The 113,442-nt window shown below is 70.6% G+C and carries 111 protein-coding genes and 1 pseudogene (1 of these 112 only partly in view); 39 read left to right on the top strand and 73 right to left on the bottom strand.

The features are described 5' to 3' along the window. Positions 1-40 precede the first annotated feature (40 nt). The 6 genes from H9651_RS04945 to infC form a co-directional block, all read right to left on the bottom strand. Positions 41-943 (bottom strand): glutamate ABC transporter substrate-binding protein, encoded by a 903-nt coding sequence (locus H9651_RS04945; RefSeq protein ID WP_191718011.1) that lies wholly within the window; start codon positions 941-943, stop codon positions 41-43. 58 nt (positions 944-1,001) lie between these two features. Then, on the bottom strand, positions 1,002-1,796 hold the full coding sequence (locus H9651_RS04950) for an amino acid ABC transporter ATP-binding protein (RefSeq protein WP_225216418.1): 795 nt from the start codon (positions 1,794-1,796) through the stop codon (positions 1,002-1,004). 84 nt (positions 1,797-1,880) lie between these two features. Beyond that, positions 1,881-2,681, bottom strand: coding sequence for a TrmH family RNA methyltransferase (locus H9651_RS04955; protein ID WP_191718012.1), 801 nt, complete (start codon positions 2,679-2,681; stop codon positions 1,881-1,883). A gap of 109 nt (positions 2,682-2,790) precedes the next feature. Continuing rightward, positions 2,791-3,171, bottom strand: coding sequence for a 50S ribosomal protein L20 (rplT, locus tag H9651_RS04960; protein ID WP_191718013.1), 381 nt, complete (start codon positions 3,169-3,171; stop codon positions 2,791-2,793). A gap of 29 nt (positions 3,172-3,200) precedes the next feature. After that, positions 3,201-3,395: a 50S ribosomal protein L35 gene (gene rpmI / locus H9651_RS04965; protein ID WP_191718014.1), complete on the bottom strand. Its 195-nt coding sequence runs from the start codon at positions 3,393-3,395 to the stop codon at positions 3,201-3,203. A 71-nt stretch (positions 3,396-3,466) separates the two neighbouring features. After that, the gene (gene infC / locus H9651_RS04970) at positions 3,467-4,132 is read right to left on the bottom strand and encodes a translation initiation factor IF-3 (protein ID WP_318244793.1); all 666 of its coding nucleotides are present in this window, start codon (positions 4,130-4,132) and stop codon (positions 3,467-3,469) included. Positions 4,133-4,392: 260 nt separating this feature from the next. Here infC and H9651_RS04975 point away from each other — a divergent pair, with 260 nt between their 5' ends. After that, a complete protein-coding gene (locus H9651_RS04975; protein WP_404802993.1) occupies positions 4,393-4,812 on the top strand; it encodes a DUF1844 domain-containing protein in 420 nt (139 codons plus the stop codon). Between the two features lie 17 nt (positions 4,813-4,829). On the opposite strand, the gene H9651_RS04980 is transcribed toward H9651_RS04975, so the two are convergent. The 6 genes from H9651_RS04980 to H9651_RS05005 are packed head-to-tail and all read right to left on the bottom strand — an operon-like array spanning position 4,830 to position 9,138. Beyond that, positions 4,830-5,615 carry an SseB family protein gene (locus H9651_RS04980; RefSeq protein WP_191718015.1) on the bottom strand — a complete coding sequence of 262 codons (786 nt, stop codon included), beginning with the start codon at positions 5,613-5,615 and terminating at the stop codon, positions 4,830-4,832. Next, complete coding sequence (gene priA / locus H9651_RS04985; RefSeq protein ID WP_191718016.1) at positions 5,599-6,345, bottom strand: bifunctional 1-(5-phosphoribosyl)-5-((5-phosphoribosylamino)methylideneamino)imidazole-4-carboxamide isomerase/phosphoribosylanthranilate isomerase PriA; 747 nt, start codon at positions 6,343-6,345, stop codon at positions 5,599-5,601. The genes H9651_RS04980 and priA overlap by 17 nt, the downstream gene beginning before the upstream one ends. A 52-nt stretch (positions 6,346-6,397) precedes the next feature. Then, positions 6,398-7,060, bottom strand: a complete 663-nt coding sequence (gene hisH, locus H9651_RS04990) for an imidazole glycerol phosphate synthase subunit HisH (RefSeq protein WP_318244765.1) — start codon at positions 7,058-7,060, stop codon at positions 6,398-6,400. Next, on the bottom strand, positions 7,057-7,668 hold the full coding sequence (hisB, locus tag H9651_RS04995; RefSeq protein WP_191718017.1) for an imidazoleglycerol-phosphate dehydratase HisB: 612 nt from the start codon (positions 7,666-7,668) through the stop codon (positions 7,057-7,059). Before hisB ends, hisH begins: the two co-directional genes overlap by 4 nt. Continuing rightward, positions 7,665-8,759, bottom strand: coding sequence for a histidinol-phosphate transaminase (locus tag H9651_RS05000; protein ID WP_191718018.1), 1,095 nt, complete (start codon positions 8,757-8,759; stop codon positions 7,665-7,667). The genes hisB and H9651_RS05000 overlap by 4 nt, the downstream gene beginning before the upstream one ends. A 19-nt stretch (positions 8,760-8,778) precedes the next feature. Further along, positions 8,779-9,138 carry a LysM peptidoglycan-binding domain-containing protein gene (locus H9651_RS05005; protein ID WP_191718019.1) on the bottom strand — a complete coding sequence of 120 codons (360 nt, stop codon included), beginning with the start codon at positions 9,136-9,138 and terminating at the stop codon, positions 8,779-8,781. 253 nt (positions 9,139-9,391) lie between these two features. Here H9651_RS05005 and lexA point away from each other — a divergent pair, with 253 nt between their 5' ends. After that, complete coding sequence (gene lexA / locus H9651_RS05010) at positions 9,392-10,090, top strand: transcriptional repressor LexA (protein WP_191718020.1); 699 nt, start codon at positions 9,392-9,394, stop codon at positions 10,088-10,090. Positions 10,091-10,173: 83 nt separating this feature from the next. On the opposite strand, the gene metE is transcribed toward lexA, so the two are convergent. Both metE and H9651_RS05020 read right to left on the bottom strand, forming a co-directional pair. Beyond that, positions 10,174-12,504, bottom strand: a complete 2,331-nt coding sequence (gene metE / locus H9651_RS05015) for a 5-methyltetrahydropteroyltriglutamate--homocysteine S-methyltransferase (RefSeq protein WP_191718021.1) — start codon at positions 12,502-12,504, stop codon at positions 10,174-10,176. After that, positions 12,501-13,460 carry a methylenetetrahydrofolate reductase gene (locus H9651_RS05020; protein ID WP_191718022.1) on the bottom strand — a complete coding sequence of 320 codons (960 nt, stop codon included), beginning with the start codon at positions 13,458-13,460 and terminating at the stop codon, positions 12,501-12,503. The genes metE and H9651_RS05020 overlap by 4 nt, the downstream gene beginning before the upstream one ends. A gap of 197 nt (positions 13,461-13,657) precedes the next feature. Here H9651_RS05020 and H9651_RS05025 point away from each other — a divergent pair, with 197 nt between their 5' ends. Continuing rightward, on the top strand, positions 13,658-15,574 hold the full coding sequence (locus H9651_RS05025; RefSeq protein ID WP_191718023.1) for a S9 family peptidase: 1,917 nt from the start codon (positions 13,658-13,660) through the stop codon (positions 15,572-15,574). A gap of 11 nt (positions 15,575-15,585) precedes the next feature. On the opposite strand, the gene hflX is transcribed toward H9651_RS05025, so the two are convergent. Next, a complete protein-coding gene (gene hflX / locus H9651_RS05030; protein ID WP_191718024.1) occupies positions 15,586-17,142 on the bottom strand; it encodes a GTPase HflX in 1,557 nt (518 codons plus the stop codon). An 84-nt stretch (positions 17,143-17,226) separates the two neighbouring features. Here hflX and H9651_RS05035 point away from each other — a divergent pair, with 84 nt between their 5' ends. Beyond that, positions 17,227-17,868: a class I SAM-dependent methyltransferase gene (locus H9651_RS05035; RefSeq protein WP_191718025.1), complete on the top strand. Its 642-nt coding sequence runs from the start codon at positions 17,227-17,229 to the stop codon at positions 17,866-17,868. Between the two features lie 24 nt (positions 17,869-17,892). Here H9651_RS05035 and dapF read toward each other — a convergent pair whose 3' ends face one another. The 4 genes from dapF to H9651_RS05055 all read right to left on the bottom strand — a co-directional run bounded on the left by dapF (position 17,893) and on the right by H9651_RS05055 (position 21,565). Next, complete coding sequence (dapF, locus tag H9651_RS05040) at positions 17,893-18,768, bottom strand: diaminopimelate epimerase (RefSeq protein WP_191718026.1); 876 nt, start codon at positions 18,766-18,768, stop codon at positions 17,893-17,895. Between the two features lie 71 nt (positions 18,769-18,839). Next, the gene (gene miaA, locus H9651_RS05045; RefSeq protein WP_191718027.1) at positions 18,840-19,766 is read right to left on the bottom strand and encodes a tRNA (adenosine(37)-N6)-dimethylallyltransferase MiaA; all 927 of its coding nucleotides are present in this window, start codon (positions 19,764-19,766) and stop codon (positions 18,840-18,842) included. Further along, positions 19,759-21,309, bottom strand: coding sequence for a tRNA (N6-isopentenyl adenosine(37)-C2)-methylthiotransferase MiaB (gene miaB / locus H9651_RS05050; RefSeq protein WP_191718028.1), 1,551 nt, complete (start codon positions 21,307-21,309; stop codon positions 19,759-19,761). The genes miaA and miaB overlap by 8 nt, the downstream gene beginning before the upstream one ends. Before the next feature lie 49 nt (positions 21,310-21,358). Next, the gene (locus H9651_RS05055; protein WP_191718029.1) at positions 21,359-21,565 is read right to left on the bottom strand and encodes a hypothetical protein; all 207 of its coding nucleotides are present in this window, start codon (positions 21,563-21,565) and stop codon (positions 21,359-21,361) included. Between the two features lie 431 nt (positions 21,566-21,996). Between H9651_RS05055 and H9651_RS05060 the strand changes: the two are divergent. From H9651_RS05060 to H9651_RS05070, 3 genes and pseudogenes are all read left to right on the top strand, one after another. Continuing rightward, positions 21,997-22,296, top strand: a pseudogene (locus H9651_RS05060) (glycoside hydrolase family 15 protein); the annotation flags it as partial. Further along, the gene (locus H9651_RS05065; protein ID WP_191718030.1) at positions 22,293-22,856 is read left to right on the top strand and encodes a DUF488 domain-containing protein; all 564 of its coding nucleotides are present in this window, start codon (positions 22,293-22,295) and stop codon (positions 22,854-22,856) included. The pseudogene H9651_RS05060 and the gene H9651_RS05065, both read left to right, overlap by 4 nt. 31 nt (positions 22,857-22,887) lie before the next feature. Next, positions 22,888-23,106, top strand: a complete 219-nt coding sequence (locus tag H9651_RS05070; protein WP_191718031.1) for a hypervirulence associated TUDOR domain-containing protein — start codon at positions 22,888-22,890, stop codon at positions 23,104-23,106. A gap of 86 nt (positions 23,107-23,192) precedes the next feature. Here the strand turns inward: H9651_RS05070 and H9651_RS05075 are convergent, their stop codons facing one another. The 10 genes from H9651_RS05075 to dapA all read right to left on the bottom strand — a co-directional run bounded on the left by H9651_RS05075 (position 23,193) and on the right by dapA (position 32,983). Next, entirely contained in the window at positions 23,193-23,462 is a 270-nt protein-coding gene (locus tag H9651_RS05075) for a P-loop NTPase family protein (RefSeq protein ID WP_191718032.1), read from the bottom strand. A 140-nt stretch (positions 23,463-23,602) separates the two neighbouring features. Beyond that, complete coding sequence (locus H9651_RS05080; RefSeq protein WP_318244767.1) at positions 23,603-24,388, bottom strand: regulatory protein RecX; 786 nt, start codon at positions 24,386-24,388, stop codon at positions 23,603-23,605. An 11-nt stretch (positions 24,389-24,399) separates the two neighbouring features. After that, positions 24,400-25,452 (bottom strand): recombinase RecA, encoded by a 1,053-nt coding sequence (gene recA / locus H9651_RS05085; protein ID WP_191718034.1) that lies wholly within the window; start codon positions 25,450-25,452, stop codon positions 24,400-24,402. A gap of 270 nt (positions 25,453-25,722) precedes the next feature. Further along, the gene (locus tag H9651_RS05090; protein WP_191718035.1) at positions 25,723-25,947 is read right to left on the bottom strand and encodes a DUF3046 domain-containing protein; all 225 of its coding nucleotides are present in this window, start codon (positions 25,945-25,947) and stop codon (positions 25,723-25,725) included. Between the two features lie 14 nt (positions 25,948-25,961). Then, positions 25,962-26,276 (bottom strand): helix-turn-helix domain-containing protein, encoded by a 315-nt coding sequence (locus H9651_RS05095; RefSeq protein WP_191718037.1) that lies wholly within the window; start codon positions 26,274-26,276, stop codon positions 25,962-25,964. Between the two features lie 137 nt (positions 26,277-26,413). Further along, positions 26,414-26,959 (bottom strand): CinA family protein, encoded by a 546-nt coding sequence (locus tag H9651_RS05100; protein ID WP_191718039.1) that lies wholly within the window; start codon positions 26,957-26,959, stop codon positions 26,414-26,416. Beyond that, on the bottom strand, positions 26,956-27,534 hold the full coding sequence (gene pgsA / locus H9651_RS05105) for a CDP-diacylglycerol--glycerol-3-phosphate 3-phosphatidyltransferase (RefSeq protein ID WP_191718040.1): 579 nt from the start codon (positions 27,532-27,534) through the stop codon (positions 26,956-26,958). The genes H9651_RS05100 and pgsA overlap by 4 nt, the downstream gene beginning before the upstream one ends. Positions 27,535-27,558: 24 nt before the next feature. Beyond that, positions 27,559-30,207 (bottom strand): DNA translocase FtsK, encoded by a 2,649-nt coding sequence (locus H9651_RS05110; protein ID WP_191718049.1) that lies wholly within the window; start codon positions 30,205-30,207, stop codon positions 27,559-27,561. A gap of 131 nt (positions 30,208-30,338) precedes the next feature. After that, positions 30,339-32,009, bottom strand: a complete 1,671-nt coding sequence (locus H9651_RS05115; protein ID WP_191718051.1) for a ribonuclease J — start codon at positions 32,007-32,009, stop codon at positions 30,339-30,341. Beyond that, the gene (gene dapA / locus H9651_RS05120; protein WP_191718053.1) at positions 32,006-32,983 is read right to left on the bottom strand and encodes a 4-hydroxy-tetrahydrodipicolinate synthase; all 978 of its coding nucleotides are present in this window, start codon (positions 32,981-32,983) and stop codon (positions 32,006-32,008) included. The genes H9651_RS05115 and dapA overlap by 4 nt, the downstream gene beginning before the upstream one ends. Before the next feature lie 47 nt (positions 32,984-33,030). On the opposite strand from dapA, the gene H9651_RS05125 reads away from it, so the two are divergent. Beyond that, positions 33,031-33,570 carry an NUDIX domain-containing protein gene (locus tag H9651_RS05125; RefSeq protein WP_191718055.1) on the top strand — a complete coding sequence of 180 codons (540 nt, stop codon included), beginning with the start codon at positions 33,031-33,033 and terminating at the stop codon, positions 33,568-33,570. Positions 33,571-33,594: 24 nt separating this feature from the next. Here H9651_RS05125 and H9651_RS05130 read toward each other — a convergent pair whose 3' ends face one another. Both H9651_RS05130 and H9651_RS05135 read right to left on the bottom strand, forming a co-directional pair. Continuing rightward, entirely contained in the window at positions 33,595-34,104 is a 510-nt protein-coding gene (locus tag H9651_RS05130; protein WP_191718056.1) for a dihydrofolate reductase, read from the bottom strand. Next, a complete protein-coding gene (locus H9651_RS05135) occupies positions 34,101-34,910 on the bottom strand; it encodes a thymidylate synthase (RefSeq protein ID WP_191718058.1) in 810 nt (269 codons plus the stop codon). Before H9651_RS05135 ends, H9651_RS05130 begins: the two co-directional genes overlap by 4 nt. Positions 34,911-34,967: 57 nt before the next feature. On the opposite strand from H9651_RS05135, the gene H9651_RS05140 reads away from it, so the two are divergent. The 4 genes from H9651_RS05140 (at position 34,968) to H9651_RS05155 (ending at position 37,421) form a co-directional block, all read left to right on the top strand. Beyond that, positions 34,968-35,408: a TlpA family protein disulfide reductase gene (locus H9651_RS05140; protein ID WP_225216419.1), complete on the top strand. Its 441-nt coding sequence runs from the start codon at positions 34,968-34,970 to the stop codon at positions 35,406-35,408. After that, positions 35,401-35,991, top strand: a complete 591-nt coding sequence (locus tag H9651_RS05145; RefSeq protein WP_191718061.1) for a DUF4395 domain-containing protein — start codon at positions 35,401-35,403, stop codon at positions 35,989-35,991. The genes H9651_RS05140 and H9651_RS05145 overlap by 8 nt, the downstream gene beginning before the upstream one ends. Positions 35,992-36,079: 88 nt before the next feature. Next, positions 36,080-36,505: an OsmC family peroxiredoxin gene (locus H9651_RS05150; RefSeq protein WP_191718063.1), complete on the top strand. Its 426-nt coding sequence runs from the start codon at positions 36,080-36,082 to the stop codon at positions 36,503-36,505. A 1-nt stretch (position 36,506) separates the two neighbouring features. Further along, a complete protein-coding gene (locus H9651_RS05155) occupies positions 36,507-37,421 on the top strand; it encodes a TIGR01777 family oxidoreductase (protein ID WP_404802994.1) in 915 nt (304 codons plus the stop codon). Here H9651_RS05155 and H9651_RS05160 read toward each other — a convergent pair. Both H9651_RS05160 and H9651_RS05165 read right to left on the bottom strand, forming a co-directional pair. After that, positions 37,418-37,882, bottom strand: coding sequence for a hypothetical protein (locus H9651_RS05160; RefSeq protein WP_191718065.1), 465 nt, complete (start codon positions 37,880-37,882; stop codon positions 37,418-37,420). The genes H9651_RS05155 and H9651_RS05160 overlap by 4 nt on opposite strands. After that, positions 37,879-38,691, bottom strand: coding sequence for a 4-hydroxy-tetrahydrodipicolinate reductase (locus H9651_RS05165; protein ID WP_191718066.1), 813 nt, complete (start codon positions 38,689-38,691; stop codon positions 37,879-37,881). The genes H9651_RS05160 and H9651_RS05165 overlap by 4 nt, the downstream gene beginning before the upstream one ends. Positions 38,692-38,722: 31 nt before the next feature. On the opposite strand from H9651_RS05165, the gene H9651_RS05170 reads away from it, so the two are divergent. Continuing rightward, positions 38,723-39,202 (top strand): GNAT family N-acetyltransferase, encoded by a 480-nt coding sequence (locus H9651_RS05170; RefSeq protein WP_191718068.1) that lies wholly within the window; start codon positions 38,723-38,725, stop codon positions 39,200-39,202. A gap of 7 nt (positions 39,203-39,209) precedes the next feature. Here the strand turns inward: H9651_RS05170 and H9651_RS05175 are convergent, their stop codons facing one another. From H9651_RS05175 to H9651_RS05210, 8 genes are all read right to left on the bottom strand, one after another. Then, positions 39,210-40,547 (bottom strand): ABC transporter permease, encoded by a 1,338-nt coding sequence (locus tag H9651_RS05175; RefSeq protein ID WP_191718070.1) that lies wholly within the window; start codon positions 40,545-40,547, stop codon positions 39,210-39,212. Next, on the bottom strand, positions 40,547-41,224 hold the full coding sequence (locus H9651_RS05180) for an ABC transporter ATP-binding protein (RefSeq protein WP_191718071.1): 678 nt from the start codon (positions 41,222-41,224) through the stop codon (positions 40,547-40,549). The genes H9651_RS05175 and H9651_RS05180 overlap by 1 nt, the downstream gene beginning before the upstream one ends. Continuing rightward, positions 41,221-42,831: an efflux RND transporter periplasmic adaptor subunit gene (locus H9651_RS05185; RefSeq protein ID WP_318244768.1), complete on the bottom strand. Its 1,611-nt coding sequence runs from the start codon at positions 42,829-42,831 to the stop codon at positions 41,221-41,223. The genes H9651_RS05180 and H9651_RS05185 overlap by 4 nt, the downstream gene beginning before the upstream one ends. Then, entirely contained in the window at positions 42,828-43,802 is a 975-nt protein-coding gene (locus H9651_RS05190; protein WP_191718073.1) for a hypothetical protein, read from the bottom strand. Before H9651_RS05190 ends, H9651_RS05185 begins: the two co-directional genes overlap by 4 nt. A gap of 107 nt (positions 43,803-43,909) precedes the next feature. Continuing rightward, the gene (locus tag H9651_RS05195) at positions 43,910-44,839 is read right to left on the bottom strand and encodes a hypothetical protein (RefSeq protein WP_191718075.1); all 930 of its coding nucleotides are present in this window, start codon (positions 44,837-44,839) and stop codon (positions 43,910-43,912) included. A 79-nt stretch (positions 44,840-44,918) separates the two neighbouring features. Then, the gene (locus H9651_RS05200; RefSeq protein ID WP_191718077.1) at positions 44,919-45,518 is read right to left on the bottom strand and encodes a histidine phosphatase family protein; all 600 of its coding nucleotides are present in this window, start codon (positions 45,516-45,518) and stop codon (positions 44,919-44,921) included. Between the two features lie 66 nt (positions 45,519-45,584). Beyond that, a complete protein-coding gene (locus H9651_RS05205) occupies positions 45,585-46,616 on the bottom strand; it encodes an aldo/keto reductase (RefSeq protein WP_191718079.1) in 1,032 nt (343 codons plus the stop codon). A 244-nt stretch (positions 46,617-46,860) separates the two neighbouring features. After that, complete coding sequence (locus H9651_RS05210) at positions 46,861-49,125, bottom strand: polyribonucleotide nucleotidyltransferase (RefSeq protein ID WP_191718080.1); 2,265 nt, start codon at positions 49,123-49,125, stop codon at positions 46,861-46,863. A 307-nt stretch (positions 49,126-49,432) separates the two neighbouring features. Here H9651_RS05210 and H9651_RS05215 point away from each other — a divergent pair, with 307 nt between their 5' ends. Further along, positions 49,433-49,618 carry a DUF5302 domain-containing protein gene (locus tag H9651_RS05215; RefSeq protein ID WP_191718082.1) on the top strand — a complete coding sequence of 62 codons (186 nt, stop codon included), beginning with the start codon at positions 49,433-49,435 and terminating at the stop codon, positions 49,616-49,618. 48 nt (positions 49,619-49,666) lie between these two features. Here the strand turns inward: H9651_RS05215 and H9651_RS05220 are convergent, their stop codons facing one another. The 3 genes from H9651_RS05220 to H9651_RS05230 all read right to left on the bottom strand — a co-directional run bounded on the left by H9651_RS05220 (position 49,667) and on the right by H9651_RS05230 (position 52,784). Continuing rightward, a complete protein-coding gene (locus tag H9651_RS05220) occupies positions 49,667-50,854 on the bottom strand; it encodes a N(5)-(carboxyethyl)ornithine synthase (RefSeq protein ID WP_191718084.1) in 1,188 nt (395 codons plus the stop codon). An 89-nt stretch (positions 50,855-50,943) separates the two neighbouring features. Further along, positions 50,944-51,588, bottom strand: a complete 645-nt coding sequence (locus tag H9651_RS05225; protein ID WP_191718086.1) for an FMN reductase — start codon at positions 51,586-51,588, stop codon at positions 50,944-50,946. Then, entirely contained in the window at positions 51,585-52,784 is a 1,200-nt protein-coding gene (locus tag H9651_RS05230) for an LLM class flavin-dependent oxidoreductase (protein ID WP_191718546.1), read from the bottom strand. Before H9651_RS05230 ends, H9651_RS05225 begins: the two co-directional genes overlap by 4 nt. Positions 52,785-52,944: 160 nt before the next feature. On the opposite strand from H9651_RS05230, the gene H9651_RS05235 reads away from it, so the two are divergent. Beyond that, positions 52,945-54,126, top strand: a complete 1,182-nt coding sequence (locus tag H9651_RS05235) for an acyltransferase family protein (protein WP_191718089.1) — start codon at positions 52,945-52,947, stop codon at positions 54,124-54,126. A gap of 82 nt (positions 54,127-54,208) precedes the next feature. Here the strand turns inward: H9651_RS05235 and rpsO are convergent, their stop codons facing one another. After that, positions 54,209-54,478: a 30S ribosomal protein S15 gene (gene rpsO, locus H9651_RS05240; RefSeq protein WP_191718090.1), complete on the bottom strand. Its 270-nt coding sequence runs from the start codon at positions 54,476-54,478 to the stop codon at positions 54,209-54,211. Between the two features lie 301 nt (positions 54,479-54,779). Here rpsO and H9651_RS05245 point away from each other — a divergent pair, with 301 nt between their 5' ends. Then, positions 54,780-55,742: a DMT family transporter gene (locus tag H9651_RS05245; RefSeq protein ID WP_449843648.1), complete on the top strand. Its 963-nt coding sequence runs from the start codon at positions 54,780-54,782 to the stop codon at positions 55,740-55,742. Here H9651_RS05245 and H9651_RS05250 read toward each other — a convergent pair. From H9651_RS05250 to H9651_RS05260, 3 genes are all read right to left on the bottom strand, one after another. Continuing rightward, on the bottom strand, positions 55,708-56,274 hold the full coding sequence (locus H9651_RS05250; RefSeq protein WP_191718092.1) for a YceI family protein: 567 nt from the start codon (positions 56,272-56,274) through the stop codon (positions 55,708-55,710). The two genes, H9651_RS05245 and H9651_RS05250, sit on opposite strands and share 35 nt — an antisense overlap. Before the next feature lie 180 nt (positions 56,275-56,454). Continuing rightward, positions 56,455-56,823 carry an FKBP-type peptidyl-prolyl cis-trans isomerase gene (locus H9651_RS05255; protein WP_191718094.1) on the bottom strand — a complete coding sequence of 123 codons (369 nt, stop codon included), beginning with the start codon at positions 56,821-56,823 and terminating at the stop codon, positions 56,455-56,457. Positions 56,824-57,022: 199 nt separating this feature from the next. Then, positions 57,023-58,192, bottom strand: a complete 1,170-nt coding sequence (locus H9651_RS05260) for a PrsW family intramembrane metalloprotease (protein WP_191718096.1) — start codon at positions 58,190-58,192, stop codon at positions 57,023-57,025. A 63-nt stretch (positions 58,193-58,255) separates the two neighbouring features. Here H9651_RS05260 and H9651_RS05265 point away from each other — a divergent pair, with 63 nt between their 5' ends. Next, a complete protein-coding gene (locus H9651_RS05265; RefSeq protein ID WP_191718097.1) occupies positions 58,256-59,122 on the top strand; it encodes a fumarylacetoacetate hydrolase family protein in 867 nt (288 codons plus the stop codon). 58 nt (positions 59,123-59,180) lie between these two features. Here the strand turns inward: H9651_RS05265 and H9651_RS05270 are convergent, their stop codons facing one another. The 5 genes from H9651_RS05270 to H9651_RS05290 all read right to left on the bottom strand — a co-directional run bounded on the left by H9651_RS05270 (position 59,181) and on the right by H9651_RS05290 (position 63,879). Next, entirely contained in the window at positions 59,181-59,693 is a 513-nt protein-coding gene (locus H9651_RS05270; protein WP_191718099.1) for a DUF4190 domain-containing protein, read from the bottom strand. A gap of 81 nt (positions 59,694-59,774) precedes the next feature. After that, complete coding sequence (locus H9651_RS05275) at positions 59,775-61,238, bottom strand: aspartate ammonia-lyase (protein ID WP_191718101.1); 1,464 nt, start codon at positions 61,236-61,238, stop codon at positions 59,775-59,777. Positions 61,239-61,324: 86 nt separating this feature from the next. Then, complete coding sequence (locus H9651_RS05280) at positions 61,325-62,230, bottom strand: phosphodiesterase (RefSeq protein WP_191718103.1); 906 nt, start codon at positions 62,228-62,230, stop codon at positions 61,325-61,327. Positions 62,231-62,275: 45 nt separating this feature from the next. Further along, positions 62,276-62,611, bottom strand: coding sequence for a peptidase (locus H9651_RS05285; protein ID WP_191718105.1), 336 nt, complete (start codon positions 62,609-62,611; stop codon positions 62,276-62,278). Further along, a complete protein-coding gene (locus H9651_RS05290) occupies positions 62,608-63,879 on the bottom strand; it encodes an inorganic phosphate transporter (RefSeq protein WP_191718107.1) in 1,272 nt (423 codons plus the stop codon). The genes H9651_RS05285 and H9651_RS05290 overlap by 4 nt, the downstream gene beginning before the upstream one ends. A gap of 195 nt (positions 63,880-64,074) precedes the next feature. On the opposite strand from H9651_RS05290, the gene H9651_RS05295 reads away from it, so the two are divergent. Beyond that, positions 64,075-66,228: a S9 family peptidase gene (locus H9651_RS05295; RefSeq protein WP_404802996.1), complete on the top strand. Its 2,154-nt coding sequence runs from the start codon at positions 64,075-64,077 to the stop codon at positions 66,226-66,228. 149 nt (positions 66,229-66,377) lie between these two features. Here the strand turns inward: H9651_RS05295 and H9651_RS05300 are convergent, their stop codons facing one another. The 5 genes from H9651_RS05300 to H9651_RS05320 all read right to left on the bottom strand — a co-directional run bounded on the left by H9651_RS05300 (position 66,378) and on the right by H9651_RS05320 (position 72,131). Continuing rightward, positions 66,378-67,214 (bottom strand): endonuclease domain-containing protein, encoded by an 837-nt coding sequence (locus H9651_RS05300; protein WP_191718110.1) that lies wholly within the window; start codon positions 67,212-67,214, stop codon positions 66,378-66,380. 245 nt (positions 67,215-67,459) lie between these two features. Continuing rightward, complete coding sequence (locus H9651_RS05305) at positions 67,460-68,488, bottom strand: 6-phosphofructokinase (RefSeq protein WP_191718112.1); 1,029 nt, start codon at positions 68,486-68,488, stop codon at positions 67,460-67,462. Between the two features lie 101 nt (positions 68,489-68,589). Further along, a complete protein-coding gene (locus tag H9651_RS05310) occupies positions 68,590-70,743 on the bottom strand; it encodes a DEAD/DEAH box helicase (RefSeq protein ID WP_191718114.1) in 2,154 nt (717 codons plus the stop codon). Between the two features lie 212 nt (positions 70,744-70,955). Then, positions 70,956-71,618, bottom strand: coding sequence for a hypothetical protein (locus tag H9651_RS05315; RefSeq protein ID WP_191718116.1), 663 nt, complete (start codon positions 71,616-71,618; stop codon positions 70,956-70,958). A 48-nt stretch (positions 71,619-71,666) separates the two neighbouring features. After that, positions 71,667-72,131: a glycerophosphodiester phosphodiesterase gene (locus H9651_RS05320; RefSeq protein WP_318244769.1), complete on the bottom strand. Its 465-nt coding sequence runs from the start codon at positions 72,129-72,131 to the stop codon at positions 71,667-71,669. Between the two features lie 201 nt (positions 72,132-72,332). On the opposite strand from H9651_RS05320, the gene deoC reads away from it, so the two are divergent. After that, entirely contained in the window at positions 72,333-73,049 is a 717-nt protein-coding gene (gene deoC, locus H9651_RS05325) for a deoxyribose-phosphate aldolase (protein WP_191718118.1), read from the top strand. 6 nt (positions 73,050-73,055) lie between these two features. On the opposite strand, the gene H9651_RS05330 is transcribed toward deoC, so the two are convergent. From H9651_RS05330 to H9651_RS05350, 5 genes are read right to left on the bottom strand one after another with little or no spacing between them, the layout of a single operon-like run. After that, positions 73,056-74,033, bottom strand: a complete 978-nt coding sequence (locus H9651_RS05330) for a bifunctional riboflavin kinase/FAD synthetase (protein ID WP_191718120.1) — start codon at positions 74,031-74,033, stop codon at positions 73,056-73,058. Beyond that, positions 74,030-74,476: a hypothetical protein gene (locus H9651_RS05335; protein WP_225216421.1), complete on the bottom strand. Its 447-nt coding sequence runs from the start codon at positions 74,474-74,476 to the stop codon at positions 74,030-74,032. The genes H9651_RS05330 and H9651_RS05335 overlap by 4 nt, the downstream gene beginning before the upstream one ends. 35 nt (positions 74,477-74,511) lie before the next feature. Next, entirely contained in the window at positions 74,512-74,880 is a 369-nt protein-coding gene (locus H9651_RS05340; RefSeq protein WP_191718122.1) for a hypothetical protein, read from the bottom strand. Next, positions 74,877-75,770 carry a tRNA pseudouridine(55) synthase TruB gene (gene truB / locus H9651_RS05345; RefSeq protein WP_404802999.1) on the bottom strand — a complete coding sequence of 298 codons (894 nt, stop codon included), beginning with the start codon at positions 75,768-75,770 and terminating at the stop codon, positions 74,877-74,879. The genes H9651_RS05340 and truB overlap by 4 nt, the downstream gene beginning before the upstream one ends. Beyond that, positions 75,767-76,417 carry a nucleoside/nucleotide kinase family protein gene (locus H9651_RS05350; RefSeq protein WP_191718125.1) on the bottom strand — a complete coding sequence of 217 codons (651 nt, stop codon included), beginning with the start codon at positions 76,415-76,417 and terminating at the stop codon, positions 75,767-75,769. Before H9651_RS05350 ends, truB begins: the two co-directional genes overlap by 4 nt. Before the next feature lie 80 nt (positions 76,418-76,497). On the opposite strand from H9651_RS05350, the gene H9651_RS05355 reads away from it, so the two are divergent. After that, entirely contained in the window at positions 76,498-77,364 is an 867-nt protein-coding gene (locus tag H9651_RS05355; RefSeq protein ID WP_191718127.1) for an HhH-GPD family protein, read from the top strand. A gap of 64 nt (positions 77,365-77,428) precedes the next feature. Here the strand turns inward: H9651_RS05355 and rbfA are convergent, their stop codons facing one another. The 5 genes from rbfA to H9651_RS05380 form a co-directional block, all read right to left on the bottom strand. Continuing rightward, the gene (gene rbfA, locus H9651_RS05360) at positions 77,429-77,857 is read right to left on the bottom strand and encodes a 30S ribosome-binding factor RbfA (protein ID WP_191718129.1); all 429 of its coding nucleotides are present in this window, start codon (positions 77,855-77,857) and stop codon (positions 77,429-77,431) included. Positions 77,858-77,930: 73 nt separating this feature from the next. Further along, positions 77,931-80,729 carry a translation initiation factor IF-2 gene (gene infB / locus H9651_RS05365; protein WP_191718131.1) on the bottom strand — a complete coding sequence of 933 codons (2,799 nt, stop codon included), beginning with the start codon at positions 80,727-80,729 and terminating at the stop codon, positions 77,931-77,933. Positions 80,730-80,823: 94 nt separating this feature from the next. Then, entirely contained in the window at positions 80,824-81,075 is a 252-nt protein-coding gene (locus H9651_RS05370) for a YlxR family protein (protein WP_191718132.1), read from the bottom strand. Between the two features lie 53 nt (positions 81,076-81,128). Continuing rightward, positions 81,129-82,118: a transcription termination factor NusA gene (gene nusA, locus H9651_RS05375; protein ID WP_191718134.1), complete on the bottom strand. Its 990-nt coding sequence runs from the start codon at positions 82,116-82,118 to the stop codon at positions 81,129-81,131. Between the two features lie 97 nt (positions 82,119-82,215). Further along, entirely contained in the window at positions 82,216-84,075 is a 1,860-nt protein-coding gene (locus tag H9651_RS05380) for a lipase family protein (RefSeq protein WP_318244770.1), read from the bottom strand. Between the two features lie 57 nt (positions 84,076-84,132). Here H9651_RS05380 and H9651_RS05385 point away from each other — a divergent pair, with 57 nt between their 5' ends. After that, on the top strand, positions 84,133-84,954 hold the full coding sequence (locus tag H9651_RS05385; protein WP_318244771.1) for a DUF1206 domain-containing protein: 822 nt from the start codon (positions 84,133-84,135) through the stop codon (positions 84,952-84,954). A gap of 16 nt (positions 84,955-84,970) precedes the next feature. Here the strand turns inward: H9651_RS05385 and H9651_RS05390 are convergent, their stop codons facing one another. Together H9651_RS05390 and H9651_RS05395 are read right to left on the bottom strand one after the other, a co-directional pair. Next, positions 84,971-86,728, bottom strand: a complete 1,758-nt coding sequence (locus tag H9651_RS05390; protein ID WP_191718137.1) for a proline--tRNA ligase — start codon at positions 86,726-86,728, stop codon at positions 84,971-84,973. A gap of 76 nt (positions 86,729-86,804) precedes the next feature. Next, the gene (locus H9651_RS05395; RefSeq protein ID WP_191718138.1) at positions 86,805-86,975 is read right to left on the bottom strand and encodes a hypothetical protein; all 171 of its coding nucleotides are present in this window, start codon (positions 86,973-86,975) and stop codon (positions 86,805-86,807) included. Positions 86,976-87,416: 441 nt separating this feature from the next. Here H9651_RS05395 and H9651_RS05400 point away from each other — a divergent pair, with 441 nt between their 5' ends. Genes H9651_RS05400 through H9651_RS05450 form a run of 11 tightly spaced genes read left to right on the top strand, consistent with a single transcriptional unit; the run spans position 87,417 to position 100,217 of the window. Continuing rightward, positions 87,417-88,232: a glycosyltransferase family 2 protein gene (locus tag H9651_RS05400; RefSeq protein ID WP_318244772.1), complete on the top strand. Its 816-nt coding sequence runs from the start codon at positions 87,417-87,419 to the stop codon at positions 88,230-88,232. After that, a complete protein-coding gene (locus H9651_RS05405; RefSeq protein WP_191718552.1) occupies positions 88,232-89,176 on the top strand; it encodes a glycosyltransferase family 2 protein in 945 nt (314 codons plus the stop codon). Before H9651_RS05400 ends, H9651_RS05405 begins: the two co-directional genes overlap by 1 nt. Continuing rightward, the gene (locus H9651_RS05410; protein WP_191718140.1) at positions 89,173-90,504 is read left to right on the top strand and encodes a polysaccharide biosynthesis protein; all 1,332 of its coding nucleotides are present in this window, start codon (positions 89,173-89,175) and stop codon (positions 90,502-90,504) included. Before H9651_RS05405 ends, H9651_RS05410 begins: the two co-directional genes overlap by 4 nt. Then, entirely contained in the window at positions 90,501-92,105 is a 1,605-nt protein-coding gene (locus tag H9651_RS05415; protein ID WP_191718141.1) for a glycosyltransferase family 2 protein, read from the top strand. The genes H9651_RS05410 and H9651_RS05415 overlap by 4 nt, the downstream gene beginning before the upstream one ends. Continuing rightward, positions 92,102-93,874, top strand: coding sequence for a hypothetical protein (locus H9651_RS05420; protein WP_191718143.1), 1,773 nt, complete (start codon positions 92,102-92,104; stop codon positions 93,872-93,874). The genes H9651_RS05415 and H9651_RS05420 overlap by 4 nt, the downstream gene beginning before the upstream one ends. An 11-nt stretch (positions 93,875-93,885) precedes the next feature. After that, a complete protein-coding gene (locus H9651_RS05425; RefSeq protein ID WP_191718144.1) occupies positions 93,886-95,448 on the top strand; it encodes an MATE family efflux transporter in 1,563 nt (520 codons plus the stop codon). A 2-nt stretch (positions 95,449-95,450) separates the two neighbouring features. Continuing rightward, a complete protein-coding gene (locus H9651_RS05430; protein WP_225216456.1) occupies positions 95,451-96,425 on the top strand; it encodes a polysaccharide pyruvyl transferase family protein in 975 nt (324 codons plus the stop codon). 3 nt (positions 96,426-96,428) lie between these two features. Then, a complete protein-coding gene (locus H9651_RS05435; RefSeq protein ID WP_191718147.1) occupies positions 96,429-97,676 on the top strand; it encodes a hypothetical protein in 1,248 nt (415 codons plus the stop codon). Next, positions 97,673-98,575 (top strand): glycoside hydrolase family 16 protein, encoded by a 903-nt coding sequence (locus H9651_RS05440; protein WP_191718149.1) that lies wholly within the window; start codon positions 97,673-97,675, stop codon positions 98,573-98,575. The genes H9651_RS05435 and H9651_RS05440 overlap by 4 nt, the downstream gene beginning before the upstream one ends. Next, positions 98,572-99,141, top strand: a complete 570-nt coding sequence (locus tag H9651_RS14995; protein WP_318244773.1) for an acyltransferase — start codon at positions 98,572-98,574, stop codon at positions 99,139-99,141. Before H9651_RS05440 ends, H9651_RS14995 begins: the two co-directional genes overlap by 4 nt. Before the next feature lie 17 nt (positions 99,142-99,158). Next, on the top strand, positions 99,159-100,217 hold the full coding sequence (locus tag H9651_RS05450) for an acyltransferase family protein (protein ID WP_191718151.1): 1,059 nt from the start codon (positions 99,159-99,161) through the stop codon (positions 100,215-100,217). 96 nt (positions 100,218-100,313) lie between these two features. On the opposite strand, the gene H9651_RS05455 is transcribed toward H9651_RS05450, so the two are convergent. Further along, positions 100,314-101,381, bottom strand: coding sequence for a hypothetical protein (locus H9651_RS05455; protein ID WP_191718152.1), 1,068 nt, complete (start codon positions 101,379-101,381; stop codon positions 100,314-100,316). A gap of 206 nt (positions 101,382-101,587) precedes the next feature. Beyond that, the gene (gene ispG, locus H9651_RS05460) at positions 101,588-102,739 is read right to left on the bottom strand and encodes a flavodoxin-dependent (E)-4-hydroxy-3-methylbut-2-enyl-diphosphate synthase (protein ID WP_191718154.1); all 1,152 of its coding nucleotides are present in this window, start codon (positions 102,737-102,739) and stop codon (positions 101,588-101,590) included. A gap of 188 nt (positions 102,740-102,927) precedes the next feature. Here ispG and H9651_RS05465 point away from each other — a divergent pair, with 188 nt between their 5' ends. Beyond that, entirely contained in the window at positions 102,928-104,844 is a 1,917-nt protein-coding gene (locus H9651_RS05465; RefSeq protein ID WP_191718156.1) for an anthranilate synthase family protein, read from the top strand. A gap of 18 nt (positions 104,845-104,862) precedes the next feature. Here the strand turns inward: H9651_RS05465 and H9651_RS05470 are convergent, their stop codons facing one another. Then, positions 104,863-106,167 (bottom strand): M50 family metallopeptidase, encoded by a 1,305-nt coding sequence (locus H9651_RS05470; RefSeq protein ID WP_191718157.1) that lies wholly within the window; start codon positions 106,165-106,167, stop codon positions 104,863-104,865. Between the two features lie 77 nt (positions 106,168-106,244). On the opposite strand from H9651_RS05470, the gene H9651_RS05475 reads away from it, so the two are divergent. The 6 genes from H9651_RS05475 to pflB all read left to right on the top strand — a co-directional run. Beyond that, positions 106,245-106,820, top strand: coding sequence for a hypothetical protein (locus tag H9651_RS05475; RefSeq protein WP_191718159.1), 576 nt, complete (start codon positions 106,245-106,247; stop codon positions 106,818-106,820). Between the two features lie 72 nt (positions 106,821-106,892). Then, complete coding sequence (locus tag H9651_RS05480; protein ID WP_191718161.1) at positions 106,893-107,594, top strand: YcnI family protein; 702 nt, start codon at positions 106,893-106,895, stop codon at positions 107,592-107,594. Between the two features lie 225 nt (positions 107,595-107,819). Further along, on the top strand, positions 107,820-109,199 hold the full coding sequence (locus H9651_RS05485) for a glutamate decarboxylase (protein WP_191718162.1): 1,380 nt from the start codon (positions 107,820-107,822) through the stop codon (positions 109,197-109,199). 9 nt (positions 109,200-109,208) lie between these two features. Further along, complete coding sequence (locus H9651_RS05490) at positions 109,209-110,780, top strand: amino acid permease (RefSeq protein ID WP_191718164.1); 1,572 nt, start codon at positions 109,209-109,211, stop codon at positions 110,778-110,780. A gap of 54 nt (positions 110,781-110,834) precedes the next feature. After that, positions 110,835-112,454, top strand: a complete 1,620-nt coding sequence (locus H9651_RS05495; protein WP_191718166.1) for a Mur ligase family protein — start codon at positions 110,835-110,837, stop codon at positions 112,452-112,454. Positions 112,455-112,701: 247 nt separating this feature from the next. After that, positions 112,702-113,442: the 5' end (the start) of a formate C-acetyltransferase gene (gene pflB / locus H9651_RS05500; protein ID WP_191718168.1), read on the top strand. Its footprint extends 1,530 nt past the window's final position; only the first 741 of its 2,271 coding nucleotides appear in the window; its start codon is at positions 112,702-112,704; the stop codon falls past the right edge of the window.

Raw genomic sequence — 113,442 nt, forward strand, 5'->3', positions numbered from 1 at the left:
CCGCGCCCCCCCCCCCCCCCCCCCCCCCCCACCACCTGGGTCAGTCGACGGCGGGCTGCTCGCCGGCGATGCCGGCGGGAGCAAGGTGCTCCTCGAACAGCGCGGTCCACACCTCGCCGCCATCGGTGAAGAGGGCGTTGATGTGATCCAGCAGTGCGGTGTCGCCCTTTTCCAGGCCCACGCCGTAGCGCTCCTCGCTGAAGGGCTCGCCGGCGATCTTCAGCTCGTCGGGCTGCTGCGCCACGTACCCGGCGAGGATCGCCTCATCGGTGGTGATGGCGTCGACCGAGCCCGACAGCAGCTGCTCGATGCACTGCGAGTACGTGTCGTACTCGACGGTGTCGCCGGGGCTGTACTCGTCGCGGATGCGCTGCAGCGGGGTGGAGCCGGTCACCGAGCAGACGATCTTGCCGGCGAGGTCGTCGGGTCCGGTGATGTCCTCGTTGTCGAAGGCGACGAGCAGGCCCTGCCCGGTGATGAAGTAGGGACCGGCGAAGTCGATCTGCTCCTTGCGCTTGTCGGTGATCGAGTAGGTGCCGACGTAGTAGTCGATGTCGCCGTTCACGATCGCCTGCTCGCGGTTGGCGGAGGGTATGGTGACGTACTCGATCTGGTCCTCGTCGAAGCCGAGGGATGCCGCGATCCACCGGGCGATGTCGATGTCGAAACCGGTGCGCTCGTCGGTGGCGGCGTCCTGGTAGCCCAGACCCGGCTGGTCGTTCTTCACGCCGACGATCACGCCGTCGCGCTCGACCATGCGCTCGTAGGTGGGGCTGTCCTCCAACGAGACGTCGCTGGCGACCTCCCAGAGGGCCGCGTCGCCCTCGGTGCCCTCGGTGGTGTCGCCGCCCGGGTTGTCCGGCGTGCCGCTGTTGCAGCCGCTCAGGGCGAGGGCGGCGATGGCGATGCCGGCGAACGCGCCGGCCATACGGGTCTTGCGCATGGGATCCTCCTGGTGTCGATGGCTCTCGGGGCCGCGCCGGTGCAGGGGCGCGGACGTCTCAGTGCGTGATCAGCTTGGAGAGGAAGTCCTTGGCGCGCTCGCTCTTGGGGGCGGTGAAGAACTGCTCGGGGGTGTCCTCTTCGACGATCAGGCCGTCGGCCATGAAGACCACGCGGTCGCCGGCCTTGCGGGCGAAACCCATCTCGTGGGTGACGACGATCATCGTCATGCCGTCCTGGGCGAGGCCGACCATGACGTCGAGCACCTCGTTGATCATCTCGGGATCCAGCGCGCTGGTCGGCTCATCGAAGAGCATCACCTTGGGCTTCATCGCCAGGGCGCGGGCGATGGCGACGCGCTGCTGCTGGCCGCCGGACAGTTGAGCCGGGAGCTTGTCGGCCTGCTGCGCCACACCCACCCGCTCCAGAAGCGCCCGCGCCTCGCGCTCGGCATCCGCCTTCTTCATGCCCTTGACCTTGATGGGGCCGAGCGTGACGTTGTCGAGGATCGTCAGGTGCGAGAACAGGTTGAACGACTGGAACACCATGCCCACGTCGGCGCGCAGCGCGGCCAGGGCCTTGCCTTCCTTGGGCAGTTCCTTGCCGTCGATCGTGATCGTGCCGCTCGTGATCGTCTCGAGCCGATTGATCGTGCGGCACAGCGTCGACTTGCCGGAGCCGGACGGCCCGATGACCACCACGACCTCACCGCGGTTGACCGTCAAGTTGATGTCGGTCAGCGCCTGGAAGTCGCCGTAGTGCTTCTGCACGTCGGAGACGACGACGAGCGGTTGCCCACGCTGGACATCGATGTTCGACGTGCGCGGAGCAGCCTGCGAGTCTGAAAACGCCATGTGTGACACCTTATTCATCCACCGAGGCGCGAGTGGACGGTTGACGGTACCTTTACCGTTCTGAAACAAAACCGACGCGTACGCTCAGCGGTCGGCGCGTTGCGCGAAAGCGCTCTCGTACAGGCACACGCTCGCGGCGGTCGCGAGGTTGAGCGACTCGGCGCGACCGTAGATCGGCAGCCGCAGGGAGACATCCGCGTGGGCGAGCGCCTGCTCGTCGAGTCCCCGCGCCTCGTTGCCGAACAGCCACGCCGTGGGCTCGGACAACAGGCCCCGTCGGGCGAGGAAGTCCTCTCCCCCGACGTCGGCGGCCACGACCTGCATGCCGGCGCCGCGGGCGCGGGCGGCGGTCGTCTCGAGGTCGGCGCCGACGGCGACGGCCACATGGAACAGCGACCCTGTCGTCGCGCGGACCACCTTGGGGTTGTAGGGGTCGACCGTGCGGCCGGTGAGGATCACGGCATCGGCGCCCGCGGCATCCGCCGCACGGATGATGGTGCCGAGGTTGCCCGGGTCGCGCACCTCTTCGCAGATCGCGATGAGCTTCGGGTCGCCGGAGAAGATCTCGCGCACCGAACTGGGCGACTGACGGGCGACGGCGACGATCCCCTGCGGGGTGACGGTGTCGGCCATGGCATCGAGGACGGCTTCTGTCGTGAGGACGATCTCGATGCCGGCATCGGCCGCCGCCTCGCGCACGTCGCCGTGGCGCTCCATCGCACTCGGAGTCGCGAACAGTTCGACGACCGTGTCGGGCCGGTGTGCGAGCGCTTCGCGTGCGGCCTGCGGTCCCTCGAGGAGGAACAGGCCCGTTTCCTGCCGGGCGCTGCGCTTGGTCAGTTTGGCGACGGCACGCACACGAGGCGAACGCGGATTCTCGAGCACGTTCCCATCCTAGGGCGCGGGCTCCCGGGTTCTCAGTACGCACAAGGGGCGCCCTCCGAAGAGGGCGCCCCTTGTGCGATCAGCGCCGAAGCGCGACGTCTGCGTCGAGTCAGGCCTTGGGAGCGTTGACGTCGGTGGGCAGCGCGGCCTTGGCCGTCTGCACCAGCGCGGCGAACGTGGCCGGCTCGTGCACGGCCAGCTCGGCGAGCATGCGACGGTCGACCTGCACGCCCGCCAGTCCCAGACCCTGGATGAAGCGGTTGTACGTCATGCCGTTCTGGCGGGCAGCGGCGTTGATGCGCTGGATCCACAGGCGGCGGAAGTCGCCCTTGCGCTTGCGACGGTCACGGTACGCGTAGACGAGCGAGTGGGTGACCTGCTCCTTCGCCTTGCGGTACAGACGCGAACGCTGTCCGCGGTAACCGGAGGCGCGCTCGAGGATGACGCGACGCTTCTTGTGGGCGTTGACAGCCCGCTTGACTCTAGCCATTTTCTTCTACCTTCTAACGTGCGGGGCGCTCAGAGACCGAGCAGCTTCTTGGCGACCTTCGCGTCACCGGGAGCGAGGACCTGCTCCTGGTTGAGGCGACGGGTGCGGCGGCTGGACTTGCCTTCAAGGTTGTGGCGCATGTTGGCCTGCTGCTTCATGAGCTTGCCGCTTCCGGTGACCTTGAAGCGCTTCTTGGCACCCGAGTGGGTCTTCTGCTTCGGCATCTCTTCTTCCTTCGTTTCACGTCCCGCGCAGGCGGGAGTTCGGATCCCGCGGTGCGGGAGACTGTGGGGGCCTATTCGGCCGGTTGCGCGGCGGGCTGCTCGTCGGCCTTGGCCGCCGGCTGCTCGTCGTGCTGGTCCTGGTCGACGTCGGGACCGCCGGTGCGCGACTGGCGCGCGGCTTCCTTGTTGGCAGCACGCTGAGCGTTCTGCTCCGTCTTGACTTCGGACTTGTTCTTGTGGGGGGCGACGACCATCACCATGTTGCGACCGTCGATCGTGGGGCTGGATTCGACGACACCGTATTCCGCCACGTCCTCTGCGAACTTGCGCAGCAGACGCACGCCCTGCTCAGGACGCGACTGCTCGCGGCCTCGGAACAGGATCATGGCCTTGACCTTGTCGCCCGCCTGCAGGAACCCCTCGGCGCGCTTGAGCTTGGTGATGTAGTCGTGTGCCTCGATCTTCAGACGGAAGCGGACCTCCTTGAGGACCGTGTTCGCCTGATTGCGCCGCGCTTCCTTGGCCTTCTGCGCCGCCTCGTACTTGAACTTGCCGTAATCCATGATCTTGACCACGGGCGGCTTCGAGTTCGGGGCCACCTCGACCAGGTCGAGTTCGGCCTCCTGGGCCAGGCGCAGCGCCACCTCGATGCGGACGACGCCGACCTGCTCACCCGCGGGTCCGACGAGGCGGACCTCGGGGACGCGGATGCGGTCATTGGTGCGGGGATCGCTGATGCGGGACTCCTCTTACGTAGCGAATAGGTTCGGCCTCCGCGACGATCCGCTCTCACGCGGTCCCTCGCGGGCGAAAGATTCGCACGTTCCACCCACACGGCGCACCAGCGCCGGCTTCTGCACCCTGGCTACTCCGTACGAGACGGAGCGGAGTGCGTGGACCCGGTAGCCTGGAACGGCAAGCGCGGGTGGGATGTGATCCTCTTTCGATCCGGGGGAGAAACCCCCGGTGCCCGCGAAAGTCTAGCAGAAGGTGCGATGTGAACACGATTCCCGACGGTCACGACCATCAGGCGACGGCCGGGGCAGGCCCGGATGCCGCGACCGAGGCCCGCTGGGAGGAGCAGGATCGCGCCGCGAGTTCCGCCACCCGCGACATCGCCGACGTGCCCGCGGTCGAGGTCATCACCACGGCGGCGGTGCACCTCATGAGCGCCGCGGCGGTGAAGGTCGGCCTCGCCGACGACCCCGAGACTCAGCAGGATCTCGACGAGGCACGCAAGCTCATCAACGCGCTGGCGGGGCTCATCACCGCCGGCGCCCCCGAGATCAGCGACATGCACGCCCGGTCGCTGCGCGACGGGCTGCGGTCGTTGCAGCTGGCCTTCCGCGAAGCATCGGTGATCCCCGACCAGATCGGCAAGGGCCCCGGCGAGAAGCTGACCGGCCCCGTCACCTGACCCCTGTGCTCACCCGCTCACTCGGCGGGGCGGGTGAGCTTCACGGTGAGGGAGTCCACCAGTACGGCGATGCGGTCGTCGGCGGCCCAACGGGCGGCGAGACGCTGCAGCACGGCATCGAGCTCCGCCTGCTCGAGGCCGGCGACCAGTTGCAGGCGCACCAGCAGCTCGGGACCCCGCAGCCGCGCGTCGGGGTCACCGGGCGCCATCGACAGGTCGAGCACGGCCAACTCTCCCCCGATGCTCTCCTGCAGCCCCCGGTAGACCTCGGGCGACGAGAAGCTCGGCTCCCACGCGTGCCCCTGGCCGATCGCCCAGACGGCGGGACGGCGCAGCACGAACTCGGTCTCGGACGTCGGATCGATCACGATGAGATCGGTGTCGTCGTTCGCCGCCGCCAGCGCCGTGCGCACCCCGTCGGCGGGTACGGGGCGCGCTGTGGCATCCCACCGCTGCATCGCCGCGACCGAGGTGAACACCGGCAGCACGCGCCGCCCGTCGGGTGCGGCCACCGTCACGATCGACAGCTCCTGGGTCTTGTCCACGACGAGCCCGGTGGGCCCCACCCCCTCGTCGCCCTTCTCGGCGACGAGCGGGATCAGCAGGCGTGCGGTGCGGTACGCCTCGACGACGGCGATCTGGTCGCCCTCGCCGGCACGGAACGCCGTGAGCGCGGCAAGCAGCGCAGGGTCGGCAGAGCCGTCGTCACCCGCGTGCGGATTGGACTGGAAGCTGCGTCCCTCCCACGCGACGCCGGCGGAGTCACCGGTGTTCGCGCAGCCGTGCTCAGGATCCGGCGACATCCAGTGCCTCGGCGAGGGTGAAAGCCTGCGCGTAGAGAGCCTTGCCGACGATGGCGCCCTCCACACCCAGCGGTACGAGCTCGCGCAGCGCCGCGATGTCGTCGAGGCTCGAGATGCCACCCGAGGCGACGACGGGCTTGGTCGTGCGAGAGGTCACTTCACGCAGGAGCTCCAGGTTCGGGCCGCGCAGCGTGCCGTCCTTGGTGACGTCGGTGACCACGTAGCGGCCGCAGCCGGCCTGCTCGAGCCGGTCGAGCACCTCCCAGAGGTCCCCGCCCTCGCGGGTCCAGCCGCGGGCGGCGAGGGTGGTCCCGCGCACGTCGAGGCCCACGGCGATCGCGTCGCCGTAGCGGGCGATGACGTCGGCGGCCCACTCGGGGTTCTCCAGTGCCGCGGTGCCGAGGTTGATGCGCGTGGCGCCGCTTTCCAGCGCGGCCTCCAGCGAGCGATCGTCGCGGATACCGCCGGACAGCTCCACCTGCACGCCCTTGACGTGCTTGATCACCTTGCGCAGCACGGCGGTGTTGTTGCCGCGCCCGAAGGCGGCGTCGAGGTCGACCAGATGGATCCACTGGGCGCCCTGGCGGGCCCACAGCTGCGCGGCCTCGATGGGGTCGCCGTAGCTCGTCTCAGAGCCGGCCTCGCCCTGCGTGAGGCGCACGGCCTTGCCGCCGGCGACGTCGATCGCGGGCAGCAGGATCAACTCGGGGGTGGAAGCGAAATCGTTCATGGCTCCAGCTGTCGGGGCTCGGTGGCGCGGCGAGAGCCGCGACGGCACGGTGTCAGAGCGTAGTCGGGCGCAGCGCGCCGAGCCAATTGGACAGCAGACGGATGCCGGCTTCGCCCGATTTCTCGGGGTGGAACTGGGTCGCCGACAGCGGCCCGTTCTCGACGGCGGCCAGGAACGGCCCACCGTGCCGGCTCCATGTGAGTGCGGGCGTCGGGAAGGGCGGCATGACATCCAGCGTCCAGGATCGAGCGGCGTACGAGTGCACGAAGTAGAAGCGTTCCTGCTCGATGCCGCGGAACAGCACCGACCCCTCCCCCGGCTCCACCGTGTTCCAGCCCATGTGCGGCAGCACGGGGGCGTCGAGTTCGGTGACGGCGCCCGGCCACTCGCCGAGGCCTTCGGTGTCGACGCCGCGTTCGACGCCGTGCTCGAACAGCACCTGCATGCCGACACAGATCCCGAGCACGGGTCGTCCACCGGCCAGGCGGCGGTCGATCAACTCGTCGGCTCGGCTGGCGCGCAGGGCATCCATCACGGCACGGAACGCTCCCACGCCCGGCACCACCAGGCCGTCGGCTTCGCGGACGAGGCCGCGGTCGGCGGTGAGGCGCGCATCGGCACCGGCCGCGACCAGCGCCTTGACGGCGGAGTGGACGTTGCCTGAGCCGTAGTCCAGAACTGCGACGAGGGGCCGATCGGTGGTGTCCACCGTCACAGAGCGCCCTTGGTGCTGGGGATGCCCTGGACGAGCGGGTCCAGCGACTTGGCCTGACGGAACGCGCGCGCGAACGCCTTGTACTCGGCTTCGGCGATGTGGTGCGGGTCGCGGCCGGCGAGCACGTTCACATGCACGGTGAGGCCCGCGTTGAACGCGATCGCCTCGAAGGTGTGACGCACGAGCGAACCGGTGAAGTGGCCGCCGATGAGGTGGTGCTCGAAGCCGGCGGGCTCGCCGGCGTGCACGAGGTAGGGCCGGCCGCTGATGTCGACGACGGCCTGGGCCAGCGCCTCATCCAGCGGCACGAGGGCGTCGCCGTAGCGGGAGATGCCGCTCTTGTCGCCGAGCGCCTCGCGGATCGCCTGGCCGAGGACGATCGACACGTCCTCGACGGTGTGGTGGGCGTCGATGTCGGTGTCTCCGGAGGCGCGCACCGTCAGGTCGGTCAGCGAGTGCTTCGCGAAGGCGGTGAGCATGTGGTCGAAGAACGGCACACTCGTGTCGATGTGGCTGCGGCCGGTGCCGTCGAGGTCGAGGTCGAGTTCGACGGTGGATTCGCTGGTCGCGCGGCGCACGGAGGCGGTGCGCGCGTCGGGACGGGTCATGAGGCTGAGTCTATCGAGGCCAGCGCATCGAGGAACGCGGTGGTCTCGGCCTCAGTGCCGGCGGTGACCCGCAGATGACCGGGGATGCCGACGTCGCGGATCAGGATGCCGCGATCGTACAGCGCCTGCCACGTGGCGGGCGGGTCCTCGACGCCGCCGAACAGCACGAAGTTCGTCCACGACTCGTGCGGGTGGTAGGCGAGGGCGTCGAGCGTGGCGGAGATGCGGTCGCGCTGGGCCACGATCTCGTCGACCATGCCGAGCATCACCGGCGCGTGCCGGAGCGCCGCGGTGGCGGCCGCCTGCGTGAGCGCGCTCAGGTGGTAGGGCAGACGGACGAGCCGCAGAGCGTCGATCACAGCGGGGTCGGCGGCGAGGTAGCCGACGCGGGCGCCGGCGAAGGCGAAGGCCTTGCTCATCGTGCGCGAGACCACGAGCCGCTCGCGGCCCGGCAGCAGCGACAGTGCGGTGCCGGCGTCGCGCGGCGCGAACTCGGCGTAGGCCTCGTCGACGATCACGATGCCGTGGCTGGCGTCGTAGACCGCCTCGATGACGTCGAGTGTCAGCGGGGTGCCGGTGGGGTTGTTCGGCGCGCAGAGGAAGATCACGTCGGGACCGGCTTCTTCGACCTGCGCCGCCGCGTCGGCGGGGGTCAGCGTGAAGTCGTGGGCGCGGTGCCCGGCGACCCAGGTCGCGCCGGTGCCACGCGTCAGCAGCGGATACATCGAGTAGGTCGGGGCGAACCCGAAAGCCGTGCGCCCCGGGCCCGCGAAAGCCTGCAGCACGTGCTGCAGCACCTCGTTGGAGCCGTTGGCCGCCCAGATCTGGTCGGCGGTCAGCCCGTGACCGAGATAGTCGGCGAAGCCTTCGCGCAACGCGGTGAACTCGCGGTCGGGGTAGCGGTTGATGTCACGCAGTGCCCGGGCGACCGAGTCCAGAATGTCGCCGGCGACCTCGTCGGGGACGGGATGGGTGTTCTCGTTGACGTTGAGGGCGACCGGCAACGCGGCTTGCGGTGCGCCATAGGGGGTCTGGCCGCGCAGGTCGGCGCGGAGGGGCAGGTCGGCGAGACTCACGATCACCCCTCCCATGGTAGGGCGCGTGGGGACCTCACCGGCCGGCGGTGTACTCCAGCGGGATCGACAGGCGCTGTCCGGCGGCGACGGCCGACGACTCGAGGGCGTTGAGGGTCGTGATCGCGTCGACCACATCGCGCGGGTCCGCCTGCGGTGCGACCTCTTGTGCGATGCCCCAGAGCGACTCGCCGGCACCGACCGTGACGGTCTCGAACGTGCCGGCGGGGGCGGAGTCGTCGACGGTCGCGAGCGCGCCGCCGCCGCTGACGATGCCGAACCCGAGGGCGACGGCCACGGGGAAAGCAGCGGCACCCGCGAGCACGCGACGGCCACGGGAGGTGAGCCGCAGCCGCGTGGCGTCCGGCGCCGGTCCTGCGAACTGGATGGTGGTCATGGCTCCTCCTTGGTGGTGATCTTCGCATCCGACTCTCGGCCGGGAGAGCCGGATGCGAAGTTCTCTTCCGAAGTTATCTTCGATGTTTTAGACTGTCAAGCACGAACCCGAATCGCAGATCGATCGCACGCGACACGCGTGCCCTTCGCCCCCGCGGCATCCGTCACCGGATACGGTTTCGACAGGAGCACCCCACCACGGACCTCCGACATTCGAAGACCGCTGCCCCACGCGGCGAGACGGGAGAGGCGAGATGACCGACGCGACACCGGGCGGGCGCGACCGCGCGCACGACCGGCCCCAGACGCGCCGCCGCAAGAGCCTGAGCGACAAGCAGCTCGCCATCCTCGAGGTGATCCAGCGCTCCATCGCCCGTCACGGCTATCCGCCGAGCATGCGCGAGATCGGCGACGCGGTGGGGCTGAAGTCACTGTCGAGCGTGACGCATCAGCTCAACCAGCTCGAGCTCAGCGGCTACCTGCGCCGCGACGCCGGCAAGACGCGCGCCATGGAGGTGCTCATCGACCTCCCCGGCACCGCCGCCGAGAACCCGGCCGACGCGGCGCCGTCGCTGGGCGACGCCGCCCTCGTGCCGCTGGTGGGACGCATCGCCGCGGGCGTTCCGATCACGGCCGACCAGCATGTGGAGGAGATCTTCCCGCTGCCGCGCCAGCTCGTGGGCAAGGGCGACCTGTTCATGCTCAAGGTCAGCGGCGAATCGATGATCGACGCCGCCATCTGCGACGGCGACTGGGTCGTGGTGCGCTCCCAGGCCACCGCCGACAACGGCGACATCGTCGCTGCCATGCTCGACGGCGAGGCCACCGTGAAGACCTTCCGCCAGCGCGACGGCCACACCTGGCTGCTGCCGCGCAACAGCGCGTTCGAACCGATCCTGGGCGACGAGGCCGTCGTGCTCGGCAAGATCGTGGCGGTGCTGCGCGCCGTATAGGCACCGGAGCGACGACACGCGAAGAGGGGATGCCGCGACCTGCGGCATCCCCTCTCGTCATCGCGTGAGGCGCGTCGGGCGCGTCAGACCTGCACGGCCAGCTGCTCGCGGATGGCGCGGGTGGCCGCGACGAGGTTGCGCAGCGACGCGACCGTCTCGTCGTACCCGCGGGTCTTCAGCCCGCAGTCGGGGTTGACCCAGACCTGGCCGAGCGGCAGTTCGTCGACGGCACGCTGCAGCAGCCCGGCGATCTCGTCGACCGACGGCACCCGCGGCGAGTGGATGTCGTAGACGCCCGGCCCGATCCCGCGGGAGAACCCCGACGTGCGGATGTCGGCGATCACCTCGCCGCGGCTGCGCGCCGCTTCGATCGAGGTGACGTCGGCGTCGAGCGCCGCGATCGCGTCGATGACGACGGCGAACTCGGAGTAGCACAGGTGCGTGTGCACCTGCGTGCCGGGCGCCGCGGCGGCGGTCGCGAGGCGGAACGAGCCCACCGACCAGTCGAGGTACGCCGGCTGCTGGGCCTGCGTGAGCGGCAGCAGCTCCCGCAGCGCCGGCTCGTCGACCTGCACGATGCGGATGCCAGCGGCTTCGAGGTCGGCGATCTCGTCGCGCAGCGCCAGCGCGACCTGGTCGGCCGTCTCACCCAGCGGCTGGTCGTCGCGCACGAACGACCACGCCAGGATCGTCACCGGCCCGGTCAGCATGCCCTTGACGTGCTTGCCGGTGAGGCTCTGCGCGAAGGTCGACCAGCCGACCGTGATGGGCGCGGGCCGCGACACGTCGCCCCAGAGGATCGACGGCCTGGTCGCGCGGGACCCGTAGGACTGCACCCAGCCGTTCACGGTCACCGCGAAGCCGTCGAGGTGCTCGGCGAAGTACTGCACCATGTCGTTGCGCTCCGCCTCACCGTGCACGAGCACGTCGAGGTCGAGATCCTCCTGCAGCCGCACGACGCGGCGGATCTCGTCGCGGAGGAACTCTTCGTACTCTGCTGCGGTCCCCTCTCCGCTCGCGTGCCGCGCGCGGGCGCGGCGGATGTCACCGGTCTGCGGGAACGAGCCGATCGTCGTGGTGGGGAGCACGGGCAGGCCGAGGGTCTCCCGCTGCACGGCCTCGCGCTCGTCGGCGGATCCGCGTCGGTAGTCCGCCGGCGTCAACGCGGCCGCCCGCGCGCGCACCGCGCCGTCGCGCACGCCCGGGGCCGAGCGGCGGTCGGCGAGGGCGGCCGATGCCGCGTCGAGCTCGACGCCGATGGCGTCGCGGCCGCCGTCGAGTCCGGTCGCGAGGGTCACGACCTGGCCGACCTTCTCATCGGCGAACGCCAGCCACGACGCCAGGTGCGGGTCGAGGTGCGGTTCGTCGTCGACGTCGTGCGGCACGTGCTGCAGCGACGTGGAGGTGCCGGCGGCGACGGCAGCCGCGCCGAGCGTGCGGAGGGCGTCCAGGCGTCCCCACGCGGCATCCAGGTCGCCACGCCAGATGTTGCGGCCGTCGATCACGCCGCCCACGAGCGTCTTCGCGGCGAGCCCGTCGACGGCGGGCGGCTGCGCGCCGCGGTGCAGGTCGATCGCGATGGCCTCGACGGGGGACGCGGCGAGCGCCGTCCACGCCTCGGCGGACAGCTGCGCGTAGCCGGCGGCCACGACGATCGCCGGGCGGTCGGCTTCGTCCCCGAGCACCCGGTAGGCGGTCGCCGCGGCGGCGGCGAGTGCGGCGGGCGACGCCGGCAGGCTTTCGCTCACGAGAGCGGGCTCGTCCAGCTGCACCCACTGCGCTCCGGCCGCGCGCAGCGACGCGAGCAGCTCGACGTACACCGGCAGCAGGTCGTCGAGGCGGGTGAGCGGATCGAATCCCTCGGGGGCGGCATCCGTGGGCTTCGCCAGCGCCAGCAGGGTCACCGGCCCCACGATCACGGGACGCACCGTCACGCCGTCGGCGCGGGCCTCGGCGACCTGGCGGGCGAACCGGTCGGTCGACAGCGCGAAGGTCGTCTCCGGTCCGATCTCGGGAACGAGGTAGTGGTAGTTCGTGTCGAACCACTTGGTCATCTCCAGCGGCGCGCGCTCCCCCTCGCCGCGCGCGGCGGTGAAGTAGGCCGGGAGCCCGATGGTCCCGTCGGCGTCGCGCAGGTCGGCGAACCTCTCAGGCAGCGCGCCCACCGCCACGGCCGCGTCGAGCACCTGGTCGTAGTACGAGAAGCTCTCGGGGATCGCGGAGTCGGTGCGGCCGAGTCCGAGCGCCGCCAGCCGCTCCCGGGTGGCGCGCCGCACGGCGGCGGCCTGTCGCTCGAGCTCGGTCTCGTCGATCTTGCCGGCCCAGTGGGCCTCGACGGCGCGCTTGAGCTCGCGCCGGCGTCCGATGCGGGGGTAGCCGAGGATCGTTCCGGCGGGGAAAGGGGCGGTGGTCATGATGCGTTCTCCATCTGTGGGGTGAGGATGCCGGCCCGGCGAAGGACGGCGAGGACGATCTCGTGGTCGTTGAAGGCGTACAGGTGCACTCCCGGGGCGCCACCGGCCACGACGTCGCGGGCGAGCCGCGCGGCGGCGTCGATGCCGATCTCGCGCTGACCCTCGGCGGTCGGCTCGACTTCCAGCGCGATCGCGAGCTCGGCGGGCAGCTCCTCGCCGGTCAGTTCCAGCACGCGGCGCAGCCGCGCGGGGGACGTGATCGGCATGATGCCGGGCAGGAGCGGGATGGTGACCCCCGCGGCCCGCGCCCGCTCGACGAACGCGAGGTACACGTCGGGGTGGAAGAACAGCTGCGTCACGGCGAACGTCGCCCCGGCGGCCTGTTTGGCCAGGAGCGCGTCGAGGTGCTGGCCGGCGTGACGCGAACGCGGGTGCCCGGAGGGGAACGCCGCCACCGCGATCTGCACCCGTCGGCGCCGCTCGACGCGCGCGGCGGCCGGAATGCCGGGGATCTCCCCCTCGGTGTAGGGCGAACGCTCCGCCTGCACCCGCTCGATCAGCTGCACCAGCTGCGCGGCGCTCTCGAGATCACCGAGGAACGGGTCGCCCTCCGCGTGACCTGCCGGCGGGTCACCGCGCAGCGCCAGGAAGCTCGTGATGTCGGCGTCGAGGAACTCGCGGATCAGCGCCGTCGCGCCGGCGTAGGTGTTGCCGACGCAGGTGAGGTGCGCCAGCGGCTCGACGGTTGTCGTGCGGCGGATGTGACGCAGCACGTCGAGCGAGCGACCGCCGGTGGAGCCGCCGGCGCCGTAGGTGACCGAGAGGAAGCTCGGACGGGCATCGGCGAGACGACGGATGGTCTCATGGAGGCCGATCGTCCCGGCCTGCGTGCGCGGCGGGTACAGCTCGAACGAGAACGGCACGGCTGGCGCGGAAGCAGCGGGCAGCGGGCTCATGTCGCTCCTCAGGTAGCAGGCTGCGGCCGGACGGCCGCGACCACGCACGGGTGTGCGTTTCTCGCGGGCGGGTGCCGGGCTCGGCTGTCGCTCCTGCCCGACCCCTGCGGGTCCGGCGACGATGGCCCTAAGGTAACGACCCGAGGCGGGGTCGCGGTCGCATGTGACGATCTGTGTCGCCGCGTAACGTGGATCGCATGGTCGACGTGCTCCCCTACGGTTCCTGGCCCTCCCCGCTTTCGGCGGCCGACGTGTCGGCGGCGTCGCCCCGATTTGAGGGCGCGCGCTTCGTCGGCGACGAGGTGTGGTGGGGTGAGACGGTCCCCGCCGAGGGCGGCCGCACCGCGGTGCGACGACGGATGCCGGACGGAACCACCGCCGACGTGCTGCCCGCGCCGTGGAGCGCGCGCTCCCGCGTGCACGAGTACGGCGGTGGCGCGTGGACGGCCTCCGCCGACGGCGTCCTGTACTTCGTCGACAGGGCCGACCAGCGCGTGTACGCGCTGCGGCCCGGGGGCGACCCCGCTCCCCTCACCCCCGCCGACGGCGACGTGCGCTACGGCGGACTCACGTGGCAGCGCGGCACCCTGCTGGCCGTCTGCGAGGACCACCGCGCACCCGGTGTGCCGCGCCGCGCGATCGTCGCCGTCCCCGTCGACGGCGGTGCGGTGAGCGAACTCGCCGGCGGCAGCGATTTCGTCGCGCACCCCGCGCTCTCCCCCGACGGCACCCACCTCGCGTGGATCGCCTGGGACCACCCCGACATGGCGTGGGATCGCAGTCGTCTCATGGTCGGGCGCATCGCCGGCGGGGTCGTCACCTCGCCGCGGGCGCTGTCGTCGGGGACCACCTCGGCATTGCAGCCGCAGTGGCTCGACGACGACCGGCTCGTCTACGCCGATGATCCGAGCGGCCGGTGGAACCTGTGGTGCCGGTCGATCTCGACGGATGCCGCGCCGGTGCCGCTCGCCCCGGCGGACGCCGACACCGGCGGGCCACTGTGGGTGCTCGGGGAGCGCTGGTTCGCGGTGCTGGCGGACGACCGCGTCGTCGCGGTGCGCACCCACGGCGACGACGAACTCGTCCTGATCGGCCCGGATGACGCGGTGACCCCCCTTCCCGTCCCGACCACGGCGGGGGTCTCGATCGACGACGTCGCCGGGTCACGCATGCTTCTCACCGGTGGCGGCACCGACCGCCCTGCGGGTCTGTGGCTCGTGGACGTCGACAGGCCCCTCGACGCGCAGCCGCTCGTCGGCGGCGTCCCCGCCTGGGACACGGCGTGGCTGCCGCGCCCCCGCGCGGTGACCTTCTCGGGACCTCACGGCCCCGTGCACGCTTACGACTACCCGCCCACCAACCCGCAGGTGGTCGCTCCCGACGGCGAACTGCCGCCCTACGTCGTGTTCGTGCACGGCGGGCCCACGTCGCACGTCGCCGCCGCAGCGTCCGGCAAGATCGCCTACCTCACCAGCCGGGGCATCGGCGTGCTCGATGTCAACTACGCCGGCTCCAGCGGCTACGGCCGCGCGTACCGCGACCGACTGCGCGGCCAGTGGGGCGTCGCCGATGTCGACGACGTCGCCGCGGCGGCGGCGGGCTTGGCCGGCGAGGGCCGGGCGGATGCCGCACGCCTGGCGATCGCCGGCGGCTCGGCCGGCGGGTGGACCGTCCTGTCGGCGCTCGTGGGCACCGACGTCTTCGCCGCGGGCATCTCCCGCTACGGCGTCGGCGATGCCCGCACCCTCGCCGAGGACACGCATGACTTCGAGGCGCGCTACCTCGACGGCCTGATCGGCCCGCTCCCGGGTGCCGAGGAGCTGTATCTGCAGCGGTCGCCGCTGCGCCGGCCCGACGGGTTCCGCGTGCCGGTGCTGCTGCTGCAGGGTGCCGACGACGAGGTGGTGCCGCCGTCGCAGTCCGAGGCGATCCGCGACGCCCTCGCCGCCCGGGGCATCCCCCATGCCTACGTGCTCTACGAGGGCGAGGGCCACGGCTTCCGGCGCGCGGAGACCGTCGTGCACGCGCTCGAATCGGAGCTGGCGTTCCTCGGGCAGGTGTTCGGGTTCGACACCCCCGGCGTCCCGCCGGTGCCGCTCAGCCCCGCGCCCTGAGCGACGCGCGGTCAGTCGTCGACGCGGAAGCGCTCGAGCTCTGCGGCCAGGCGAGGTGAGACGAAGGCGTGCAGCGCCGTGCCTTCCTCCTCGTGCGCCTGAGTGACGATGTGTCCGGTCTCGTGCGCGGCCGACACCAGGTCGCCTCGGTCGTAGGGCACGAGGGCCCGCACCTCCACCTCGGGAAGCGGCAGTGCCGCCTCGACGACCGTGCGCAGCTGCGCGATGCCCTCACCCGTGCGCGACGACACGAACAGCGCGTCGGGCTCGAGACCCCGCAGCACCAGCCGGGTGTCGTCGTCGACGAGGTCGGACTTGTTGAACACGACGATCTCGCGGATGTCGCGGGCGCCCACATCGCCGATGACGTCGCGCACGGTCGCCAACTGGCTGGCCGGGTCGGGGTGCGAGGCATCCACGACGTGCACGATGACATCCGACCCCGCCACCTCTTCCAGCGTCGAGCGGAACGCCTCGACGAGCTGGTGCGGGAGGTTGCGGACGAACCCGACGGTGTCGGTGAGGGTGAACACGCGCCCATCGGTCGTCTCCGAGCGGCGCACCGTGGCATCCAGCGTCGCGAACAACGCGTTCTCGACCAGCACGCCGGCGCTGGTGAGCCGGTTCAGCAGACTCGACTTGCCGGCGTTGGTGTAGCCGGCGATCGCGACGGAAGGGATCGTGTGGCGCTTGCGCTCGGCTCGCTTCGCGTCACGGGCGGGCCCGAAATCACGGATCTGCCGACGCAGAATCGCCATGCGCGTGCGGATGCGGCGACGGTCGAGTTCGATCTTGGTCTCACCGGGTCCGCGCGAGCCCATGCCCGCGCCGCCGGCGCCCACCTGGCCACCGGCCTGGCGGCTCATCGAGTCGCCCCACCCGCGCAGGCGCGGGAGCAGGTACTCCAGCTGCGCGAGTTCGACCTGCGCCTTGCCCTCGCGGCTCTTGGCGTGCTGGCTGAAGATGTCGAGGATGACGGTCGTGCGGTCGATGACCTTGACCTTCACGACATCCTCCAGCGCGCGGCGCTGGCTGGGGGCGAGCTCGGTGTCGGCGATGACGGTGTCCGCCCCGACGGCGGCGACGATGTCGCGCAGTTCCTGCGCCTTGCCGCGCCCGACGTAGGTGGCCGGGTCCGGGTGCGGGCGACGCTGCAGCACACCGTCGAGCACGACAGCACCGGCCGTCTCGGCGAGGGCGGCGAGTTCGCGAAGCGAGTTCTCGGCGTCTTCCTGCGAACCCTGCGGGTACACACCCACGAGCACGACGTTCTCCAGCCGCAGCTGGCGGTACTCGACCTCGGTGACGTCCTCGAGCTCGGTCGACAGCCCCGGCACGCGGCGCAGCGCCGCACGCTCCTCGCGGTCCCACTGCTCACCGTCACCGTCGCCGTACGCGGTCGCTGCGTCCTGCAGCGCCTGCGCGCCGCCGAGCACGCGGTTCTGTCCGCCCGTGCCGGTGAAGCTCGTCACCCGCGCTCCCTGACGCGCCTCAGCGCGCGCCAGCACCCGGTCGACAGGATCGACCTCTGTCGATTCGGAGTCGCCGGGGGTGGTGGTGTCTGTCATGTATTCCTTTCGGGAAGCCGCGCCGAGCGGCATCCGTAAACTCTAGCTTTCTGCCCTGTGCGTGGCCTCCGCTACGCTCGCAGGATGGGGAATGATCACTATTTCAGTGCGTCCCCGTCCAGTTCCTCTGATCTCCGCCGACTGCGCGTGACCCTCTCCGGTCGCCCGGTGGAGCTCACGACGGCGGGCGGGGTGTTCAGCCCGGATCACATCGACTCCGGTACCGCGGTTCTGCTGGCGAACACGCCGCCACCGCCGCCCGGCGGGCATCTGCTCGACATCGGGTGCGGCTGGGGACCGATCGCACTGTCGCTGGCGATGGATGCACCGCACTCCACCGTCTGGGCCGTCGATGTGAACGAGCGGGCGTTGGATCTCGTCCGCCGCAACGCCGAGAAGCTGGGGCTCGACAACGTCAACGCCGTGCTCCCCGACGATGTTCCCGACGACATCTCGTTCCGAACGATCCGCTCCAACCCGCCGATCCGCGTGGGCAAGAGCGTGCTGCACGGTCTGATGCAGAGCTGGATCCCGCGCCTGGACGAACGCAGCGACGCGTGGCTCGTGGTGCAGCGAAACCTCGGATCCGATTCGCTGCAGCGCTGGCTGGATGCCACGTTCGCCGACGGCTACAGCGTGCACCGCACCGCGACGAGCCGCGGCTTCCGGGTGATCAAGGTGCGCAAGCACGGCGCGACCCCGACTGCGGAGATCACCCTCCCGTGACAGCCCCGCCCGCGCCCGCGCGGGTCAGGCCAGTGCGACCTCGCCGCTGAAGACGAGCGTCGCCGGCCCCGACAGCAGCACGTGCTCCCCATCATCGGCCTGACGCACCCGCACCCCGAGCGTGCCGCCGGGCACGTCGACGCGCCAGTGGTCGGGTGCGGCCTTGCCCGCCCACAGGCGCACGGCCAGGGCGGCCGCGGCAACGCCCGTGCCGCAGCTGAGGGTCTCGCCGACGCCGCGTTCGAACACGCGCATCGTGATCGCCCCGACGCCGCCGCGCACGAGCGGGTCGGCCGGCACCACGAACTCGATGTTGGCGCCGTGACGCGGGGCCGGTTCGAGGATGGGCTGCACGGTGAGATCGAGGCCGTCGAGTTCGAGGTGGGTCGGCAGCGCGACGACGACGTGCGGGTTGCCGACGTCGATCCCCTGGCCGGGGCGTGCGACGTCGATCCCGCGGGCGCGCACCAGCACGTCACCCTCTTCGGCCCGCCAGACACCCAGGTCCACCTCGAAGCCGTCGTCCGACCGGGTGACCCGCTTGACGCCGGCACGCGTGCCGATGTCGAGGTGACCGCCCTCGGGCAGGTCGGCGAACCCGGTGTCGACGAGGTAGCGGGTGAAGACGCGCATGCCGTTGCCGCACATCTCGGCGACGGAGCCGTCGGCGTTGCGGTAGTCCATGAACCACTCCGCGCCCGATTCCGCCGCCTCGCGGCCCACGGGCAGGCAGGCGGAGCGCACGACGCGCAGGATGCCGTCGCCGCCGATGCCGAAGCGCCGGTCGCAGAGCACGGCGACCTGGTCGTCGGAGAGGTCGATGGCGCCGTCGGGGTCGGCGACGATCACGAAGTCGTTGCCGGTGCCGTGGCCTTTGCTGAACGGGAGGGTCTGCGGCATCCCGCCAGTCTATTCGAGGCCCGCGCGTCGCCCGGGGTCAGTCGTCGGGGATGAGTCGTCTTCCGGACATCTCACTCGGGGTATCGTGCCAGCTCGTCGGCGTCGGCCCCGGGAGCGACCCAGGTGACGTCGGCGTAGCGTCGGAACCACGACACCTGACGCCGGGCGTAGCGGCGAGTGAGCGCCTGGGTCTGCGCGATCGCGTCGGCCTGCGACAGCTCGCCGTCGAGTTGGGCGAGCGCCTGGGCGTATCCGATGGCGCGACGCGCCGTCACGCCGTCTTCCAGGCCCGCGGCGCGCAGCGCCGCCACCTCGTCCAGCAGCCCGTCGCGCCACATGCCCTCGACGCGCTGGTCGAGCCGCGCGACGAGCTGCTCGCGCGGCAGTTCGACCCCGATCAGCCGCGTGGGCGCATGCCAGAGCACCGGCGCGTCGGGCAGCGCGGCACCGTGCGTCGCCTCCCCCTGCGCGAGCACCTCGAGGGCGCGCACGATGCGTCTGCCGTTGCGCGGGTCGACGCGGGCGGCCGTCGCCGGGTCGAGGTCCCGCAGGCGCGCGTACAGCGCACCGGGCCCGTCCCGGTCGAGCTCCGCTTCCAGCTCGGCCCGTAGCGCCGCGTCGCGCGGCGGGAAGCGGAAGTCATGGATCACGCTCGAGACGTACAGGCCCGATCCGCCGACCAGGATCGCGTCGGCGCCACGGCCGTGGCTGTCTGCGATCGCCGCGCGTGCGGCGGACTGGTACCAGGCGACCGCGGCGTCGTCGGAGGGATCGAGCACGTCGAACAGATGATGCGGGATGCCGCGGCGCTCGGATTCGGGGAGCTTGGCGGTGCCGATGTCCATGCCGCGGTACAGCTGCATGGCATCCGCGTTGACGATCTCCGCCGCGCGACCGCGCGCACGCAGCGCCTCGGCGAGGTCGAGCGACAGCGCGGTCTTGCCGGTGCCGGTGGCGCCGACCACCGCCCACAGGCGCGGTGCGGCCGCGTCAGACACCGATGCGCAGCGTCGGGAGGCCGAGCGACACCGCGCGCGGCGCGCCACCGTTGCCGGCCGGCGCGGGTACGGCGCATGACTCGGCTTGCGTGCGATCCCAGGCGTCGCCGGCGCGGGTGCGCCGAATGCGCAGCGGCGCACCGTCGGGGGCGTCGGCGAGCAGGTGGAAGGGGGCTGCGTGAGTGAGTGTCACCGTGACGACGTCGCCGGGGCGCGGCAGGTCAGAGCCTGCGGGCACCTCGAAGTGCACGAGCCGGTTGTCCTCGGCGCGGCCGGTGAGCCGGTGCGTCTCGGTGTCCTTCTTGCCCTCGCCGACCGAGACCAGCACCTGCACCTCACGGCCCACCTGCTTCTGGTTCTCCTCCAGGCAGATGCGGTCCTGCAGGGCGGTGAGCCGCTCGTACCGCTCCTGCACGATGTGCTTGGGCACCTGATCGGGCATGGTCGCCGCAGGAGTGCCCTCGCGGATGGAGTACTGGAAGGTGAAGGCGCTGGCGAACCGGGCGGCCTCGACGACCCGCATGGTGTCCTCGAAGTCCTCGTCGGTCTCGCCCGGGAACCCGACGATGATGTCGGTGGAGATGGCGGCGTGCGGGATGCGCTCCCGGACCCGGTCGAGGATGCCGAGGAAGCGCTCGGACCGGTACGAGCGGCGCATCGCCTTGAGGATGCGGTCGCTGCCGGACTGCAGCGGCATGTGCAGCTGCGGCATGACGGCGGGCGTCTCCGCCATGGCGGCGATGACGTCGTCGGTGAAGGCCGCGGGGTGCGGGCTCGTGAAACGGATGCGCTCGAGCCCGGGGATCTCGCCCGCCGCCCGCAGCAGCTTGCCGAACGCCTGCCGGTCGCCGAACTCCACGCCGTACGAGTTGACGTTCTGGCCGAGCAGGGTCACCTCGATCGCGCCGTCGTCGACGAGCAGGCGGATCTCGTTGAGGATGTCGCCGGGGCGGCGGTCCTTCTCCTTGCCGCGCAGGCTCGGGACGATGCAGAACGTGCAGGTGTTGTTGCAGCCCACCGAGATCGACACCCAGCCGCTGTGCACGGCGTCGCGCTTGGTCGGCAGGGTCGAGGGGAAGACCTCGAGGGACTCGAGGATCTCCAGCTCCGCCTCGCCGTTGTGGCGGGCGCGTTCGAGCAGGCTCGGCAGCGAGCCCATGTTGTGGGTGCCGAAGACGACGTCCACCCACGGAGCCTTGCGCTGCACGGTCTCCTTGTCCATCTGGGCGAGGCAGCCGCCGACGGCGATCTGCATGCCCTCGTGCTTGTCTTTGACGGACTTCAGATGCCCGAGCGTGCCGTAGAGCTTGCCGGCGGCGTTGTCGCGCACGGCGCACGTGTTGATGACGATGACGTCGGCATCTGCGCCGCCTTCTGCCCGGACGTACCCGGCGCTCTCGAGCGACCCGGAGAGTCGCTCGGAGTCATGCACGTTCATCTGACAGCCGAACGTGCGCACCTCGTAGGTGCGGGGGCGGCCGTCGGCCGAGTGCGCAGCGGGCGACGGCGCGATCAGGGTGGGGGCGGCGGAGGGCAGGGTCATGATGCCTTCATTGTAGGTTCCCGCCCCGAGCATGAGCCGGGACCGTCGGTCACCGGATGCGGATGCGGATGCGGATGCGCACCGACGACAGCGCCGTGCAGACCGTCACCGTCCATTCCCCGATCTGCATATCCAATCCGTACAGCAGGCGCAGCTGCGCTTCGGCGCCGGGCGCGTCGGTGGTGATGGTGGCGAGAATGCCGTCGGAGAACCGACGTCGCAGCATGCCCGCCTGCGCGAACGGGAGCGCCGCCACGACATCGGCGAAGGCGCCGATCGGGATGCCCCACCGAGATGAGCCGGACGAACGTCGACAGCGTGAGGGCGATCGCGGCGGCGGCCAGCCTGCTCCGCGCCGGAACTCGAAGTCGCGCACGTGGTCGCCGTGCCCTCCGCCCTTTTCCAGCTCCCGGTGGATGGCACGATCCGCACGATGCTGTCAGGATGGGAAGGATGGTGACTCCCGTCCAGGACTACGCGCTGCTGAGCAGCTGCCGGGCGGCCGGGGTCTCGGGCACGGTCGAGTTCGTGACGGATCTGCGGATCCGCTTCGGCTGCGCGCGAGCGATGCCGCGGATCCGCCGGTTCAAGGTCGCCGAGCGCCAGAAGGGCACCCTGACCGTGACAGGGTTCCCGTCATTGCGTCCCGTGTGGGCCGCCTTCGACCGCGCCATCCGCGCCGTGCGGGACGGGCTTGTGCTCCGCTCCCGCACCGACACCGGCGTCGACGGCCTGCCCGGGTGCGCGCATCCCTTTTCGGTCTGCTCGTTCTGGCTCGTCGAGCAATACACCACCTCCCGCCGCACCGACGACGCCGGTGCCCTCATGGACCGGCTCTGCGCCTACGCCAACGATCTCTGCCTACTCTCCGAGGAATACGATCCCGCCGGCGGCCGGCAGGTCGGGAACTTCCCGCCGGCGTTCTCCCACCTCGCCCTCGTCCGCGCCGCCGACGCACTCGCCGGAATCGGGAACCAGCCGCGATGACTCCCCGCATCCTGACGGTGGGACACTCCACCCACCCCATCGATGAGTTCCTGCACCTGCTGCACGGCGCGGGTGTCACCGGCCTGGTCGATGTCCGCAAACTCCCCGGGTCCCGGCGCAATCCACAGTTCAACGAGGAGAACCTCGCGTCGAGTCTCGAAGAGGCCGGCATCCCCTATCTGGGCGAGAAGCGACTCGGGGGCCTGCGCACCGCCACTCACACCGTCGCACCCGAGGTGAACGGCTTCTGGAACAACGACAGCTTCCACCGGTATGCCGACTACGCCCTCAGTTCCGACTTCGCCGAGGGACTGGACGCCCTCATCGAGCTCGCTGCGCCGACGCAACTCCCCGTGATCATGTGCTCCGAGGCGGTGTGGTGGCGCTGCCACCGGCGTATCATCGCGGATCACCTCATCGCCCGCGACATCCCCGTCGCCCACCTCATGCCCGACGGGCGACTCACCCCCGCGACCCTCACCGCAGGCGCTCGCATCGAAGCGGGCCGCACCATCACCTATCCGCCCAGCCAAGAGCAGGACGACCAGAAGCTGCGCTGATCTCCGCATCATCAGAAGGGAAGGAACGACTATGAGCGAGTCATTGAAGGTTGGCGACCACGTCAGCTGGAACTCCGAGGCCGGCCGCGTCAGCGGGCGGATCGTCAAAGTGCACACCGCTGACTTCGACTACAAGGGCCACACGCACAGGGCGAGCGCGCAGGACCCGCAGTACGAGATCAAGAGCGACAAGACCGATCACATCGCTGCCCACAGAGGCGACGCGCTGACCCGGGTCACCGACTCCTGAGCCAAGCGCACGGCCGCAGTCCTCGGGCTTCTGCGCGTCGTCGGCTCACCCAACTCCGAACGCTCCACGTGAATCTCGGAGAGTCCTTACGCTGCCCAGCGCAAACTCGGTGGACGGGGAAGCGACCAATCGGCTACCTCCCATTTGACTGTTCGGGAGGGCCGATCGAGGAACTCGCCCAGGCCGATGAGGGCGGTGACGTCCGCGACACCGGTGGCGATGCGGTCACGGGCGACCAGCGGCATCCGTGCCCGCAGGTGCACGTTCTCCCGCGCCGTGAGCGCGGGAGCGAGCACGGAGCCTTGGAAGACGACCCCGATCCCCTCGCGGGTGACGTCGTTCCCGAGCACGCTCACCGTACCGGAGTCGAAGGGAAGGAGATTCCGTCCACGGCGGGTCGGCCGCGGTACGTCTTGGTCAGCGCCTCCACCTGGATCGACATCGTGGACCTCTCCGCCGTCCCCGACCCTAGGGGTAAGGCAGAGCACAGTGGGGTTCAGCGGAACCGCACCCCGCCGCCGGAACGGTTCTCGGCCAGAGCCGCACGGGCGGCCGTCGCCGCCACCGAGCCGGGATAGCCCCGACGCGACAGCTGACCCATGAGCCGGCGCAATGCGGCGGCCTCATCGACATGGCTGAGCTGACGGGCCTTGGTGCGCGCGAACTCCAGCGCACGCTCGGCGTCGTCGTCGGGCTGCTCGGCCAGCGCCACATCGACCACGTCACGCGGGATACCCCGTGCCGACAGTGTCTGCGCGATCGCGCGGCGCCCCTGCCCCTTGCGTTCCGAGCCGGCGTGGATGAGCTGTTCGGCAAGCCGGGCGTCGTCGAGGTAGCCCCGACGCAGGCAATCATCGATCAGCTGCTCCACGTCGACCGCGGGCAGTTCGTAGGCCACCAGGGCGCTGCGCGCCTCGGACACCGACAGCTGCCGGGCGCGGAGCTTCTTCAGCAGCATGCGCTCCGCCGCCTCGACCTGCTCCGCGGGGTCGGGCTCGACATCGCCCTCGCCACGGTCGTCGCCGGTGTCGGCGACGAACCGTGGCCCCCGCACCGGCGCCGCCGCGGCTGCGGGCTCGGGGCGGTCGTCATGCCACGTGGAGCGCCAGCGCGGCACCAGATCGATCGGCGCGGCGTCGCCGGCGTCCCGCCCCGTCGCGGCGGCCGCAGCGGTAGTCGAGTCAGCCGTATCGGCCCGACGAGCCGCCGCGCGGCGACCGCCGAACAGCGGGATGACGGGGGCGACCCCCTCGGCGTCCTCGGGGACGCCCCCGTCGCTCACGAAATGCACCATCAGGCCGGGCGGCGTGCGGCCAGGTCGTCGGCCACGGCCTCTTCGACGAGCTTCGGCTGGCCGATGCCGAGCTTCTGCTTGATCTTCGTCTCGATGTCGTTGGCGATGTCGGGGTTGCGCAGCAAGAAGTTGCGGGCGTTCTCCTTGCCCTGACCCAACTGGTCGCCCTCATACGTGTACCAGGCGCCGGACTTCTTCACGAGAGCGTGCTCGACGCCGAAGTCGATGAGGCTGCCCTCGCGGGAGATGCCGGTGCCGTAGAGGATGTCGAATTCCGCCTGCTTGAACGGCGGCGCCATCTTGTTCTTCACGACCTTCACGCGCGTGCGGTTGCCCACCGCGTCGGTGCCGTCCTTGAGCGTCTCGATGCGACGGATGTCCAGCCGCACCGAGGCATAAAACTTCAGCGCCTTACCGCCGGCGGTGGTCTCGGGCGAACCGAAGAACACACCGATCTTCTCGCGCAGCTGGTTGATGAAGATCATCGTGGTGTTGGTCTGGCTGAGCCCACCGGTGAGCTTGCGCAGCGCCTGCGACATGAGTCGTGCCTGCAGACCCACGTGCGAGTCGCCCATCTCACCCTCGATCTCGGCCTTGGGCACGAGGGCGGCGACCGAGTCGATGACGATGAGATCGATGGCGCCGGAGCGCACCAGCATGTCGGCGATCTCGAGCGCCTGCTCACCGGTGTCGGGCTGTGACACCAGCAGCTGGTCGATGTCGACGCCGAGCTTCTGCGCGTAGTCGGGGTCGAGCGCGTGCTCGGCGTCGATGAACGCGGCGATGCCGCCGGCGCGCTGGGCGTTGGCGATCGCGTGAAGGGTGAGCGTCGTCTTACCCGACGACTCGGGCCCGTAGATCTCGATGATGCGGCCGCGCGGCAGCCCGCCGACGCCGAGAGCGACATCGAGGGCGATGGAGCCGGTGGGGATCACGGCGACCGGTGCACGCTCGTCGCTGCCCAGTCGCATGACCGAGCCCTTTCCGAACTGCCGGTCGATCTGGGCGAGGGCCGATTCGAGGGCCTTCTCGCGGTCGGCGGGTGAGGGCATGACGTGCTCTTTTCTGCTCGCGGTCGGTCGCCTGTAGGCTGTCGCGCTCCGCCCCGGAGGGGAGGGATGCTGCGACAAGGCGTGTGGTGTGCGATGACATGTTCCACGCTACGGATGGCCTCCGACATCGGTCGGCCGCCTGCCGCCAATGTGGACGGTCACGCCCTCGACACCTGCTGTAGAGGAGACTACGACTGAATCGAACAGAGATTCGACGACACGCCGCACCCCGTTCGCCGATAACGACGAACACCCCGTCGCGACCGAGGGTCAGCGCCGCCTCGGGTCCATGCGCCCCACGCCGTAACGGCGGTCGTCGGGCACCTCGGCCTCGACGCACAGCGCTGCCCACACCTCGCGGGCGGGAGTACCGGCATCCAGGGCTTCCCGGGCGGTCTGCCCGCCGACGCGAGGCAACACGAGATCGGCGACGAGCGCCGCGCCGCGAGCACCGAACTCGTCGCTCACGGCGCGATCGAATTCGCTCCGACGCATCGACACCTACCGGGTCAGCGCATCGACAGCGCGGGCTCGGCCTCGACCGATGCCACGAGGTCGTCGGGGACGACGTCGGGGAACGTGTGCAGGCCTTCGAGCACCGAGATGCGGTCGCCGACTTCACGCATGATGGCGGAGATGGGCACATCGAGCGCGTCGGCCACCGAAGCGAGGATCTCGCTCGAGGCTTCCTTCTGTCCGCGCTCGACCTCACTCAGATAGCCGAGGGCGACACTCGCCCGGCCGGCCACCTGCCGGAGGGTGCGCCCCTTCTGCAGACGGAAGTCACGCAGCACTTCGCCGATTTCTTGACGAACCAGGATCATTTCGGGCCCCCTCTCGCTTTCCATTCCCATCGGGTGCATAACAGTACAACACCGGACACGGTCACTGTAATCCCGGTAGTTGTGCGTGGGATGGGAATCACCCACGGGTAACGTCGTGTCGCGGCGACTTGTTCCCGTCAGAGCGCTTCGAGTGCGAACGCGATCGCCCGGGCCGTCGTCTCGGTGCGGATCTCCTCGCGGTCGCCGGTCAGACGCAGCGACTCCACACGCGAGCCCAGAGACGTCGAGACGGCGATGTGCACCGTTCCCACCGGCTGTCCGTCGGCCGCATCGGGACCGGCCACCCCGGTGGTGGCGATGCCGATGTCGGCGGGACGGTCGGTGGTGCCTACGGCCCGGCGCACCCCGCGCGCCATCTGGCGGGCCACCCGCTCGTTGACAGGTCCGTGCGCCTCGAGCAGCACCGGATCCACGTCGAGCAGGGTCTGCTTCAGTTCGGTGGCGTACGCCACGATGCCGCCGCGGACGACCGCAGACGCGCCGGGCACGGCGACGAGCGACGCGACGACGAGGCCCCCGGTGAGCGACTCGGCCACGCCGATCGTCCAGCCGAGCTCGCGCAGTCGTTCCACGAGGATCTCCGCGTCGCTGCGCCGACCGGTGGAGACGAGTGTCTCTTCGTCGGGCAGGTCGGGGTCCGGGGCGGGACGGAAGGGGCTCACGCGGCGGTCCCGCGACGCATGCGGCGCGACCCGCGCACCTCGGTGACGACGTAGTCGATGCCGCTGGCGATCGTCAGCACCACCGCGATGCTCATGGTGATGAGGTTCACCCAGTGGATCCACTCCCCCACGACCGTCCACAGCGGGAGGAGCGCAAGGGAGAGGGCGACCGCCTGGGCGACGGTCTTGAGCTTGCCCATCCAGGCGGCGGCGACGACGTGGTTGCCGGCGACGAGCAGCCGGTGCACCGTCACGCCGATCTCGCGAACGAGCACGACGATCGTGGTCCACCAGGGCAGTTCGGCGAGGATCGACAGCCCCACGAACGCACAGCCGGTGAGCACCTTGTCGGCGATGGGATCGAGGAGCTTGCCGAGGTCGGTCACGATGTGATGGCGCCGAGCGAGGTATCCGTCGATGCCGTCTGTCGCGATCGCGACGATGAACAGCACCGCAGCCCACCACCGCAGCGGCCCGTCGGCACCGCCGTCGGCCAGCAGCATCCACAGGAAGACGGGGGCGCAGAGGATGCGCACGATCGTGATCGCGTTGGGGAGCTGCCTCGGAATCGCCACGTGTCGAGCCTACCGTCGCGCGCCTCAGCGGCCGGTGAGGCCCCAGGCATCCTCGTCGCCGGATTCCTCCTCGACGACCTCGTAGCCGGCGAACTGCGCGTCGACGGGGTCGGCTTCGGCCGCGTCGGGCTCGTCCTCGCCGCGCAGTCGGGCCAGCACACCCGGCAGTTGCTCGGGCGTGACCATGACGTCGCGGGCCTTGGACCCCTCGGAGGGGCCGACGATCTCGCGGGACTCCAGCAGATCCATGAGGCGCCCGGCCTTGGCGAAGCCCACCCGCAGCTTGCGCTGCAGCATCGAGGTCGACCCGAACTGGGTCGAGACGATCAGTTCGGCTGCCGCCAGCAGCAACTCGAGGTCGTCGCCGATGTCGGCGTCGACCTCTTTCTTCTCCACGACCGCGGCGACGTCCTTGCGGTATTCGGGGCGGGCCTGCTGGGTGACGTGCGCGACGACCTTCTCGATCTCCTTCTCACTCACCCAGGCACCCTGCACGCGGATGGCTTTGGAGGTGCCCATCGGGAGGAAAAGCGCGTCGCCCTGCCCGATGAGGCGGTCGGCGCCGGGCTGGTCGAGGATGACGCGGGAGTCGGTGACGCTGGTGACGGCGAAGGCGAGCCGCGAGGGCACGTTGGCCTTGATGAGACCGGTGACGACGTCGACCGAGGGCCGCTGGGTGGCGAGCACCAGGTGGATGCCGCTGGCTCGCGCGAGCTGGGTGATGCGAACGATCGAGTCCTCGACATCGCGCGGGGCCACCATCATGAGGTCGGCGAGCTCGTCGACGACCACCAGCAGGTATGGGTACGGCTTGAGCACGCGCTCGCTCCCGGCGGGCAGCTGCACCTCGCCGGAGACCACCGCCTTGTTGAAGTCGTCGATGTGACGGTAGCCGAACGACGCGAGGTCGTCGTAGCGCATGTCCATCTCCTTCACGACCCACTGCAGCGCCTCGGCGGCCTTCTTGGGATTCGTGATGATGGGGGTGATCAGGTGCGGCACACCGGCGTAGGAGGTGAGCTCGACGCGCTTGGGGTCGATGAGCACCATGCGCACGTCGGAGGGCTTGGCGCGCATGAGCAGGCTCGTGATCATGGAGTTCACGAAGCTGGACTTACCCGAGCCGGTCGACCCCGCCACCAGCAGGTGCGGCATCTTCGCGAGGTTCGCCACGACGTAGCCGCCGCCGACGTCCTTGCCCACGCCGATCGTCATCGGGTGCACCGAATTGGTGGAGGCGGGCGAGCGCAGCACGTCGCCGAGCGTCACGATCTCGCGGTCGGTGTTGGGGATCTCCACGCCGATGGCGCTCTTGCCGGGGATGGGCGCGAGGATGCGCACCTCGTTGGAGGCGACGGCGTAGGCGATGTTGTTGGTGAGCGCGGTGATGCGCTCGACCTTCACGCCCGAGCCGAGCGCGATCTCGTACTGGGTGACGGTCGGGCCGCGCGAGAAACCGGTGACCCGCGCGTCGACGGAGAACTGGTCGAAGACGCTCGTGATGGCCCGCACCATGGCGTCGTTCGCCTCGGATCGCGCCTTGGGGGGCGTGCCGGCGGCGAGGGCGGCGGTGGAGGGCAGCCGGTACGGCGCAGAAGGCGGCATGCCGTCGCCGTCGCCGCCCAGGCCCGACAGGCCGGGCAGCTCGCCGTCGTCGATGATCTCGGTGGCGTCCTCGCGGATGCCGGTGTCGGTGCGGCGTCCGCCGGCGCGCACGGCGGCGACGACACCGGGGCTGATGACCTCGGTGGGCGCGTCGGGGAGCGGAGGCGGCGGGGGCGGCGCGATGGCCTGGTCGAAGCCGCCGGTGTCACCGTGTGGCGACAGCAGCGCCGTGAGGTCCTGCGACCCGAGGTCGTCGTCGGGGTCTTCTTCGCGCCCCGACTTGTTGCGCCGCCACCACGGCAGCGAGTCGGAGTCGGCGTCGGAGTCGGACGCCTCCCCCGCGGCGGCCTTGGCGGGCTTCTCGACCCGCTCGGCGTCGAACATCCAGGCGTACAGGTCGCCCAGGCGGTGGCCGATGCGGTTGGGGGGAGTCTTGGTGAGGATCAGCACGCTGAGCAGCGACAGCAGCCCCAGCACGACGCAGGCGCCGATCTGGGTCAGGTAAGACAGCGGCTGGCCGAGCATCCAACCGAACAGCCCGCCGGCGGTGCTGAGCGACGGCAGGCCCGCGGCCGGCTGCGGCAGCCCGCCGAGCACGTGGCAGAAGCCTGCGATCGTGAGCACGAACAGGCCGAAGCCGATGCCGATGCGCCCGTTGTCGTGCACCGAGGAGGGATGCCGGAAGAGCCAGCCCGCCAGCAGCAGCAGAAGCACGGGGAGGATGAAAGCGACGCGGCCGATGAGAGCGCCCGCGGTGTAGGCGCTGATGGTGGCGGCGACCTCGTTGCCGATGAAGAACCACTCCACGACGGCCCCGATGACGGCGAGCAGCACCAGCAGGAACGGGAAGCCGTCGCGGCGCTGGTCCTTCTCGAGGGTCTCCGGCCCGAACGCGCGGAAGAGGCCGCCCGTCGCGTGGGCGAGGCCGATCCACGCACGCGCGATCAGCGGGGGCTTCTCCGCCTCGTCGACGTAGCGTTTGGGCGCCGGAGCGGGTTTGCGGGCGCGCGGGGACGCCCCCTTCGCGGGCGCGCGCCCGCTCTTGGTCGGACTGCTGCTCCTGGCCATTCCTCCACGTTACGTCGCGACCACCGACATCGGCGGGAGCGACGCGACCCCAGCCCTCCCCCGGACCCTGCCGCAGGAACGCGAAACGCCCGCGGTCGCACAGTGCGACGGCGGGCGTTTCGAAGAGGGTGTCAGGCCTCGATGACCAGCGGCACGATCATCGGACGACGACGCAGACGCTGGTTGACCCAGCGGCCGATCGTGCGACGCACGACCTGCGACAGCGCGTGCGAGTCGCGCACCCCCGACTTCGACGCCTCGGCGAGGGCCGCGGCGATCTTCGGCTTGACGTCGTCGAACACCGAGTCGTCCTCGGCGAAGCCGCGGGCGTGGATCTCGGGACCGGTGATGACACGGCCGGTGGCGGCATCCACCACCACGATCACCGAGATGAAGCCCTCTTCGCCGAGGATGCGGCGGTCCTTGAGGTCGGCGTCGGTGATCTCGCCCACGGTCGAGCCGTCGACGTAGACGAAGCCGATGTCGAGCTGCCCCACGACGGTCGCGACGCCGTCCTTGAGGTCGATGACGGTGCCGTTCTCGCCGAGGATGGTGCGCTCGGCGGGAATGCCGGTGTCCTGCGCGAGCTTGGCGTTGGCCACGAGGTGGCGGTATTCGCCGTGCACGGGCAGCACGTTCTTGGGCTTGAGGATGTTGTAGCAGTACAGCAGCTCGCCGGCGGCGGCGTGGCCGGAGACGTGCACCTTGGCGTTGCCCTTGTGCACGACGTTCGCGCCGAGCTTGGTGAGCCCGTCGATGACGCGGTAGACGGCGTTCTCGTTGCCCGGGATGAGGCTGGAGGCGAGGATGACGGTGTCGCCGGGTCCCGGCTCGATCGCGTGGTCGAGGTTGGCCATGCGGCTGAGCACGGCCATCGGCTCGCCCTGCGACCCGGTGGACATGAAGACGATCTTGTCGTCGGGCAGGTCCTGGGCCTTCTTGTAGTCGATGAGCACACCCTCGGGCACCGTGAGGTAGCCGAGGTCGGCGGCGATGGTCATGTTGCGCAGCATGCTGCGACCCAGCAGCGCCACGCGGCGACCGTTGGCGTGCGCGGCGTCGAGCACCTGCTGCACGCGGTGCACGTGGCTCGAGAAGCTCGCGACGATCACGCGTCGGGGCGAATGGGCGATGATCTGGTCGAGCACCGGCCCGATGGAACGCTCGAGCGGCGTGAACCCGGGAACGTCTGCATTGGTGGAGTCGACCAGGAACAGGTCGACGCCCTCTTCGCCGAGGCGGGCGAAGGCGCGCAGGTCGGTGAGGCGGCCGTCCAGCGGCAGCTGGTCCATCTTGAAGTCACCGGTCGCCAGCGCCGTGCCGGCGGGCGTCTTGATGGCGACGGCGAGCGCGTCGGGGATGGAGTGGTTGACCGCGATGAACTCGAGGTCGAACGGGCCCACCTGCTCTTTCTGGTCTTCCTTCACCGTCAGCGTGTACGGCTTGATGCGGTGTTCCTTGAGTTTGGCCTCGATGAGGGCGAGGGTGAGGCCCGATCCGATGAGGGGGATGTCGCGCTTGAGGCGCAGCAGGTAGGGCACGGCGCCGATGTGGTCTTCGTGGCCGTGCGTGAGCACCACGCCCACGATGTCGTCGAGGCGGTGCTTGATCGGCTCGAAGTCGGGGAGGATCAGGTCGACCCCGGGCTGATGCTCCTCGGGGAAGAGCACGCCGCAGTCGACGATGAGCAGCTTGCCCTCGTACTCGAAGACGGTCATGTTGCGCCCGATCTCGCCCAGTCCGCCCAGAGGCATGACGCGGAGGGTTTCGGGTGCGAGTGCGGGGGGTGTGGAGAGCGTCATCGTGTGGTGCCGTGAACCTTCGGGAGTGCGCCGCCTGCTGCCGCATTGCGATCGGGTCGGAAATTGGAGAAATCTGCTCCGGCGATGTCGGTGACCAGCGCCAGCTCGTCTTCGATCATCGCGGCCTCCCACTCCTCCGGCCCCACGAGGGGCAGGCGGACGCGGGGGCTGGAGATGCGGCCGAGGCCGTGGAGGATGTACTTCGCGCTCACCGTGCCGGGCACGTGCGTCATGACGGCGCGCACCAGCGGCTCGAGTTGCTTGTGGGCGGCCGTCGCCGCGGCGAGGTCGCCGCGGTTGACGGCATCGACGATCACGCGGTACGGCGCGGCTGCGACGTTGGCGGTGACGCCGATGAGTCCGGACGCGCCGATCGCGAGGTGCGGCAGCACGTTCGCGTCGTCGCCCGAGAAGTACATGAGGTCGGTCTGGTTCAGAACCCGGCTGACCTCGCTGAAATCACCCTTGGCGTCCTTGACCGCCAGGATGTTCGGGTGCTTGGCGAGACGGAGGATCGTCTCGTACTTGATCGGGACGCCGGTGCGGCCCGGGATGTCGTACAGGATCACCGGCAGATCGGTGGCGTCGGCCACCAGCCGGAAGTGGGTGAGGATGCCCGCCTGGGTGGGCTTGTTGTAGTACGGCGTGACGATCATGATGCCGTCGGCGCCGGCCTTCTCACTGGCCTTGTAGAGCTCGATCGCGTGGGCGGTCTCGTTCGAGCCGCCGCCGGTGATGATCTTGGCGCGACCGGCGGCCACGTCCTTGCCCACCTCGACGAGGCGGATCTTCTCGGGGTCGGTGAGCGTGCTCGTCTCCCCCGTCGTGCCGGTGACCACGATGCCGTCGGCGCCTGCGGAGATGACATCGTCCATGTGCTTCTCGACGGCGGGCCAATCGACTTCACCGTCGGCGGTCATCGGAGTGACCAGCGCGACGAGAACCTGTCCGAACGGGTTGCCGTGATGCGTCATGTTTCCAGGGTATCGGTTCGCACACCCGGTCCCGATAGGGTCACGGCATGACCTGGCAGACCCGCGCGAGCCGTGAGGTGTACCGCAACAGGTGGATCCGCGTGCGCGAGGACGACGTCACCGGCCCCGCCGGCGACGGCATCTACGGGGTCGTCGAGATGCGGCATCCGGCCGTGTTCGTCGTCGCCGTCGACGCGGACGACCTGGTGTGTCTCGTGGAGATCGACCGCTACACCGTCGGCGTCTCGCTCGAGGTGCCCGCAGGGGGATCGGACGGTGAGGATCCGCTCGTGGCGGCGCAGCGCGAGCTGGCCGAGGAGGCGGGGGTGAGTGCGGCGCACTGGCAGGAGATCGGCGGCATGACGGCGCTCAACGGCATCGCCGAGGCGCCCGAGCACGTCTTCCTCGCGCGGGGCATCGAGGCGCTGGCCGACGCCGCGCACACGCAGGCCGAGGAGGGCATCCGCGCGGTGCGGTGGGTGCCGTTCGGCGAGGCGGTGGCGATGGTCGGCGACGGCCGCATCACCGACGGCGAGACCGTCGCCGCACTGGCGTACGCCGGCATCCGGCTCGGGCGCTTCGCCTGATCAGCGGCGCTGACCGCACGGAGGTTACGACGCCGGCTGCAGCGTGAGGAAGCGATAGCGGATGCCGCTGCGCGAGAGGTGCCACCCGTGGGCGGGGTCTCCCGCGACGGTGCGCCAGGCGGCGCGGTCGGGGGCGAAGGTGTCGCCGCCGACCTCGAGGTCGAGTTCGGTGACCTCCAGCAGGTCGGCGCGATCGATGGCCTCGCGGAAGAGCCCCGCGCCGCCGATCACCCAGACCCGGGCGGGGGCGCCGCGGTCGGCCGTTCGCAGTGCGGCATCCAGCGATGCGGCGCGTTCGGCGCCGTCGCCCTGCCACTGCGGGTCGCGGGTGACGACGATGTTGCGTCGCCCCGGCAGCGGCCGGAACCGCGGCGGGAACGACTCCCAGGTGCGGCGACCCATGATGACGGGGCTCCCGGCGGTGACGGCCTTGAAGTGGGCGAGGTCCTCGGGCACATGCCACGGCATGCCGCCGTCGGCGCCGATGACTCCGCCATGCGCCTCGGCCCATACGAGCCCGATGGGCGCGGTCATACCGCGACCGCGCCGCGGATGGCGGGGTGGTGCTGGTAGTCCTCGACGACGAAGTCCTCGTAGCGGTAGTCGAAGATCGACTCCGGCGTGCGGGCGAAGCGCAGCGTCGGGTACGGGTACGGGTCGCGACTCAACTGCTCGCGCACCTGCTCGAGGTGGTTGTCGTAGATGTGGCAGTCGCCGCCGGTCCAGACGAAGTCGCCGGGTTCGAGGCCGGCCTGCTGGGCGACCATCATGGTCAGCAACGCGTAGGAGGCGATGTTGAACGGGACGCCGAGGAACAGGTCGGCGGAGCGCTGGTAGAGCTGGCAGGAGAGCTTGCCGTCGGCGACGTAGAACTGGAACAGCGCGTGGCACGGCGGCAGCGCCATCGAGTCCACTTCGGCGGGGTTCCACGCGGTGACGATGTGCCGGCGGGAGTCGGGGTTGGTGCGGATCTGCTGGACGACCTTGGCGATCTGGTCGATCGAGCCGCCGTCGGGCGTCGGCCACGAGCGCCACTGCACGCCGTAGACGGGGCCGAGTTCGCCGTCGACATCCGCCCACTCGTCCCAGATGGTCACGCCGTGCTCACGCAGCCACGATACGTTCGATTCGCCGCGCAGGAACCACAGCAGCTCGTACGCGATGGATTTGAAGTGCACCCGCTTGGTGGTGATGAGGGGGAACCCCTCGGCGAGGTCGAACCGGATCTGCCGGCCGAAGACGCTCGTCGTGCCGGTGCCGGTGCGGTCGTCCTTGTGGGTGCCGTGCTCGAGCACGTCACGCAGGAGGTCCTCGTAAGGGGTGGGGATCGCCGTGGTCACGGCTGCCACGATACCCGCGGGGAACGACGCCGGTCATGCCTGGCACTAGCCTGGGCGATGGTGAATGTCGTCGATGCCCTGGTCGTGCTCACCGCGTTGCTCGCGGTGACCCTCGGCGTCGGCGGATTCGTGCAGTGGCGACAGGGGCGCCCGCAACGTCAGATCCCCAACGAAGTGGTCGATCCGCAGCGGCTGGGCGCCGAGCGGCTGGGCGACACCGCGACGCTGCTGCAGTTCAGCACCGAGCTGTGTGCGCGCTGCCCGGGCGTGCATCGGTCGCTGTCGTCACTGGCCGATGGCCGTGAGGGCGTGCTGCATCTCGACGTCGACCTCACTCACCGCCCCGACATCGCCAAGCACTTCCAGATCCTGCAGACTCCGACGACCCTCATCCTCGACGGCGACGGCACCATCCAGACCCGCTTCGGCGGTGTCCCCAACAGGCACGTCGTCGAGCTCGAGCTCTCGCGATTGACCGGAGGATCGGCGCGTGTCTGAACCGACGGATGCCGCCCCGCGCGGCATCGACCCGCGTGGGCCGCGTTTCGGCGCGGCCATCACCTCGGTGCTGCTGCTGGTGACGATCCTGCTGAGCCTGGTCGGACTCTCCACCGCGCGCGCGCCCATCGGCTGGTTCGCGTACGCGCCGCTGGCCGACGACGTGTACTCACCCGCAGCGACGTGGACGATCGCCTACGCCTCGCTCGCCGAGAGAGCCCTCGACCCCGGCTTCCTCGCGTTGCTCGTGGTCGCGCTGCTGTTCCTGTGGGGCGTGGTCTCCCCGCGCACCGCGCCCTGGGGTGTCGGGTACCGCCGGTTCGTGCAGCCCCGTCTGAGTCCCCCCGTCGACCTCGAAGACCCCCGCCCGCCGCGCTTCGCGCAGGGCGTGGGCCTGTTCGTGACCGCTGCCGGCCTCGCACTGCACCTGGCCGGCGTGCCCTGGGCACTGCCGATCGCCGCCGCCGCGGCGTTCATGGCGGCCTTCCTCAACGCCGTGTTCGGGCTGTGCCTGGGCTGCATGCTCTACCTGCTGCTGCAGCGCGTCGGACTCGTCGGCCGCGCCCGCCCGAACGCGGTCTGAACCCCGCAGCCGCATTCCGTCGCGGCATCCGCCCCGTTAGGCTCGCTCCGGGGGCGCGCCCGGCGCTCCCGGGAACCGGGAGGACCGCATGAGCGTCACGAGCGAAGCCAGCACCACATGGAACGGAACCCTGTTCGAGGGTTCCGGCGATGTCACCCTGTCGAGCTCCCACCAGGGACCGTTCGACGTGAACTGGAAGGCGCGGAGCGAAGGTTCGGGCTCGGTGACGACCCCCGAGGAACTGATCGCCGCGGCGCATTCGTCGTGCTTCTCGATGGCACTGTCCAACGCCCTGGCCCAGAACGGTACGCCGCCCGAGCGCATCGAGACCACCGCGTCGGTGACGTTCGTCCCCGGCACCGGCATCAGCGGCAGCCACCTCAACGTCAACGCCACCGTGCCGGGCCTGTCGGGCGAGGACTTCGCGCGCATCGCCGACGAGGCGAAGACCGGTTGCCCCGTCTCGGCGGCCCTCGCCGGCATCGAGATCACCCTCGAGGCGACCCTCGCCTGACATGACTGATCAGCGGATGCCGCAGCGCGTCGTCATCGCCGGTGCCTCCGGTCTCATCGGTCGCGCACTGGCGCGGTCGCTGCGGGCAGACGGGGTGGCGGTCACGACGCTCGTGCGGCATCCGCCGACGTCGCCCGACGAGGTCGCCTGGCTCGTCGACGAACGTCCCTTGGATCCGGGGGTGCTCGCGGGCGCCGATGCCGTCGTGGGCCTCAACGGCGCCAGCATCGGCCGGTTCCCCTGGACAGCGTCGTACCGGCACAAGCTGTTGTGGTCGCGCATCACCCCCACCCAGGCGCTCGCGTCGGCGGTGCGCTCGCTCGGCGACGACGCACCCGCGTTCGTCTCGGCATCCGCCGTCGGGTACTACGGCTCGGTGCCCGGTGAGCGCCTGACCGAGCGGTCGGGCCGGGGCGAGACGTTCCTGGCGGATCTCTGCGGTGAGTGGGAGGCGGCCGCCTTCGCCGCCGGCGATCGGGCACGGGTCGCGGTGCTGCGCACCGCCCCCGTCATCGACCGCGGTGGGGTGCTGGGCCCGCTCATGCTGCTCACCAAGGCCGGGCTCTCGGGCCCCATCGGTCGCGGCACGCAGGTGTGGCCGTGGATCTCACTCGACGACGAGGTGCGCGCCATCCGGCATGTCATCGCCGCGGGCCTCACCGGCCCGGTGAACCTGACCGGCCCGACGCGGGCGACCGCCAACGACCTCGGCTTCGCGCTGGCGGTGCGCATGAACCGCCCATTCGTCGTGCGCGCGCCGGTGTGGGCGCTGCGCCTCGCGCTGGGGCGCGATGCCACCGAAGCGCTGCTGACCACCGATGCCGACGTCGTGCCCGAGGTGCTCGCGTCGACCGGCTTCGCCTTCCACCACCGCACCGTCGACGACGCGGTCGCGGCGGCTCTGACCGCCCCTTAGTCGCGACCGGCGCGCGCCGCGCGGTCGGTGCGCTCCAGCGCGATCGCACGGCGGATGGCACCACGGGCGCGCCGCCGGTCGCCGGCACCGTCGTAGGCCAGACCCAGCCGGTACCAGACGCGCCAGTCGTCGGGCGCGGCCTCGACGGCGGCGCGGTACGCGGGGAACAGGGCGTCGGCATCCTCCCGGTGCGGGCGGCCGCTGGGGCGCAGCGCGATGTCCTCGGTGGGGAGGGCTCCCTCGGCTTCGAGCCGCCGGCCCACCTGCTGCGCGCGCACGCCGAACCAGACTTCGCGGCCCAGCGCCCACGCGGCGATGACGGGCAGCAGGAACAGCGCGACCCCCATCGCGACGCCGATGGGCTCACCGCTCTGCAGCAGCAGCCAGCCGCGCTGGGCGACCAGCCCGATGTACAGCGCGAGCATCACCGCCATGAGGGCGACGCCGATGCGCGTGCTCATGCGCCCGTGGTCCGCGCGACCTGGCCGGGCACGCCACCCTCCTCGACGGGGGCACCGTCGGGGGTGCCCGGCGTGCGCAGACCGATGTCGAGGAAGCTGTCGAGCCCGACGATCACCCCGCGGGCATCGCGGGCGGCGTCGAGGGCGAGGCGGATGCCGGGGGCGTACGCACGGGCGGGATCGATGGTGTCGTGCACGATCGTGAGCGATTCCCCCGGTCCCGACAGGATCGTCTCCTGACGGGCGATGACGCCGGGGCGACGCAGCGAATGGATCGGCACGCTCGCGACCTGCTGGCCGCGGGCGCGCTGGTCGACGTAGGGCGACTCGACAGGCCCGACGGCGGCGCGACCGGCGGCGATCAGCTCGGCCGTGCGCACGGCGGTGCCGCTGGGTGAGTCGATCTTGGTCTCCCGGTGCGCCTCGACGATCTCGATCGAGGGGAAGAAGCGGGCGGATGCCGCGGCGAGCGCCGAGCCGAGGACGGAGCCCAGGGAGAAGTTCGGGACGAACACCGCGCCGGTGCCGGCTTGAGCCACGAGCGGGCGCACGAGCGCGATGCGCTCCGCCGACCAGCCGGAGGTGCCGATGAGCAGCTGCTGCCCGTGGTCGATGGCGTGGCGCACCACGTCGACCGAGACGGCGGGGGCCGAGGTGTCGATGACGAGGTCCGCGCCATCCATCTCGGACAGGTCGCTGGCGGACGAGAGCGAGGCGACCAGCTCGAACCCGTCGGCCTCGTCCACGACGGTGCGGACGATCCGCCCGAGCTTGCCGGTTCCGCCCACGATGGCCACGCGTGTCGTCATGGCTCCAGCCTACGGGGCTACGCTCGAACCCATGGTGAGCCTGCGCCCCGCGCCCGTCGACGACCCCACGGCGCACGAGCTGCTGACGGAGTATTTCGGCATGCGGGCCGAGAGCTTTCCCGGCCAGGCCTACCGCACCGTGTTCCCCGATCCGGCGAGCTTCACCCCGCCGGCGGGCGTGTTCCTCCTGGTGGTCGACGACGACGGACGGGCCGTCGGCTGCGGCGGCATCCGTCGCATCCCGGAAGGGCCGCACGGCGCGCGCTACGAGGTGAAGCACCTCTTCCTGCGTCCCGAGACCCGGGGTCGCGGCTGGGGCCGCGTGCTGCTGGCGGGCCTGGAGGATGCCGCCCGGGGGTGGGATGCCGCCGAGCTCGTACTCGACACCCACCACACCCTCGAGGCGGCGGGCAGCCTCTACGCGGCATCCGGCTTCACCGCCATCGCGCCCTACAACGACAACGCCAACGCGACGCGCTGGTACGGCAAGGTGCTCGCCCCAGCGGTGTAGCCCGCGCTCAGCTGCCGCCGCGGAGCGCCGTCACCGGCTCGATGCGTGACGCCCGGCGGGCCGGGAACCAGCCGGCGACGAGTCCGACGACGGCGCCCAGCACCGCGCCGCCCACCGCGATCCACGGGTCGATGACGGGCGTCCACTGCTGCACAGCCGAGAACGTCACGACCGACACGACGGCCAGCGCCGCCCCCATGAGCCCGCCCAGCAGCCCGATGATGATCGACTCCACGACGAACTGCGACGCGATCTGCCGCCCCGTCGCCCCCAGCGCCCGACGCAGGCCGATCTCGGGGACGCGCTCGATGACGTTGAGCATCGTGACGTTCCCGATCCCGAGGGCACCGGCCAGCAGCACGATGCCGCCGAGGATGAGGAAGATGACGTTGACGTCGGCGCTCACGCTGTCGCCCAGGTTCGAGCGGGCCGACGGCGCCGAGACCTCCAGGTTCTCGGGTGCATGGGGCGACAGGGCGATGGCCGACTGCTCACCGACCTGCGGGCCCGTCCCCATCGCGATGCGCATCTGCATCTCGCCGGGAGCACCCAGCGCCCGTTCGGCGCGGGCGGTGTGCAGCGGCATGACGACCGAATCGAGCAGGTCGCCGCGCGCCTGCACATCGCCGAAGACGCCGAGGACGGCATAGGGCACCCCGCCGATGAACACCGAGGGCTGACGGTCGACGCGGTTGATGCCGAGCCGCTCGGCGGCGCGGGACCCGAGCACGACCACCCGGTCGGCGCGCACATCGTGCCCCGCGTCGAACATGCGGCCCGTGACGAGGTGGCCGCCCACGACGTCCAGCAGCCCCGCGGTCGCCGCGACGAGCGCGGGCGAAGCCGCCACCGCGGCGGACGGATCGTTGACGGGGACCGCCGTGATCGTGTCGGCGCCGAGCGAGACCTCCGCGATCAGCGTCGCCGCCTCCACTCCCACCAGCCGCGTGACACGGTCCACGCCGTCCCACGGCAGCCGGGTCGTGGCGACGCTGCCGCCGGAGGCGGCGGGAGCCTCGCCGGGCGCCACGACCACCTGCGTCGCCTTGACGGCGTCGAACTGCCGGGCGATCTGGTGCGCGGCGGTCTGGGCGAACCCGACGGTCGCGACCAGCGCGCCGATGCCGAGCACGGTGCCCACGAGCGTCATCGCCAGCCGGCCCGGTCGCGAGCCGATGTCGGCGGTGGCCTCGACGACGAGGTCCTGAAAGGTGAAGCGGTCGGCGTGCGGCACGTGCGGCACGAGGCCTGCGGTGGCGGCGGACCCGGATGCCGCTGCGTCACCGTCCGCGCGGGAGCGCGGCCGTCGCCGCAGTGGCGGCCACCGGAGCGAGAACCGGGCCATCAGCCCTCCTCGGTGAGTCGGCCGTCGGCGATGCGCACCCGGCGGTCGGCGCGGGCGGCGACGGCGGTGTCGTGCGTGATCACCACGAGGGTCAGGCCGTCCTCACGCAAGTCGTCGAACAGCTCCATCACCTCTTGCGAGGTCGCGGCATCGAGGTTGCCGGTCGGCTCATCGGCCAGCAGCACGCTGGGGGTGCTCACCACGGCCCGCGCCACCGCGACCCGCTGACGTTCGCCGCCGGAGAGCCGCGTGGGCAGGAAGTCGGTGCGGTGGCTCAGCCCGACGCGCTCGAGCGTGCGCCGAGCACGGCTCTCGCGCTCGCGGCGCGGCACGCCGCTGTAGAGCATGGGCATGAGCACGTTGTCGAGCACGGTGCGCCGGGGCATGAGGTGGAACGACTGGAACACGAAGCCGATGCGGCGAGCGCGCACCGCGGCGCGGTCGTCTTCGGAGAGCGTGCCGGTGACGGTCCCGTCGATGCGGTACTCCCCCACACTCGGGCGATCGAGCAGCCCGAGGAGGTTCAGCATGGTCGACTTGCCCGACCCGCTGGGTCCCACGATCGACACGTAGTCGCCGCGTCCCACCCGCAGGTTCACGCCCTTCAATGCCTGCACCTCGGGCGGACCGGGGAACGAGCGGGTGACGTCGCGCAGTTCGAGGAGCGGGGCGCTCACCGCCCGACCACCACGAGATCGCCCTCGCCCAGTTCCCCCTCGACGGGCGTGACCTCGACCGAGCCGCCGGCGGCGAGCCCGGTCGTGACGACGACGAGCCGGGTCTCGGCGTCCCTGCCCTCGCGCGGGTCACCGTCGACCACCTCGATGCGTGCCTCGCCGCCGGGGCCGGCGGTGAGGGCCGCGACGGGCACCGACAGCACCTCGCCTGCGGTCGCACCCACCGGCAGCGACACCCGCACATTGCGGCCTTGCAGCTGCATGGCCTGGTCGGCGGTGAGCTCGTCGGGCTGCAGCGCGATCGTCCAGCGGTCGCCCTGCGACGCCCCCGGCGTGAGGGCGGAGATCACCGCGCGATGCGGTGTGCCGTCGGCGAGTTCGAACGACGCCTCGCCGCCGATCTCCAGCAGTGCGGCATCGGTGGGCGCGGCGCTGCCGGTGACGGTGACCGTCGCGCCGGAGACGACCATGGCCGGCCCCTGCAGCACCTGACCGCGCGTCACGTTGACGGCGTCGACGCGACGGGGCAGGTCGCCGAGGTACAGCACCTCTCCAGCCGACAGCGACGGCAGGGCCTGCTCCCGCGCCCGCGTGAGACTCGAGCGGGCATCGGCCAGCTGCCGGTCCGCCGCATCGACGGCGGCACGCTGGGCCGACGTGTCGACGGCGGCATCCAGCTGTCGGCGTTCGAGCTGACGCAGCTCCAGGGCGTCGCGCAGGTCGGCGACCTCGGCCTCCCACCCGGGGATCGCGGCGGGGTCGACCGGCCCCTGCGACGTCGCGACGTCGAGCGCGCGCTGGGCGCTGTTGACGGCGTTGTCGGCGGCGCGCACGTCGACCGGTGACGCACCGCCACCGGCCTGCCCGAGGTCGGCCCGCGCCGACGCCAGCGCCTGCTCGGCGGAGCGCACCCCCTCCTGGGCGGCCAGCACGTCGTCCCCCGCGCCCGCCTCCGCGGCGGGCGCCGGGTAACCGACGCGCGCGTACAGCGCGGTGACGGCGGCGGCGGCGGTCTCGTCGAAGACATCGGATGCCGGGTCGCCGGCGTCGATCCCCACCTGCTGCATCGCCTGCTTGAACTGCACGACGTCGGGCCCGGTGAGACCGAACACCAGGGTGCGGTAGGCCGGCAGCACACCCGGCAGCACGATGACGGGGCGCCCGGCGACCTCCAGCGCCACCGACAGCGGGTCCAGGGTCGCCCCGGGTTCGGGGACGCTGCCGGTGACCACGGCCGGCCCGCCGAGGGCCGCCGTGTCGATCGTGACCTCGACCGAGTCGGCGTAACCGACGTCACCGCGGATGGCGAGGTCGTTGCTGAGGATGCCGCGCTCGACGGCGACGGTGATGAGACCGGGTGCCGGCGGGTCGGTCAGCGACGCCGCGTCGGCGGGCGAGAGCAGGAACCGGCCCACGAGCAGCCCCGCGACCAGGCTGACCACGGCCGCAGCGGCCATGATCCACAGCACCCGATTCGTGCGGAACACACGCCGCCAGCCGTGCACGCGCGCATCGTCGGCGTCGGGTGACGACGTCGACGCGTCCGAAACCGTCACATCGTCGTCGGGAAGCAGCTCGTCGAAGACCGGTGCGGTGCGCCTGCTCACCGATCAGCCTGCTCTGCGGCGGCGACGAACGCGTCGAGCTCCGCCTGATGGTCCGCGATGAACTGCTCCTCGAGAGCGGCCATCACCTCGGTGGTCTTCTCGCGGTAGTCCGTCTTCTCCCGGCACTCGAGGTCGGCCAGTGCCAGCTCGATCTCGCGCTCCCCCAGCTTCGCGAGCTCGGGGTCGTCCTCGAGCCACTCGGTCTGGTTCTCGTAGTAGACGTTCAGTTCGTCGCTGATCGACGTCTGAGCATCGCCCTGGGCGGCGAACCCCGGGTAGCCGCCGTCGTCCATGCACGCCGCCCACGCCGCATTCAGCTCGGCGAGCTCGGGGGCGGTGGCCATGCCCATGTAGAAGTCATTGACGGCATCCATGAGCGGCTTGTGCTCGTCGGAGGTGGTCGGGTCGTCCCCGTCCATCTCATGCTGCGCCCAGCCGTGGCATCCCGCCGTCGTCCAGTCGTACTCGTACGAGCCGTCCTCGCTCATCTCCTCTTCAGGGGTGGGCGGGCCGTACAGCACCTCGTAGAAGGCGGTCTGCTCGGCCTCGGAGAGTCCGGCGACATAGTCCTGGTTGGGGTCGACATACTCTTCGGAGGGCGCCATCGCCTCCTCCCCACCGGGGTAGTTGATCATGCCGTACCCGTACTGGGCCACCCACTCCTGCGAGTCCGGGTCCCAGACGTCGTCGGAGGCGAAGGAGATCGACCCGGTGTTGGGCACCGGGATGTACTCGAACCCCTCCTCGGTCATGCACTGCGCGACGAGCTCTTCGCGCGCGGTGTGGTCCTTCTCCATGCGCTCGATCTGCTCCTCCTCGCTGAGGTCCCCGCCCCACGCGGCCGACAGGTAGCGCCCGAGCGGCGAGAGCTCCTCCTCGTCGGCACCGCCCTGTGCTGCGGGCGTGCATCCGGTCAACGCGACGATCAGTGCGACGGCGCCGACGACGGCACCCGCGGTATGGCGGTACATGTTCCTCCCAGAGTCCCCCGGCGGCCTCAGACCGCTCCATTTGAAGTCAGGCTATGGGATTGCTGTGAGTTCGCGCATCCTTCTGAAGGATGACACGGCGATGCGGCTCAGCCGACCGCCTCGGCGTCGGCTTTGAACGCCTCGAGCTGCTCGCGGTGCTCGGCGACGAAGGTCTTCTCCCACGTCGCCGTGACGGTGGCCTCGCGCGCGCGGAAGTCCGTCTCCTCACGGCAGTCGAGGTCGGCCAGGGCGAGGGCGGCCTCCTCGTCGGCGAGCACGGCCAGCTGGGGGTCGTCCGGCTCCCAGGCCGTCTGACGGCCGTAGTACTCGGCCACCGCCTCGGCGATGGAGGTCTCCGCGTCGCGCTGCACGCTGAAGCCCGCGTATCCCGACCCCGTCATGCAGGCCGCCCACTGCGCGTTCAGCTCCACGAGTTCGGGGACGGTCTGCAGGTCGGCGTAGAAGCCGTTGACGGCCTCGATCAGCTCGGCATGCTCGCCCGAGGTGAGCGGGTTGTCGCCCTCGAGCTCCTGCTGAGCCCAGTCGTGGCATCCGCCCGCGGCGCCCTCGCCCTCGCCGCCGCCGTAGAGCGCGGCGTAATACTGCGCCCGGCGCTCGTCGTCGAGGCCAGCCACGTAGTCCTCATTCGGATCGACCGCCTGCCCGGTCGGCGAGACGGCGTCAGCCTGGCCGGGAGAGGTCACGATGCCGTAGCCGTACTGCCGCACCCAGTCGCGGGAGTCGGGTTCGTATGCCGCCGCCGCCGCCGCTGGCGCCCCCGCATCGCCGACCGCACCGGGGGCGACGTAGTCGAAACCGGCCGCGGTCATGCACTGCGCAACCAACTGGTCGCGCCGCTCGCTCTCGCGCTGCAGCTGTTCGCGTTGCTCGGGGGTGCCGAGATCTCCACCCCACGCCGCACCGAGGTAGTAATCCAGCGTCGAGCGCGGATCCGCATCGGCGTCGCCGCCCGCGCACCCGGTGAGCACGAGCAGCACCGCGGCGCCCAGGAGGGCTACGGCGGTGGGGCGCTGCATCGGATCTCCGGTCTTCGCGAGCGGGTGTCGTGTCGCGATCAAGGTAGGCGGTGAGGCAGGCCGGGGCGGCACGTGCCGATCAGACCGGCGGCAACTCCGGCATGCCGGTGCGAAGCTCCACCGGCAGGTGACCGAGGTCGTTGTGCGAGACGAGGGTCCACGGGCGGCCGGGGCGCTGCGCGACCACGGTGAGCCCGCAGTGCGCCTGCGTGAGCGTCAGCCAGCGCCACTCAGGCATCTGCAACACCTCGCGCACGAACCACGCGATGACGAAGTTGTGCGTGATGAGCAGCTCGTGCGCGTCGGGCTTGCGGCGCAGGAACTCGCCGACGGCATCGGCCATCTGCGCCCCGCCGGCCTCGATCTCGGCCTCGGTGTACGACCCGAAGAACGACTCGTACACCGCGGGGGTGTCCTCGGACATGCCGGTGGGCACGCAGTCGAACAGCAACGCGTTGGGCTGCGGCGACACCGCCGGCAGCCGATCGGCCACCGCACGTGCCGTCTGCGCGGCGCGCTCGAGCGGCGAATGCCACACCGCCGTCAGCGGCACCCCCGACAACCGGTCCGCCAGCAGAGCGGCCTGCCGCTGACCGCGCGGCGAGAGGGGCCCGTCATCGATGCCGTGCTCTGCGTCGAGATGCTCTCCGTGCCGCACGAGAAACAGATATTGCGTCACATTCGCTCGCTTCATCGGGGGGAACGCACGCCGTGGCGCACCATTCCACCCTACGTCAGGGTTTCATCACACGGTTGCGCGGGCGAGGTCCGCCAGCTGGCTGCGGCCGAGCCTCACGCCCACGCCCTGCACCAGCTCGTCAACGTGAGCGGGTGAGAAGACGTTGACGATCGGCGCGACGACGGTCTTCTGCGCCAGCAGCCACGCCAACGCCACCGCGGCGTCGGTGACGGCGAGTTCGGCCGCCAGCGCGTCGAGGGCGCGCAGCGTGCGGGTGCCGCGCCGATTCATGCTCGCCGCGAGCTGGGAGCCGCGCACCGAGGTGCCCACTCCCGCGCGCGAGCGGTGACGGCCGGCGAGGAAGCCGTGCTCGAGCGCGTGCGAGGGGGTCACGGCGATGCTCTGCGCACCGGCGACGAGGCGCAGGTCGCCCTCGAACTCGGTGCGGCGCAGCAGGTTGTACGGCGCATCCAGCGCGGTGACCCGCGGCAGCCCCGCCGACGAGAGGATGCGTGCCTCGACCAGTTGCGGCGCCGTGAGCCCGAAGGCACCGAGCGAACGCACCTTGCCCGATTCGATGAGCCACTCCACGGTGGCCAGCGCATCTTCGAGTGCGGTGCCGCGGTCGACGGTGCCATCGAGGTACAGCAGGTCGATGCGGTCGGTGCGCAGCCGCGTGAGGGAGGCCTCGACGGAGCGGACGAGGTTCACGGGGCCGAGCCCCGGGTGGTCGGGGTTGGCGCCGATGCGCACCGCGAGCACCAGGTCGTCGCGCAGCCCCCGCGAGTGCACCCACTGACCGATGATGTGTTCGCTGCGGCCACCGGCGAACGAGTCGGACGTGTGCACCGCGTTGCCGCCGGCCTCGAGGTAAGTGTCGAGGATCGCGTGACTGGATTCGAGATCGACCCGCCACCCGAACTCAGCACCGCCGAGGATGAACGGGAAAACCTGCAGACCGGACTCGCCGAGGGTCGCCCGCACGCCCTGGCCGATGGGTGGGCCCTGCACCGGAATGGGAGCAGACGGATGCGTGGTGCGGGGCTCGGTGACGAGGCGCGAGGACGAGTGGGGTGAACCGACACCGAACAAACCCATGTTGCCACCCCCTCGATGTTCCGCTGCGCGGATGCGAGCCGTCTGCCACGCCCCCGGCGCTTACTCCGAGGGTAAAGCAGGCCTCCGACACCACCGGACACCACGGTGCACGTCGGGTGAATATTCCATAACGTTCTGGTCACGCACGCCGTGTACTGTCCACCCTTCGGAGGACAAACGGCGGATGCCCGCCCCTCGTGAGAGGAACGGGCATCCGGACAGCGCTCAGGCGAGCACGTCGAGATCAGTTCTCGACGGCGACCTCTGCACCCTCGGCGGCGGCCTCAGCGGCCTCCTCCACGACGGGCTCGAGCGACAGCTTGCCGCGGTCATCGATCTTCGTGATCTTGACGAGGATCTTCTGGCCGACATTGAGCACGTCTTCGACGTTCTCCACGCGCTTGCCACCGGCGAGCTTGCGCACCTCGCTGATGTGCAGCAGACCGTCCTTGCCGGGCAGGAGCGAAATGAAGGCGCCGAAGGCGGCGATCTTCACGACGGTGCCGAGGAACTGCTCGCCGACCTCCGGGTTGGTGGGGTTGGCGATCGCGTTGACCTGGGCACGGGCGGCCTCGGCCGCGGGGCCGTCGGTCGCACCGATGTAGACGGTGCCGTCCTCCTCGATGGAGATCTGCGCGCCGGTCTCGTCCTGGATCGCGTTGATCGTCTTGCCCTTGGGGCCGATCAGTTCGCCGATCTTGTCGACCGGGATCTGCACGCTGATCACGCGCGGAGCGGTCGGCGCCATCTCGTCCGGACCGTCGATCGCGGCGTTGAGCACGCTGAGGATCGTCATACGGGCGTCCTTGGCCTGCTGCAGCGCGGCCGAGAGCACCGACGACGGGATGCCGTCGAGCTTCGTGTCGAGCTGGATCGCCGTGACGAACTCGCTCGTACCGGCGACCTTGAAGTCCATGTCGCCCAGGGCGTCCTCGGCGCCGAGGATGTCGGTCAGCGCCGCGTAGCGGGTCTGGCCGTCGACCTGGTCGGTGACGAGACCCATCGCGATACCGGCGACGGGGGCGCGCAGCGGCACACCCGCGTTCAGCAGCGACAGGGTCGACGCGCAGACGGAGCCCATCGACGTCGAGCCGTTGGAGCTCAGCGCCTCGGACACCTGGCGGATGGCGTACGGGAACTCCTCGCGGCTGGGCAGCACCGGCGCGAGGGCGCGCTCGGCGAGGAAGCCGTGCCCGATCTCGCGACGCTTCGGGCTGCCGACACGGCCGGTCTCACCGGTCGAGTAGGGCGGGAAGTTGTAGTGGTGCATGTAGCGCTTGCTGGTCGTGGGCGACAGCGAGTCGATCTGCTGCTCCATCTTCAGCATGTTCAGCGTGGTGACACCCAGGATCTGGGTCTCGCCCCGCTGGAAGATCGCCGAACCGTGCACGCGCGGGATGACCTGCACCTCGGCGTCCAGCGGACGGATGTCGGCCAGGCCACGGCCGTCCATGCGCACACCCTCGGAGAGGATGCGACCGCGGACGATCTTCTTGGTGACGGACTTGTACGCCGCAGCGAACTCGAGCGGAGCAGCTGCGGGCAGCTCGCCGGCCTCGGTCGCGGCGATCAGCTCGGCCTTGACGCGGTCCTTGAGCTCGTCGTCGGCGTTCTGACGCTCCTGCTTGTCGGCGATCTGGTAGATCGGGACGAGCGAGTCGTACGCGCGACCGGCGACGAAGTCGTAGGTCTCCTGGCTGTAGGGCAGGAAGACCGGGAACTGCTTGATCTCCTTCGCGGCGGTGTTGGCCACCACGTTCTGCGCGCCGACGAGCTCCTTGATGAAGGGCTTGGCTGCTTCCAGGCCCTGCGCGACGACGTCCTCGCTGGGCTTGGTGGCGCCGGCCTTGATGAGGTTCCAGCTGTTCTCGGTGGCTTCGGCCTCGACCATCATGATCGCGACGTCGCCATCGGGCAGCACGCGGCCGGCGACGATGAGGTCGAACACGGCCTCCTCGAGCTGCTCGGCCTTGGGGAACGCGATCCACTGGTCGGGGTGCTCGCCGTGACCGGGCATGAGCGCGAGGCGCACACCGGCGATCGGACCGGAGAACGGCAGACCCGAGATCTGGGTCGACAGCGACGCGGCGTTGATGGCCAGCGCGTCGTAGAACTCACCCGGGGCGATCGAGAGGATCGTCACGACGATCTGCACCTCGTTGCGCAGACCCTCGACGAACGAGGGGCGCAGCGGGCGGTCGATGAGACGGCAGACGAGGATCGCCTCGGTGGAGGGACGGCCCTCACGGCGGAAGAACGAGCCGGGGATCTTGCCCGCGGCGTACGAGCGCTCTTCGACGTCGACGGTCAGCGGGAAGAAGTCGAAGCCCTCGCGAGGGTGCTTGCCGGCGCTGGTGGCCGACAGGAGCATCGTCTCCTCGTCGAGGTAGGCGGCAACGGCGCCCTGCGCCTGCTGGGCGAGGCGGCCGGTTTCGAAACGAACGGTGCGGGTGCCGAAGCGTCCGTTGTCGAGAACGGCTTCGGCGGCAGTGATTTCAGGACCTTCCAAGAGGTCTCTCCTTCTTTGTTTAGACTCGCACGCGCGTTTCGCGCACGAGATCGTGCGAAGGAGCAGGAACAGGCAGATATAGGCGTGCGGATCGACCGCGAAACCGCCTGCGCTGGCCACCAGTGGAAAGCCACCGTCCACACGGACGGGAACCCACCACAGGGGACCAGCTTCCTGCCGGCCTGCTCCCTGAGCTCAGTATTCGATTGAGCGGATGCCACAGGGCACCCTCCTGGAGCCTATCAGCCCACCCTGTACGCAAGACACGCCTGGTCCGGCCCCGGATCCGGCGCTTATGGTTGGACCCATGAGCACCCCTGACAAGCCCGCCGACGCGGCATCCGAGGAGATGAAGCGCAAGTTCAAGGACGCGCTGGAGAAGAAGAACGCGCAGCACCGCAAGGGAGAGTCGCACCTCGACGCCGACTCCGCGGTGCACGGCGCCCATGCCCCGGCCGGCCACAAGCGCGAGTTCCGTCGCAAGAGCGGCTGAACCACCGCACGCCCGGGGAGGGGTCCGCCGCACGTGCGGTCGGGCCCCTCACCTTCGGGCGGCCTCGGCCCCGGCGCCGGTCCTCCCGTCGGACCGCACGTCGTACGGCGGTTCGGGCATGCGGTTCTGGAACTCCAGGATCGCCGCATTGTGCACGACGCCACCGCTCACCTCGATCGCCCGTGACAGCGTCTCGTCAGCGGACCACGCCGTCGGGCCGCCCATGACCGCGGGGATGAAGCCCAGCAGCGCCTCGCTGATCTCCCAGCTCGCGGAGTTCCACAGGTACGACGGGCTGTGGTCGACGGCGTAGTAGTCGACGCTGCCGCCGACGGTGAACATCGGGTCGGCGAAGCTCGTCGGCCGCGCCCACTCGAAGCCCATGCCCTCGTCGCACGAGACGTCCACGATCAGACTGCCGCGGCGGAACGCGGCGAGGTCGGAGGTGCGCAGATACATCAGCGGCCGGTTGGGGTCCTGCAGGGTGCAGTTGACGACGATGTCGCTCTCGGCGAGGAAGGCCGCCAACGGCACGCGGCCCTCGTCGGTGATCACTTCGCTCTCGTCGGGTCCGTCGTGGTCGAACTGCAGCATCTGCGTGGCGTGGATCGGTGCGGCCACCGATGCCGTCGCCCGGTTGGTGAGCACGCGCACATCCTGCACGCCATGCGCGCGCAGGGCGGTGACCGCGCCGCGAGCGGTCGCGCCGAAGCCGATGACGACCGCCGACAGTCGCCGGCCGTAGTCCCCCGTCGAGCCGCACAGCTGCAGCGCGTGCAGCACGGAGCAGTACCCGGCGAGCTCATTGTTCTTGTGGAAGACGTGCAGACCGAACGAACCGTCGGCGCCCCAGTGGTTCATCGCCTCGAACGCGATGACGGTGAGGCTCTTGTCGAGGGCGAGCCGGGTCATCTCCTCGTCCTGCACGAGATGCGGCCACCCCCAGAGCACCTGGCCGTCGCGCATCCCTCGCAGGTCGGCGTGCTGGGGCTTCGGCATCAGCAGCACGTCGGCGGCCTCGAACAGCTCCCCCCGGCTCAGGATCGCGCCGACGGTGGGCCGCAGCTCGTCGTCGGAGATGCCGAAGCGCTCTCCGTACCCCGCTTCCAGCAGCATCCGCGCGCGCAGATCCTCGGGGATCCGCTCCAGGTGGTCGGGGTGCAACGGCACCCGGCGCTCGTCGGGCTTGAGAGAGGCGCCGACGACGCCCATCGTGAGGGGATGCTGCGTCGTCATCGTCGTCTCTTCCGTCGCCCGGGCCGGAGGGGCACCGTGACCCGAAGGTATCAGTGCCCCACCGGCCACACCCCGCCGGTGGAGCGACCCTACTCGCCCGCGAGGCCGCCGAGGAGGTGCCCGAACGAGCGACCCTCGCCGAGGTAGCCGGCGGGATCGAAGGGGTCGGCCACCGCCGCGGGCGCGCGCCGCGTGACGGCGTCGGCGAACTCCCGCGCCGCGCGCTCCACGCGGGCAGCGAGCGGTGCGATCTGATCGGCCTGCGCACCCCAGTCACCGGAGGCGGCGAACACGCCCGTGGACACCGGCTCGGCGTGCAGGTAGGTGAACAGCGGCCGGATGGCGTAGTCCAGCGCCAGCGAATGCCGCGGCGTGCCGGCGTTCGCGCCGATCAGCACCGGCATGCCGGTGAGCGCATCGGGGTCGAGGATGTCGATGAACGACTTGAACAGGCCGGAATAGCTCGTGGAGAAGATGGGTGTGACGGCGATGAGGCCGTCGGCGGAGATCACGGTGTTCACCGCCGTCTCGAGCGCCGGCGGCGCGAAGCCGGTGAGCAGGTCGTTGGTGATGTCGTGGGCGAGGTCGCGCAGCTCCACGACGTCGATGCGCACCTCCTCGCCGCGGGCGCCGAGCTCGCGCTCGGTGGCCGCAGCCAACCGGTCGGCGAGCATGCGCGTGGAGGAGGGGTTGGAGAGCCCCGCCGAGACGACGGCGATGCGACGGGCGCTCACCGGGCGCCTCCGCCCAGGCCGAAGGCGGCACCGGCCGGCGCCGGGGCGTCTTGATACGGCGACGGTCCGCTGAGGTTGTCACCGCGATTGGCGCGGGGGGTGGCCGCACGCGGGGCAGCGTCGCCGTAGGCGGCCGCGACGAGCGAGGCGTGGGTCGGCGCGTCGGGCACCTCGGCGGGACGGTTCTTCGCGAATTCCCGGCGCAGCACCGGCACGACCTCGCCGCCGAGGAAGTCGAGCTGCTCGAGCACGGTCTTCAGCGGCAGGCCGGCGTGATCCATGAGGAACAGCTGACGCTGGTAGTCGCCGAACATCTCGCGCATGCCGGCGTATCGGTCGATGACCTGCTGCGGCGAGCCGACGGTGAGCGGGGTCATCTCGCTGAAGTCCTCCAGCGACGGACCGTGGCCGTACACCGGCGCGTTGTCGAAGTACGGGCGGAACTGCCGGGCGGCATCCTGCGAGTTCTTCGCCATGAACGCCTGACCGCCGAGGCCGACGATCGCCTGCTCAGGGGTGCCGTGACCGTAGTGGGCGTAGCGCTGGCGGTACAGCGCGATGAGGCGCTGGTAGTGCTCGGCGGGCCAGAAGATGTTGTTGGCGAAGAAGCCGTCACCGTAGTACGCGGCCTGCTCGGCGATCTCGGGCGTGCGGATCGAGCCGTGCCAGACGAACGGGGCCACGCCGTCGAGCGGCCGCGGCGTGGCGGTGAAGCCCTGCAGCGGGGTGCGGAAGGTGCCTTCCCAGTCCACGACGTCCTCGCGCCACAGCTTGTGCAGCAGCGCGTAGTTCTCGATCGCGAGCGGGAGGCCCTGGCGGATGTCCTTGCCGAACCAGGGGTACACCGGCCCCGTGTTGCCGCGGCCGAGCATGAGGTCCATGCGGCCGTCCGACACGTGCTGCAGCATCGCGTAGTCCTCGGCGATCTTCACCGGGTCGTTCGTGGTGATGAGCGTCGTCGCGGTCGACAGAATGAGGCGCTCGGTGCGCGCGGCGATGTAGGCCAGCGTCGTCGTGGGCGACGACGACCAGAACGGCGGGTTGTGGTGCTCCCCCAGCGCGAAGACGTCGAGGCCCACCTGTTCGGCGTGCTCGGCGATCGTCAGGGTGGCCCGGATGCGCTCGGCCTCGCTGGGCGTGTGACCGGTGGTGGGGTCCTGCGTGATGTCGCTGACGGTGAAGATGCCGAACTGCATCTGTGTGCCGGTGCTCGTGTCGTCCACGATCGCTCTCCGCTCCCGGATGCCGGTGGCATCCGTTTTCATGCAAATGAATGTATCCGGTGTAACGCAGACATACTCAGGCTATTCCCGCAAGCGCCGGAAGCGTCGGTGCTGCGCGGGTAGTGTGACTGCGATGAACGAGGCGGCCACGGCGAACACCCACCCGACCGGTCCGCCCCGAACCGGAACCACGGCCCGTCCGAAGCAGCGCGTGCCGTTCTGGGACAACGCCCGCTTCGCCTGCATCGTGCTGGTGGTGCTGGGACACGCCGTGCAGCGTCTCACGTACGACTCCGACATCGCGGCGTCCGTGTACCTCGTCGTCTACGCCTTCCACATGCCGGCTTTCGCGATCATCTCGGGGTACTTCTCCAAAGCGGGCGCCCCCAGCCAGCGCCAGATGGCCCGGGTGATCACCGACATCGTCGTGCCCTACCTCATCTTCGAGGGCCTGTGGACGCTGACCAAGTGGCTCGTCGAGGGCCAGGCCAACCCCAACCCCACCGAGCCGTCGTGGACGCTGTGGTTCCTGCTCGCCCTCGGTATCTTCCGGCTGGTGCTGCCCTATCTGGCGCTGCTGCGCTGGCCGCTGGCGTGGACGCTCGCGATCTCGGTCGGGGCGGGTTATCTCCCCAACATCGATTCCACCTTCTCGCTGTCGCGGACGCTCGGGCTGCTGTTCTTCTTCACCCTGGGCTGGTGGCTTCGCGACCGCGACATCGTCGCGCGATTCGACCTGCTGCGGTCGCGATCGTGGTGGCTCGTCACCGTGTCCTGCGCGGTGATCGCGGTGGCGGGCTGGGCCGCCTGGTCCTACCTCAACTTCTGGGAGTCGGTGAACCTGCGCACCTGGCTGTTCTACGATTCCGGCTACGCCGAACTCGGCGCGACGGCGTGGTGGGCCGGTGGCGTGCGGCTCGTGCTCATGGGGGTCGCCCTTGTGCTGTGCGCGGCGTTCTTCGCCCTCATGCCGCGCCGCGACCGGTGGTGGACGCACTTCGGCCAGTACACGATGTACGTCTACCTGCTGCACTCCTTCGTGCTCTACCCGTTCCGGGAGTCCGGTGTCATGCGCCAGCTCGACCCCACCTGGTTCTGGCTGCCGGTGGTGCTGATCGCCTCCGTGCTGATCGCGCTGGGGTTGGCCACCAAGCCCGTGCGCGCGGTGTTCCGCCGCCTGGTCGAGCCCCGGCCGCGCTGGCTGTTCGCCGACCCCACCCTCGCCCGGCGTGAAGGGCACCGCAGCGACCCCACCGGCTCGCGCCGCACCGCCGAACCACACCGCTCCTCCCCCGGTCCCCGCATATCACGCTGACCCCGGGGAAACCACGAGGGCCGCCCCACACCTGGGACGGCCCTCAAGAAGTTCTGCGCGATTGAACGCTGGCTGCGATGCCTTAGCGGCGGAGCCCGAGACGCTCGATCAGCGAGCGGTAGCGCGCGATGTCGATGTCCTGGAGGTAGCCGAGCAGACGGCGGCGCTGACCGACGAGCAGGAACAGCCCACGACGCGAGTGGTGGTCGTGCTTGTGCTCCTTGAGGTGCTCGGTGAGGTCCTTGATGCGCTGCGTCAGCATCGCGACCTGCACCTCGGGGGATCCGGTGTCACCGGGGTGCGTCGCGTACTCTTCGATGATCGCCTTCTTGACGTCTGATTCCAGTGCCATAGGTGATCCCCTCTCTCCTCGTTGCGCGGCGCCCGACGCCTGATACGTGGGCTCTCTTTATCCGCGGCCGATCTAACGGCAACCTCGAAAGTCTACCAGTGCGATCGCGCGGCGGGCGACCGCAGGCTTCCGGTCGTTCGTCGGCGGATTCCGGCCGTCGCATCCCCCACCGGGCTGCGGCGTCCACGGCCGGGTTTAGAGTCGCGACGTGCCCACCGCTCCCATCCCCACCGTCGCGGCCGCGCCCGCCGCCGGCGCACCGGCCGCCGCCCGCCCGGCGTCGCCCCCGCCGACCACGGCCGTGCTCACGGTGCAGTTCGTGCTCACGGGCATGATCTGGGGGTCGAGCTTCCTGTTCATGAAGGTCGCCCTCGAAGGCATCACCCCCGCTCAGGTGGTGTGGTCGCGGCTCGTGCTGGGCGCGCTCACGCTGGGCGTGTTCGTGGCCCTGCGCCGGGACCGCCTGCCGCGCCGCCTCCGGGTCTGGGCCCACATGACGGTACTGGCGGTGTCGTTCTGCGTGGTGCCGTTCCTGCTGTTCTCGTGGGCCCAGCAGCACGTCACCTCGGGACTTGCGAGCATCTACAACGCCACGACGCCGATCATGACCGCCGTGATGGCGTGGGCGGTGTTCCGCGTCGAGCGACTCAAGCCGGCACAGATCGTCGGCATCCTCGTCGGCGTCGCGGGCGTGATGGTGATCATCGCACCCTGGCAGGGGCTCGATCTGTCGCAGAGCCTCGTCGCACAGTTCGCGATCCTCGGCGCGACCGCCTGTTACGGCTTCAGCCTCGCCTACATGCGACGGTTCGTCTCGGACACCGGCATGACCGCGCTGGTGTTCTCGTTCCTCAACATCGGCATCGCCGCCGTCGTCATGCTCGCGCTGACCCCGTTCGTCGCACTGTCCCCGGTGCGCCTGGATGTCTGGATCGTGCTGAGCCTCATCGCCCTCGGCTGCTTCGGCACGGGTGTCGCCTACATCTGGAATCAGAACGTGCTGCGCGCGTGGGGCCCGACCCGAGCCTCGACGGTGACCTACATCACACCGGTGGTGGGGGTCGCCCTCGGCATCGTGCTGCTGGGCGAGCGGCTGCACTGGAACGAGCCCGCCGGTGCGGTGCTGGTCTTCCTCGGCATCCTCTTGGCACAAGATCGCCTGCGGCTGCGCCGGCACAAGCAGGCGGATGCCGCAGCAGCCGAGACGGCCGGCGGCATCCGCCCGGAGGTCACGCCTGGAGCGAGCCCTGAAGGTCCAGCGTGATGGTGACGTCCTTGCCGACCAGCACGCCGCCGGTCTCGAGCGCGGCGTTCCAGACCAGACCGAAGTCCTCGCGGTTGATGACGGTCTTGGCCGTCGCGCCGGCCTTGTAGTTGCCCCAGGGGTCCACGCCGAAGCCACCGAAGTCGAGCTCGAAGGTCACCGGGCGCGTGATGCCGCGGATCGTCAGGTCGCCGTCGACGAGGAAGTCGCCGTTCTCGACGCGCACACCGGTGGAGACGAAGTCCAGCGTCGGGTGGGTCTCTGCGTCGAAGAAGTCGGCCGAGCGCAGGTGGTTGTCGCGCGCCTCGTCCTTGCTGTTCACCGATGCCACGTCGGCGGAGGCGACCACGCTGACCTCGAGCGGGTTCTCGGGGGCGATGATGGTGGCGCTCTTGACGTCGAACGTGCCGCGCACCTTCGAGATCATCATGTGGCGCACGCTGAAGTTGACCTCGCTGTGCGAGGGGTCGAGCACCCACGTGCCGGCCTTGTAGCCGGGGATCTCGAGCGTGGCGGTGGTCGATTCGGTCATGGTTCCTCCATCGTTCTGGCCGGGTTTCCCGGCAGGTCTGAGAGAGACAACGGGCCGTATGACATTTCTATTCCAATGAATGGAAATCTTTCTGCGGGATGACGGGCTGAGGATGTGCAGACAGCATGAGAGGGGCGGATGCCGCAGCATCCGCCCCTCTCGTGGCCGTGGTGGCTCGGGTCAGCCGACGGCGAGCAGGTCGATGATGAACACCAGGGTCTTGCCGCCGAGGAAGTGTCCGCCGGCCGGGCCGTATGCCAGGTGCGGCGGGATGATGAGCTCGCGACGGCCGCCGACCTTCATGCCGGGGATGCCGTCCTGCCAGCCCTGGATGAGGCCGCGCAGCGGGAACTGGATGCTCTCGCCACGACCCCACGACGAGTCGAACTCCTCGCCGCTGTCGTACTCGACGCCGGCGTAGTGGACCGTGACGGTGTCACCGGGGTTGGCCTCGGCGCCGTCTCCCACGATGATGTCGCGGATGACCAGTTCGGACGGCGCGGGTCCGGTGGGCGCGTCGAACTCGGGCTTGGTGCGGTTGTCAGTCATGCTCCCATTCAAACCCGACGCGCCGGGCCCGGTCAACGCGAGGCGGATCCTTGACACCCCGCGGCGCGCAAGAGGATGATGAGAGCAGATCAACTCAGCGCCCGGGAGTCACGCAGGCAATGCCGCGGCACCGGGCGTTGAGTTGGCACACCGGGCCTCATCCGCCGCGTGATATCGCGGGCGTGGGGCCCTTCGTGCGTCACCGGCCGAACAGCGCCGCCCGCGCCGCCACGGCGCGCGTGAGGAAGACCCGTTCGTCCTCGCTCGCGTGCGGGTCACGGCCCGACAGCGCCCGCTCGCGGGCGGCGGCGAGCGCCGTGGCATCCATGATGAAGGCCTTCATCGTCGCAACACGATCGCCCGGCAGGGTGCGCGCCCACGCCAGCGCGCGGCGGCGGCCGGCGGGCGTGGCGAGCATGTCGACGTCACCCGCGCTGAACCACCCCGCCGCGGCGTACTCCCCCAGTCGGGTGCGGGTCAATCGCGCCTCTTCGCGGCGCAGCAGCACGACCCCGATGATGAAGAGCACGAACAGCGGCACCTGCAGCGTCACGTACAGCGCGAAGAAGTCCGCGAACACGGCGGAGCCGTTCCAGACGGCGTGGAGCAGGGCGGCGCCGGCCATACCCGCCAGCCATGTCGGCATCGCGGCCGCCGCCGAGGACCCTCTGCGGGCGGCGCGCCCCAGCGCGTAGCCGGTGATCGCGGTGAACATGACGTGCGCGAACGGCGACAGGATGCCGCGGACGAAGAACGTCATCGTCGTCTCGGCCACCCCGCCCTCGAGGAGGCTCGAGGCGAAGTAGAGGATGTTCTCGGTGAAGGCGAATCCCGCACCCACGAGCGCGCCGTAGACGATGCCGTCGACCGGGCCGTCGAACGCGCGGCGGGCCCTGGCGAAGATGAGGAAGACCCCGAGTCCCTTCGCCGCCTCCTCGACGATGGGCGCCTGCACGACCGAGGAGAACACGTCCCGTGCGACGGAGCCGTCGGCGCCGATCACGAGGGTGATGCCGAAATCCACCGCGAGGGCGATCACGACGGCGGCGACCGCGCCCCAGGCCACCGCGAGGATCACCAGCGACCGCGGTTCGGGCTCCCACCGGTCGGCGATGCGCACGGCCAGCAGCACTCCGGTCAGTGGCACGAGGGCCAGCACCATGCCGATGATCGAGGCCGCGGCGCCGAGGAAGGTGAGCAGGTACGCGGCGAGCGCGACCAGCAGCACGACCAGGAGTCCGGCGAGCCAGATGGGGGCGGAGCGGCCCTTGCGGCTGGGGACGGGGAGCACGGGCGGGGACGCGGGGGCGGGCGCGATGACGGCCGGGCGCCCCGGGTGCGGCTGGGCCAGCGCAGAGGTGTACGACACGACGCTCAGCCTAGGGTGCACGCGGATCGTACCCGGCGGCGCCCAGGCCACTAGCCTGAAACGATGCGCTTCGCCCACGTGACCACTTCCGCGGGCGCCCCGCCCCGGCTGGCCGTCGTCCGCGACGACGAAGCCCTCATCACCGCGGACCTGTTCCCCGGCGCCCCCCGGCTGCTCGCCGACCTCATCGCCGGCGGCGACGACCTGCTCGCCCGGGTGCGGGAGGCGGCAGGCAGCGCCGACCGGTGGCATCCGCTGGCAGGCCTGTCGTTCGCCTCCGCCGTGCTCGCTCCCCCCGTCGTGCTGGCGATCGGCCTCAACTATGCGGCGCACTCGAGCGAGCTGGGCCTCAAGGCCGACACCGCCCCGACGGTGTTCGTGCTGTGGCCCAATTCGCTCACCGGCCACGAGACGACGATCACGTGGCCACGTGCGCTCAGCGAGTCGGTCGACTACGAGGCGGAGCTGGGCGTCATCATCGGCCGCGCCGCGAAGGACGTCACCGTCGACGATGCGCTCGACCACGTGTGGGGTTACACCGTCGTCAACGACATCACCGCGCGCAACATCCAGTTCTCGGAGGCGCAATGGTCGCGCTGCAAGTCGTTCGACGGCTTCACCCCCACCGGCCCGTTCGTCGTCACCGCCGACGAGATCGCCGATCCGCAGGATCTGCACATCTGGGCGATCGTGGACGGGCAGACCGTGCAGGACGGCTCGACGGGGCAGATGATCCGCTCCGTCGCGACCCTCGTCTCGCACCTGTCGTCGTCGGCGACACTGCTGCCGGGCACCCTCATCTCCACCGGCAGCCCCGGCGGGGCCGGCTACTCCCGCGACCCGCAGATCTTCCTGCGGGACCGTTCGACCGTCACCGTCGGCATCGACGGCATCGGCTCGCTCACCACGCACTGCCGCATCGACGACTGACCCCCGCACGCCGGAGCGCACGGGGGTCGGTTGCTGCGGGGTCAGCCGCGGCGGTGCATCACTCGCAGGTGATGACCTGACCGTTGGTGAGCTCCCACACGCCCGGACCGAGCTCCAGGCACGCGGTGACGAGCGGCAGGAGGGCCGCGACGAGCACGATGCCGATGATGATTCCGACGACGGTGAGCACCGAGCCGACGATGATGGCCGCGAGCGCCCAGCCGTTCTTGACCCCGGCCTTCTTGCTCTGCACGTACGCGACGATGCCGAGGATGACGCCGATGACCGATGCGAACAGCGACACCACGAAGGCGACGATGCCGAGCGTCTTGCCGGGGACGGGCCCCTGCGGAGCGCCCTGGTCATAGGACTGCGCGTCGCCATAGGGCGGCGCGGCGGGCGGGTAGGCGCCCTGCGGAGAGGTCTGCTGCGGGGCCGACGGGTACGCCGGCGGCGGCTGGTGGGCCGGCGGGGGCTGGTACGCCGGCTGCTCTGATGCGTCGGGCTGCGCCGGCGGCTGGTGCCCGGCGGGCGGGACCGGCGGCGGTGCGGGGTTCTGCGGGTCGGACATGTGTACTCCTCGGTGTTCCGGACGATCCCGGTCGCGTCCGACGCTAGCGGGCTCGTCGTCGCGAGGACAAACCGGCCGGGCTCAGCCTTCGACGATGCTGTCGGCGGGCTGCACGATCGGGATCGCGGCCGTGATGGTCTCCAGTCCCGACAGGCGTGCGGGCGAAAGCTGCTTGTCGACCTCTTCGCGGGTCATGAGTCCCGCTTCCACGACGAGGTCGCCCACGTTGTGCCCGGTCAGCAGCGCGGCCTTGGCCAGCGCAGCCGAGGCCGCGTAGCCGATGAAGGGCGTGAGTGCCGTGACGACGCCGACCGACGCTCCGACCATGGCGCCCAGGCGCTCACGGTTCGCGGTGATCCCGTCGACGCAGTTCACCCGCAGAGTGCGCATCGCACGCCGCATCCACGTGATCGACTGGAACAGCGAGTGGGCGATGATCGGCTCGAAGGCGTTGAGCTGCAGTTGCCCGCCCTCCACCGCCATCGTGACGGTCAGGTCGGCGCCGGCGACGGAGAAGGCGACCTGGTTGACGACCTCCGGGATCACCGGGTTGACCTTGCCGGGCATGATGGAGGAGCCGGCCTGGCGGGCGGGCAGGTTGATCTCGCCGAAGCCCGCCTGCGGGCCGCTGGAGAGCAGGCGCAGGTCGTTGCTGATCTTCGACAGCTTGATGGCGTTTCGCTTGAGCGACGAGGAGAACGACATGAACGAGCCGGTGTCGCTCGTGGACTCGACGAGGTCGTCGGCCGTCTCGAGGTCGAGCGCCGTGATGTCGCGCAGGTGCCGCAGCACGGCGGCGCCGTAGTCGCGGTGGGTCGTGATGCCGGTGCCGATCGCGGTTGCGCCCATGTTGATCTCGTACAGCAGCGACGCGTTCTCGGTGAGGCGGGCGTGGTCCTCCCCCAGTGTCGTGGCGAATCCGTGGAACTCCTGCCCGAGCGTCATCGGCACGGCATCCTGCAACTGCGTGCGCCCGACCTTCAGCACATCGTGGAACTCCACCGCCTTGGCCAGGAAGGACTGCCGGAGCAGATCGAGCTCCTCCAGGAGGGTGCGCAGGTCCAGCCCCAGTCCCACCTTGATGGCGGTCGGGTAGACGTCGTTGGTCGACTGGCTGCGGTTGGTGTGGTCGATGGGTGAGAGGTAGGCGTAGTCCCCCTTGGGCCGGCCGGCGAGTTCGAGCGCGATGTTGGTGATGACCTCGTTCGCGTTCATGTTGGTCGACGTGCCGGCACCACCCTGCACGACCCCCACGACGAACTGGTCATGGAAGTCGCCGTCGATCACCCGCTGCGCGGCCCGGTCGATGAGGTCGGCACGCTCGGCGTCGAGCACCCCGATCTCGAGGTTCGCGCGGGCGGAAGCCTGCTTGACCATCGCCAGCGCGCAGACCAGGTCGCGGTAGACGGAGATGGGGCGCAGCGACACCGGGAAGTTCTCCAGAGCGCGTGCGGTGTGGATCCCCCAGTACGCGTCGGCGGGGATCTCCAGCGACCCCAGGGAGTCGGTCTCGGTGCGGGTGGTCGGGGTGTCGTCCAGTGACATGATGCGTCCTCGTGGGTGCTCACAGCGGCGTGAAAGGGATGCTTCGAGCCTACCCGGGCCCACTCCGGTGCCGGCACCGCAGGGGGTCAGCGCCCGGGCTTGCGGGAGAACTCCTCGAGTCGCTCCTGCGGCGTGAGCGCCGCCATGCGCTCGGTCCACTCCGCCGAGAAGAAGTCGCCGGTGGAGGCGTCGACGACGGGCACGACGGCGTGGGTGATCGTGTCGTCGTAGACGTGCACGAGGTGGAAGGACTGCCCGGCATCCATGCCGTTGACCTCGTCAGGGGCACGCTGCAGATTCATCGTGTAGCACGTGGCCGCCGCGACGCTGACCGGAACGCCCGCGAACATGCCGTGGGTGGAATAGTGCAGGTGGCCGGCGAGGATGCCGCGCACGTCGGTGCCCGCGATGACCTCGGCGAGGGCGTCCTGGTGCCGCAGCTCGAGGATGTCGAACAGCGGGATGTGGCTCGGCAGCGGCGGGTGGTGGAGCGCGAGGAGCGTACCCAGCGGCGCGGGTTGCCGCAGCGCCTGCCCGAGCCAGCGCAGCTGCCCGGCGTCGATGTCGCCGTGGTGCCAGCCGGGCACGCTGGTGTCGAGGGCGATCAGCCGCAGCCCGCCCAGATCCCAGACGCCGGTCACCGGCTCGTGCGACGGCTCCAGGCCCAACAGGTCGCGCCGCAGCTCGGGCCGCTCGTCGTGGTTGCCCGCCACCCACACGATCGGGGCACCGAGGCGCTCGGCGACAGGCTCGACGGCGGCGCGCACGGCGCGGTATGCATCGGGTTCGCCGAGGTCGGCGATGTCGCCGGTGAACACCAGCGCATCGGGGGTCACCCCCAGGCGCTCCACCGCGGCGAGGGTCGCCCGCAGGTTCGCCAGCGAGTCGAACCGCCCGCCGAGCATGCGGTCCCCACCGAGCAGGTGGGCGTCGCTGAGGTGGACGATGACGCGACGTGCCGGGGGGTGGCTGCCGAACTGCACGGGCTGCATGCGGCCGAGTCTAGGCGAGGGCGCCGACGCGGCCGCCGCGGGGTCTCAGTGGTTGAAGAAGATCAGCAGCAGCCCGCCGAGCACCGCGAGGGCGCACACCGAGAACGCGGCATATGCCGACGCCAGCGCGATGCGCTTCTGCGTCGCGGTGAGCGGGTTGCGCTTGGCGGCCTTCGCCGCCGCTTTCGCGCCGCGCTTGGCCTGCTTCTCGGTGATCACCGTGATGGCGTCGGTGAACTCCGCCGGGGTGACCACCGGTGCGTGTCCTGAGCGCACCAGCATGCGCAGCCCGATCGCGTAGAAGGTGACGACGACCACGGCGGCGGCCATCGCCACGACGAACACCTGCAAGAACGCGGCCCAGTCGATCGCGACGGTCATGTGCTGCTCCCGTTCTGGTCTGCACGCACGCGGGCCGCGGCGTCTTTCGCGGCTTCAGCCGCGGCGGCGGCCTGCTCGCGGGCCCGCACCCGCTGGCGGCGGGTGGGCGGGGGGTTGCGGGTGACCTTGACGGCGTGTCCCGAATCGGCCACCCCGCTCATGGCGTTGGCGGAGGTCACGGCGTTCCGGCGCGAGCGCAGGAAGATCGTGAGGATGATGGCTACAGCGGCCACCGCGCACACCAGCACGCCCACGACCTGGCCGAGCCACACGACGACGAGTGCGGCGAGCGCCCCGACGAGGCCCGAGGCGGGCAGCGTCAGCACCCAGCCCACCATGATGCGTCCGACCGTGCGCCAGCGTACGGTCGAGCCGCGGCGGCCCAGCCCAGACCCGATCACCGATCCCGAAGCGACCTGCGTCGTCGACAGGGCGAAGCCCAGCGCGCTGGAGGCGAGGATCGTGGAGGCGGTGGAGGCCTCGGCCGAGAAGCCCTGGGCGGGTTTGACGTCGGTGAGGCCCTTGCCGAGCGTGCGGATGATACGCCAGCCCCCCATGTAGGTGCCGAGGGCGATCGTCAGGGCACACGCGAAGATGACCCAGGTCTGCGGCTGCGAAGACGTCTGCCAGCCGACGGTGATGAGGGCGAGGGTGATGACGCCCATCGTCTTCTGCGCGTCGTTGGTGCCGTGCGCCAGCGCCACGAGCGACGAGGTGAAGATCTGGCCCCAGCGGAAGCCGTCGCGACCGTCGGGCTTGTTGTCGTAGCGGCGGGTCATCGCGTAGGCGATCTTGGTGACCGTGAAGGCGATGATCCCGGCGGTGAGCGGGGCGATGAGCGCGGGGAGCACGACCTTGGACATCACGACGCCCAGGTCGATGGCCGCGGCGCTCGCGCCGACCAGGGTCGCGCCGATGAGGCCGCCGAAGAGGGCGTGCGACGAACTGGACGGGAGCCCCAGCAGCCACGTGAGCATGTTCCACGTGATCGCACCGATGAGGCCGGCGAAGATGATCGACGGGAAGATCGTCGCCGATATCTGGTCCTCGTGGATGATGCCGCCCGAGATGGTCTTGGCGACCTCGGTGGACAGGAACGCTCCCACGAGGTTCAGCAACGCGGCCAGGAGGACCGCGACCTTCGGCTTCAGCGCACCGGTGGCGATGGGCGTGGCCATCGCGTTCGCGGTGTCGTGGAACCCGTTGGTGAAGTCGAAGAAGAGCGCCAGTACGATGACCAGCACGACGATGAGGGCTGCGGTTTCCACCGTTCGCTTTCCGTCTGGGGAAGGGGGAAGGGTGCCGACGAGATCGGCGTGCGAACGAAGAGTTCAGCGTGAATTCGTGCTCCGTTAACCGGGCCGACAGAAATCCTCGCACATCACCGGGCGTGCGATGCACCGTTTCGACGGGTTCTTTCCGTACACACAGGCGCGCATGAGGCGTGCGGCTAGCGTATGAGGGTGACCGCCACCGCGCAGACGCCCTCATCCCCCGCCGTTCCGCCCGTTCCCCCGACCGCTGAGAAGCGCCCGACGAGCCGGACGCACCACGGCGACACCGTGACCGATCCGTACGAATGGATGAGGGAGAAGGATGCCGCCGAGCTGACCGCGCACCTCGAAGCCGAGAACGCCTACACCGAGGCGCGCACCGCGCATCTGGCGGGTCTGCGGGAGCGGATCTTCCAGGAGATCAAGAGCCGCACGCTCGAGTCCGATCTGTCGGTGCCCACCCGGCGTGGCCAGTGGTGGTACTACGGGCGCACCGTCGAAGGCAGCCAGTACGGCATCCAATGCCGCGCCCCCCTGGCCTCCCCCGACGATTGGACGCCGCCCGTCCTCTCCCCCGACGTGGCGGTGCCCGGCGAGCAGGTGCTGCTGGACGGCAACGTCGAGGCCGCCGGAGAAGAGTTCTTCTCGCTGGGCAGCTTCGAGGTGTCCAACGACGGCACGACGCTGCTGTACGGCGTGGACGTCGCCGGCGATGAGCGGTACACGATCCGGGTGCGCGACCTCGTCAGCGGTGAGAACCTCCGCGATGAGATCCCCGAGACCTTCGCCGGCGCCACCTTCTCCCCCGACGGCCGGTTCATCGTCTACACGACCGTCGACGACGCCTGGCGCCCCGACACGGTGTGGCTGCATGAGCTGGGCACCCCCGTCACCGACGACGTGAAGCTCTTCCACGAGCCGGACGAGCGGTACTGGGTGGGCGCGGACTTCACCCACAGCGACCGGTTCCTGATGATCGAGATGGGGTCCTCGATCACCTCCGAGGAATGGCTGCTGGACGCCGACGATCTGCGGGGCACCCCGCGGGTGGTGTGGCCACGCCGCGACGGTGTGGAGTACTCCTCGGAGCACGCCGTCGTCGACGGCCAGGACGTGCTGTACATCCTGCACAACGACAAGGCGCTCGACTTCGAACTCGTGCGCGTCGCGGCATCCGACCCCGCCGGCGCCCGCGAGACGGTCATCGCCCACGAGCCGGGCCGCCGCCTGCTGGGCCTGTCGACCTTCCGCGACTGGGCGGTCGCCGGCTACCGCCGCGACGGACTCGAGCGGCTCGGCATGCTCGACTACGCCACGGGTGCGGTCAGCGAGCTCGCCTTCGACGAGCCGTTGTACAGCGTGGGGCTCTCGGGCAATCCCGAGTGGGCGCCGCCGATGCTGCGCCTGGGCTACGGCTCGTTCGTGACCCCGGGCACCGTGTACGACTACGTCGTGGCCACCGGCGAGCTGCTGCTGCGCAAGCGTCAGCCGGTGCTGGGCGGCTACGAGGTGTCGGACTACGCCCAGGAGCGGGTGTGGGCGACCGCGCACGACGGCACCCAGGTGCCGGTGTCGCTGGTGTGGAAGCGCTCGTTCGGCGCCCCTGCCGTCGACGGGCCTCGGCCGGTTCACCTGTACGGCTACGGCTCGTACGAGCACTCGATCGACCCCGGCTTTTCGGTCGCACGCCTGTCGCTGCTGGACCGCGGCGTCGTGTTCGCCGTCGCGCACGTGCGCGGTGGCGGTGAGATGGGCCGGCAGTGGTACGAAGACGGCAAGATGCTGCGCAAGCGCAACACCTTCACCGACTTCGTCGACGCCGCCCGTCACCTGGTGGATGCCGGGTACACGACCCCGGATCGCCTGGTCGCCGAAGGCGGGTCGGCGGGCGGGCTGCTGATGGGTGCGGTCGCGAACCTGGCGCCGGAGCTGTTCGGCGGCATCCTCGCCGGTGTGCCGTTCGTCGACGCACTGACGACGATCCTCGACCCGTCGCTGCCGCTGACGGTGATCGAGTGGGACGAGTGGGGCGACCCGCTGCACGACGCCGAGGTGTACGCGTACATGAAGTCGTACACGCCGTACGAGAACGTGCGCGAGGGCGTCACGTACCCGCGGATCCTCGCGGTCACGTCTCTCAACGACACCCGCGTGATGTACGTCGAGCCCGCCAAGTGGGTCGCACGGCTGCGCGAGGTGGGTGCCGACGCCCTGCTGAAGTGCGAACTCGTCGCCGGGCACGGCGGCGTCTCGGGCCGCTACAACGCGTGGAAGGAACGCGCGTTCGAGCTGGCCTGGATCCTCGACGTCCTCGGCCTCGCCGACGACGCCCCCGCCCAGTGAGTATCCGCCGCGCCGAGTGAGCATCCGCCGCGCCGAGCGGCATCCGCTCGACCCACGGCCATCTTCCGGCAACAGGAGATCTCCCGGCAGCAGGACGATCGCGCGACAGCGGTCCTGTCCCGGCGAGATCTCCTGTACCGGGGAGGTGGTCAGCGGTGCCGACCCTGCGCGATCGCGGTCGCAAGCACAGCGGTGACCTCCTCGGGCTGGAACAGCACCTGGTGGTAGTCGAACCTCACCACGGTGTAGCCGAGCAGCACCAGCCGCGCATCGGCGGCGAGGTCGCGGCGGCGGTCACGCCCCTGGTGGTGGGCGAATCCGTCGAGCTGCGCGACGAGGTGCTCGCCGATCAGGGCGTCCACCGGATGCCCGTCGATCCAGACCTGCTGGCGGACGGACACCCCGATCGATCGCGCGAGCATGACGAACCGGGTCTCGACTCCGGAATCCGAAAGGTGCGATGCCACCGCCGCCACCGCCCTCGCGGCCTCGCCGCTCCACCGGATGTGGGCGAGCACGCCGGGTGCGATCGCCTTCTGCCGGATCGCGGACTCCCAGACGCAGAGCGCGTCGGCCATCGGCAGACATCGCGCGACCTGCCACAGCACGTTCGGCAGCGGGTCGATGAGTGCGCGCGCGCCGACCGGCGCCGGCCCCCGCGACCAGTGCAGGCGTACGCCGTCGTCGGCATGCCGAGACGAGGTGGGCGGCACCACGACATGGATCTGCTCGTGCGCCGGCGTCCACAGCCGCAGGTGCGCGGCGGCGGTGGCACACGTGAGGCGGCCACCGACCTCCACCGCGCGGCGCAGCGACCGCGCGCACCCCGGCGTCACGAGCCACGACCGCCGCACCCGTTCGGCGGCTCCCCGCTGCACGGCGACACGGATCGCGTGGGTCGTGAAGCCCGCGGCCTTCAGCTCGCTCGAGTGGGCGGCGCCGCCGCGCGCGGCGAGCCAAGAGGCGAGTTGCACGGTCGAACGCATGCCGACATGGTGCCCCGGCGCGACGGATGCCGGCAGGCGGGAACCGCGCGATGCGGATGACTCCCGCCGGCGACGCCCTGTGCAGGAGGCGCGGCGGCGCGACGTGGCATCCGCCCGGGCTTCAGCCGTCTTCCGGGAACAGGAGGACTCCCCGCAACAGGACGGCTCCAGGCGGAACGTCCTGTACCGGGGAGATCACCTGTTCTGGGAACGAGAGGGAGCGCTGCGCCCCACGCCGACCCGGCTCAGCCGAAGAGCGCGGCGGCCTCTTCGTAGCGGTACAGCGGCACCTGGTTGAGTTCGCCCAGGGCTTCGTCGAAGGAGACGCGGACGATGTCCGTGCCCTTCAGCGACACCATCTGGCCCCACGCGCCGTCGACGATCGCGTCGGCGGCGTGCAGCCCCAGACGCGTCGCGAGCACGCGGTCGAACGCCGACGGCGACCCACCGCGCTGGATGTGACCGAGCACCGTGGAGCGGGTCTCGATGCCGGTGATGCGCTCGATCTCGGGGGCGAGGACCTCGCCGATGCCACCCAGACGCGGACGGTTGAACGCGTCGAGGCCCTTGTCGCTGTAGGCCTCGTCCATCCCGGTGAGGGTGAACCCTTCAGACACCACCACCAGCGGCGCCCGGCCGCGGTCGTGGGCCTTGGAAACCTGCTCGCACACGTCGTCGATCGACATCGGCACCTCGGGGATGCAGATGACGTGGGCGCCGGCGGCGATACCGGCGTGCAGCGCGATCCATCCGACGTGGCGGCCCATGACCTCGGCCACCATGCAGCGCTGGTGCGAGTCGCCCGTGGTGCGCAGGCGATCCATCGCGTCGGTGGCGATGTTGACCGCGGTGTCGAAACCGAACGAGTAGTCCGTCGCCCGCAGGTCGTTGTCGATCGTCTTGGGAACGCCCAGCACGTTGATGCCGTCATTCGCGAGGCGGTTGGCCGCAGCGAGCGTGCCCTCCCCGCCGATGGCGATGATGCCGTCGATGCGGTGGCCGTACAGCGTCTTGGCGATGTTCTCCGCCCCACCGCGCGGACCCTCGTACGGGTTCGTGCGGCTCGTGCCGAGGATGGTGCCGCCGACCTTCGACAGGCCCTTCACCTCGTGGCGGGTCAGCGGGAAGAAGTCGCCGTCCACCACGCCGCGCCAGCCGTCGCGGATACCCACGAACTCGAGGTCGTACGTCGTCGTGCCCTTGAGGACCACGCCGCGGATGACCGCGTTGAGTCCGGGGCAGTCGCCGCCGCTGGTGAGGATGCCGATCTTCATGGGGGGATCCTTAGCTGTCAGGGTGATGGTGCGGCCACGCTGCCTGACTCGACACTATCGCCGGATGCGGAGGCGTGCCACACGAGTGGACCGGAGATAAATCAGTCCCCGCCGAGCGACCGCCGCAGCAGGTGCATGAGAGCGGACAGCTGCACCGAGTCGGTCGAGGTGGGATCCGCGGCCTCACCGTCCAGCGCGCGGGCGGCGAGACCCTGCTTGGAGTCGATGAGTTCGGCGATCTTCGTATCGATCGTGTGCGCGGCGATGATGCGCCACGCGGTGACCGGCTCGCCCTGCCCGATGCGGTGCACGCGGTCGATGGCCTGCGTCTGCTCGGCGGCGGTCCAGGACAGTTCGGCCAGCACCACGTTGGATGCCGCCTGCATGTTCAGTCCCACCCCTGCGGCGGTCAACGAACACACCGCGACGCCGACACCCGGATCGTTGTTGAACGCGTCGATCGCGTCCTGACGCGCGGGCGTCGTCTGGTCGCCTCGGATCGAGACGGTGCGCAGGCCCGCGGCGGCGAAGTGCGCCTCGGCGGCATCCATGACGTCGATGTGCTTGGCGAAGAAGACGACCTTGCCGACCGACCGCTGCAGCTGCACGGTGTAGTCCGCGGCCAGCACGGCCTTGGCCTGACCGATGCGGCGCACCATCGTGAAGACGTTCTCGGCGCCGGTGCCGGCTGCCTTGGACTCCTCGAGCTCCGTGTGCGCCACGAGGCGCACGATGTCCTCGTCGAAGTCGCCCCGGAAGACCCGGTCGCCTCGCGCCTCGAGGATGCGGCGGTACTTCGCCGCCAGGCGTCCGCCGAGCTCCCGCTCGGCCTCGCGGATCGAGCGCCCGAATTCGTCGTCGAGCTCCACGGGGAGGTCGGCGATGAGCTTGTCGGGCAGGTCGGCGGCGACGTCCTTCTTCTTGCGACGGACGATGCCCATCGAGATGACGGCGTTGCGCGCTTGCGGGTAGAAGGCCTTGTCGGCGGGGGTGAGTCCGGTCGCGTCGAGCTTCTCCATGAGCTCCGGACCCGGCTTCTCGCCGTTGGTCCAGCCGAGGAAGCGCCAGATCGCGTCGAAATCCTCGACGTCGTTGATCAGCGGCGTGCCGGTGAGGGCGAGCAGCAGCGGGTCGCGCACCTGCTCGCGGATGCGGGCACCGAGGGCCAGCACGTTCTGCGAACGCTGCGAGGAGAGGTTCTTTATGAAGTGCGCCTCGTCGACGACCATGCCCTTGAGACCCAGCGATGCCAGCCACGACAGGTGACGGTCGAGGATCTCGTAGTTGACGATGAAGACATCGGCGAACGCGTCGATGTTCTCGCCGTCGCCGTGGATCACCGTCGCGCGGCGCTGCGGCGTCCACCGCTGCACCTCGCGCGCCCAGTTCATCTTCACGACGTTGGGGACCACGGCCAGCAGCGGATACGCGTCGGCGACGGATGCCGCGAGCACCGATTCGGCGGTCTTGCCGAGCCCCGGCTCGTCGGCCAGCAGGAAGCTGCGGTGACCCTGACGCACGGCCTCGAGGAACCGCGACTGGTGCGGCATGATCTCCAGGCCCTTGGGCGAGAGCCGGTCGAACTCGGGCACCGGCGGCAGATCCATCGAGGCCACAGCGCCACCGGCGCCGGTCTCGAACGCCTTGTAGAGCGGGCCCATCAGCTCCCAGCCGTCCAGGCGACGGCGGGGCGTGGGACCAGTCGTGACGCGGGAGAGATCGGGGGCCAGGAACGGGTTCGCCTCGCGGCGGGCTTCCACCTGCGGCGGCACGACCTGGCGGGACAACACCGCGGCAGGCACCACGGATGTGGCGGCGGGGGCGGTGTCGGTGATGATCAACTCGTCCGGCGGCAGCTCGGCGCCCGACTCCAGCAGCCAATCGCGGCGCATGCGACGCGCCACGGGAGAGGTGGCCTGGTCCACTTCGAGCAGCTGGATGAGCGACGTGTCGCGGGCGGCGGTCTTGGCGAGGATGGTCGCGACGCCGTCGAGGCGCTTGAGCAGCTCTGCCCGCGCGGCGTCGGTGACCTCGGTGTCGGCCTTCACCCGGGCGCGCTCCTCGCGCACCAGGAAGGCGATGACCTGGAACTTGACCCGGTTGGTGGGGCCGAGCTTTCCGCGCTGCGCCTTCGCCTCGACCTCGCGCACCTTGCGGGCGAGGATCGGGATGATGGGGGCTTCGTCGTCACGTCGGGACGACGTGTTCTTCCTGCGCCGCGACGTGGACTGTGCGGCGGTGGCCGTGGTCGGCATGCTCCTCCTGGGCGTGGATGCCGGATGCCTCGGGCTCGAGGCGGGGATCGGTCTGCGTGTCACCGCGTGCGGCTCGGATGCCGGGACGACCGCGGGTCGGGGGATGACGCGCAACTCACCGCGGGCATTCCTGCGGCCGATTGCGGCCGAAACGGCCGACTGCGGCGACGAAGCGTCTTTCCCCGGCGCCCAGTCTAGAGCATGCGGACCCGTCAGCCCCAGACCATCGAGGCGATGTCTTCCGTGTAACCCTCGGGGCCGTAGTCGAGCCACACCGTGGTGACCCATCCGTTGCCGCGGAAGAAGTGCGATTCGCCCTTCTCCACGATGTTGTCGTCGTAGTCGATGAGCGTCTCGTTCAGGCGGCACACGGTGCCCCCCTGCGCGTCGGAGCAGGCGAAGCCGGAATTCGCCAGCGCACCGGCGAGGTCGGCGGCGGCTGCCGGGTCGACGATCGACACGTTGGTCGCGATCCCTCGCTCCGACGGCGTCCCCCACGTGCAGCGCAGCGTGGGCACACCGGATTCGAGCAGCTGCAGCGCCTCGGCGTTCTGCGTCGACGGCATCGTGACGCCGGGGTCGTTCAGCGGTGCGACGTTCGCCTCGAGCTGGGCGCGCATGGCCGAGGAGTAGAGGGCGTCGCACGATGCCGGCAGCGCGATCTCATCGGCCGACGCCGTGGGCGTCGGGGTGGGCGTGGCCGTCCCCGGTGCCGACGGGGTCGCCGACGGGGAAGGTGCAGCGCTCGTGCCGGACGGCGCGGGATCGGTCGGCTCCGGTGCACAGGCGGCCATCCCTCCGATCAGCACAACGGCGACCGCCGCGGCAGAGGCGCCGCGGCGCAGACGGGTGGAGATCGTGTCCGTGGTACGCATCAGTTCGACGATAGCGGCGCGCCGCGACACCGTTGCGACACCACGCGGTCAGCGACGCCGCGGCGCCGGGTCGCCGGCGAGCACCTGCTGCTGCCACATCGACAGCGTCGCCGGGTCGTCGGTGACGATCCCGTCGACGCCCGCGGCCGTGGCGGCATCCCACTGCTCGTCGGAGTTGAGGGTGTGGACCACGACCCGAAGACCCGCCGCGTGCAGCTCGTCGACGACGCCCGGCCGCGCCGTCACGGCACGCCGGTCGATCAGGATGCCGCGTGCGCCGAACCGGCGGGCGGCCGCCACCGCGTCGGCGGGCAGGCGCTTGAGGACGATCAGCAACGGCAGCCGGCTGTCCGCTGCCTCCACCGCCGCCAGCGTCCGCGCGTCGAAGCTCGCGACGATGATCCGCTCGTCCAGTCCACGCGCGGCGATGTCCGCCGCCAGCAGCGTGGCCGCATCGGCATCCCACTGCCCCTTCAGCTCGACGATCGCCCGATGCCCCGAGGCCGCGAGCACCGCGGGCAGGGTGTTCTCGGGGGCGACGGCGACACCGCGGTCGGAACCGGGTGCACCCGCGGTGGCTTCGGGAATGGCGCGAGTCCTTCTTCCCCAGCGCGTCGTCGTCGACGCGTGGCACGACTCTACACACGCCGTTACCTTTCCGTTATCTCCGACTCACCACCGCATCCGCCGGGCGGGCGCGGTTACGCTGGAGGCATGCAGCTCCCCACTGAACGCGAACTGGCCGCCACGATCGACCACGCGATCCTCAAGCCGGACCTCACTCGCACCGACGTCGACGCCGAGCTCGACATCGCGGCCCAGTGGGGCGTGTTCAGCGTGTGCGTGCGCCCCTCCGACATCGCTTACGCCGTGCGGCGCCTCGATGGCACCGGCGTCGCGGTCGGCACCGTCATCGGTTTCCCCCACGGCACGACCTCGACCACCGCGAAGGTGGCCGAGACGATCCGCGCGTTCGAAGACGGTGCGACCGAGTGCGACATGGTCCTCAACATCGGCGCGCTGCGCTCCGGCTTCGACGACGTCGTCGCCGACGACATCCGCGCCGTCGTGGATGCCGCTGGGGGCCGCATCACCAAAGTGATCCTCGAGACCAGCCTGCTGGACGACGAGCAGATCGCCCGCGGCAGCCGGCTGACCGAAGCCGGCGGCGCCGACTTCGTCAAGACCTCCACCGGATTCGCCGGGGGCGGCGCCACCGTGCCGCACGTGCGCCTCATGCGCGAGAACGTCGGCGCGCCGGTGCAGGTGAAGGCCTCGGGCGGCGTGCGCAGCCTCGACACCGCCCTGGCGATGCTCGATGCCGGCGCGACGCGGCTCGGCACGAGCGCCAGCGCGACGATCCTGGGCGAGCTGCGCGCGATCCACGCCGGCGAGACGGCATCGGGTGCCGTCGACGAGTCGTCGTACTGACCGGCCTTACTGCAGCGTCTCGCGCACCCGCGCCACGTCGTCGGTGATCTGCGCGATGAGCGCCTCGATCCCCTCGAAGGCGACCATCCCGCGGATGCGACCGATGAAGTGCACCTCGACGCGGTGGCCGTAGAGGTCGAGGTCGGTCTCGTCGAGCACGTAGGCCTCGACCTGCCGCCGCTCGACGTCGTCGAAGGTGGGGTTCGTGCCCACCGAGATCGCCGCCGGGTAGCGCGTCGTCGCGTGCGGGCGCGGCGCGGCGTCCGCCCCGGCCATGGCGCCCTGGTCGACGAGCCAGCCGGCGTAGATGCCGTCGCCCGGCACGAAGCCCTCGGAGTCGATCGACAGGTTCGCCGTCGGGAAGCCGAGCTCGCGGCCGCGCTTGAGGCCGTGGACCACCTCGCCGCGCACGGCAGGGGGGCGCCCGAGCAGGCGGGCGGCGGTCTCGACGTCACCGTCGGCGAGCAGCTCGCGGATCCAGGTGGACGAGACCCGGCGGCCGGCGTCGTGGGCGCGGATGTCGTCGATGACCTCCACGCGGAAGCCGTACTCGCGGCCGAGGGCGGCGAGCATCTCCGGGTCGCCCTCTCCCCCGCGGCCGAACCGGAAGTCCTCGCCCACGAGCACCGTGACCGCGCCGATCGCCTCCACGAGCACCCGGCGCACGAACTCGTCGGGTGCGAGGTCGGCCAGTGCCCGCTCGAAGCGCAGCACGAGGGTGGCATCCACCCCCGTCTCGGCGAGGAGGGCCAGCTTCTGATCGACGCTCACCAGGTCTTCGGGGCAGACCTCCGGGCGCAGCACACTGAGCGGATTGCGGTCGAAGGTGACCGCGACGACACGGGCGCCCTCGGATGCCGCCTCGACGCGGGCCCGGTCGATGCCGGCGCGGTGGCCGGTGTGCACGCCGTCGAACTTGCCGATGACGACGACCGACGGGCCGAAGCCCGACGGAACCTCGGCGGGGTCGCGGAACGTGATCACCAGGACGACCTCTCCACGGCGGGTTCGCCGGCGCGCTCGGGTGCGGCGCCGGGGCGATGCGTCACGAGCCACCAGAGCCCCAGGAACGGCAGCGCGAGCGGGATGAAGAGGTACCCCTCGCCGTACCACGACCACACCGTGGGGTGGTCGAAGAGTGCGGGCATGACGAAGGTGAGCGTGCCGACGACGATGACGCCGAGCATCTCGAAGCAGATCGCCACCCAGGCCACGACGTACCAGGCCTTGCTGCCGGAGAACACCAGGGCCAGGGTCGCCACGATGTAGACGACCGCCGCGGCGGCAGAGAGCGAGTAGGCCAGCGGCGCTTCATCGAAGCGCTCGACGATCTGCACGAACGAGCGTCCCGTCGCGCCGAGGGCCATGATCGCGTAGACGACCACGAGCACACGGCCGACGCCGGTCATACGTGGACGGGAAGACATGTCGCCCTCCAGTGTAGGCGCGGTGACGACCCGGCTCATGCCCCCTGCACCGTCCAGATGACCTGCATCCGCCACACCATGACGGCGACCGACAGCGCCGCGACTCCGAGGATCACGGTGCTCCAGCGACTGCGCTCGATGAGCGCCCACAGCACCGCCGCGGGGGGCAGCAGCACGGCCGAGACGAGGTAGACCCAGAACTCCAGCGCGCTGCCCGTGGGGGTGTTGCCGGCGAACGGCGCGGCGATGGCCATGACCACCTGCGACAGCAGCATGAGCTCGACGATCGCGAGCGCGCCGACGGTGAGATCGCTCGGTCGGCGGCCCGCGAGGCCGAGGACGACGCACATCAGACCCGAGACGACGGCGACCGCCACCATCAGGTAGGTGAACCACGAGATCATGCCGGCTCCTCCGGGACGTTCATCACACTCTTCACATCGGCGCCACGGCGTTCGACCACCCCGACCAGGCGCCCGGCGGGATCGATCGCGGCCATCGGCACGCGCTCCAGCCGCTCCGCGGCGCCGGACAGACGCTTGCCGTGGCGCAGGTCGCGGGCTTCGTCAGCGGTGACGGCGAAGGCGCCCAGCACGCTCGCGGCCACCCGCGCCTGGGGCACGAGGAGATCGGCGGCGATGCCGTCGGCGACGACGGCATCGGCCACATCGAACGGGCCGATGCGCGTGCGGCGCAGCGCCGTGAGGTGCCCGCCGACGCCGAGCGCGTCGCCGAGGTCGCGCGCCAGGGCGCGGATGTAGGTGCCGCTGGTGCAGTCCACGACGACATCGAGGTCGAGGGTGGTCTCGGTGCGGCGGGTCGCGCACACGTCGAATCGCGACACCGTCACCGCCCGCGCGTTCAGCTGCACCTCTTCGCCGGCGCGTGCCAGGTCGTACGCACGCCTGCCGTTGACCTTGATGGCCGACACCCGGCTCGGCACCTGCGAGATGTCGCCGGTGAGAGCGGCGATGCCGTCGGCGATCGCGTCACCGGTGAGGGCGGCGACGGTCGCGGCATCCGCCGTCGCCGTCACCGTGCCGTCGGCGTCGTCGGAGTCGGTCGCGACCCCCAGGCGGATGGTGGCCTCGTAGGTCTTGTCGAGGCCGACGATGAAGGTGAGCAGGCGCGTCGCGCTGTCCACCCCCAGCACGAGCAGCCCCGTCGCCATCGGGTCGAGGGTGCCGGCGTGACCGACTTTGCGCGTGCCGAGCGCCTTCCGCGCGCGCGCGACGACGTCGTGGCTCGTGATGCCACCCGGCTTGTCGACGAGGAGGATTCCGGCGGGCATCAGCAGAAGTCGCGGTAGGTGCGCACGGGATGGGTCCAGTCGGTGTTGTCGACGATGGCGGATGCCGCGCGGCGCGGGTCGGCCTCTCGCAGGTAGAGCTCCTGCCCGTCGCGGTAACGGTGCGTGAGGTCCGCGGCCGGGTCGGGGTCGCCGCCGTCGCGGGCCACGAGCCGCTCGTGGGCGACGTCGACGGGCACGTCCAGCCACACCGACCAGTGCCAGAGCCCGCGCAGTTCGGGGCGATGCAGGAAGATGCCGTCGACGATGAGCACGGCATCGTCGGGCGCGGTCTGCGGTGCCACGTCGACCGGCTCGTCGCGGTCGACATCCCACACCGCGGTGCGGAACGGCTCGCCGGCGCGGAACGGGTCGATGAGGCCGCTGCGGAACGCGTCGTAGTCGTACGAGTCGCGGTAGAAGCCCTCGGGCGACGTGCGGCCGCGCGCGTAGCGCTCGGCGCGCGCACGGTGGAAGCCGTCGACGGAGGCGCGGAACACCGCACCGTCGAATACGGTCGCGAAGCCGTCGGCGAAGCGGGTCTTGCCGGCGGCGTCGATCCCGTCGACGGCGATGAGCACGCGCCCGCGGGAGTGGTGCTGGCGCACCTCGTCGCGCAGGTCGCGCCACAGGTCGGGAGCAGTGTGCGGCATCCCTCCAGCCTACGATGTGCAGGCCGCCGCCCGGCACGGCGGCCGGGCGGCGGCCTGCCGCAACGACGTAGGCTGTTGCGGTGCCCGACCTCGCCACCCCGCTCATCGCGTGGTACCGCGACACCGCGCGCGACCTGCCGTGGCGCCGGGCGGGATTCGGGGCGTGGGGCGTGCTCGTGAGCGAGTTCATGCTGCAGCAGACGCCCGTCGCGCGGGTGGTGCCGCTGCTGGAAGCGTGGCTGGAGCGCTGGCCGACGCCGGCCGATCTCGCCGCGGCGGCACCGGCCGACGCCGTACGCCAGTGGGCGAACCTCGGCTACCCGCGCCGGGCGCTGTGGCTGCACCGGGCGGCCGTGGAGATCCGCGACCGGCACGCCGGCGTCGTGCCCGCCGACGTCGACGCGCTCCTCGCGCTCACCGGCATCGGCGACTACACGGCCCGCGCGGTCGCCGTGTTCGCGTACGGTCAGCGGCATGCGGTGGTCGACACCAACACGCGCCGCGTACTGGCACGTGCCGTCGACGGCAGGTCGCAGCCCGGCGCCCCCGCCAAGCGCGACCTCGCCGCGATGGCGGCGGTGCTGCCGGCGGACGATGCGGATGCCGCGATCGTCAACGCCGCGGCCATGGAACTGGGGGCACTGGTGTGCACGGCGCGGGTGCCGCGCTGCGACGCGTGCCCGCTCGCGGATGCATGCGCGTGGCGGGCTGCCGGTTACCCCGACACCGGCGACGAGCGGCGCCGGCAGGCGCGGTACGAAGGCAGCGACCGGCAGGCGCGGGGTGCGGTGCTGCGGGTGCTGCGGGATGCCACGTCGCACGCGGTGGCCGCGGACGGCGTGATCGCGGATTGGCCGGATCAGCGACAGCGGGACCGGGCGATCGACTCACTCATCGCGGACGGGCTCGTGGAGGCATCCGAGGGTAAGCTCGCGCTCCCCCGCTGAGTGCTCATTCGCGGGCGCGAATGCTCACTCGGCGACCTGAATGCTCACTCGCGGCTGCGAATGCTCACTCGGTGTCTTCGCGGGGCTTGACGTAGGGGTCGGCGTCGCCGGCGTAGGCGGCTCCGGTCGCGAGGCCTGCCACGGCGGCATCGCGCTCGCGCGCTTCGCGCAGCAGGTCCTCGATGTGCCCGGCGTTCTCGGGGATCGCATCGGGGATGAACTCGAGGGTCGGGGTCAGCCGCACACCGAGCTTGCGCCCGACTTCGCTGCGCAGCATGCCGGTGGCCGCCCGCAGCGCCTCCGCGGAATCCGCTCGTTCCTTCTCGGTGCCCAGCACCGTGTAGAACACCGAGGCGTGCTGCAGGTCACCCGTGACCTTCACGTCCGTGATCGTGGTGAAACCCAGACGCGGGTCGCGAAGACCCTTCTCAAGCCTCTCCGCGATCAAGACGCGGATGCGATCGGCCAGTCTGGCCTGACGCTCTGAAGACATCGTTCTCTCCCTGGAGGTGGTGGGGGGGGGGGGGGGGGGGGGGGGGCCGGGGCCCCCCCCCCCCGCCGGGTGATCAGCCTCGCGGCTTCTCGACCATCTCGGTGGTCTCGATCTCGTCGCCGACCTGGATGTCGTTGAACTTGCCGAGGCCGATACCGGCTTCGTAATCCGTGCGCACCTCGGTGACGTCGTCCTTGAAGCGGCGCAGCGATTCGATCGCCAGACCGTCGGCCACCACGACACCGTCGCGGATGACGCGGGCCTTGGCGTTGCGCGTGATCGTTCCCGACCGCACGATGACACCGGCGATGTTGCCGAACTTCGAGGAGCGGAACACCTCGCGGATCTCGGCGACGCCCGACTGGACCTCTTCGTACTCCGGCTTGAGCAGGCCCTTGAGCGACTGCTCGACATCGTCGATCGCGTTGTAGATGACCGAGTAGAACCGGATGTCCACGCCTTCGCGCTGAGCACGTTCGCGTGCCTTGGCGTCGGGGCGCACGTTGAACCCGATGACGATCGCGTTGTCGATCGTCGCGAGGTTCACGTCGGACTCGGTGACGGCACCCACACCGCGGTGGATGATGCGCAGCTGCACGGAGTCGTCGACCTCGATCTTCAGCAGCGACTCCTCCAGCGCCTCCACGGCACCCGAGACGTCACCCTTGATGATGAGGTTGAGCGATTCGACCTTGCCCTCCTGCAGAGCGCGGGTGAAGTCCTCGAGCGAGATGCGCTTGCGGGCCTTGGCCAGCTGGGCGTTGCGCTCGGCCGCTTCACGCTTCTCAGCGATCTGGCGGGCGAGGCGGTCCTCTTCGGTCACGATGAACGTGTCACCGGCGCGGGGCACGGAGTTCAGACCCTGCACCTGCACGGGGCGGGACGGGTAGGCCTCTTCGACCGCATCGCCGTTCTCGTCAGACATGGCGCGCACTCGACCGTAGGCGGTGCCGGCGACGATCGCGTCGCCGACGCGCAGCGTTCCGGACTGGATGAGCACCGTGGCCACCGAGCCGCGGCCCTTGTCGAGCTTGGCTTCGATCGCGACACCACGGGCGGCCTTGTTCGGGTTCGCCGTGAGGTCGAGTCCCGCGTCGGCCGTCAGCAGCACGGCATCCAGGAGTTCCTGGATGTTGGTGCCCTGGCGAGCGGAGACGTCGACGAACATGACGTCGCCGCCGTACTCCTCGGCGACCAGGCCGTACTCGGTCAGCTGCTGGCGCACCTTGGCCGGGTTGGCGTCGGGCTTGTCGACCTTGTTCACAGCCACGACGATCGGCACGTTCGCCGCCTGTGCGTGGTTCAGCGCCTCCACCGTCTGGGGCATGATGCCGTCGTCGGCCGCGACCACGAGGATCGCGAGGTCGGTGACCTGCGCACCACGGGCACGCATGGCGGTGAACGCCTCGTGACCGGGGGTGTCGATGAACGTGATCGCCCGCTCGATGCCCTCATGCTCGGTCCACACCTGGTACGCACCGATGTGCTGCGTGATGCCACCGGCCTCGCCGGCGACCACGTTGGTCTGACGGATCGCGTCGAGCAGTCGCGTCTTACCGTGGTCGACGTGGCCCATGACGGTCACGACGGGCGGACGGATCTCGAGGTCGTCTTCGCTCTCGGCCTCGAGCTCTGCCTCGAGGTCCAGACCGAAGCCCTCCAGGAGCTCCTTGTCCTCGTCCTCGGGCGAGACCATCTGGATCTTGTAGCCCAGCTCCTCGCCGAGCACCTCGAAGGTCGCCTCATCCAGCGACTCCGTGGCCGTGGCCATCTCACCGAGGTTGAACAGAATCGTCACGAGCGTGCCGGGCTGCACCGTGTAGCCGGTGATGGCCTCGATCTTGTCGGCGAAGTCGGCGATCGACGCGCCGCGGCGCATGCGGATGATCTCGCCGTTACCGCGCGAGACGTTGACGCCGCCGACGACCGGCGCCGACCGCATCTCGAATTCCTGCCGCTTCGCCCGCCGCGACTTGCGCTGCTTGGACTTGCCGCCACCCTTGCCGAAGGCACCTGCGGTACCACCGCCGGGCCCACGACCACGGCCACCGCCGCCGCCGGGACGACCGGCGAAACCACCCGCGGGCGGACCACCGGGACGCTGGAACCCACCGGGGGCACCACCGGGACGGCCGGGACCGCCGGGACGCTGCTGGAACGGGGCGCCGGGACGGCCACCGCCACCGGGGCGACCTGCGCCACCGGGGCGCGGGGCACCCGGACGCGGGGCGCCGGGACGCGGCGCCTGCGGACGCGGGATGTTGCCGGGGGTGGGACGCTGCCCCATGCCCTGCGCCGAGGCGAAGGGGTTGTTGCCGGGGCGCGGGCCGGCGGGACGCTGACCCATGCCCTGCGCCGAAGCGAAGGGGTTGTTGCCGGGGCGCGGCGCGCCGCCCGGACGCGGGGCGCCGGGGGTGGGAGCGCCGGTGCCGCCCTCAGCGGACGGGGGCGTCTCGGTCTTGGCTGCGTCGGGCTTGGCCGCTTCGGGCTGAGCCGGCGCCGGCGCTGCCGGAGTGGCGGCTGCTGCCGGAGTGGCGGCGGCCGGTGCCGCAGGTGCGGCCGGAGCGGGAGCCGGAGCCGGGGCGGGCTTGGCGGCACCCGGGGTCGGGGTCGAGGCCGCGGGGGCGCTCGGCGCTGCGGGGCGCGCCGGACCGGGGCGACCCGGACGAGCGGAGGTGCCCTGTGCCGGGGTGTTCCCTGCGGGCTTCGCACCGTCGGCCTGCAGGGCCTGACGGAGCTTGCGAGCCACGGGGGGCTCGATGGTCGAGGAAGGGCTCTTGACGAATTCGCCGAGCTCCTTCAGCTTCGCAAGGGCGACCTTGCTGTCTACGCCGAGTTCGGAAGCGATCTCGTGCACGCGTGGTTTTGCCACAATTCTCCTGTCTGAAGGTCTGCCCCAGACAGGAGCAGACCACTAGTTGCGGACGGGTCTCATTTCGAGCCGTTCACTTTGAGTCCATAGCCGTTCAGCCGTTTCGCTGGAAGTGGTTCTGAAGGGACAACGTGTCAAGCGGACTCGACACGCGCAATGCTCGCCCGAAGGCACGGCGCCGGATGGCGGCATCCACACACTCATGCGTCGCGTGCACCCACGCGCCCCGTCCCGGCATCGCCGCCCGCTCATCTACGACGAGCTGCGTGTCGAAGGCCACGACTCTGGTGAGGGTGGCCCGGGGGGCACGTGCGCGGCACCCCACGCATGTTCGAACGGGTTCCATCCTACCCCCTCCCGCATCCCGGGCGGATGCCACCCCGAGGCGAGCCTCGGGGATCAGCCCTCCTCCAGGATGCTGTCGGGCTGGATGTCGATCTTCGCGCCGGTGAGCTTGGCGGCCAGGCGGGCGTTCTGCCCTTCCTTGCCGATCGCCAGCGACAGCTGGTAGTCGGGGACGAGGGCGCGCACGGCCTTGGTGGTGGCGTCGAGGATGAAGCTCGAGGTGACCTTCGCCGGCGACAGGGCGTTCGCGACGAACGCGGCGAGCTCGGGGTTGTAGTCGACGATGTCGATCTTCTCGCCGCCGAGCTCCTCGGTCACCGCACGCACGCGACGGCCGAGTTCGCCGATGCACGCTCCCTTGGCGTTGATCGACGGGTCGGTGGCCATGACGGCGACCTTGCTGCGGTGTCCGGCCTCGCGGGCGAGGGAGACGATCTCGACCAGCCCCGACGCGATCTCGGGGACCTCGAGGGCGAAGAGTTTGCGCACGAGCCCGGGGTGGGTGCGCGACACGGTGATCTGCGGGCCCTTCAGACCCTTGGAGACACTGGTGACATACACGCGCAGCCGCGAACCGTGCGGGTAGGTCTCCCCCGCCACCTGCTCTTCGGGGGGCAGGATCGCCTCGACGGTGCCGAGGTCGACGTGCACCATGCGGGGGTTGGGGCCCTGCTGCACGACGCCGGCGACGATGTCGCCCTCCTTGCCGCGGAACTCCCCCAGCACAGCGTCGTCGGCGATGTCGCGCAGTCGCTGGCCGATGACCTGCTTGGCGGCGAACGCGCCGATGCGACCGAAGTCCTCGGGGGTGGTCTCCTCTTCGCCGATGACGGCGCCCTCGTCGTCCAGCAGCGGCACGAAGATGGCCACATGACCGGTCTTGCGGTCGAGCTCGACCCGAGTGCCGTCGGGCAGCTCGCCGCTCGGGGAGGTGTGCTTGCCGTAGGCAGTGAGGATCGCCTGCTCGATGATCGCGACGAGTTCGTCGAAGGGGATCTCCTTCTCGCGCTCGATCGTCTTCAACAGTCCGAGATCGATGTCCACGGTGTCCTCCCTATTCAGCTCTGTCGCGGTGCGCGAGTGGCGCGACCGCATCTCGTATACGTTACCGGATGCCGCCGGGGCGACCTGGGAGCCCGCCTCACCCGGGGCAGGTGTCGAACAGCCGATCGGCGCGCTGCGCACCCTCGGCGGTGTCGATGTCCGCCTCGAGCACGGTCTCGCTCCATTGCAGCATGAGCGGCAGCACCTCCGAGCGGGGCTGCACGATCTGCTGGTGACGTGCCCCCGGCACCACCCACGAGAAGACGCGTTCCCCGCTGTCGCACAGCTGTGACACGAGACGGCGCTGCAGCACGGTCGGCAGCACCTCGTCCTCGGAACCCCAGCCGACGAAGATGGGCGTGCCCCACGGCCCTTCGGGCACGTTCTCTGCCAGACGTGCGCCCAGCGCCCCCGTCGTCAGGTCCGACACCGCGATCGGCTCGTCCTCCGAGAGCCCGAGGGCGGTGAGGGCGGACACGACGACACCCGGTTCGCTCAGGCAGCGCTGCGCCATCTCGCGCACGACCTGCCGCGCACCCGAGGCGACGTAGTCCTCGATGTTCACGTCGGCATATGTGTCGGCGTACGGCACCAGCACCCACGAGACCATGACGGTCAGCAGGGCACCCGCACCGCCGGGGGCGGCGAGCTCTTCGGCGAGGGCGAGCGGGTCGGCGGCGGGGGCGAGCAGCGCCGTGCCGCGCACGTCCACGCCGGGTGCGTAGTCGGGAGCGATCTGCGTGGTCCACAGCGCCGCATGGCCGCCCTGCGAGTGCCCCCACACGAGCGTCCGGGGCGACAAGGTGAGGTCGTCGAACTCTCCCGCCGCCAGTACCGCGTCCAGCGCCGAGCGCGCCTCGCCGCGCCCGATCAGGTAGGGGAAGTCCCCGGGGGCGCCCTGACCGGTGTAGTCGGGGGCCACGACCACCCAGCCGTTGGCGACGGCGCGGTCGACGTCGGGGATGGCCCACCGGGTCGCGGTGCCGCCGGCGAGGCTCGGCGCGCAGCCGCGCGCCACACCGGTCGTGCCGTGGTTCCAGATGACGACGGGGCGAGGCTCGTCCGATGGCTCGTCGGGGACGATCACGAGGGCGCTCGCCACGGCGGGGTCCCCGATGCTGGACCGCGTCGTGTAGAGCATGCGGCGCACGGTGGCCCCTGCCGGCGCGGCCCCCTGATACGCGTCCGAGCGGATCAGCCGGCCGTGCCCGTCGGGCACCTCAGCCGGCGGATCGTAGAACGCGTCCACGACCGGGGCGCCGTCTGCGAGCCAGCCGTTGAGCCAGGAGCCGCCGGCGGCCGTGACCACCAGCAGGAGCGCGACGGCGTAGCGGCCGGCAGCGGCCCACCCGCGGCGCGCGCGGCTGAGCGGCTCCGGCGCCGGCGCGGCATCCGTCCTCGTTCCGGCGACGATCGCGCGGATGCCGCGGGTGATGAGACTCACGCCGAAAACGACCGTGCGCGCACCGAACAGCACCGCCACCACCAGCACGCTGACATCGGGCCAGGTCAGCGCCAGAACGCCGAACACGATCTGCGCGCCGCCCCACGCCAGGTTCAGCGTGCGTTGGCTGATGGTGCCGCGCAGCACCGCGTCGCCGATCGAGGCGACGCCGGCGATGATCAGCAGCACGGCGAGCGCGCTCGGAAGCAGGTCCAGCCGAGGGCCGAACCAGATCGCCACCGCGAGACCGCCGACGATCCACGCGATGCCGAAAGCACGGTTCCATCGCCGGGAGCCGCGGGGGGAGAGCAGTTCCGCGATGCCGGCGACCACGGCGCTGACGCCGATGTAGACGGCCAGGAGCAGGAGCGAGGTGAGCGGGCGGAACACGATGAGCAGGCCCAGCGCGACGACGACGACACCGATGACCAGCAGCGCGGGAGCGGGGGCCTGGACGATGAGTCGTGGCAGCGACGCCCAGCGGGCACGCCATCCGCGATCTCGGCTGTTCACTCCGGAATCGTACCCGCGGGCACCTTCGCGAACCCTGCGTGCGCCTAGGCTGGGCGCGTGACCGAAGCCCCGCCACGGCGCGCCGCCCGCGAGATCGCCGACAACCCGGCGGCCCGGCTGGGCGCTCGTGCCGGCTACGCCGCCAACGGCGTCGTACATGCCCTGATCGGTGTCATCGCACTGGTGATCGCGTTCGGCGGCGACGGCGAGGGCGATCAGGCCGGCGCGCTCAAGGCGATCGCGGGCGCCCCGCTGGGGTTCGCCGCCCTCTGGCTGCTCGCGATCGCACTGTGGGCGCTGGGCACGTGGCACCTGGCGGAGGGCATGCTCACCCGCGATCGCGAAGGCGACCTCAAGGGCGCGGCGAAGAAATGGGGCCGGCGCACCTCGGAGTGGGGTCAGGCAGTCGCCTTCATCGCCGTGGGATCGATCGCCGCCGCCGTCGCCCTGGGCGCCCGCCCCGACGCTGAATCCACTGCGGAGGACGCCAGTCGGGGCGCGTTGGCTGTGCCCGGCGGCAGCGTCGTGCTGGGCCTCGTGGGGCTCGGCGTGGCGATCGGCGGCGTCTCATTCGTCGTGATGGGGTTCCTCCGCAGCTTCCGCAAGAAGATGGACATCCCGCACTCGCCGCTGGGCCACGCCGTCACGGCGCTCGGCGTGGTGGGCTTCATCGCCAAGGGTGCGGCGCTGCTCATCGTCGGCATCCTGCTGCTGATCGCCGCCGTGACGATCGACGCGTCGGCGGCCGGTGGCATCGACGGCGCGCTCGACGCGCTGCGCGAGATGGTGTTCGGTCAGCTGCTCGTCGCCGCCGTGGGCATCGGCTTCATCGCCTACGGCGTGTTCTGCGCGTTCCGCGCCCGGTACGCCTCGCTCTGAGACGCACCGGACGCCGTCAGCGGCGGCGCAGCTGTTCGATCGCGTCGGTGGCGGCGACGACCTCGCGCTCACCGGTGCGGCGGTCCCACAGCTCCACCTGGCCGTCGGCGGCGCCGCGGCCCACGATCACGATCTGCGGCACGCCCACGAGCTCGGCGTCGCCGAACTTCACTCCCGGCGACACCTTGGGACGGTCGTCGTAGAGCACGTCGAACCCGGCGGCCTCGAGGTCGGCCGACACCTTCTCGGCGAGCTCGAACGCCGCGGCATCCCGTCCGGTGGCCACGACGTGCACGTCGAACGGCGCGACGGATACCGGCCAGATGAGGCCCTTCGCGTCGTTGTTGAGCTCGGCGATGATCGCGAGGATGCGGGTGATGCCGATGCCGTAGGAACCCATCGTGACGGTGACGAGCTTGCCGTTCTCGTCGAGGACCTTGAGCCCCAGCGCCTCGGCGTACTTGCGGCCGAGCTGGAACACGTGCCCGATCTCCATGCCACGGGCCAGCTCCACGGGGCCCGAGCCGTCGGGGGCGGGGTCGCCCGCGCGCACGGTGGCGACCTCGACGAAACCGTCGGCGGTGAAGTCGCGGCCGGCGACGAGCCGGGCGACGTGCTTCTGGTCGATGTTGGCGCCGGTGATCCACGACGTGCCGTCGACCACGCGGGGATCCAGGAAATAGCGGATGCCGGTGGCCGACTCCTCGCCGAGGATCGGGCCCTTCTCGGACCACGGGCCGATGTAGCCCTTCACCAGCAGCGGATTCGCGGCGAAGTCGGCCTCGGTGGCGGGCTCCACGGCGGCGGGGGCGAAGGCCACTTCGACGCGCTTGTCGTCGATGTCGCGGTCGCCGGGAAGGCCCACGACCACCAGCTCCCGCGTGCCGTCGAGGTGGGTGAGGGCGAGGACGACGTTCTTGAGCGTGTCGGCGGCGGTGTACTCGCCGTCGAGGTGGGTGTTGCAGTGCGCCACGAGCGTGTCGATGGTGGGCGTGTTCGGCGAGTCGAAGACCACCGGGGCCGGCAGAGCGTCGAACGGGATCGGGGCGGGGACGACCGTGGTGAACGCTTCGACGTTGGCGGCGTACCCGCCGGCCGAGCGGACGAAGGTGTCCTCCCCGACCGGGGTCGGGTGCAGGAACTCCTCCGAGCGGGATCCGCCCATCGCGCCGGCATCCGCCTGCACGATGACGTACTCGAGCCCGAGCCGCTGGAAGATGCGCTCGTACGCGTCGCGCTGCGCCTCGTAGGAGGCATCCAGGCCCTCGTCGGTGTAGTCGAACGAGTAGGCGTCCTTCATCGTGAACTCGCGGCCGCGCAGCAGGCCCGCGCGGGGGCGCGCCTCATCGCGGTACTTGTCCTGGATCTGGTAGATCGACAGCGGCAGGTCCTTGTACGACGAGTACAGGTCCTTCACCAGCAGGGTGAAGACCTCTTCGTGCGTGGGCGCGAGCAGGTAGTCGGCGCCCTTGCGGTCCTGCAGGCGGAAGAGGGCGTCGCCGTATTCCTCCCAGCGGCCGGTGGCCTCGTAGGGCTCGCGCGGCAGCAGCGCCGGGAAGTGCACCTCGTAGGCGCCGGCGGCGGCCATCTCCTCACGCACGATCTGCTCGATCTTGCCCTTGACCCGCAGCCCGAGCGGCAGCCAGGCGAAGACGCCCGGCGCCTGACGGCGGATGTAGCCGGCGCGGACGAGCAGCCGGTGGCTCGTGACCTCCGCATCGGCGGGGTCTTCACGGAGGGTGCGGAGGAAGAAGTGCGAGAGACGGGTGACCACGAGGGTCAAGTCTACGGATGCCGCGCGCGTTCAGCCGATTCCGCGAGCGAGGGCCCGCTCGGCCCTGCGCACACCGTCAGTTCGTGCGGGAGTATTCCGGCACGGCGACAGCGGTGAACGACGAGCAGGCACGCACATCGCAGATCGAGCACTCGGTGCCGCGGCGGTAGTGCTCGTGCGCTTCCCGGTGGTGCCCGCAGGCGCACATCTCCGACTCGGACGGAGTCGACTTCGGTGTCTTTCGCATGTGCTGTGCCTTCCTCGGCCGACGAGGCCCCGGAGTGGATTCCCGGGCGGTCCCTGTCCTCCCAGACAGCCGCTTATTCCCATTGTGGACCTCATTGTCTGAATGTCCACCGAATGGGGGACGTAACGCGCCGACGAACTGCCGCTGTCCCCCGTTCGGGGGACGAGAAACCGCGGAATCCCGCGGATGTCCTCCGAAGAGGGGACAGGTTTCGGCCAGTCCGTTACGTGAGTCATCGGTAGCGTTCACACGGATGTAACACCCGGCGGCAACGCTCGAACATCGACCTCGGAGCATCAGAGCCCCGACCGGGTACCTCCCCCGAGAGGACACGACGCCGGGTGCCGGCGCGGCTCCCCCCTGCGCCGCCGGCCCCGAGTCCGTGCCCCATCCATCACCGATATCCATTCGCGCTCCCCCGACGAAAAGGCGACCATCACCGTGACCTCATCCCTGCCCCGCGTCTCGATCATCGTCCCCGCCCGCAATGAGGCGCGGAACCTCGAGATCGTCCTCCCCCTGCTTCCCGACGTCCACGAGATCATCGTCGTCGACGGCCACTCCGTCGACGGCACGGCCGAGGTGGCCCGCCGGGTGCGCCCGGGCGTGGAGGTCATCACCCAGACCCGCAAGGGCAAGGGCAACGCCCTCGTCTGCGGGTTCGAGCACGCCACGGGCGACATCATCGTCATGTTCGACGCCGACGGGTCGGCCGACCCCGACGAGATCCCGCGCTTCGTCGAGGCGCTCGTGCAGGGCGCCGATGTGAGCAAGGGCAGCCGATACATGCTCGGCGGCGCGAGCGAGGACCTCACCTTCCACCGCAACCTCGGCAACCGCGGGCTGAACCTGCTGACCAACATCCTCCTCGGCACCCGCCACTCCGACCTCTGCTACGGCTACAACGCGTTCTGGCGTCGCATCCTCCCCTCCCTGGAGCTGCCGGCCGCCGACATCCCCGGCGCCGAGGGCCAGATGGTGTGGGGCGACGGGTTCGAGATCGAGACGTTGCTGACCTGCCGCATGGCCGAGAACCGGCTTCACGTCGTCGAGGTGCCGAGCGTGGAGCTGCCGCGCATCCACGGTGAGAGCAACCTCAACGCCATCACCGACGGCCTGCGGGTGCTGCGCACCGTGCTGGACGAGCGCACCAAGCGCTGGGGCCGACGTCGTCGCAGCACAGGCGTCACCACCACCCCCGTCACCGTCGCCGCGTCGATGCCCGCCGCGGAGCGCGCGGAGTCGATCGGCCGGTGATGTCGGTCAGTGTCGTCATCTGCGCGTACACACTGGACCGCTGGGACCAGCTCGTGCTGGCCATGGCTTCGGTGGCGGCACAGGGCAGCGCAGACGAGACGCTCCTCGTCATCGATCACAACGACGAGCTGCTCGCCCGCGCCCGCGCCCGGTGGCCCGAAGCCCGTGTGATGGCCAACGACGGGTCGCGCGGCCTGTCCTCCGCCCGCAACACCGCGCTGCGGGTGGCGGTGGGTGAGATCGTCGCCTTCCTCGACGACGACGCCACCGCCGATCCCGGCTGGCTCGACACGCTCGTCGCCGGCTTCACGACCGATTCGGTCGTCGCCGTCGGCGGCAGCGCCGTGCCGATCTGGCCCAGCGCTGCACCGCCGGTGCTCCCCGCAGAACTGCTGTGGATCGTCGGATGCAGCTACCGGGGCCTTCCTACGCAGCCCGGACCGGTCCGCAACGTCATGGGGTGCTCGATGGCCTTCCGCCGCGAACCGCTCCTGGCGATCGGCGGCTTCAACGCCGACACCGGCCGCGTGGGGAAGCTCCCGATCGGCTGCGAGGAGACCGAGGCGTGCATCAAGCTGCGCCAGGCCGACCCGGCCAGCGTGGTGCGCTACGAACCGACGGCGAGTGTGCGCCACCATGTGAGCGCCGATCGCGTGCGCCTGGCATACGTCGCACACCGCAGCTGGTGCGAGGGACTGTCCAAGGCGGGCATCGCGCGCACCCTCGGCCGCACCGACGCCCTCTCGGCGGAGTCGGCCTATGCGACACGGGTGCTGCCGGCTGCGGTGTGGCGGGAGCTGCGCCGCGGTCCCCGAGGGCTTCCTGCAGCCACCGCCATCGTGCTCTCCCTCGGCCTCGCCGGGGCGGGGTATGTCCGTGGCCGGATGGCGCGCGTGCGCCCCGGCGCCCCGCGCGCCTCGCTGACGGAGAAGGCCCCGGCATGACCTCGGCTTCCCGCACGCTTCCCGTCGCCCCCGAGACGAGCGTCGATGTGGGGCAGCGCATCACGCGCGACTCGCTGTGGCTCACCTCGGGGTACGCCGTGACGTCGGTGTCGGGGTTCGTCTTCTGGATGCTCGCGGCGGTGTGGATCCCGCAGACCCAGCTGGGTCTGGAGGCATCGGCGCTGTCGATCATCATGGCCGCCGCCGCACTGGCATCCAACGGACCCGGCAGCGCTTTGGTGGTCATGCTTCCGTTGGGCGGCCCCGCCGCGTGGTCGGTGCTGCGTCGCGCGTACGCCGCCACCGCGGTCATCGCCGCCGTGTGCGGCGTGGGCGCAGGGGTGCTCGTCGCCGTCGTGCTCGTCCCTGCGCTGCCGTTCGCGGTGAGCGTGCTCGCGGTGGCGGCGTGCACGGTCGTGTGGGCCCTGTTCAACGTGCAGACGCAGGCTCTCGCCGGTGCCGCCGACGCGCGCGGCACCCTGCTCGTCAACGGCGCCGCGAACCTCGTCAAGCTCGCCCTGCTCGCGGTGTTCGCCTTCGGTGCCGCGTGGATGCCGCATCCCCTCGTGACCGCGACGATCATCCCGGCCGCCGCAGCCGTCGCCGTCGGCGCCTTCGCGCTCGTGCCGCGGGCGCTGCGCCGCGAGCAGGCTCGACGCCCCAGCACCCGCACCTGGGATGCCGCAACCGCGCGCGCCTTCGGGCTGTTCACGGCCCAGAACGCCGTGGCGGTGGGCGTCGTCATGTGCGCGGGGCTCTCCCTGTCGTTCGTCGTGACGGCGCTGTCCTCCCCCGCCGAGGGCGCCGTGTTCGCCATCGCCTATCAGTTCAGCGTGGCGCTGGACCTCGTCGGCGTGGCCGTCGCGACCGCCCTGGCCAAGAGCGCGGCCGCGGACTTCGCCCCCAGCGCGGGGCTCGCGCGGTCGTACATGCTCAAGGTGCTGCTGGTGGTGGGGGTCCTCGGCGTCGCCGTGACCGTCGCCACGCCGGTGCTCTTCCTCATCGCAGGACGGGACTATTCACCGCTGTACGGCATGGCCGTCGTCGGCGCCCTGGCGCTGGCGAGCATCATCCGTCCCGGGTTCGACATCTGGTCCGCGCTCTCCCGCGCGCGGCACCGGGTGCGCCCGGTCCTCTGGAGCAACCTGCTCTACGTTTCCATCCTGTTCGGCGTCGTGCTGTTGCTGGTCCCCACGCTCGGGGCTCTCGGAGCCGCACTCGCCATGGTCTGCGGCGTCACGGCACTCGCTGCCGTGGGCGCCGTCGGACTCCGCCGCGTACGCGACCTCCCCGCACGCGCCTCCGACCCGAAAGCTGTTGCCGCATGACGACACTGACCTTGACTCCCGCGATGCCGTTGCACGGCGACGTGGATCGACCGGACGCGATCTGGGTGGGCCTGGTCGAGGCGACCGACCTCGCCGAGCCCGTCGACACGATCACCGTCGATGAGGGCGAGCTGTTCGATCGCGCCCGGCTGCTGGTGCGTGAGCGCGGTGCCGTGCGCGGCTACGTGACCCTTGCGCTGACCGACGGCCGGCTCGACGCCGCCGCGCTGCGTTCCGCGGTGGCGGCCCTGCCCGTCGTGCCCCCCGCCGCGCGCCCGGCGCCGCTCCCCATGACCGTCGTCGTGTGCACGCGGGACCGCGCCGCGCTGCTGCGGGACGCGCTGGCGGCCATCCGCGCCATCGACTACCCCGCGTACGAGGTCGTGGTGGTCGACAACGCCCCCGCCACCACCGAGACCCGCGACCTGCTCGCGGCGGAGTTCCCCGACTTCCGCTACGTCCGTGAGGATGCCGCGGGGCTCTCGCATGCCCGCAACGCCGGCCTTCACGCCGCCGCCGGGCAGATCGTCGCGTTCACCGACGACGACGTGGCCGTGGACCCGCAGTGGCTGTGGGCGATCGCAGCGGGCTTCTCGCGCGGCGACGATGTCGGCTGCGTCAGCGGCGTCGTCCCCACCGGCGAACTGCGCAACGACGTGCAGGCTTACTTCGATGCCCGCGTCAGCTGGTCCAAGCTCACCACCGCGCGCGTCTTCCGGCTGAGCGAACCGCCCGCCGACCTGCCGATGTTCCCGTTCTGCGTCGGCGAGTTCGGTACGGGGGCGAACTTCGCGGTGCGCCGCGACGGCATGCGCGCCCTCGGCGGATTCGACACCGCGCTCGGCGTCGGCACGCGCACCAAGGGCGGCGAGGACCTCGACATGTTCCTGCGGCTGCTCTACGACGATCAGGCGATCCTCGTCGAGCCCGCAGCACTGGTGTGGCACCGCCACCGCGCCGACCTCGACGCCCTCACGGCGCAGGCGATCGGCTACGGTCGCGGGTTCGGCGCGTGGGCGACCACCGTGGTGCTCGACCCGCGCATGCTGGGTGCCGCCCTGGCCCGCGCACCCCGCGCGGTCGTTCGGCTGCTGAACAAGCCGATGTCGACGGTGGACGACACCGCCACCTCGTCGGCCCTCTCCGCGGAGTCCAGGCGCGTGGGGCGACGGGAGCTCGCGAGCATCGCCGGCGGACCTGCGGCCTACTTCGCCGAACGACGCGCTCAGCGTGAAGCGGGAACGCTCGCCGGGCCGGCCTCGCGCGGACCCGCGATGGAACGGCGCTGCTGGGCATCGCTGGCAGGCGTCGGCGGCGTGATCGGCCTGCTCGGTCTGCTGCCCCTGCCACCTGCCCTCTCCCTGCTCTTGGTCGGGCTGTTCATCCTGATCGGGCCGGGAGCGCTGGTGCGGGCGTGGGTGGTGCTGCCGCCGAACTTCGCCCCCATCGTCATCCCCGCCATCGGACTGTCCGCGCTGCTGCTGCTGACGACGGGCATCGTCTACGCGCAGTGGTGGAACCCCCTGCTCTGGCTGCTCGCACTGGCCGCAGCCACATGCGTCGGCGCCGTCGTCTCGTTCGCCGCGAGGAGGACCGCATGACCGTCACCGCACCCCGCACCGCAGTCTCCCCGGCCCGCCCCGCGACGACCCGCACCGCCCGGCCCTGGCTGCTCCCCGCCGTCGCACTCGGCCTCGCCGTCGTCGCGTGGCTCGTCGCGGTGCCGTCGCTGCGCGACGCTCCCTGGCATCTGTTCGGACTCCTCGCCGCCGCGAGCCCACTGTTCCCCGTGTCGATCGCGGTCGCGGTCATCGCCTTCTGCCTCGCGATCGCGCTGCGGGCGACCCGCACCGCCGGGGTGGCGCTGGTGGCGACCATCCTGATGACGCGTCTTCCCACCGCGATCTCCACCGACGCGCCGCTGTACTCGTGGACGTACAAGCACTTCGGTCCCATCGACTACATCCAGCGCTTCGGCTCGGTCGATGTGGACGCGGACATCTACCACAACTGGCCCGGCGCCTTCTCGTTCATCGCGTGGCTGAACACCGTCACCGGCTCCGAGACGATCGACATCGCCCAGTGGTTCGCGGTCGGCTCGCAGCTGGCCGTGGCCGCCGCCATCTTCTTCCTGGCGCGCACCTACGGCATGAACCCCGCCACCGCGCTCGTCGCCGCCTTCGGCGCGCACGCGGTGAACTGGGTGGCCCAGGACTACTTCTCCCCGCAGGCCATCGGGTTCGCGCTGGCCATCGTGGTCGTCGCGCTCATCCTGGCGTCGGTGAAGGTGAAGGCGGCGGCGTGGGTGGCGGTGCCGATCTACGCGGCGATCGTCGTCACCCATCAGCTCACGCCGTACTGGCTGCTCGCGGCGGTGCTCCTGCTCACGCTGATCGGACGCGTGCGGCCCCGATACATCGTGGTCGTGTTCGCCGTGATCGCGATCGGCTACATGCTCCTGCACATGAACGTGCTCAGCCAGTTCGGCAGACTGCTGAACTTCGACTTCCTGAGCAACATCCTCACGCCCTCGGCGCGCAACGAGACTCTCGGAAACCCCAGCATCGGGCAGATCGCGAACTCCTGGGCCGCCCGCGGCGTGACGCTGCTGGTCTGGGTGTCCGCGGGCCTGGTCACGGTCATGCGGCTCCTGCGCCGCCGCGACCAGTGGCGCGAGACCCTCGTGCCCGCCATCGTGGCGTTCTCGCCCGCACTGATCCTGGTCGGCCAGGGCTACGGCGGCGAGGCGATGTTCCGGGTGTTCCTGTACTCCATCCCCGGCTGCCTGCTGATCCTCGCCCCCGGCCTCACCCGCCTGCTGCGCGGCGAACTCGTCACGGCGCGCCGCGCGGGCCAGGCGGGTGTGACGGGCCTGATCGCGATCACCTCACTCACCTCCATGCAGGCCTACTACGGCAGCTGGTTCGCGAACCTGGTGACGCCCGAGTCGGTGCGTCTGACCACCGAGGTGCTGCGCAACGAAGACCCCGCCACGCTCACGATCGGTGTGGCCCCCGGCGCTCCGGGACGCCTCGTCGCGGAGTACGTCGACTTCGTGGCCGCCGACGAGCTGTTCGACTCCGGCATCGACATGTGGCTGACCTCGTGGCCGGGCTGGGAGACCGAGCAGTTCGCCGACCCGCGGCGCGTGACGCGCCTCACCGACAGCCTCGTGTGGGAGCGACGCCCCGCGCTGGTGGTCATCACCCAGCAGATGCGGGACTACAGCACCTACTACGGCACCCTCCCCGAGGGCGCGCTCGAGCGTTTCGAGGGCATCCTCCAGGATGACTCCCGTTGGGAACTCGTGCACGAATCCGACGAGACGCTGGTCTACCGCCTCGACCTCGGCGCGACGAGGCTGGGCTGAGCGTGCCGGGTGTGACCGAGACACCGCCGCGGTCGCGCCGGGCGGCGAGCGGCGCGCAGGGCGGCATCACGGGTGCCGTGATCACGACGTACCTCGCGCGGATGTCGTCGATGATCGCGTACGTCGCGCTGCTGCCGCTCGTGCTCGGCACCTTCGGCGCGGAGTCGTACGGCCTCTACATGCTGACGGTCTCGCTCGGCGCGCTCTTCCAGCAGGACCTCGGCATCGGCGACGCGACCACCCGGTTCATCGGGGTGGCCGCGCCGTCGGACGACGTCACGCGCATGCGGCGGGTCGCCTCGGCCAGCAACGTCTTCTACTTCGGCGCGGCGTTCGTCCTGGCATCGGCCACGGCCCTCGCGTTCGCGTTCACGGTGCCCAACGCCCACTTCAGCGAGAGCCTGCAGTCCGCTGCGTGGGCGCTGGCGATCCTCGGCGTCGGCAACGTGTTCCTACTGCTGGTGTTCTCGGCCAACCGCCAGATCCTCGCGGGCGTCGGACGCCTGACACTGGTGAACTACCTGCTGATCGGACTCGCCACCTTCCGCGTCGTGTTCACGGTGGTCGTGTGCTGGCTGCACCTGGGCATCGTCGCCGTCGCCGTCGTCGACGTACTCGGCATCCTGGGCTTCGGTATCGCCACCTACGTGCTGCGCCGCCGCCACGCGCCACGCATCACCGCCCGCGTCTCCGACTTCCGCTGGAGCGTGTTCCGGGAGCTGTTCCGCGTCTCCTCGCAGCTGATGGTGCTGGGCATCGCGGGCGTGGTGATCATGCAGGTGGGCGGCATCCTCACGGCGCTGCTGCTGCCGATCGCCTTCACCGCGGTGTATGCCGCGGGGCAGCGCATCTACCTGCTGGTCAAAGAGGTCACCGGCTCGCTCGCCGTGGCGCTCCTACCGACGGCATCGATGCGCCACGGGGGCGCGGCGGGTGCGCCCATCGGGCAGATGTATCTGCGCGGCACGGGACTGGCGAACATGCTGATGACGATCGTGCTCGTGCCGGTGGTCGTCTTCATGCCCCAGATCATGCGCCTCTGGCTCGGCGAAGCGGGCCCGGGCGCGGCGATCGTCGCGCAGATCCTCGTGCTGTCGATGTTCGCGAACAACAACCACCTGCTGGCGGTCCCCATCCTCACCGCGCAGGGATCGCTGCGCGGATTCGCGGTGCTGCACACGATCTGGGCCGTCACCGGCACCCTCCTCGCGCTCATGCTCGGGGGGACCATGGGCCTGACCGGCATCGCGCTGGGGCTGGCCCTGCCGATCGTCGTGCTCGAGCCGTTCTACATCGCCATCGCTCTGCACCGCCTCGGCCTGACGCTGCGGGAGTTCGCGACGCGGTGCCTCGTGATGCCGTTCGCCACCGTGGCGCCGCTCGCCGCGCTCCTGTACGGCGCGAGCCTGCTGGATCCCCCGCTGCCGCTCGTGGCCGCCCTCATCGTGGGGTGGGCGGCGGCCGCGCTCACCGTCTACTACTTCTTCGCTTTCGACAAGGCCACACGCGCCGGGGTGAGGTCGGCTCTGACCGTCCGCTCCCGCGCCGGCCGCACCCTGGAGGACTCCCCGTGACCATGCCTGTAGAGAACACCCGCGGCCCCCGCCCGTCGGGAACGGACTTCATCGACGAGATGCAACGGCGTTCGTTCGCGGCGCTGACGGCCCTGCACGAGGGCGTCGACTCCCTCGTGCTCACCGACTTCCCCGATTACGAGAACATCGGGGACTCGCTCATCGCCCTCGGCCAGGCGGAGTTCTGGCGCCGCGCCGGCATCCGCGTGGCATCCACCTACTCCTGGGGCACGATCTCCCCCGCGGTGTACGACTCCCGCATTCCGGTGGCCATCCAGGGTGGCGGCAACTTCGGCGGGCTCTACCCGCAGCACAGCGAGCATCGCTACCGGCTGGCCGAACGGCTGCGAGCTGAGACGCTGCTCATCCAGGAGCCGCAGTCGGTGCATTTCGCCTCCGAGTCCAACCGCGCCCAGTTCGCCCGCCGCATGGCCCTGCGCCCCGGGCTGCGCCTGGCGGTGCGCGACACCGCATCGCTCGCGGCCGTCGGCGACCTCGTCGCCGAGGTGACCCTGGCGCCCGACAGCGTGCACATGCTCGGCCGGCTGGAGGCCGCGGCTCCCACCCGGCAGGCGGTCTATCTGCTCCGCCGCGACGACGAGAGCGCGCTGCCGGCGGGCATCGGCGGGCAGGCGGTCGACTGGCCGGCGATGACCTTCGCCGACCGACTCGCGCGGCGCCTGCGCCGCACCTTCTTCGAAGGCGCCGTCACACGGCGCATGAACCGCACGACCGACCGGTGGTTCGCGGATGCCGCGCAGCGTCTGGCCACCGGAGTCGCCCTGCTGTCCCCCGGCGAGACGATCGTCACCGATCGCCTGCATGCGATGCTCCTGGGTCTGCAGATGGGTCGACGTGTCATCGCGATCGACAACGCCAACGGCAAGCTCACCAGCTACGCGGGCACGTGGCTGGAAGACCTCGAGCTGCCGCTGAGCTTCGCGCCGGATCTGCCGGCAGCGACGGCGATGGTCTGAGCCATGGTGATCGCACGCGACGAGACGACCGGCGCCGGGGTCCACGGACCCGCGCCCGTCGCGACGCGCGCGGCGTCGGGACGCGTGCTGGGTCGTGACCGACTGTCGGCGGGCGTCTACATCAGCGTCGAGCTGTCCCCACTCGTCGTCCCCGAGCGGACGAGCGTGGTGGATGCCGTGCGCACCCTCATCGGCATGGGCCCCGCAGCCCGCGCCGGCCGCACCTTCGACGGCGCCCGGTGGCGGTACGACCCCGGGTCGCTCGACGCGCAGGCCGAGCGCATGGTGCGGGAGTTGCCTGCGGGGTTCGCCGGCGACGCCGGACTGCCGCGCCTGCGTGAGGCCATCACCCCCGACCTCCCCTTCATGGTCTTCCTCGGCGACGACCGCGCCTCGCTGTGCATCGACCATCGCCTCGGCGACGGCTTCCTCAGCGTCATGCTGACCGCCGGCATCCTGTCGGGCCGCGGCACGCCGGGCGTGTTCGCATCGGCCCGCGACGCCGACCCGCTGCCCGCAGCGCTGGGCGCCACGTTCCTGCATCACCCCGGGCGCACCACCGACGTCGTGCGCGACCGCATCGCCGAGCGGCACGCCTCCCGGCCGATGTACGACGGACCCACGGTCCCGGCCGAGCGCGGATCACTGGACCTCGTCACCTCCGTCATGGGATCCGACACCTACCGGTCCATCGCCGCGTGGAGCCGGGGACGCGTGCCTCCCACCCTCTCGATGATGTTCGCGCTGCGCGAGGCGCTGCACCGGGTCGGCGTGCCGGTCATGGATGAGGGCTCGATCCTCGTCGACCTGCGCCGATACCTCCCCTCGGGCCGGTCGACGCTGGCGAACTTCGTGGTGGGGCATCCCATCGACGCCTCCCCCGGGTTGGATGCCGCGGGCGCCCGCTTCAGCCGCGACCTGCACTCCGGCCGCCCCCTGGCGGCCCTCACTGCGGGGCTGCTCACCCAGGGCTGGCGACGGCGCGCGCCTGCCACCGTGCCCGCCGCCGCCAAGCCCATCGTGAGCGACATGGGGTTCTTGCGCGCGCTCGAGCCCCTGCCGTGGGCAGGCGAGGGCAACGTGCGCGTGTCCGTGGACCCGGCCGGGCGCAACGGCATCACCGCGCTGACGGCCGTCCTCCAGCGCCGCCTCCACGTGTCGATGAGCTTCGACGCCACCTTGTACGACCGCTCGATGATCACCGCGGCCTGCGACCTGCTGTGCCGCGACCCGAAGGGACTGCTGCCGTGACCCTGACCATCCCTCCCGCCGTCGAACCCTCGGCCCCGCGCCCGCCCCGGCGTCACCGGCGGTGGCTGACCCTCGGCATCCCCGCCGGGATCCTCGTCGTCGTCCTCGTCATCGCGGGCGTCTGGTGGTTCACCGGGTTCTCCTTCCTCCTGCCCAAGTACGGCGACGACGAGGCGCTGTTCGACGACTTCGACGGTGCGGCCGGCACCCCGCCCAACCCGGCGTTCTGGAGCATCCAGACCGGTGACGGCGGGTGGGGCAACGACGAGCTGCAGGAGTACACCGAGGATGCCGTCGCGCTCGACGGCGAGGGCAACCTGGTCATCACCGCCACGATCCCCACCGACGGCTCGACTCCGACCTCGGCCCGCATCACGAGCCACCACAAGTGGTCGTTCACATTCGGGCAGCTCTCTGCGCGGGTGAAGCTGCCCGAGGGGCAGGGGCTGCTGCCGGCGTTCTGGCTGCTCGGCGACAACATCGATCGCGTCGGCTGGCCCAACGCCGGCGAAGTCGACATCATCGAGACCCCCAACGACACCTCCCGCAGCCGACACCACCTGCACGGGCCGATCGGCTGGACCGAGCACTGGGCACTGAACGAGGGCGTCGACATGCCGGCACCGCTGGCCGACGACTACCACGTGTACACCGTCGAGAAGCAGCCCGGCCGCATCATCATGGCGATCGATGACCAGGTCGTGTGGGACGTCGAGGAGTGGGACATCCCGCTCACCGGCCGCTGGGTCTTCGACGAACCCACGCACGTGCTGTTCAGCCTGGCCGTCGGAGGCAACTGGCCGGGCGACCCGGATGCCACGACCCCGAAGGTCAACAGGATGCTCATCGACTGGATGGCGTACACGCCGGCCGACCAGACCGAGACGATCGCCCCGTGAGCGACCGCGCCGGTCGCCCGGGCCGCATCGCGACGCTGGCGCACAGCCTCGCGGAGGACGCCTCGTGGGGGTGGCGGTCGTTCATCACCAACAGCGTCGCGGGCTCCGCGCTCTGCCCGCGGGCGGCGCGCTACGGCATCCTGCGGGTGCGCGGCTTCGATGTGCGCACCCCCAATGTCTCGTCGCGCTGCACGTTCACGGGAGGCCGGGACATCCGCATCGGCGCCGGCACGTTCGTCAACGTCGGATGCTACTTCGAGGCCGTCGCCCCCATCCGCATCGGGGAGGACTGCCAGCTGGCGATGTTCGTCACGATCATCACGAGCTTCCACGGCGTGGGGCCCGACGGCATCTCCCGCGAGCGCGACAGCGCCCCCGTCGTCATCGGCGACCGGTGCTGGCTGGGCGCCAACGTGACGGTGCTGCCGGGCGTCACGATCGGCGACGACGTGGTGGTCGCCGCCGGCGCCGTCGTCACACGGGACCTGCCGAGCGCCGCCGTGTACGGCGGAGTCCCCGCTCGCCTGATCCGCACCCTCGCCGACAGCCCCGCCGCCGCGGCCTGAAACCTCGCAAGGACGCCATGCCTCCCTTCCTCCCCGCGACGACCGCGCGCGCCACCGCACGGGTGACGTGGATCGACGGCGCCCGCGGCATCGCGATCATCCTCGTCGTGCTGTTCCACGCCGGCATGTTCACGGTGCCGACCGGTCTTGCCTCGCCCTGGTGGGAACCGCTCAACCTCGTGTTCGCGCTGCTGCGCATGCCGCTGTTCTTCCTCGTGGCGGGCATGCTCGCCGTCGGGGCGGTGCAGCGCCCATGGGCGGCGCTCTGGCGCACACGCCTGGCGGTGCTGGTGTGGGTGTTCGTGGTGTGGACGGTGCTGCGCTTCGCCTACTACCAGGTCGTCCCCGAGCCGATCGACCTCAACCAGTCGAGCTGGACGGACCTCGTGCTGTCGGTCGTGCGGCCCTCGAACGGGCTGTGGTTCCTGTTCGCCCTGGCGCTGTTCCTCGTGGCCGCGAAGGTGCTCGTCGGGCGGGTGAACCGCTGGCTCGTCCTGGCGGTCGCCGCCGTGGCATCCTCGATCATCTTCGGCGGCGTCACCTTTGACAACGTCGCCCACGACGGCATCGTGAAGTACTTCGTGTTCTTCATGATCGGGCTGTACTTCCGCGAGCCGATCATCCACTTCGTGCACCGGCGGCGGTGGGCGGCCACCGCAGGGCTGCTGGTGGTGTTCGCCGCGGCGATCGTGCTGCGCGGTATGACGGGGTCACTCATCGACGCGCTCACCGCGATCCCCGTGGGCCTCGTCGCGGTCGCGTTCGGGCTGTGCCTGGCGCGAAGCCTCGCCCGCACGCCGCTCTCCCGACCGCTCGAGCACCTCGGCACGCGCACGCTGCAGGTCTACGTCACCCACATCCTGGTGCTGTCGAGTCTCACCAGCCTGCTGCTGCCGTTCGCCGACACCGCGGTCGTCGCGGCGCTGCGCCCCGTGATGCCGGGGCTGATGTCGGCCGTCGCCATTGCGCTCAGCCTGCTGATCGCCGCCGGTGCCGCACGGGTGCCGGCGCTGCGGCTGCTGTATGTCGCGCCCGCGTGGTTCTCGCGCGCTGCCACGCGCGTGCCGCTGCGCTGAACGCCACCGTTCCTGCGCTCCCGAGACGCGGCCGCGGCGCGTGGCGACAGGTCGGCCGTCGCCGCCCGCCCTCTCGAGGACGGCTCGCCCCGCGACTCAGCTTCCGTTCAGCACGGCGAGGGCACGCTCCGCGAGGGGAACGATCAATCCGGAGTCGTCCTCATGCGCATCGCCCGAATAGACACGCAACACGTTCACACCGTCGGTGGCGAGCACATCCCGGTTGTTGACGATGATCCCCTCCTCGGCACCGGCGATCGTGACCGGGGAGGCGCTCGGGTGCGTGACCACGTCATCCCACCAGACGGCCGCTCCGGGCATGATCTCGAGCGTCACGATATGGGACGGATCCTCGGGTGCGAGGTGCGTCACGTCGGTGGACCAGGGGCACAGTCGCAAGACTCCGGCGTCGTCCAAGAGCTTGTGCTCGGGCTGGGGGCTTCCCTCCCAGAACCCGCTATGGAAGTCGGCGCGGAGGAGCTCGGTCAGTCGGATGCCTGCCGCAACGTCGTCGCACGACGGCAGCTCCCACCAGGCTGCGTCGCGCACCGACGCCACCGGGGGCGGGAAGGACGCCAGATTGGCCGCGGCCGCCGTCAGCGCCGCGTCCAGCTGCTCGACCGGGGCGGATTCGAGGTACCACCCCGCCCGGGCCATCAGCCAGACACCGTCGTGCGCGCGCGACATGCGGCAGTTGACGGCGTCATAGCTCGGCTCGCAGAACGCCTCGGTGAAGTCGACTTCGACGACAGCGTCCGCGGGCAGCGCGACGATGGAGATCGAGGACATCCCCTCGGGAAGCTCCGCGCCCTCGGCAGCGACCCACTCGCATTCGATCCCCCCGAGCGTGGTGATCGGAAGAGACTGGAGTCTTCCGGCCGCGGGTGAAGAAACCTCTTCGAACCAGGCCTCCTTCTCCATCGCCCCCGCGCCGAGGATGGACACCGCCTGCTCCGATGTCAGCACGTTCTCGCAGGCACCGCCGAACGCCGCGACCGGCCCGGTCGCCTCGGGGGTCGGGGGCGGCGTCGCGTCGGGCAGTGACGACGACGGGGCGGGCGCGGGCTGAGCCGCAGGCGTCGAGGCACAGCCGGCCAGGACGAAGGTGGTCACGAGCACGGCGGCCGCGGCGCGAAAGGAGCGGCGGAGGCGGAGAGAACCCATATCCACATGCTGGCAGACCGGCCCTCGCGGCCGTGCTCGCTGCCACAACGATTCCATCACGCTGAACGCCACCGCGTCGCCCCTCCCGAAAACAGGAGAAATCCCCACAACAGGACGTTTCACGCCGAATCGTCCTGTTGTGGGGAGATCGCCTGTTCTGGGAAGGCGGGTGCCGGCGGAATGAGCGAGCGCCGCGCGCGGCGGCCTCAGGCGGTGACGACCTGCGCGGTGCCGAGCGGGGCGTCGGGGCCCATCTCGGCGGCGATGCGGTTGGCCTCTTCGATCAGCGTCTGCACGATGTCGGCCTCGGGCACGGTCTTGACGACCTCGCCCTTGACGAAGATCTGCCCCTTGCCGTTGCCGGATGCCACTCCCAGGTCTGCCTCGCGCGCCTCACCGGGCCCGTTGACGACACAGCCCATGACGGCCACGCGCAGCGGCACGGTCATGTCCTTGAGACCCTCGGTGACATCGTCGGCGAGGCTGTAGACGTCGACCTGCGCGCGTCCGCACGACGGGCACGAGACGATCTCGAGCTTGCGCTCACGGAGGTTCAGCGACTGCAGGATCTGGTGGCCGACCTTGATCTCCTCGGCCGGCGGAGCGGACAGCGACACGCGGATGGTGTCGCCGATGCCCTCGGAGAGCAGGATGCCGAAGGCAGTGGCGCTCTTGATGGTGCCCTGGAACGCGGGACCGGCTTCGGTCACGCCCAGGTGCAGCGGCCAGTCGCCTCGCTCGGCCAGCAGCCGGTAGGCCTTGACCATGATGACCGGGTCGTTGTGCTTGACCGAGATCTTGAAGTCGTGGAAGTCGTGCTCCTCGAACAGGCTCGCCTCCCACACGGCGCTCTCCACGAGCGCCTCCGGGGTGGCCTTGCCGTACTTCTCCAGCAGACGCCGGTCCAGCGACCCGGCGTTGACGCCGATACGCAGCGAGACGCCGGCGGCCTTGGCGGCTTTGGCGATCTCGCCGACCTTGTCGTCGAACTGGCGGATGTTGCCGGGATTCACGCGCACTGCGGCGCACCCGGCGTCGATCGCCTGGAAGACGTACTTCGGCTGGAAGTGGATGTCGGCGATGACCGGGATCTGGCTCTTCTTCGCGATGATGTGCAGCACATCCGCGTCGTCCTGGCTCGGCACCGCGACACGCACGATCTCGCAGCCTGAGGCGGTGAGCTCGGCGATCTGTTGAAGCGTGGCGTTGATGTCGGTCGTCTTGGTGGTCGTCATCGACTGGACGCTGACGGGAGCGTCGCCGCCGACGAGAACCTTTCCGACCTTGATCTGACGGCTCTTGCGGCGAGGTGCGAGGACCTCCGGCACGCGGGGCATCCCGATATTGACTGCTGGCACCCCTTCAGCCTACGCCGCACGGCCTGCGGACGGGCTGAACGCGGGCCGACGCGGTGTGGTAGTTTCGGCGCATGTCCGCGAACCTCACCTGGTGGCTCACCGCATAGGCGGTGGGTTCGTGTGACGACAGACCGCCCCCGGGGCGGTCTTTTTGTTGGTGCGGCCGCTCCCATGACGAAAGACCGACCATGACCGCGTCCCTGTACTCCACGCTGGCCGAGCTGCCGGCATTCGCCCTCATCGCCCGCGATGCCGACACCGTGGAGCTGCTCACCGGCGACGTCGTCGATGTCGAGATGCTCGCCGACATCCCCCTGACGGATGCCGCGGGCGCCCCCCGCGAAGTGCTCGCGATGGTGCCGTTCCGCCAGGTGCGCGAACGCGGCTTCGAATGCCATGACGACGACGCGCCGCTGCGGTGCCTCATCGTGGACGCGCACACCGCCCTCCCCCGCGCCGACGTGCTCACCCAGCTGCCCGGCGACCCGATCGCGCTCACCGATGCCGGCTTCGACATCGCCGATGACGATTACGCCGCCATCGTCCGCCGCGTGATCGCCGAGGAGATCGGCCGTGGCGAGGGAGCGAACTTCGTCATCCGCCGTGACTTCACCGCCGGGGTGGATGCCGACCCGCGGCTGGCCGCACTGACCTGGTTCCGGGCGCTGCTCGAACACGAGCGCGGCGCCTACTGGACGTTCGCGATCGTGACCCCGGGCCACATCGCCGTCGGCGCGAGCCCCGAGGCCCACGTCAGCGCCCGCGGCGGCGTTGTGACGATGAACCCCATCTCCGGCACCTTCCGTCACCCCGCCGGCGGCGCGACCGCGGCGACCCTCAGCGACTTCCTCGCCTCGACGAAGGAGACCGAGGAGCTGTTCATGGTCGTCGACGAGGAGCTCAAGATGATGAGCGCCGTCTGCTCGGACGGCGGACGCATCACAGGGCCGCATCTCAAGGAGATGTCGCGGCTGACCCACACCGAATACGTGCTGCGCGGCCGCAGCCGCCTGGACCCCCGCGACATCCTGCGCGAGACGATGTTCGCGCCCACCGTCACCGGCTCCCCCATGCAGAACGCGTGCACCGTCATCACCCGCCACGAGACTTCCCCGCGCGGGTACTACTCCGGTGTCGCGGCGCTGTTCACCCCCCGCAGCGAATCGGATGCCACCGAGGCCGGCCCGACCCACGACCTGGACGCCCCCATCCTCATCCGCACCGCGTATCTCCAAGGCGGGCGTCTGCGCGTGCCGGTCGGCGCGACCCTCGTGCGCCACTCCGACCCCGACGGCGAGGTCGGCGAGACGCACGGAAAGGCCGCGGGCGTGCTGGGGGCGATCGGCGCGATCCCCCGCGATGTCCCCGCGGTGACCGCGGCCACCCCCGACAGCGACCCCGACGCCCCCGCGCCGACGCCCCGACCGCTGGCGGAGGACCCGCAGATCGCCGAGCTGCTGGCCTCGCGCAACGCCCGGCTGGCGGAGTTCTGGCTGAACCCCCAGGGGACCGAGGCGCCGGCCCGGCCCTTCACGGGGCGCTCCGCGCTCGTCGTCGATGCCGAGGACCGCTTCACCACGATGCTCGCGCACCAGCTGCGGCATCTGGGGCTGGACGTCACGATCATGGCGTGGTCGGAGGTTTCCGGCGCCGACATCGACGCCGCCGACCTCGTCGTCGCCGGTCCCGGTCCCGGCGATCCCCGCGACCCCGACAGCCCGCGCCTCGGCCGCATGCGCGAGGTCGTGCGCGGGCGCCTGGCCGCCGGTCGCCCCCTGCTGGCGGTCTGCCTCAGCCACCAGATCCTCGCCGACGCGTTCGGCATCGATCTGGCACCGCTCGACTCCCCGCACCAGGGTCTGCAGCGCACCGTGGACGTGTTCGGCGAACCCGCCTCGATCGGCTTCTACAACACGTTCACGGCGCGAGTTACGCCGGGCACCGCGCGGGTCGCCGGCGCGGAGATCGCGGCGGATGCGGCATCGGGAGACGTGTACGCCCTGCGCGGCGACGGATTCGCCTCGGTGCAGGGGCACCTCGAGTCGATCCTCTCGCGCGACGGCATGCGCACCCTCGAGCGCCTGGTCGCCCAGGCGCTGGCCTGAGGCGCAGGCCCGGAGGGCTCAGCCGAAGACCGAGATGGGGTTGAACAGGTCCGCGAGGATCAGGATCGCCCCCATGCCGATCAGCAGCACCACGACCACGAACGTCGCCGGCACGAGCCGCGCGGTGTCGACCGGCCGCGGCGGCGGGCGGCGGAACACGCGCGCCCAGAGCCGTTTGAGGCCATCCCACAGCGCGACGGCGACATGACCGCCGTCCAGCGGCAGCAGCGGGATGAGGTTGAAGACGAACAGCGCGAGGTTGAGCGAGGCGAGCAGCCCCAGCAGTCCCGCCACGCGGTTGAGCACGGGGGCGTCGACGGATGCCACTTCGCCCGCGATGCGTCCGGCCCCGACGACCGACAGCGGACCGTCGGGGTCGCGCTCGCCGCCGGTGAACAGCGCCACCGCGGTGTCGTAGACGCGCACCGGCAGCTGGACCACCACACCCGCGACGCGCTGCACGCTGTCGACGGTCATCTCCGCCCCGGCCCACACCGGCTGCGGCACATACTCGGATTGGGCGGTCATGCCGACCATGCCCACCTCTGCGGTGACGACGTCGCCGTCGGCGGTGACGATCTCGCGCTCGGTGAGCGCCGGGGTCACCTGCAGGGTGCGCGGCACGCCGTCGCGTTCGACGACGATGGCCAGCTGCTCGCCGGGTGAATCCTGGATGATCTGGGACGCCTCGGCGAAGTCGGCCACCTCGGTGCCGTCGACCGAGACGATGACGTCGCCGGGCAGGATGCCGGCGGCGGCGGCGGGCGACGGCGGGTCGGACGCGGTGCACCCGGACTCGGCCGAAGCGCTGGAGACGAGGCACTCGCTGACCCCGGCGATCGTCGTGGTCGCCGTCTGCACCCCGATGCCGCTGAGCATGATCGTGAACAGCACGACGGCCAGCAGCAGGTTCATGACCGGCCCACCGAGCATGATGATGATGCGCTTGTAGACCGGCAGCCGGTAGAACAGCCGACCTTCGTCGACGTCGGTCATCGTCTCGGCGTTGGCGGCGCGGGCGTCCTGCACCATCGTGGCGAAGAATCCGCCGCCGGCGCGTCCGGCCCGACCGGCCCGGGACGGCGACGGCGGGTACATGCCCGACATCGAGATGTAGCCGCCGAGCGGGATGGCCTTGATGCCGTACTCGGTTTCGCCGCGTCGGCGGGAGAAGAGGGTCGGACCGAAGCCGATCATGTACTGGCCGACGTGCACGCCGAACTTCTTCGCGGGCAGCAGATGCCCGAGTTCATGCAGGGCGATCGAAACGGCCAGTCCCACGACGAGGACGACCACCCCGACGAGGAAGGCGATGACGGTCACAGCGGGCAGATTACCGTGGCCTGCTTTGAATTCGCCTGACCGCGGCCGCGGCCTAGGCTGGCCTGGGGAGGTGGATGGTGACGACTCGGCAGTCGCGGGCGCTGCGCGGCACGGCGGCGGCGACGATCGCGACGCTCGTGGCGGCGACCGCGCACACGCTCTCCGGCGGCGGCGCGCCCCATCCGCTGCTCCTCATCGCCGTCGCCGCCCTGGCCGCACCCCCCGCCGTCTGGCTCGCCGGTCGCCGCGCCGCCTGGTGGCGCACCGCGGGGGTCGTGGCCGGCGCCCAGGCGCTGTTCCACGGCGCGTTCGCGCTCGTCGGCGACGCCCACCCGTTGCCCTCGTCCCACGCGCACCACCGGCAGGTCGACATCGCCTCGCTTCCCCCGCTGGTCATGATCGACGGGGATGCCACGATGACGATCGGGCACCTGCTCGCCGCGCTCGTGACGATCCTCGCCGTGCTCCGTGGCGAGCAGTTGGTGCGACGGATCGCCCGCGGCCTCCGCCGTCACATCTCCCGTCTCGCCGTGACGCTGCCCTCCCCGATCGCGCGGCCCCGCCCGCTCACGGTCTGCCAGGCGCCGCGGCGCGTGCGCCGAACCACCACGTCTGCTCTCTCCCGCCGGGGTCCCCCGGTGCTCGCCGGCTGATACGACACCTCACCCGGCGCACCCGCGCCCCCTTCTGCGACGGCACCGACCGTCACGATCGAGAGAGCACTCATGACCATCATCACCCCGGCACGCCGTCGCGCGCGCCTGACCGCCGGCGTCCTCGCCGGAACCGCGCTGGCCCTGGGCGCCCCCCTGGCGGCGAGCGCACACGTCCACGTCGACCCCGCGGATGCCACGGCGGGCGGCTCGACCGTGCTGACCTTCTCCTCCAGCCACGGCTGCGACTCGTCACCGACCACGGGCTTCACGATCGACATCCCCGAGGGCGTCGCCGGCATCGCCCCTCACGCACAGGCAGGCTGGACGATCGAGCGCGTCGGCGCCGACGTCGGCGTACCGACGCAGGTCGTGTTCACAGCCGACGAGCCGATCGAGTCGGGGCTGCTGACGACCGTCTCGATGCAGGTGACCTTCGCCGATGAGCTCGCCGGCGAGACGGTCGCCTTCCCCGTGCTGCAGGAGTGCGTCGAGGGCTCGACCGACTGGGCGGAGATCGCCGAAGACGGCCAGGACCCGCACGACCTCGACGCCCCCGCCCCCGTGGTCACCGTGGGCGAGGCGACCGCTGACGCGCACGGCGCTCACCACGGCGACGCCGCCGATGCACACGATGACAGCACCACCGCCGACGACAGCACGACCGCCGCGCACACGGTGCTCCCGGTCGCGCTGGGCGCCGGTGGTCTCGCCCTCGGTGCCGCGGGTCTGGCAGCGGGTCTCATCGCCCTGCGCCGCACGCGCCGCAGCTGATCCGCAGCTGATGCGAAGGGGCACCGTCGCACCCGGCGACGGTGCCCCTCACCGTGATCGCCCACCACGACCACACATGTCGCGATCACCGTCAAGCCCTCTTGCCCGTGGCGATCCGCTGTCGTAACTTCCCCCCAGATGCAAACCGCCGCGTCTCTTTCGGCGTTCTTTCGCATCCGCGACCCGCACACCGCGGGCGCCGGGCATCGAAGACGGGAGCGGCTGATGAGCACATCGAAGACCGGGGGCGACGAACTGACGCCCAGATTTGCACGACCCGGCGAGGCGACCGTCTTCGCCCGGCACGTCATTCCCCGACAGGAGTCGCTGCCGGACACCGCCAAGCAGATCGTCGACGACGAGACGATGCTCGACGGCAACTCCCGGCTGAACCTCGCGACCTTCGTGGGCACGTGGATGGACGATGACGCCAAGCAGGTGTACGAGGCGTCCTTCGACAAGAACATGATCGACAAGGATGAGTATCCGCAGACGGCGGCCATCGAGGACAACTGCTGGCACATGCTGGCGAACCTGTGGAACGCCCCGGACGCGTCTCAGAGCATCGGCACGTCGACGATCGGCTCGTCCGAGGCTTGCATGCTCGGCGGCCTGGCCTTCAAACGGCGCTGGCAGCAGTCCCGTCGCGTCGCCGGCAAGGACACCGCCAAGCCGAACCTCGTGATGTCGTCCGCGGTGCAGGTGTGCTGGGAGAAGTTCTGCAACTACTTCGACGTCGAACCCCGCTTCGTCCCCATCAGCCTCGAGCACAAGACGCTCGACGGGCACGACCTGGAGAAGTACGTCGATGAGAACACGATCGGGGTCGTCGCGATCATGGGCGTCACCTATACCGGCATGTACGAGCCGGTGGTCGAGATCGCCAAGGCCCTCGACGAGATCCAGGCCAAGACCGGACTCGACATCCCCATTCACCTGGACGGCGCGTCCGGTGCCATGATCGCTCCCTTCCTGCAGCCCGACCTCGTGTGGGACTTCCGGCTCGAGCGGGTGCACTCCATCAGCACGTCGGGCCACAAATACGGCCTGGTCTACCCGGGCCTGGGCTGGGTCGTCTGGCGCCACACGCAGTGGCTGCCCGAGGACCTCGTGTTCCAGGTGAGCTATCTCGGCGGGGAGATGCCGACCTTCGCCCTGAACTTCTCGCGTCCCGGCGCACAGGTGCTGCTGCAGTACTACATGTTCCTTCGTCTCGGATTCGAGGGGTATCGCGCGGTGCAGCAGGCGTCGCAGGACGTCGCGAAGTTCCTGTCATCCGGCATCGCGAAGCTGGACGCGTTCGAACTGTGGAACGACGGCAGCGACATCCCCGTCTTCGCGTGGTACCTGAAGGAAGGCCACACCAAGAACTGGAACCTGTACCACCTGCAGGACCGTCTGCGCATGAAGGGCTGGCTGGTTCCGGCCTATCCCATGCCGGATGATCTCGGCGATCTCATCGTGCAGCGCATCGTCGTGCGCAACGGCCTGAGCATGGATCTCGCCGCCGAACTGCTCGGCGACATCGAGACCGAGACCGCGTATCTCGACGCCCTCGAATCGGCCATGCCGATCGAAGGCCAGCACTCCGGGTTCCACCACTAGGGGGCGGACATGTCGCGTACCACATCGAATCAGACAGCGGATGCCGCGGCGAAGGCCGCATCGAACCATCCGCTCACGTCGCGCAAGGCGGTGACGACCTTCCTCGGAGTCGGCCAGCTCGCGATGCTGACCCTCGTGGTGGTGGCGAGCCTGCGCTCGCTGCCCGCCATGGCGGTCTACGGCCTGGGCAGCGTCACGCTCTACATCATCCCAGCCATCTTCTTCCTCATTCCCACGGCGCTGGTCGCCGCGGAGCTGGCGACAGGATGGAAGGGCGGCGTCTACGTCTGGGTGCGGGAGGCGTTCGGCAACAGATGGGGGTTCACTGCGGTCTGGCTGCAATGGATCCAGAACGTCGTGTGGTACCCGACGCAGATCGCTTTCATCGCGGCGGCCCTCGCATTCGTGTTCCTCGATCCGTCGCTGTCGAACTCGGGGCTGTACACCGCGATCATCATCCTGGCGCTGTACTGGGGATCCACGCTGATCACCCTGCGCGGCGGAAACCTGTTCGCCAAGCTCGGATCATGGGGAGGAATCCTCGGCACGCTGCTGCCGGCGGTGCTGCTCATCGTGTTCGGGTTCATCTGGCTGGGCACCGGGGAGAAGAGCGAGACCTCGCTCGAGCCCTCGGCCATCATCCCGCCGTTCACCGGCATCGCCTCGATCGTGCTGATCGTCTCGAATGTGCTCGCCTACGCGGGCATGGAGGTCAACGCGGTGCACGTGAACCAGATGAAGGACCCCGGGCGTGGGTATCCGCGGTCGGTGCTGCTGGCGTCGATCCTCATCCTGCTGGTGTTCATTCTGCCGACGCTCGCGATCTCGATCGCCGTGCCGGAAAAGGACCTCGGGCTCACGAACGGCATCATGCTGGCGTTCCAGGCCTACTTCGACGAATGGAATCTGGGGTGGGCGACGGCGGTGGTGTCGGCGCTCATCGCCGCCGGCGCACTGGCTTCGGTGATCACCTGGATCGCCGGCCCGTCGAAGGGCCTGCTGGCCGCGGCCGAGACCGGGCTGCTGCCGCCCGCCCTGCAGAAGCGGAACAAGGCAGGAGTGCAGTCGGGCATCCTCATGCTGCAGGGCACGATCGTGACGGTCCTCGCGGCGATCTTCGTGATCGTGCCGAACGTGAGCGCTGCGTTCGTCGCGCTCATCGACATGGCGGCGGCGCTGTACCTCATCATGTACATGCTGATGTTCGCCTCGGCGATCATGCTGCGGCGCAAGGAACCGGACGTCACGCGCACGTACCGCGTTCCGGCGATGAACCTCGTCGCCGGGGTCGGGTTCTTCGCGTGCCTCGCCGCGTTCGTGCTGGCCTTCGTCCCACCCGACGGTTTCACGGCGTTCCCCCTCGCAGCCTATCCGTGGATCGTGGGCCTGGTTATCGTCGTGCTCGGGGCGCCTCCGCTGATCTTCTACGCGCTGCGCAAACCCGACTGGGATCGCCGCAGCGCGGCAGAGAAGGCAATGCACGGCACGCACGACGAGGACGAGGCCGCTGCTGGCGCGGCCGCGGGGCCTTCGACGGGGTCGGCGCCCCCGCCGAGCGCCTCCGCGCCGCCACCGGCGTGAGATCTGCGCGCAGGTGGAGGTCTCCACCACGCCGGGTGAGAGGATGGGAATGCCATGCCCACCGATGCCCCCACCAATCTCCCGCCCGTCCTGCGCCCGGAGCAGCCGCCGGTGCGCGCGCTCGGCGAGCTCGCCCGCCGCTTCGGCGTCGACGTCCGCGGCGATGTCACGGGAGTGAGCCTGTCGGGCATCACCCTCGCCACCGCCGACCTGCGCCCCGGTGAGGCGTTCGTCGCGATCCGCGGCGCGGCGCGCCACGGTGCGGAGTTCGCCCGCGCCGCCGCCGAGAAGGGCGCCGTCGCCCTCGTCACCGACGCGGAAGGCGCCGACATCGCCGCCGACGCCGGACTCCCGATCGTCATCGTCGACGACCCCCGCGCCCGCCTGGGCGACCTGTCGGCATGGGTGTACGGCACCGGGCCCGACGACGATCTGCCCTTGCTGCTGGCCACCACGGGAACCAATGGCAAGACCAGCGTGTCGCACCTGCTCGAAGGCCTCCTCAGCCAAGTCGGCGCTGTCACAGGCCTCTCCTCCACCGCCGAGCGCCACATCGCCGGCCAGGTGATCGTGTCGCGGCTGACCACGCCCGAGGCATCCGAGTTCCACGCCCTCCTCGCCCTCATGCGCGAGCGCGGTGTCGAGGCGGTCGCCGTCGAGGTCTCCGCCCAGGCGCTGTCGCGCCACCGCGTGGACGGGATCGTCTTCGACGTCGCCGCCTTCACCAACCTCACCCACGACCATCTCGACGATTACGCCGACATGCGCGAGTACTTCGAGGCGAAGCTGCCGCTGTTCCGGGCCGACCGCGCTCGTCGCGCGGTGATCTCCCTCGACTCCACTGCGGGCGTCGAGGTCGTGAAGCGGTGCGAGGTGCCGTCGACCACCATCGGCACGCCCGACATCGCCGCCGACCCCGAGGCCGCGGCGCATGCGGACTGGATCGTCGAGATCGTCGAGGAGCGCCAGAGCGGAACCGAGTTCCGCCTCACCGGTCCCGGCGGGCGGTCGTTGCAGACCACGGTCCCCGTCATCGGTCGGCACATGGCCGCCAACGCCGGCCTCGCGATCGTGATGATGCTCGAGGGCGGCTACACCTGGGAGACCATCACGACGGCTCTCGACCGCGACGGCGGCATCCGCGCCCATCTCCCGGGCCGCACGCAGCTCGTCTCCGGTGAACGGGGCCCGGCGGTCTACGTCGACTTCGGCCACTCCCCCGACGCGTTCGAGAAGACCCTCGCCGCTGTCCGGCGGGTGACCCCGGGCAGGGTGCTCATGCTCTTCGGTGCCGACGGCGACCGAGATGCCACCAAGCGCCACGACATGGGGCGCACCGCTGTGCTCGGCAGCGACATCCTCGTCGTCACCGATCACCACCCGCGCTTCGAGGATCCCGATTCGATCCGGGCGACCCTCATCGAGGGCGCCCGTCGGGCCAGGCCCGACGCCGAGATCCACGAGTACTCGCCGCCCGAGCGCGCGATCGTCGAAGCGGTGAAGCTCGTCGGCGAGGGCGATGCGATCCTGTGGGCCGGCCCCGGTCACCAGGACTACCGCGACATCCGCGGGCAGCGCACGCCGTACTCGGCGCGCGAACTCGCCCGCCGGGCGCTCCAGGGCGCCGGGTGGCCGGTGCCCGAGCCCAGCTGGCCGGTGCCGTACGCCGACTGAATCGACGCGCTCGCACTCCGGTTTCTCACAGGCGGGACATGGGCGCCACCCGGCCGCGCCGGGCATAATATCCTTTGTGGTCAGACCACAAAGATCCGTCGTGGTCAGACCATTGGATGGTGCCTCTCGTGCATGATCGCGCGCACCCCGGGACGACAGGCGTAGCCTCGCATCAAGACGCACGAGAGGCCTGGACGAGACCTCCCCCGGCAGCGACGAAATCGCTTGACGACGTAAGGAAGCGACCATGACCACTGTGTCCCCGACCCCTCTCACCGGCCCCGACGCCATGCCCGACGCCTGGGACGGCTTCACCGCCGGCCCGTGGCAGGACGCCATCGACGTCCGGGGCTTCATCCAGGCCAACTACACCCCCTATACCGGCGACGCCGCGTTCCTCGCCGGCCCCACCGAGCGCACCCTGCGGGTCTGGGAGACGCTGACGAAGATGTTCCCCGAGGAGCGCGAGCGCGGCGTGTACGACGTCGACGCCCTCACCCCCGCGAGCATCACCGCCCACGCCCCCGGTTACATCGCGAAGGACGACGAACTCATCGTCGGCCTCCAGACCGATGCGCCGCTCAAGCGCGCCATCATGCCCTACGGCGGCTGGCGCATGGTCAAGAACGCGCTGGAGACCTACGGCTACGACGTCGACCCGGGCCTGGAGAAGGTCTTCACGACCTACCGCAAGACGCACAACGACGGCGTCTTCGACGTGTACCCGCCCGCGGTGCGCCGCGCGCGCAGCAGCCACATCATCACGGGGCTGCCCGATGCCTACGGTCGTGGCCGCATCATCGGCGACTACCGCCGCGTCGCCCTCTACGGCACCGACGCGCTCATCGCCGCCAAGAAGGCTGAGCGCGCGGAACTCGACATGCACTTCTCCAGCGAGGAGATCATCCGCGAGCGCGAGGAGAACGCCGAGCAGATCCGCGCCCTCCAGGAGCTCGCCCAGATGGCGGCCTCCTACGGCTACGACATC

The organism is Microbacterium pullorum, from assembly GCF_014836535.1.
Classification (GTDB): domain Bacteria; phylum Actinomycetota; class Actinomycetes; order Actinomycetales; family Microbacteriaceae; genus Microbacterium; species Microbacterium pullorum.

Coding starts and splice junctions, on each gene's coding strand:
- H9651_RS04945 (WP_191718011.1), bottom strand. CDS start 943: ATGCGCAAGACCCGTATGGCCGGCGCGTTCGCCGGCATCGCCATCGCC.
- H9651_RS04950 (WP_225216418.1), bottom strand. CDS start 1,796: ATGGCGTTTTCAGACTCGCAGGCTGCTCCGCGCACGTCGAACATCGAT.
- rplT (WP_191718013.1), bottom strand. CDS start 3,171: ATGGCTAGAGTCAAGCGGGCTGTCAACGCCCACAAGAAGCGTCGCGTC.
- rpmI (WP_191718014.1), bottom strand. CDS start 3,395: ATGCCGAAGCAGAAGACCCACTCGGGTGCCAAGAAGCGCTTCAAGGTC.
- H9651_RS04980 (WP_191718015.1), bottom strand. CDS start 5,615: ATGTCGCCGGATCCTGAGCACGGCTGCGCGAACACCGGTGACTCCGCC.
- priA (WP_191718016.1), bottom strand. CDS start 6,345: ATGAACGATTTCGCTTCCACCCCCGAGTTGATCCTGCTGCCCGCGATC.
- hisB (WP_191718017.1), bottom strand. CDS start 7,668: ATGACCCGTCCCGACGCGCGCACCGCCTCCGTGCGCCGCGCGACCAGC.
- H9651_RS05000 (WP_191718018.1), bottom strand. CDS start 8,759: ATGGGAGGGGTGATCGTGAGTCTCGCCGACCTGCCCCTCCGCGCCGAC.
- H9651_RS05005 (WP_191718019.1), bottom strand. CDS start 9,138: ATGACCACCATCCAGTTCGCAGGACCGGCGCCGGACGCCACGCGGCTG.
- lexA (WP_191718020.1), top strand. CDS start 9,392: ATGACCGACGCGACACCGGGCGGGCGCGACCGCGCGCACGACCGGCCC.
- metE (WP_191718021.1), bottom strand. CDS start 12,504: ATGACCACCGCCCCTTTCCCCGCCGGAACGATCCTCGGCTACCCCCGC.
- H9651_RS05020 (WP_191718022.1), bottom strand. CDS start 13,460: ATGAGCCCGCTGCCCGCTGCTTCCGCGCCAGCCGTGCCGTTCTCGTTC.
- H9651_RS05025 (WP_191718023.1), top strand. CDS start 13,658: ATGGTCGACGTGCTCCCCTACGGTTCCTGGCCCTCCCCGCTTTCGGCG.
- hflX (WP_191718024.1), bottom strand. CDS start 17,142: ATGACAGACACCACCACCCCCGGCGACTCCGAATCGACAGAGGTCGAT.
- H9651_RS05035 (WP_191718025.1), top strand. CDS start 17,227: ATGGGGAATGATCACTATTTCAGTGCGTCCCCGTCCAGTTCCTCTGAT.
- dapF (WP_191718026.1), bottom strand. CDS start 18,768: ATGCCGCAGACCCTCCCGTTCAGCAAAGGCCACGGCACCGGCAACGAC.
- miaB (WP_191718028.1), bottom strand. CDS start 21,309: ATGACCCTGCCCTCCGCCGCCCCCACCCTGATCGCGCCGTCGCCCGCT.
- H9651_RS05065 (WP_191718030.1), top strand. CDS start 22,293: ATGACTCCCCGCATCCTGACGGTGGGACACTCCACCCACCCCATCGAT.
- H9651_RS05070 (WP_191718031.1), top strand. CDS start 22,888: ATGAGCGAGTCATTGAAGGTTGGCGACCACGTCAGCTGGAACTCCGAG.
- recA (WP_191718034.1), bottom strand. CDS start 25,452: ATGCCCTCACCCGCCGACCGCGAGAAGGCCCTCGAATCGGCCCTCGCC.
- H9651_RS05090 (WP_191718035.1), bottom strand. CDS start 25,947: ATGCGTCGGAGCGAATTCGATCGCGCCGTGAGCGACGAGTTCGGTGCT.
- H9651_RS05095 (WP_191718037.1), bottom strand. CDS start 26,276: ATGATCCTGGTTCGTCAAGAAATCGGCGAAGTGCTGCGTGACTTCCGT.
- H9651_RS05110 (WP_191718049.1), bottom strand. CDS start 30,207: ATGGCCAGGAGCAGCAGTCCGACCAAGAGCGGGCGCGCGCCCGCGAAG.
- H9651_RS05115 (WP_191718051.1), bottom strand. CDS start 32,009: ATGACGCTCTCCACACCCCCCGCACTCGCACCCGAAACCCTCCGCGTC.
- dapA (WP_191718053.1), bottom strand. CDS start 32,983: ATGACGCATCACGGCAACCCGTTCGGACAGGTTCTCGTCGCGCTGGTC.
- H9651_RS05125 (WP_191718055.1), top strand. CDS start 33,031: ATGACCTGGCAGACCCGCGCGAGCCGTGAGGTGTACCGCAACAGGTGG.
- H9651_RS05130 (WP_191718056.1), bottom strand. CDS start 34,104: ATGACCGCGCCCATCGGGCTCGTATGGGCCGAGGCGCATGGCGGAGTC.
- H9651_RS05140 (WP_225216419.1), top strand. CDS start 34,968: ATGGTGAATGTCGTCGATGCCCTGGTCGTGCTCACCGCGTTGCTCGCG.
- H9651_RS05150 (WP_191718063.1), top strand. CDS start 36,080: ATGAGCGTCACGAGCGAAGCCAGCACCACATGGAACGGAACCCTGTTC.
- H9651_RS05155 (WP_404802994.1), top strand. CDS start 36,507: ATGACTGATCAGCGGATGCCGCAGCGCGTCGTCATCGCCGGTGCCTCC.
- H9651_RS05160 (WP_191718065.1), bottom strand. CDS start 37,882: ATGAGCACGCGCATCGGCGTCGCCCTCATGGCGGTGATGCTCGCGCTG.
- H9651_RS05165 (WP_191718066.1), bottom strand. CDS start 38,691: ATGACGACACGCGTGGCCATCGTGGGCGGAACCGGCAAGCTCGGGCGG.
- H9651_RS05170 (WP_191718068.1), top strand. CDS start 38,723: ATGGTGAGCCTGCGCCCCGCGCCCGTCGACGACCCCACGGCGCACGAG.
- H9651_RS05175 (WP_191718070.1), bottom strand. CDS start 40,547: ATGGCCCGGTTCTCGCTCCGGTGGCCGCCACTGCGGCGACGGCCGCGC.
- H9651_RS05190 (WP_191718073.1), bottom strand. CDS start 43,802: ATGTACCGCCATACCGCGGGTGCCGTCGTCGGCGCCGTCGCACTGATC.
- H9651_RS05195 (WP_191718075.1), bottom strand. CDS start 44,839: ATGCAGCGCCCCACCGCCGTAGCCCTCCTGGGCGCCGCGGTGCTGCTC.
- H9651_RS05205 (WP_191718079.1), bottom strand. CDS start 46,616: ATGGGTTTGTTCGGTGTCGGTTCACCCCACTCGTCCTCGCGCCTCGTC.
- H9651_RS05215 (WP_191718082.1), top strand. CDS start 49,433: ATGAGCACCCCTGACAAGCCCGCCGACGCGGCATCCGAGGAGATGAAG.
- H9651_RS05220 (WP_191718084.1), bottom strand. CDS start 50,854: ATGACGACGCAGCATCCCCTCACGATGGGCGTCGTCGGCGCCTCTCTC.
- H9651_RS05230 (WP_191718546.1), bottom strand. CDS start 52,784: ATGCAGTTCGGCATCTTCACCGTCAGCGACATCACGCAGGACCCCACC.
- H9651_RS05235 (WP_191718089.1), top strand. CDS start 52,945: ATGAACGAGGCGGCCACGGCGAACACCCACCCGACCGGTCCGCCCCGA.
- rpsO (WP_191718090.1), bottom strand. CDS start 54,478: ATGGCACTGGAATCAGACGTCAAGAAGGCGATCATCGAAGAGTACGCG.
- H9651_RS05250 (WP_191718092.1), bottom strand. CDS start 56,274: ATGACCGAATCGACCACCGCCACGCTCGAGATCCCCGGCTACAAGGCC.
- H9651_RS05255 (WP_191718094.1), bottom strand. CDS start 56,823: ATGACTGACAACCGCACCAAGCCCGAGTTCGACGCGCCCACCGGACCC.
- H9651_RS05265 (WP_191718097.1), top strand. CDS start 58,256: ATGCGCTTCGCCCACGTGACCACTTCCGCGGGCGCCCCGCCCCGGCTG.
- H9651_RS05270 (WP_191718099.1), bottom strand. CDS start 59,693: ATGTCCGACCCGCAGAACCCCGCACCGCCGCCGGTCCCGCCCGCCGGG.
- H9651_RS05275 (WP_191718101.1), bottom strand. CDS start 61,238: ATGTCACTGGACGACACCCCGACCACCCGCACCGAGACCGACTCCCTG.
- H9651_RS05280 (WP_191718103.1), bottom strand. CDS start 62,230: ATGCAGCCCGTGCAGTTCGGCAGCCACCCCCCGGCACGTCGCGTCATC.
- H9651_RS05285 (WP_191718105.1), bottom strand. CDS start 62,611: ATGACCGTCGCGATCGACTGGGCCGCGTTCTTGCAGGTGTTCGTCGTG.
- H9651_RS05300 (WP_191718110.1), bottom strand. CDS start 67,214: ATGCGTTCGACCGTGCAACTCGCCTCTTGGCTCGCCGCGCGCGGCGGC.
- H9651_RS05305 (WP_191718112.1), bottom strand. CDS start 68,488: ATGAAGATCGGCATCCTCACCAGCGGCGGCGACTGCCCCGGACTCAAC.
- H9651_RS05310 (WP_191718114.1), bottom strand. CDS start 70,743: ATGCCGACCACGGCCACCGCCGCACAGTCCACGTCGCGGCGCAGGAAG.
- H9651_RS05315 (WP_191718116.1), bottom strand. CDS start 71,618: ATGCGTACCACGGACACGATCTCCACCCGTCTGCGCCGCGGCGCCTCT.
- deoC (WP_191718118.1), top strand. CDS start 72,333: ATGCAGCTCCCCACTGAACGCGAACTGGCCGCCACGATCGACCACGCG.
- H9651_RS05335 (WP_225216421.1), bottom strand. CDS start 74,476: ATGTCTTCCCGTCCACGTATGACCGGCGTCGGCCGTGTGCTCGTGGTC.
- H9651_RS05340 (WP_191718122.1), bottom strand. CDS start 74,880: ATGATCTCGTGGTTCACCTACCTGATGGTGGCGGTCGCCGTCGTCTCG.
- H9651_RS05350 (WP_191718125.1), bottom strand. CDS start 76,417: ATGCCGCACACTGCTCCCGACCTGTGGCGCGACCTGCGCGACGAGGTG.
- rbfA (WP_191718129.1), bottom strand. CDS start 77,857: ATGTCTTCAGAGCGTCAGGCCAGACTGGCCGATCGCATCCGCGTCTTG.
- H9651_RS05370 (WP_191718132.1), bottom strand. CDS start 81,075: ATGGAACCCGTTCGAACATGCGTGGGGTGCCGCGCACGTGCCCCCCGG.
- H9651_RS05395 (WP_191718138.1), bottom strand. CDS start 86,975: ATGCGAAAGACACCGAAGTCGACTCCGTCCGAGTCGGAGATGTGCGCC.
- H9651_RS05405 (WP_191718552.1), top strand. CDS start 88,232: ATGTCGGTCAGTGTCGTCATCTGCGCGTACACACTGGACCGCTGGGAC.
- H9651_RS05410 (WP_191718140.1), top strand. CDS start 89,173: ATGACCTCGGCTTCCCGCACGCTTCCCGTCGCCCCCGAGACGAGCGTC.
- H9651_RS05415 (WP_191718141.1), top strand. CDS start 90,501: ATGACGACACTGACCTTGACTCCCGCGATGCCGTTGCACGGCGACGTG.
- H9651_RS05420 (WP_191718143.1), top strand. CDS start 92,102: ATGACCGTCACCGCACCCCGCACCGCAGTCTCCCCGGCCCGCCCCGCG.
- H9651_RS05430 (WP_225216456.1), top strand. CDS start 95,451: ATGCCTGTAGAGAACACCCGCGGCCCCCGCCCGTCGGGAACGGACTTC.
- H9651_RS05435 (WP_191718147.1), top strand. CDS start 96,429: ATGGTGATCGCACGCGACGAGACGACCGGCGCCGGGGTCCACGGACCC.
- H9651_RS05450 (WP_191718151.1), top strand. CDS start 99,159: ATGCCTCCCTTCCTCCCCGCGACGACCGCGCGCGCCACCGCACGGGTG.
- H9651_RS05455 (WP_191718152.1), bottom strand. CDS start 101,381: ATGGGTTCTCTCCGCCTCCGCCGCTCCTTTCGCGCCGCGGCCGCCGTG.
- H9651_RS05465 (WP_191718156.1), top strand. CDS start 102,928: ATGACCGCGTCCCTGTACTCCACGCTGGCCGAGCTGCCGGCATTCGCC.
- H9651_RS05480 (WP_191718161.1), top strand. CDS start 106,893: ATGACCATCATCACCCCGGCACGCCGTCGCGCGCGCCTGACCGCCGGC.
- H9651_RS05485 (WP_191718162.1), top strand. CDS start 107,820: ATGAGCACATCGAAGACCGGGGGCGACGAACTGACGCCCAGATTTGCA.
- H9651_RS05490 (WP_191718164.1), top strand. CDS start 109,209: ATGTCGCGTACCACATCGAATCAGACAGCGGATGCCGCGGCGAAGGCC.
- H9651_RS05495 (WP_191718166.1), top strand. CDS start 110,835: ATGCCCACCGATGCCCCCACCAATCTCCCGCCCGTCCTGCGCCCGGAG.